We start from the raw sequence: 115343 nt of genomic DNA, 5'->3' as shown, positions 1-115343 counted from the left end.
CTGTATTTAACTTTTGTGTATTTGAAACTTGAGCACTTTCATTATGAGTTGGTTGTGTTTCAGTAGTTACATGATTTGAATTTATTTTATTATTAGACTCTGCTGATGTAACTAATTTAGTTGAATCAGTTGAAGTAGTAGAGGTAGTAGCTACTTCATTATTATTATGTTTTGTATTATCAGATTGATAATTTGAAATTGTATCATTGTTTTTAAGTGTATCATTAGTATTAGAACGCGTTGAGTTATTTTGAGATGACGCTGATTGATTTAAGTGATCTAATTTTGCATCATATGTGTATGTATTATTAGTAGTATTTGATTTTACTAATGTAGGGTCTTGGTAAGTTTGCACCCCAGAGATATTTTGAGCTGCATTACTGACTTGATGTTTAGCTACATTGGCATTTTCAATATTTTGTTGATCATCGATTACATTATTAGCAGCCTCTTGTTTGTTTTCAGAGGCTTCAGCATGATGTGTAGTAAATGCTGCACCAAATAAAGTAAGGGCGATCATTGATGGGAATTTAAAGCTAAATTTTTTCGACATAATAGTTGCTCCTTTTTTAATTTACTTTTTTATTATAACGTCAAGAAAAGTAAGAGTAATTATTTTTAACTAATTTGTAAACTAAATTTAATTTTGTTTTTAAAAAATATCTAGCTGGTGTAAATGGAATTCAAGTATCGAAAAATATAATTTAAATTATTTTATACATTTTAATATGAACAATATTTTCTTCTTGAAAAGGAAGACCAATACTAACATAACCTAGTTTTTCATAGAACGGTTTAGCTTGTAGTTGTGCGTTTAAAATAAGTTTATGATGATGTTTTCGTTTTGCAATACTTTCAATCGTGTTCATTAATGTTTTACCGAATCCTTTATTGCGATAAGGTTTTAAAATTGCTACACGTTCTACTTTTATACCATCTTCATATGGACGAAATCGTGCACAAGCAAATGGATGATTATCGTGATATCCAATAATATGAGTAGAAGTATTTTCAAATGCATCTAATTCGTTTTCTAATGGAACCCCTTGCTCTTCTACAAAAACTGACTTTCTAATTTCAAAACAGTCAGAAAGCATAGATTGATTAATTACTTCTCTAAACATGTGACATTTACCTACTCTCTTAAATTAAATAAACTCAATCATTGTATAGAATCATTTTATATTATTTAAATATAGAAAAAAAACTCCTTTTACTAAAAAGTAAAAAGGAGTAATAAATTATAATGCTTCTTGGCGAACAATTGCGCAATATTGCCAAAAGATCCTTAATTGTGCGATGTTCCAGTTATTCATACCCATAGTGAAACCTGAAGGTCTAAAAAGATTAACGTCTGTCACCTCTAAAGCAGCTGCAATTAAATATTGCAAAGGAATACTAATGCTTTGCATTGTTTCTGTAATTCCATTTTCATCATATACCCAAGAAAAGGGTAAATCAGATTCAAATACATCTACTTTATTAAAAATTTCAGGTAAAGCAACAATGTAACAAGCTCCATTTACAATTGGATTCACTGAATTTTCACCATAGTATACTAATAATGCCTCATAGTTTTCACGATGTTCATGATTAACATAAAAGAATTCACTTCTAAATAAAGCCATGTCTTGACTATGAATAATTTGTTGTTCTAATACGTTAAACATACCGTTAATATTAGCAATTTTTTCATATGTTTTGCGTGACATTCTACGTGCTCCTCTCAAATTAATATAATTGATTTATTTCATTTTGATTGTTGAAGTCGTTTGAGTTGTCTAGATTGTTGCTATTGACTTGATTACTCGTTTGATCTTGCTGAACCATAGTACTATCAGATGGATTTTGTTCTGATTGTGATTGCGTAGAAGGGTTAGTATCATTATTTTGAATAGAGTTTTCATCTGTTGTGGTATCTTTTTGATTATTTTCTAACAGAAACGAATCAATAGGTGTTAACGGTACTAGATTGCCATAATGTTTAATGACTCTTTCATCCAATAAATCATTCTTATCTGTTATTTTAGATAGTCCTAAATCAGAACGCAATAAATTTGAATATTTTAATATGCTCTTAATGCTAGGGTGATAATAGTAGATACCATTTAAATAATCATTGTCACCTTTAAGTTGAGACTTTTTAAAGTCTATATTATCAGATAAATAAATTGAAGCTATCGATTTAATTTCTTCTGTTGTTAGGTTATGTTTAGCATTTTTACCTACTATTTGAACGAGTTCATCTAGTCTGTCATATGAATCTAAATTTTTTGCTTTCTGAAATAAAATTTTGATTAAATCCATTTGTCTCTCGCCACGTTTTAAATCTGAATCGTGATGACGCGTGCGTGCTACAGCCAAAGCTTCATCACCATTTAATTTGTGATACCCTTTTTTAACTTTGATTCTTCCAGTATCATCTGTGTTAGGTTCATCTAAATCATAAGGTACATCGTAATAAATACCACCTAATTTATCTACCGCTTGAACAAAGGCATCCATATTAATTCGAACATAATAGTCGACAGGGACATTAAGTGTGGCTTCAACAGTATCCATAGTAGCAATAGGACCTCCATAGGCATGTGCGTGTGTAATTTTATCGTAATAACCTACTTTAGGAATATAACTGATTGTATCACGAGGAATACTTAATAAACGGATTTGTTGTTTATTTGGACTAAGTGTTGCTAAAATCATTGAATCAGTTCTTGAATGTTCAGTCGTTTGACCATTTTTACGTCTACCTTCATTATCGTCTATCCCAAGAAATAATATTGATATAGCGTTTTTAGAAGGATTTATTTTGCTATTTCTTAAAGTAGAATGACGTTTTGCATCAGATTTATTATATGAAGATTGCAAAGCATTCTCAGAATGATGATATAAATTGACAATAAAAATGACAGGAACAACAATAAGTAATAATGTTAATAGCATCATAAAATATTTTAAAAAACGATTCATAATTATGTGCTCCTATACGTATTTATTAAAAAAATAAGTTAATAATTTAATCATACCATTTTAATATAAAAGAATAATAATTATTACTCCCATAGCCATAAATTGTATTACTAATTGGCTAAAATTACAACTTAATTTTAATATAAAAAGATAATGTTTAAAAACTTTTATTTACAATGAAGCAGGCTTGAAAATTTACTTTATCGGTCTAAAGAATGATGTAATAAAAAATAGTCGGAGTAAGATATATTAAAGATGATATTTTAGGGGGGATAATATATAATATAATTTATTGAAAGAATAAAAAATTAATAAAATAGTGTAGAGTTAATAGTTTTTATTAAATTGTAATGAGGCAGCAAATGAAAAAAAGAATAGAAATAATAACATTAATCATAGTTTTAATCATCTTAGTAACATTATTCGTTATATTCTTAATGAAAGTATATAAAACAAATCATAAAGATACAGAATATAACAAAATTAATGATAATAAAACGTATTTACAAAAAAGAGATTATCATGTATCGAAATTGCCACATTTAAAGATAATTGAAGTCGAAGAACCACATATCAAAAATATTGATGAATATTTAAAAGCAATTCATTTTAATGGGGCAGTTACAGTTCTTGAAAATGGTAAATTAAAGTTGAATAAAGGATACGGTTATCAAAATTTTCATCATAAAACTAAAAACTCACCAAATACAATGTATTTAATTGGTTCCGCACAGAAATTTACAACTGGATTAATTCTAAAAAAATTAGAAAATGAAAATAAAGTGAATATAAATGATTCTGTCACTAAATATTTACCTTGGTTTGAAACGACAAAAAAGATAACTTTAAAAGATCTAATGTTACATAGAAGTGGGCTATATAAATTTGAAGCTTCTCCTAAAACTAAAAGTCTTGATGGTGCAGTACATGCAATACAAGCAAGGGGAATTGATGAAAAATTTTATCATAAACATTTATATAATGATGCTAATTACTTAGTGCTTGCTCAAGTAATAGAAGTAGTCACACATAAACCCTATGCTGCGAATTATTATGATGATTTAGCACAACCATTTAGTTTACAACATAGTGCTTTCTTTAATGAAAAACCATATAAAAAATATATGGCTACAGGATATAAAATGATTGACGGTAAATTAACTGCTATGAAACCAAATATATTAGCTCAATATTATGGAGCGGGTAATTTATATATGACAACATATGATATGGCTCATTTAGTAAATAATTTAAAAAATAATAATATTTTTAGTGAATCAGTGTCAATACCACTGACTCAGCAATTAGGAACAACAGCATATCCTGAATCTTATCGTTACGGATTTTATGTTACACCGCAATATAACAGAATTAATGGTGTATTCTATGGACAAATATTTACCGTCTATTTCAATCAACATTATGTCATCGTACTTGCTTCAAATATAGGTGATAATTCTAAAGTAACAAATGAAAATCGAATCTCATATATTTATCATAAAATACTAAATCAACAATCTTATTATCAATAAGAGTAAAATTAAATATTAAAAGGTCGGAACATTAATTGTTTCGACCTTTAATTTTTTAAAGTATTTAAAAATATTGTTTTATAATGTTCATTTATACTTGATACGACTACAGAACAATTAGGATAGGAAGATTCAAAATCAACTACAGTAGCACCACGAGTCAGTGACCCTTGTAATTCAATTTGCACATCTGCTTCTTTAATTTCATAACTCTTAGGATCAAGTAAATAAAGAATCGTAAATGCATCATATAGTTTTATTCCTTCTTTAAAATCTTCACCGCGATAGTGTTGGAAAATATGATACAACATTTGTGTTGTGTTGTTTTTATCTTTAAGAGTGTCTAAATAAGAATGAGTAAATAATGATTGACGCGCTAAATCTAAGCCAATCATCGTTAAAGGTAAACCAGCATTAAAAACGATATGAGCTGCTTCAGGATCACAATAAATATTAAATTCAGCTAGGGGAGTAACATTACCTCTTCCAGTACTACCACCCATCATAATAATTTCTTTAACATGGTTTTTGCATTCAGGATACGTATTAAAAAGTAGAGCTATATTTGTTAAAGGGCCTAAAGTTACAAGAGTAATAGGTTCATTAGAATGACTTAATATCTCATTCATAGCTTCTACAGCATGAGAAGACGCTAAATCTGAAGTAGAAATTGTAGGGAATTGATAGCCATCCATACCACTTTCTCCATGAATATGACTAGCATCTTGTATTTCACTTATTAATGGTTGAGAAGCTCCTCTATGAATAGGGACCTCACTGTTGAAAAAGGCTTTTAATTTTAAAGCATTCGCTGTGGTTTTCTCAACACCTACATTTCCATTTACAGTAGAAATCATTTTGACATCAAATTTTGTATGAGATAATGCAAGAGCGATTGCTGCTGCATCATCTATACCTGGATCAGTATCAATAATAATAGGTAATGACATGAATACACCTCCAAAGATTTTTACTTTTTCTTATATCTATCATACACAAAGAAGTAATTAATATAAACAAAACAAAAAGCCTGTACAAGTTAAAAAACTCGTACAGGCTTTTTAAGAAAGGTAGAAATTGAATTATAAGTGACTAGAATGTCCACCTTGCATAACCCAATAAGTACCAATAACTGTGATTAAAGTAATAATAATCGCAAAGATAACTTTGGCAGATTGTAAACGTCCATCTTTACCTTCAGTTAAGTGCATGAACATTAATAATTGTAATGCAGCTTGGATGAAAGCAAAACCAAAGATAATTGTTGTTTTAGCATGGAATGTCATGTTTGTGTATAGAGTTACAAAAACTGCTAATAACGTTAAAACGATTGAAGCAATAAAGCCAACTGTATGTTTTACGATTGTGTTCATCCGCTATACACCATCCCTATCATATATACGGCAGTAAAGATGAAGATCCATACAACATCTAAGAAGTGCCAGTATAAACTTACTATAAATAATTTTGGAGCATTAAATTTATTTAATCCACGTGTTGCTACTTGGATTAATAAACAAATAATCCAACCGATACCTAATGAAACATGGGCACCATGTGTACCTAATAGGATGAAGAAACTTGACCAGTAAGAGCCTACTTTAGGTGTTACACCTTCAGAAGCATAATGTGCAAATTCATAAATTTCGAATCCGACAAATACTAAGCCAAGGATTACTGTTAAAATCATCCAAAACATCATTTTACCTTTTTCTTCTTTACGTAAGTAGTAAATTGAAATACCACAAGTATAAGAACTGATTAATAAGGCAAATGTCATGATTAGGACAAGTGGTAATTCAAACAATTCAGTTGTCAATTTACCACCGTAACCGCCCCCATGTTGCAACGTTAATAACGCTGCAAATAGGGTACCGAATAATGCAAATTCGGCTGTAAGGAAAATCCAGAAGCCAAGTTTATTCAATTGACCTTCATGCGTACGTGAATCAATAGTGTTTGTATCATGACTCATGACCTACAGCCTCCCTTTCTTTAATACGTGCTTCTCTTAAACGTGCTTCGTTTTCAGCAACTTCAGAAGCTGGAATATGATAACCGTGATCTTGTACGAAACTTTGATAAATCATAGTTCCGAAGATACCAGCTACACAAATTAGGAATGGAATGATAGATTCGAAGATTAAGAAGAAACCACCAACTAACATGAATATACCCATAAATACACCAGTATGTGTGTTGTTAGGCATATGAATGTCTTTGTAGTTATGATTGTCTAAGAAATGACGACCATGTTCTTTCATATCAACAAATGTATCATAGTCATTCCAATCTGGAGTGATTGCGAAGTTGTATTTAGGTGGAATAGCAGAAGCTGTTGACCACTCTAAAGTACGACCTAAACCATCCCAGTTATCTCCAGTTGCTTCACGTGGAGATTTAATGTGGCTGTAGATAATGCTTGCTACTAAGAATAGGAAGCCGACTGCCATCATTAATGCACCGATAGTTGAGATGAAGTTTAATAACCACCAACCATCAGATGGCATATATGTGTATAAACGACGTGGCATACCGTCTAAACCAAGAATGAATTGTGGTAAGAAACATACGTTAAATCCAATCATGAATAACCAGAATGCCCATTTATTTAATTTTTCATTTAATTTGTAACCCATCATTTTAGGATACCAGAAGATTAAACCAGCTAGACAGGCAAATACTACACCAGTAACCAATGTATAGTGGAAGTGAGCTACTAAGAAATAAGTGTTGTGATATTGATAGTCAGCTGATGCCATTGCTAACATTACACCAGTAACCCCACCTAATAAGAAGTTAGGGATAAAGGCTAATGAGAATAACATTGGTGACTCAAAAGTAATACGTCCTTTATATAATGTTAATAACCAGTTAAATAATTTAACTCCGGTAGGTACACCGATTAACATTGTTGAGATTGAGAAGAATGAGTTAATTAAAGCACCATTACCCATTGTGAAGAAATGGTGAACCCAAACTAAGAAACTTAAGAACGCGATACCAGCAGTTGCCCACACCATACTTTGGTGACCGAATAAACGTTTACGAGCAAATGTTGGAATAATTTCTGAATAAATACCAAATGCAGGCAAGATAACGATATAAACTTCAGGGTGCCCCCATACCCAGAAGAAGTTTGCCCATAACATTGGCATACCGCCATCTGCTACTGTAAAGAAATGAGTTCCGAATACTCTATCAGCTGTCATTAAAGCAAGAACAACTGTGAATACTGGGAATGCTAAAATTACGATTAATGTCGTAATAAAAGTAGTTACAGTAAACATAGGCATTTGCATAAACTTCATAGTAGGTGTTTTACATCTAAGTATTGTTACAAAGAAGTTAATACCTGTCATTAAAGTACCGATACCTGAAATTTGAATTGCTACTAAGTAGTAGTTAACTCCTGGACCAGGACTAAATTCTCCTGCTAGTGGAGCATAGTTTGTCCAACCAGCTGCTGGTGATCCACCTACGATAAATGATAGGTTAAATAAAATCATACCAACAAAGAATAACCAGAAGCTGATGTTGTTCATTACAGGGAATGCCACATCACGAGCCCCAATTTGTAAAGGAACAACAACGTTCCATAAACCGAAAACGAATGGCATAGCCATAAAGATAATCATGATAACGCCGTGCGTACTAAAAATTTCGTTATAGTGATTTGATTCCAAGAAAGTATTATCCGGAATAGTTAATTGAGTACGAAGTAATAACGCATCAATACCACCACGAACGAACATTAATACTGCACAAATTAAGTACATTAAACCGATTTTTTTATGGTCTACGGATGTGAACCATTCTTTGTATAGATATTTCCATAATTTGAAATAAGTAATTACTGCGATTAAACCGATAACTAAGAATGGGGCACCAATTTGTGCCATAGTAATCATCCAGTTACCTTTAACGAGTAATTCATCCCATGGAAAATTCATTAATGTTCACCTCCATGATCATTATCTGCTTTAGACGCATTCTCGTCTTTAGCTCCTTTATTGATTTTTTCCATTTCCTTAGCGTTGTGAGTTTCTTCATCTTTGAACTCACTATCGTAAGGGTCATCGTTGCCTAAAATCATTGGCTTCATACCATGACGAGGATAGTTGACATTTGTAACTGTTACCTTACGAGCTGGTTTTTGAGGTTTATCTGTTACATCTTTGTAAAGATCTTTTTCAGCAACGAAGTTAGGATCTTTTTGAGTATAGTTGTAACGTTTATATGCATAGAAGATATACTCTGGATCAGCTGCAGGATCGACAAATGCCATGTGAGTACCACTAAATGTTAATTCTTTATTTGGAGTACTTGGTAAGATTTGTTTATCAAACTCATCTTGGCTAATAGTTTTCTTACTTTTAGCATCTTTAACCCAAGCATCGAAATCTTTTTGGTTTACAGAGTGAACTTTAAATGTTTGGCGATAGAAACCTTCACCATTGAAGTTAGAGTTACGTCCTCTGAATGTACCAGTTTGATCGGCTGTTAAAGTCCAATTCATTGTCATGCCAGTCATGGCATATTTTTGACCACCTAATTGAGGAATCCAGAAACTAGTCATTGTATCCATAGATTGTAATTTAAATACAACTGGACGGTTTTTAGGAATAGTTAATGTATTCACTGTTTCAACCTTTTGTTCTGGATAAGCAAAGAACCATTTATATCCGGCACTAACTGCATAGACAACTAATGGGTCTTCTTTACTTTCAGGTGGTTTCTCGTAATCGTATAATGTTTTAACTGTTGGAATAGCTAAAGCAATTACGATTAAGATTGGTACCACAAACCAAATTGTTTCAATTAAAGAATTGTGGTGCATCTTACCAGATTCGTCATTTTTATTGTAACTATACTTGAAAATAAAAACAGCGAACATAGTAAGTACAACAGCAACAATAACAAGCATGAAGATGATTGAGTAAATAATCAAGAACTTCTGACTACTTGCTACTGGCCCTTTTGCATTAAACACTTCTATGTTTGAACAACCACTAAGTAAAATTAGTGTGCCAAACATAAGAAGCAACGACTTAAATTTTGACACTTTTTTGACCTCCTAATACTACAAATGTAGGGCTTACCATTAATTTTAGTTTATTACGCGATATTTACAAGACCTTATTAGAAAAAAATTACAATAATAAATAGGAAAAAACTAGTAACAATAGGAATGACGGGGAATGTAAGGTTTGTTAAAATTATGTGTCTATTCTGTGAAAAATGTCAAAAATAGAGAATTGTTCGTTACATTTGAGAAACATTATCAATTCTAGCGTTTACAATAAAAATTAAATAAAAAAGACGAGATATTCATCTCGTCTTTTTCAGAAAATTGACACATTTATTTAACTTTTATGTAACGTGTTGATGATTCTTCGGCTCCCTCTGAGTCGATGACATTATATCTTACTTTATAAGTACCTACTTTTGACGTATCTACGTGACCATCAACTGTAATTTTATGTGTTAAATCACCATCTTCTTTATCATAGGCACTAATTCCATTTAATACATTATAATCTTGACCTTTTTCAATAACAATATCGTTTACTCCTTTAAGCTGTGGAGTATGATTTGAAGTAGCTTCTGCACTTAAATTTGGAGTCACAAGAGTAGCGGAGACACCGAGAGCTGAAAGAGATTGTATGAGTTTATTCATTACGTTAACCTCCGAATGTAATAAGTCATTTGAATAATTTAACTATACTTTAATTTCTGATTTTTAACATCATACTATAGTCTTAATATAGCTTATTCAAGATTAAATTTAAATGAACTTAAGATAAATAAATATTAAATTTATGTAAAATGAAAGTTCTGTGAATTTAAAAAAATCTATATTACATTATAATAAGTATTGTACTAAAATATATTTGTAGTAAATAAATATATTTTACACATATAATTTTAAGTAGGAGTGGATTTGAATGTTAACAGAACAAGAAAAAGGAATTGTAAAAGAAACTGTTCCAGTATTACAAGAAAGAGGAACAGAGATCACTTCTTATTTTTACAATAGAATGTTTCAACAACATCCAGAGTTAAAAAATATGTTTAACCAAACTAACCAACAAAAAGGATTCCAATCTACTGCTTTAGCTCAAAGTGTATTAGCAGCTGCAGTTAATATTGAGCATTTAGAAAATATTTTGCCAGTTGTTAAAGAAATTGCATATAAACATTGTGCGTTGCAAGTACCACCAGCTGGATATGATATCGTAGGAGAAAACTTAATTGAAGCAATTAAAGCTGTTTTAGGATTAGAAGATAGTCATCCTATTATTCAAACTTGGAAAAAAGCATATCAAGAAATTGCTGATGTATTTATTCAAGTTGAAAAAGATATTTATAGTAAAATGTTATGGGAAGGTTTCCAACCATTTAAAATAGAAAAAATTGACCAACTTTCATCTGATATTAAATCCTTTACTGTAGTATCAGATAAATATGATTTAAGTCAATTTACACCAGGAGAATATATTACAGTTGATGTAAGTAGTGAAAAAATGCCTTATCGTGCAAAACGTCACTATTCAATTGTTAGTGGCGATAACAATCATTTAACTTTTGCTGTCAAACGTGATGTATCTACAGACCATGAAGGTGAAGTTTCAACTATTTTACATGATGAATTAAAAGAAGGAAATGATATTAACTTATCAGCTCCAGTAGGTCCATTTGGTGTGGTTAACCAAAATCAACCACAAGTATTTATTGGTGCGGGTATTGGTGTCACACCACTTGTTTCAATGTTTGATAAAGTAGCTGAAAATGGAAGTCATGCACAGTTTATTCAAGTAACTGGAGACGTTAACGATACACCATTCACTTCTCATTTAAAAGATATTTCAAAACGCTACGACAACGCGAAATATGAATTATATGATAGACAAGCTAAAGGTTATTTAACTAAAGAAACTCTTGAAAATTATGTGAATAATGATAGTGAAGTATATGTTTGTGGAAGTGCTAAATTTATTCAATCAGTGATTGAAGTATTAAAAGAAATAGGCGTAAGCCAAGAACATATTCATTATGAAACATTTGTTCCAAAATTAAGTGTTTCAGTATAAATGTAATATATTATTAAAAAAAGAGAGAGGCATAATTAATTTGAAATTATGTCTCTCTCTTTTTTAATAATAAACGTTTGAATTTAAATTATTCAATGCCTCTACGCATTTTTTCAGCTAATAATGTATTATTTAAAACCATCGTAATAGTTAAAGGACCTACACCGCCTGGTACTGGAGTAATAGCACCTGCAATTTCTTTTACTTCTTCAAATTCAACGTCACCTTTTAGTTTGCCATTTTCATCAGGAGTATTACCTACATCCACAATCACTGCGCCTTCTTTTACATCGTCTTTAGTAACTAATCCAGGTTTACCTACTGCACTGACGATAACATCTGCATGTTTTAAATGGCTATGCATATCTTTAGTACGTGAATGTAAGATTGTTACTGTCGCATTTGCTTGTAATAATAACTTAGACACGGGTTGACCTACAATGTGACTTCGGCCAATTACGACAGCATTTTTACCTTCTAAATCGATATCTGCATGTTTTAAAATTTCCATAATTCCTAATGGTGTACAAGGAACAAACGTTTGTTCATCAATGTATAATTTACCAATGTTTGATGGGTGAAAACCATCAACGTCTTTTTCTGGATTAATTGCTTCTAAAATTTTTTGTTCGCTAACCTGTTTAGGAAGAGGTACTTGGACTAAAATACCACTTACCGAATCATCATTATTTAAACGATCTAGTTCTTTTAATACGTCTTCTTCAGAAGTATCTTCAGCTAAATGAACAATTTCAGATATCATCCCTATTTTTTCAGCAGCTTTCTTTTTAGAATTAACATAGCTTTGACTTGCACCATCATTCCCAACTAAAATAACGGATAATTTTGGTGTATATCCCTTTTCTTTTAAAGTTTCAACTTGGTCTTGCAACCCTTGTCTATAATCTTTTGCAATATGTTTCCCATCTAAAATTTTTGCAACCACAAAAAACTCCTCCTTGTTTATTAAACATCTGTCTATAGATTAACTTTAAAGGTATAAAAACGTCAAATTTTAGCTAAAAAGCGTAAATTAAGTTAAGAAACATAGATAAAGTTCGATTTTTGATTGAAATTAAATCTTATACTTGGTATGCTATACGTGTAATATACAACTAATAAGATTTATATTTTAAACTTTGAAAGGGTGTACAAAGTGAAAGTAGCAGTCATTATGGGTAGTTCCTCAGACTGGAAGATTATGCAAGAAAGTTGTGCAATGTTAGAACAATTTGAAATACCATATGAAAAGAAAGTAGTGTCAGCACATCGTACGCCAAAGTTAATGTTTGATTTTGCAAGTGAAGCACGTAGAAACGGTTATGACGTTATTATTGCTGGCGCTGGTGGTGCAGCACATTTACCTGGGATGGTTGCTTCAATGACAACGTTACCTGTTATCGGTGTACCTATTGAATCTAAAAGTTTAAAAGGACTAGATTCACTATTGTCTATTGTTCAAATGCCTGGTGGAATTCCTGTTGCTACAACGGCAATCGGTAAATCTGGGGCTAAAAATGCTGGTATTTTAGCAGCGAGAATTTTAAGTATTGGAAATGATTCAGTTTGTAAACATCTTGAACAATATGAACAATCTTTAGTAGATAAGGTAGGCGAAATGCAAGATGAACTTCAATAGATTAAAGTTCGGAGCAACAATTGGTATTATTGGTGGAGGACAATTAGGTAAGATGATGGCACAATCTGCCCAAAAAATGGGCTTTAATGTAGCGTGTTTAGATCCTAATCCAGATAGTCCATGTAAATCAATAGCAGATGTTTTTATCACGGCAGAGTATGATGATGAAGAAGCCTTAAACAAATTGGGTCAACAATCAGATGTGATTACTTATGAATTTGAAAATATATCTGCTCAACAACTTAAGCAACTAACTCAACAATTTAACATTCCTCAAAGTTATCAAGCAATTGAATTATTACAAGATCGTTTAACTGAAAAACAAACATTAGAATCTGCAGGTACGAAAATTGTTCCTTATGTATCTTTAAAAGATGAAAAAGATTTGAATCAAGCAATTGAAACATTAAGTTATCCATTTATCGTAAAAACACGTTTTGGTGGATATGATGGTAAAGGACAAATTTTAGTGAAAAATGATTCCAATGTTGAAGAAGCTAAAGTACTTGTTTCAAAACATGAATGTGTGGCAGAAAAATTTTTAGATCTCGATCGAGAAGTATCTTTAACTGTAACGATTGGTAATCAAAAACAAATTGCTTATTTCCCACTACAAGAAAACGAGCATCGTAATCAAATACTATTTAAAACTATTATTCCAGCTAGATGCGATAAAGAGCAAGAAGCGAGAAAAGAAGTAGATAAAATAATCGAAAAAGTTCACTTTGTTGGTACTTTTACCGTGGAATTCTTTATTGATAAATCAAATCACTTATATGTAAATGAAATTGCACCGAGACCACATAACTCTGGACATTATACGATTGAAGCATGTGATTATTCTCAATTTGATACACATATCTTAGCAGTAACTGGTCAAGATTTACCTCAAGAGATTGAAATTTTAAAACCAGCTGTGATGTTGAATTTACTAGGACGCGATTTAGACTTATTAGAAGATAAATTTGGAGATCATCCTGAATGGCATGTCCACATCTATGGAAAAACAGAACGAAAACCGGATAGAAAAATGGGGCATATGACCATTCTTACAAATAATGTTAATGAAACTGAAAATGAAATGTTGAAACAATTTAAAGGGAGAGAATAATCAATGTCATTACTTTATGAAGGTAAAGCAAAAAGAGTATTTTCAACTGAAACAGTACATCAGTTGAGAGTTGAATACAAAGATGAAGTCACAGCAGGTAACGGCGCCAAAAAGGATAAGATGCAAGGGAAAGGACGTTTAAATAATCGAATTACTTCAATTATTTTCGAATATTTAAATAAACATGGCCTTGAAAGCCATTTTATTAAACAGCTTTCTGAAACTGAGCAATTAGTTAAAGAAGTAAAGATTATACCACTAGAAGTAGTTGTAAGAAATATTGCGACAGGTTCTATTACGAAACGTTTAGGTTTTGAAAAAGGCCATGTATTTGATGAACCACTTGTAGAGTTCTTTTATAAAAATGATGATTTAAATGATCCATTGATTACTGATGATCATGTCAAATTACTTCATATTGCTAATGATGAGGAAATTAAGACATTAAAAGATATGGCTAAAAATATTAATAAAGTATTAATTCAATTAATGAATGAAATGGATTTAAGATTAGTAGATTTTAAAGTTGAATTTGGAAAAACAGAAAATGGTGATATTTTATTAGCGGATGAAATTTCACCAGATACTTGTCGTATTTGGGATAAATATTCAGATACGAATTTCGATAAAGATGTATATAGAAATGATACTGGTTCTTTAATAGATACGTATCAAACATTTTTGGATAAATTGGAGGAACTAAAATAATGAAAACAATTGAACTTCACATTACATTACAACCACAGGTATTGGATACACAAGGTCAAGCATTAAATCGTGCTGTGCATGACTTAGGTTATAAACAAGTTAATGACATTAGAGTAGGTAAAGTATTATATATGACTGTTGATGAAGCTACAGATGAAGCAGTAAATAATATTATTACGACATTAAGCGAAAAGTTATTTGCTAATACGGTTATTGAAGAATATAGTTATAAAATTGTTGATGAAAAGGAGAATGCATAATATGAAATTTGCAGTTCTCGTTTTTCCAGGATCTAACTGTGATAGAGATATGTATAATGCAGCTATTAAAACAGGTGCAGAAGCTGAATATGTAGATTATCGTGAAACATCTTTAAAAGGTTTTGACGGGGTATTAATTCCAGGTGGTTTTTCATTTGGTGACTATTTACGTTCAGGGGCTATGGCAAGTGTCGCTCCAATTATTAGCGAAGTGAAACGTTTTGCCAGTGAAGGTAAGCCCGTTTTAGGTGTATGTAATGGATTCCAGATCTTAACTGAGATAGGACTATTACCCGGCGCCTTATTACATAATGATTCACATCTATTTATTAGCAGAAATGAAAAACTGAAAATTGTTAATAATCAAACTCCTTTTACTAATTTATATGGAGAAAATGAAATTGTTGTTTATCCTGTAGCACATGGAGAAGGACATTATTATTGTACAGATGATATGTACAATGAATTAGTTGAAAATAATCAAATTATTTTAACATATGAAGATAACCCGAATGGGTCTCATGAACATATTGCAGGTATTGTAAATAAAGCAGGCAATGTATGTGGAATGATGCCTCATCCTGAAAGAGCACTTGAAACACTTCTTGGTACAGACAGTGGTGTTAAATTATTCGAAGCAATGGTAAATAGTTGGAGGGAACAAAATGTCTAAGTTTATCGAACCTAGTATTGAAGAAATTAAACTTGAAAAACTATATCAAGACATGGGTTTAAGTGATGAAGAATATAATAAGGTACGTGAGATTTTAGGAAGAGAGCCTAACTTTACAGAAGTAGGTATTTTCTCAGTCATGTGGAGTGAACATTGCTCTTATAAACATTCTAAACCTTTCTTAAAGCAATTCCCGACAACTGGCGAGCATGTCCTTATGGGACCAGGTGAAGGTGCTGGAGTTGTAGATATTGGTGATAATCAAGCGGTAGTTTTCAAAGTAGAATCTCACAATCATCCTTCAGCAATCGAACCTTATCAAGGTGCAGCTACTGGTGTAGGAGGTATCATCAGAGATATCGTATCGATTGGAGCAAGACCCATTAACCTACTAAATAGTTTGCGATTCGGTGAATTATCAGTAAAACAAAATCAACGTTTATTAAAAGGCGTTGTCCGTGGTATTGGTGGTTACGGTAATTGTATTGGTATACCAACTACAGCAGGAGAAATCGAATTCGATGAACGTTACGATGGAAATCCGCTTGTCAATGCAATGTGTGTAGGTGTTATCGATCACGATATGGTACAAAAAGGTACTGCTAAAGGTGAAGGAAATTCAGTCATTTATGTAGGCCTTAAAACTGGACGTGATGGTATTCATGGTGCCACATTTGCATCTGAAGAATTAACTGAAGAAAGTGAAAGTAAACGACCTTCAGTACAAATTGGTGACCCATTTGTAGGTAAAAAATTAATGGAAGCCACACTTGAAGCAATCACATTTGATGAACTTGTAGGTATCCAAGATATGGGAGCAGCAGGTCTTACCTCTTCTTCATCAGAAATGGCTGCTAAAGGCGGTAGTGGATTAGTACTGTATCTAGATCAAGTCCCAACACGTGAACCAGGAATCTCACCATATGAAATGATGTTATCTGAAACACAAGAAAGAATGTTACTTGTTGTTGAAAAAGGAACAGAACAAAAGTTCTTGGACTTATTTGATAAACATGAACTTGATAGTGCAGTAATTGGTGAAGTAACGGATACTGACCGCTTCGTTCTTAAATACGAAGATGAAGTGTATGCAGATATTCCTGTTGATGCACTAGCTGATGAAGCACCTGTCTATATTTTAGAAGGTGAAGAAAAAGAATATAATACCTCAAAAAATGATTATAGTGAGATCAATGTACAAGATGTATTTAAGAAATTATTAAAGCATCCAACAATTGCTTCGAAACATTATTTATATGAACAATACGATCAACAAGTAGGTGCTAATACCATTATTAAACCTGGACTACAATCATCTGTAGTAAGAGTTGAAGGAACAAATAAAGCCATTGCTTCAACTATTGATGGTGAAGCTCGATATGTATTTAATCAACCTTACGAAGGTGGGAAAATGGTTGTGGCAGAAGCTTATAGAAATTTAATTGCTGTAGGCGCAACACCATTAGCTATGACAGACTGTTTAAATTATGGTTCTCCAGAAAAGAAAGAAATTTACCAACAATTGATTGATTCTACAAAAGGAATGGCAGAAGCTTGTGAAGTATTAAAAACACCGGTAGTATCAGGAAACGTTTCTTTATATAACGAAACTAGAGGAACTTCTATTTTCCCTACACCAGTAGTAGGAATGGTAGGACTCATTGAAGATATTCAATATTTAAATGATTTCCATCCAGAAACAGGGCATACATTATATCTTGTAGGAGAAACAAGAAATGATTTTGGTGGAAGTCAAATTGAAAAACTTTTATATAGTAAAGTCAATCATGAGTATGAAGAAATTGATTTAGGTGATGAAGTGGCAAAAGGCGAAGCAATAAAAACATCTATTAGAAATGGAATTGCTTCTCATGTACAAACTGTAGGTAAAGGCGGTTTACTTATTACGCTTGCTAAAATAAGTGCTTATTATAATTTAGGATTAGAAGCAAAAGTAGAACTCTCTGATGCACAATTATTTAGTGAAACACAAGGACGTTATGTCGTTGCAGTCAAAGAAGGACAAACACTAGATGTCGATGGAGCTATTAAAATTGGTGAATTAACAGATGTTGATGAATTTAAAGTATCTAATACTACATCTACAATTACAGAAAAAGTCTCAGATATTAAAGCAATTTGGGAAGGAGCTATTTCAGAATGTTTAACTACAGTGGATTAAACGAAGAATGCGGTGTCTTTGGCATTTGGAATCATTCAGAAGCAGCTCAGTTAACTTATATGGGATTGCATAGTTTACAACATAGAGGGCAAGAAGGTGCAGGGATTGTAGTTTCTGATGAAGATACTCTAAAGGGTGAACGTGGTTTAGGTTTACTTACTGAAGCCATTAAAGAACCACAACTTAATAAACTAAAAGATGGCAATCATGCTATTGGACATGTTCGTTATGCGACATCAGGAAATAAAGGTATCGAAAATATCCAACCATTTTTATATCATTTCTACGATATGAGTGTCGCAATTTGTCATAATGGTAATTTAATTAATGCACAAACTTTAAGACAATACCTTGAAAAACATGGTGCCATTTTCCACTCATCTTCTGATACTGAAGTGATTATGCATTTAATTCGTCGTAGTAAAGCTCCTACATTTGAAGAGGCGCTAAAAGAAAGTTTACGACAAATTAAAGGTGGATTTACTTTCGCGATATTGACTAAAGACGCTTTGTATGGTGCTGTTGATCCAAATGCGATTCGTCCTCTAGTAGTTGGTAAGATGCAAGATGGAACATACATTTTAGCTAGTGAAACATGTGCCATAGATGTGCTAGGAGCAGAATATGTCCAAGATATTCATGCTGGAGAGTATGTTGTCATTAATCACAATGGCATTGAAGTAAAATCATATACAAGTCACACTAACACAGCTATTTCAGCAATGGAATATATTTACTTTGCGCGTCCAGATTCAACAATTGCTGGAAAAAATGTGCATGCAGTTCGTAAAGTTTCTGGTAAAAAATTAGCTCAAGAAAGTCCGGCTCAAGCAGATATGGTTATCGGTGTTCCAAACTCATCATTATCTGCAGCTAGTGGCTATGCTGAAGAGATTCAATTACCTTATGAAATGGGGCTTGTGAAAAACCAATATGTCGCACGAACTTTTATTCAACCTACACAAGAATTACGTGAACAAGGAGTACGCGTTAAGCTATCGGCAGTGAAAGATATTGTAGAAGGTAAAGACATTATTTTAGTTGATGACTCTATTGTAAGAGGAACAACAAGTAAACGTATTGTCAAAATGCTTAAAGATGCTGGAGCAAATAAAATACATGTACGTATAGCTTCTCCAGAATTTATGTTCCCTAGTTTTTATGGAATTGATGTGTCTACTACTGCTGAATTGATTTCTGCTAGTAAATCTCCAGAAGAAATTTGTGAGTATATTGGTGCAGATTCTCTTGCATATTTAAGTGTTGAAGGTCTTATAGAATCAATTGGATTAGATTTTGATGCACCATATAGTGGATTATGTGTAGAAAGTTTTACAGGAGATTATCCAGCAGGTCTATTTGACTATGAAGAAAACTATTTAAATAATTTAAGTACACGTCAAAAAGAATATATTGATAATCATAAACATTATTTTGATAGAGAGGGAAATATACATGTCTAAAGCTTATGAACAATCAGGTGTTGATATTCATGCAGGTTATGAAGCGGTAGAAAGAATGTCTAGTCATGTTCAACGTACAATGCGTAAAGAAGTACTTGGTGGATTAGGTGGATTTGGTGCGACTTTTGATTTATCCCAGCTTAATATGAAAGCGCCAGTATTAGTCTCTGGTACAGATGGTGTAGGAACAAAATTAAAGCTTGCCATTGATAATAATAAGCATGACACGATTGGTATTGATGCAGTTGCCATGTGTGTAAATGATATTCTTACAACGGGCGCAGAACCGCTATATTTTTTAGATTATATAGCAACAAATAAAGTTGTTCCGGAAGTGATAGAGCAAATTGTAAAAGGTGTGAGTGATGGTTGTGAAGCTACTCATACTGCTCTTATTGGTGGAGAAACAGCCGAGATGGGTGAAATGTATCACGAAGGAGAATATGACTTAGCAGGTTTTGCTGTAGGGGCAGTCGAAAAAGATGAATATATTGATGGATCTGAAGTAGAAGAGGGACAAATTATCATTGGTTTAGCTTCTAATGGAATTCATTCTAATGGGTATAGTTTAGTAAGAAAGTTAATTCAAGAATCCGGAATTAATTTGAATGATTCATTTGATGGAAGTACTTATCTTGATACATTTTTAGCTCCGACTCAATTGTATGTGAAACCTATTTTAACTTTAAAAGAAAAAGTTAAAATCAAAGGCATGAATCATATTACTGGTGGCGGATTTTATGAAAATATACCTAGAGGCTTACCTAACGGGTTAGCAGCTAAAATTGATACACAATCCTTCCCAACACCAAAAGTATTTGAATGGTTACAACAACAAGCTGACATTGAAACGAGTGAAATGTATAACGTTTTTAATATGGGCATAGGCTATACTGTCATTGTAAATAAAGAAGATGTATCTAAAGCACTTGATATCTTAAAAGAACAAGATATTGCTGCATATCAAATAGGGGAAATTGTTAAAAGTAATGATGCACCGATTTATCTTGAGGGGGTATAGATATGACTAAGGTGGCTATATTTGCCTCTGGATCAGGAAGTAACTTCGAAAATATTGTATCTAAAGTTGATAAGGGGCACCTTAATAATATAGAAATTACTTCTTTGTATACAGATCATCACGATGCTTATTGCATTGAGCGTGCAAAACAGTTGAAAGTGATGGTTCATATTAATGAACCTAAAGACTTTGAAAACAAAGCAGAATATGAACAAAAATTAATTCAACTTCTTCATAGTGAAGAGGTGGAGTGGATTATCTTAGCAGGTTATATGAGATTAGTGGGACCAGACTTATTAAATGCTTATGAAGGTAAAATATTGAATATTCATCCTTCATTATTACCAAAGTACAAGGGGAAAGATGCAATTGGTCAAGCATTTAATAGTGGGGATAAGGAAACAGGTTCAACAGTTCACTATGTAGATAGTGGAATGGATACGGGAGAAATAATTGAACAACGAAAATGTGATATAAAACCGGACGATACAAAAGAAGCGTTAGAAGAACGTGTGAAACAATTAGAATATGAACTTTATCCAAGTGTAATAGCTAAAGTTATTAAATAAGGAGCATAGTTAATCATGAAAAAAGCAATTATTAGTGTTTCAAATAAAAGTGGAGTCGTGGAATTTGCTAAATCATTAACGCAATTAGATTATGAATTATATTCAACGGGTGGTACAAAACGTGCTTTAGAAGAAGCTAATGTAACTGTTAAATCTGTATCAGAGTTGACGCAATTCCCTGAAATTATGGATGGTCGTGTAAAAACGTTACATCCAGCAGTACACGGTGGTATTTTAGCAGATCGTAATAAACCTGAACATTTAGAACAATTATCAGAACAACACATTGATTTAATTGATATGGTTGTGGTCAACTTATATCCTTTCCAACAAACTGTAGCTAATCCAGATGTAACTGAAGATGATGCAATTGAAAATATCGATATTGGTGGTCCAACTATGTTACGTGCTGCAGCCAAAAATTTTAAACATGTAACAACCATTGTCCATCCATCTGATTATAATGAAGTCATTCAACGAATTAAAGAACATCGACTTGATGAATCATACCGTAAGTCATTAATGATTAAAGTATTTGAACATACAAATGAATATGATCATGCAATTGTAAGTTTCTTCAAAGGAGATAGTGAAGAATTACGATATGGTGAGAATCCTCAACAATCAGCACGTTTTGTTCGTACTTCTAATAGTAAACATACTATTGCTGGTGCGAAACAATTACATGGTAAGGCATTGAGTTTTAATAATATTAAAGATGCAGATTCAGCATTAGCATTAGTGAAAAAATTTAAAGAACCAGCTGCCGTTGCAGTTAAACACATGAATCCATGTGGTGTAGGTATTGGCACTGATATTGAAACTGCATTTAAACATGCGTATGATGCAGATAATCAGTCTATCTTTGGTGGGATCATTGCACTCAATAGAACAGTTACCAAAGATTTAGCGGAAACGTTACATTCTATTTTCTTAGAAGTTGTCATTGCACCAAAATTTGATAAAGAAGCTTTAGATATTTTAACTCAAAAGAAAAATATTCGCTTATTAGAAATTGATATGACAATTGATAATCGTGAAGAAGAATTTGTTTCAGTCTCAGGTGGATATTTGGTTCAAGATAAAGATAATTACGAAGTGTCTAAAGAAGAAATGAAGGTTGTTACAGACGTTGAACCTACCGATGCTCAGTGGGAGGCAATGCTTCTAGGATGGAAAGTTATTCCATCAGTGAAAAGTAATGCAATCATTTTAAGTAATAATAAACAGACAGTTGGAATTGGTGCAGGACAAATGAATAGAGTAGGTGCAGCTAAGATTGCATTAGAGCGCGCAATTGAAATAAATGACAATGTAGTAATGATTTCTGATGGCTTCTTCCCAATGGATGATACTGTTGAACTTGCTGCAAAACATGGTATTAAAGCTATTATTCAACCAGGCGGTTCAATTAAAGACCAAGATTCGATTGATATGGCTAACAAACATGGTATTGCTATGGTTACTACTGGTATGCGTCATTTTAAACACTAATTTAAAATAATTGAGAGAATAGAGGGAGAAAAGAAATGAATGTTTTAGTTATAGGTGCAGGCGGTCGTGAACATGCATTAGTATCAAAATTACATCAGTCGCCACTTATTGAAAAACTTTATGCTATTCCTGGAAATGATGCAATGACTCATTTAGCTGAAATACACACTGAAATTGCTGAAACCGACCATGAGGCTATTTTACAATTTGTCCACCAACATCATATAGAATGGGTGATTATTGGTCCAGAACAACCATTGATAGATGGTTTATCTAATAAATTGAGAGACAATCATGTTAAAGTCTTTGGTCCTAACAAAGAAGCAGCCCAAATTGAGGGTTCTAAATCTTTTGCTAAAAGGTTAATGGAAAAATATGATATTCCAACTGCTGATTATAAAGAAATAGACAATAAAACTGAAGCACTTAATTATGTAAATGAATGCGAATTACCTATTGTAGTCAAAAAGGATGGGTTAGCTGCTGGTAAAGGCGTAATTATTGCTAATACACGAGATGAAGCAATTGAAGCGGTAGAAGTGCTATATCCACAAGAAGATGGAAAAGTTGTCTTTGAACAATTTCTTGAAGGAGAAGAATTCTCATTAATGACATTCATTAATGGTGATTATGCAGTTCCTTTTGACTGTATTGCTCAAGATCATAAACGTGCCTATGATAATGACGAAGGTCCTAATACTGGTGGGATGGGCGCTTATTGTCCTGTTCCTCATATTTCAAATGACGTTTTAGAACGTACAAACAAAGATATTGCTCAACCAATTGCTAGAGCGTTAAAAGAAGAGGGTTATGACTATTTTGGTTTACTTTATATAGGTGCAATTTTAACTAAGGAAGGTCCTAAAGTTATTGAATTTAATGCACGATTTGGTGATCCAGAAGCGCAAGTATTGTTAAGTCGTCTAGAAAGTGACTTGATGGCACAAATCGTTGCTCTAGACCGTAAAGAACCTATTCGTTTTCAATGGATTAACGATTATGTGGTAGGAGTAATGCTTGCTTCGAAAGGCTATCCTGGGTCATATGATAAAGGTGCAGAGGTTTCAGGCTTTGAATTAAATAACCATTATTTCGTTAGTGGTTTGAAAAAAGAAAATGATACATTTCTTACATCTGGCGGACGAGTTGTATTAGCCATTGGAAAAGGAAAAACTATTCAACAAGCACAAAAAGATGCTTATGGAAATGTAGAAAAAATTAAGAGTGATCAACTATTTTATCGTAAAGATATTGGAAATAAAGCGCTCAAATAAACTAAAAATAATAGCCCATAGATGACATTCATCTATGGGTATTTTATAATGCTAGGGCTTAATATACTAGCAAGATTAATTTACTGTGTTTTTGAAACTGTTTTTATCTTTGAACTCAATCTTTACTTTAGTTTGTTTTATGTTATATATATTATTCTAACATTTCTGAAACACGAGCATCTTTAATACCAGTGATTGGAAAATATTGAGATAAATAAAAAGCAATAATAAGTAAAGCAATTGTCATACCAACAAAAAGAATATCTTTGTATGAGAAAGGTGCTTTATAATAATAAGTCCGAGGCCCATCTTTAAATCCTTTTGATTCCATAGCTACTGATAATTGATGTGCACGACGTATGTTTTGGCTTAAGACTGGAATAAGTAAGTGTTTTATACGTTTAAATCCACGATAATTGGAAGCATCAATCATTTGGTAACGCATTTTTAAAGAACGTCTTAATTGGATAAATGATGTGAAAATAAGTGGTACCATACGAATAGCAGCCATAAATGCATAGGCGATTTTAGGTTTTACTTTTAAATGTTGCATTAAACTATAGAAAATCATTACAATTTGTGATGTTAATGCAATTAACACACCGAACATTGAAACTGTAATTGTTCTTAAAGATAAGTGAAGACCTCTTACAATGCTCTCAGTACTAATATGAATAATTCCCCATTCAAATAACATATGTGTACCATCACCATATAAAATCATGAATAATGATGATAGCAAGGCAAAGAGAATGGTTGCTGATAAAAATGCAGCAATGACTTTAAAAGCTGTACCATTAAAAGATAATAAAAATATAAACATCAATAAAGTAATATAAATCATATAATCAAAATTATGTACAAAAATGATAAAAATAAATAATAAAACTCCAAGAATTAATTTCGTAATAATGTTTACATCATCTACAAATGTATGACGCTTTTTCCAACGTTCAAACATTTGATTCACCTGCCATTTCTAAAAGCTTATGATTTTCTACGACAAGTCGACGTGTTGGATAACGATGAATAATTTCAGAGTCATGCGTCACCATTACGATAGTTTGTCCTTGTTTTACACGTTCTTCAAACAGCTTAATCAATTGAAATGTATTATGACTATCAAGTCCAAATGTTGGCTCATCTAATAAAACAATTTCAGCTTTTGAACTTAAAGCAGTTGCTACGCTTAATCGGCGTTTCTGACCTGTAGATATTTCAAAAGGATGATGATGTTTAACTTTTTCTAAATGTAAAAGTTTCAAAAGATGTTCAGTTTCTTCTTTCGATTTTGCTTTATCAAGATGATTATAATGAATATTAATTTCGTCATAAACTGAATTAGTAATAAACTGAAGTTCAGGATTTTGGTATACAAGATACATATTTTGAGCAGCATCTTTAATTTTCTTCAGTAATCGGTTCTCATAAAACATTGTACCGTTGTATTTCACTAATTGCATCATAGATTCAAGTAAAGTAGTTTTGCCAGCTCCATTTTTTCCAGTAATTGTAATCCATTCTCCAGGATGAATATTTAGTTCTGAAACTTCAAATAGTGTATTTTTACTGCGAATTATTTGTCCGTTTTGAAATTTAAAAAGTGTTTTAGAAGTCTGTGGTGTTAAATCTGTTCGTATAGGCGCATAATCCCATGCATGAGGGTGCCATACGCCAAATTCAGTAAGTAACGATTCACAATGTTTGAGTATGTATTCAGGTGTATTATCAGCTATAATTTCTCCATCATAGTTCATTAATATGACTCGATCTACATGATGCCAAATATGTTCCACTTTATGTTCTACAATTAATACCGTTTGATCAGTCCATAATTGAATGAGTCGTTGCCATAAGTCAGCAGTTGCTTGTACATCTAACATAGCTGTAGGTTCATCTAAAAAGAGTGTATCAGCTTTCTGTAAAATCGTTTCAACGATAGCAAGCTTTTGTTTCATACCACCACTTAAATTATTTACGAAAGTTGAATTATCCACATCTAAATCTACAGACGCAAGTGCTTTTTTAATTTGTTCATCCATGTCTTCTCTTGGCACTTTTTGATTTTCTAAGACGAAAGCTAATTCTTCGTAAACTTTTGGCATACAAAATTGTGTATCTGGGTCTTGAAAAATAACCCCCGAATTAGGATCAATGTCTAGTTCATCATATTTCATCGGTAATTCTATAAGATTAGGAACAATGCCACTAAGGACATTAAGCAATGTGCTTTTACCAGATCCTGAAGGACCTAGTAAAAGCACTTTTTCTTTATCTTTAATTTCTATATTTAGATTATCGAAAATTTTTCGATCACCATTTGGATATTTTAGACGTAAATTTTTGACTTTTAACACAATCATTTCCCCTTATAAGTTGTCGTAATCTTTTTGAGAGGCAGGACGGAATAATTTAGTTACTCCAGTTTGATCTAAGGCTTTTACAATTAAATAAGAGAGTATACCAGACAGTACAATACCACTAATAGCACGGAAAATGATGAAAAGTAGTAAGTTCCAACCCGCAACTTCGTTTAGATAGCCATAAAAATAATCTACAGGGAAAGATACTAATGCTGTTACTAAACCAGCTAACATTGCTACCATTAAAGAACGTGATTTGTATTTAAAGATAGCAAACACAACTTCACATGCTAGACCTTGTAAAATTGCATATACTATAGTAGGAATATCAAATTTCCCCATAACAATAGTTTCACCTGCACCAGCAGCAAATTCAGCAATTAATGCAATACCTGGTTTAGGAATAATTAAGTAAGCTACAATAGCAGCCATAAACCAAATACCGTATGTAAGTTGTTCTAGATGTATACCAGCTACTTGAGCTAAATTATATGGCAACCACCATAAGTTATAAATGATTGCAAAAATAACAGCAATCAGCACAGTAACTAGAATTTCTGAAAGCTTTAAACCTTTAGACATAAAATAGTTCCTCCTAAAAAAACGCACAACCCTTCGTAGAAAAGTTGTGCGTAAATTTAAATAAAAATGCTATTGATTATTAAAAACATGATTTATTTAAGTTAACACTTTCCTACGCTAGTTTTTAACTAGATCAGGTTCAAAGGGTTTGAGGTTAAGCCTCATCTCAGTGCTATACACCCCTAGTGCATTTATATTTTATTTATTTTAAATGTATGACTTTTAATAGTAGATGTCAAGATGCTTTTAATCTATATTTAATTAAAAATAAATTATAATTAAACAGTTTACATATTTAACAATTAAAATGTAATTAGTTCTAAAAATAATGAAAGAAAGTAGGATAGATTTATTTCCAACTCAGCCATCGATAGCCAATATATTAAAAATACCTGAGACAGCTTGTATGTCTCAGGCTTATTCATTAAATATTCTTAATGATGACATAAATAAGAAAATTAGTCTAATGTATTTTGAACATCTTGTTTAGTTTGTTCAATATCATCAGTTTTTTCTTCTTTTTGTTCTTTTAATTTTTCTTCATATTCTTTTGCTTTTTTTGCATCTTCATGTGTCATAGGACAACTCTCCTTTTTCATAGATTACTTTACAAAATTAATATACCCAATTAATAAAAGAATAAACTTCATCTCAGTCTAGAGAAGTATTTTATTTTTTATTAAAGACAAGAATAGAAAGTTCATATATAATTAATTTTGAGGTGAACTGTATGTCTTTTCTTAAGAAACACGCCGAGATTATCTATAGTTACTTGATCGGTATCGTTTCACTCTTCACAGGTCTCATTATCTTAATCAATTTGCCTTTAATCCATAAACTAAAAGATAAAGATAAAATTGATTTAAAAATACATAATATATGGGACTTTCTTAATGCATTTTTTAGTGAAATAATTAGAGTGATGAGTAGATTCATAGGCAACTTTCCAGTTGTAAGTGCAGTCATAATTATTCTATTTGGTATTCTAGTCATATTGATTGGATATACGTTATTTAGAACAACCAAATACGATTACGACATCTCAATTTTCTTTTTAGTTATTGGTATTTTATACTTCCTCATTACAATTACATTGATGACTCAAGTATATGGTTTTTGGGCAATTATATTCATTATTCCATTTGTGATTCATACAGGATATATTGTTTATAAAGATGAATTGTATCAAGAAAATAGAAAAGTTCATTATTTATGGATTATTATTTCATATGGAATAAGTTACTTGATTACTCAACTGTCATTGTATGGCAAAATCGATGCAAATGAGATTGAGCCTATTGATATTTTAAGTGTAAATACATTCTTCATCATTATGTGGTTATTAGCTCAAGCGGCAATTTGGAATTTCTTATTCTTACGCCGTGCGTTACCTTTAACAAAAGAAGAATTAGGGGAAGAAGAGCCTGAATTATCAAGAACTCAAAAAGGAAACGTTTCGACTCAATCAAAAGTTCATTTTAAACAACTTCAAGATAAAACATCAGAATATGCACGTAAGACAAGAAGAAGTGTAGATTTAGATAAAATTAGATCTAAACGCGATAAATTTAAAAGTAAATTTAAAAATATCGTAGATATAGAAGAAGATGATATTCCTAAGTGGATGAGACGTCCTAAATGGATTAAACCAGCATATGTGGAAATTTTCTGTGGTTTTATCTTATTCTTATTTACATTTATAGAATTTAATAATAGAAATGCTCTATTTGTATCTGGAGAATGGGAATTATCACAAACTCAATACGTGATTGAATGGATTACACTGTTAATATTACTCTTTATTATTATCATTTACATTGCGACGACATTTACTCATTTTTTAAGAGGCAAATTTTACTATTTACAGTTGTTTATGATTAGTATTCTATTCTTCAAATTGCTTACTGAATTTATTAATATAATGATTCATGGTCTATTACTTTCAATATTTATTACACCTACATTAATTATTATGTTAATACCTGTAATTATAGCATTTTCGTTGCAATTAAAAGAAAAACCATAATCTGAGTAAGGGAGTGGAACAGAATTCATTTTTGAATTCAGTGTTCCACTTCTTTTTTTAATTTAATATTTAGGTGAAGAATTTTAAATTTGTTAAAATAGTAGAGTAGATTACAATAGATTCGTTACAAAATTAAAATAGGAGAAATTAAAATGAAAATAGCAACTTTAAATAAAGGCAAAGAAACTAAATATTTAAATCAATATCCTTTAGTTGAAGAAGAAGATATTTTTCAACACGATCATTTAAAAGAAGGTGACTTGTTTAATATAGTTACTGAAAATAACCAATATATTGCAACAGCTTATGTAGGACGTCAACATAAAGGATTAGGATGGGTAATCACATATAGCCAAGAAGAAGATATCAATATTACTTTCTTTGAAAATTTATTTAAAAAAGCGCTAGAAGAAAGAGAGTATTACTATAATATAGAAGGAACTAATGCTTTTAGACTATTTAACGCTGAGGGAGATGGCGTTGGAGGTTTAACTATTGATAATTACAATGGACATCTACTTATTCAATGGTATTCAAAAGGAATTTACAAGTTTCGTTATATAATTATTGAAGCAATAAAAAAAGTATTTAAATTTGAATCAGTTTTTGAAAAAATGCGCTTTAAAGATACGGAGTATACAGGAGGACATGTACTTGGAAAAACTCCGGAATTTCCAATAGTTATTGAAGAAAATTTTACATTTTACAATGTTGATTTAAACGATGGATTAATGACAGGAATATTTTTAGATCAAAAAGAAGTTCGTAAAAAATTACGTGATTATTTTGCCGAAAATAGAAGTATTTTAAATTTATTTAGTTATACGGGCGCGTTTTCAGTGGTAGCATCTAAAAATGCTAAAGTTACAACAAGTGTAGATTTAGCTAATCGTTCTCGTACATTAACTGAAGAAAATTTTGGGTTAAATGGTGTAGACCCTAAAAGTCAATATATCTATGTCATGGATACATTTGATTTTTATAATTATGCAGCACGTCATGGAAAACAATATGACACAATAGTCATTGATCCACCTAGTTTTGCGCGTAATAAAAAGAAAACTTTTTCAGTGCAAAAAAATTATGATGATTTAATTAATGGTGCTTTAGATGTTTTAGCACCAGATGGTACATTGCTTCTATGTACAAATTCAAGTGCTTTTTCTTTAAAAGCATTTAAAAATGTAATTAAGAAAACATTGGAACAAGCTAACGTAGAATATGAAATAGAAGAAGTCATGGGATTACCAAAAGACTTTAAAACACATCCACATTATAAACTTTCTAAATATTTAAAAGCTGTATTCATAAATATTAAGCATTAAAGTACTGAAATAGGGTATTAAATGTATATTGAAAATATTATGAAAAACGAAAGGTGAGTCAGTAAGTGGGTATTATTCATAAAATTACAAATGGAGTTACTGATAAAGTTGGTAAAAAGGTCTTAGATATAGAAGAAATTAACGAAAAAGATATCTTACCTAAAAATGAAGAAGAAATTGCACAACGTAGAGAAAAAGCTAAAGCTGTTGTTAAGAAAAAATCTTTATTATCTTCAGGGATGAGTGTTGTGCCAATTCCAGGATTAGACTTTGGTGTAGATATCAAATTGATGAAAGATATTATTGAAGATATTAATAAAATTTATGGTCTTGATCAAAAACAAGTCAATTCTCTTGGTGAAGATGTTAAAGAACGTATTTTATCAGCAGCAGCAATTCAAGGTAGTTCAATGATTGGTGAAAAAGTAACTAGTGGTGCTTTGAAATTAATTATTAGAGATGTTGCTAAGCGTACAGCAGCAAAACAAACAAAATGGTTCCCAATAGTGGGACAAGCTGTTTCAGCTTCAATTAGTTACTACTTTATGAATAAATTAGGTCAAGATCATATAGAAAAATGTGAAAAAGTTTTACGTGATATTATTTAATTTTTTAAAAATGTAGTATAATAAAAGGGAAGAAATTTATATATAACATTAGAAAATTGACTAACATAACGCTATACCTATTATAAGTAATCAAACTTTGTTTGATTACTTATATAATGATTGCTACTTTATTAATATAAGTGTATTTTTCTATAATAATTCAATTATATAAGAATTGAATTCAGTTATATATTTTGGTAGTGTTAGGGTATAAATTTTTATGTTAGATAATAAGAAAATTAATTTTCTAACTTACGGAGGAGAAATAGATTATGGAACAAAAATCATATGTAATTGTTGACGAAACTGGAATTCATGCACGCCCAGCTACAATGTTAGTGCAAACTGCATCTAAATTTGATTCAGATATTCAATTAGAATATAACGGTAAAAAAGTAAATTTAAAATCAATTATGGGCGTTATGAGTTTAGGTGTAGGTAAAGATGCTGAAATCACTATCTATGCTGATGGAAGCGATGAACAAGATGCAATTCAAGCTATCAGTGAAGTTTTATCAAAAGAAGGTTTAACAGAGTAATTATGTCTAAATTAATTAAAGGTATTGCAGCTTCTGATGGAGTTGCAATTGCCAAAGCATATTTACTAGTAGAACCTGATTTATCATTTACAAATGAGAAAATTACTGATACTGATGCTGAAATTAAAAAGTTCAGAAATGCTTTAGAAGCTTCCAAAATTGAATTAACAAAAATTAGAAATAATGCTGAAAAATCAATAGGTGCAGATAAAGCTGCTATTTTTGATGCACATTTACTTGTACTTGATGACCCAGAATTAATTCAGCCAATTGAAGATAAAATTGCGAATGAGAAAGTCAATGCTCCAGAAGCATTAAATGAAGTTACGACTCAATTCATTACTATTTTTGAATCTATGGATAATGAATATATGAGAGAACGTGCAGCAGATATTCGTGACGTTTCTAAGCGTGTACTTGCTCATCTTTTAGGCGTGGAGTTACCAAATCCTAGTATGATTGATGAAAGTGTAGTTATTATAGGAAACGATTTAACACCATCTGATACTGCACAATTAAACAAAGAGTTTGTTCAAGGTTTTGTTACAAATATTGGTGGACGTACAAGTCATTCTGCAATTATGAGCCGTTCATTAGAAATTGCAGCCGTGGTTGGTACTAAATCGATTACTCATGAAGTAAAACAAGGAGATATGGTTATTGTTGACGGTATTACTGGTGACGTTATCATAGATCCAACTGAAGACGAACTCATTGCTTATCAAAATAAACGTGAGCGTTTCTTTGAAGATAAAAAAGAATTACAAAAACTTCGTGATGCCGAAACTGTAACTGTTGACGGTGAACATGCAGAATTAGCTGCTAATATTGGTACACCTGATGATTTATATGGTGTTATGGAAAATGGCGCTGAAGGAATTGGTCTTTATAGAACAGAATTTTTATATATGGGTAGAGATCAAATGCCAACTGAAGACGAACAATTTGAAGCGTATAAAAAAGTTTTAGAAACTATGAAAGATAAACGCGTTGTTGTACGTACTTTAGATATTGGTGGAGATAAAGAATTACCATATTTAAATTTACCTAAAGAAATGAATCCATTCTTAGGTTATCGTGCAATTCGTTTGTGCTTAGATCAACAAGACATCTTCAGAACACAATTACGTGCGTTATTACGCGCATCTGCTTATGGTAAATTAAATATTATGTTCCCAATGGTAGCCACTATTAAAGAGTTTAGAGATGCTAAAGCTATTCTTTTAGAAGAAAAAGATAAATTAACTAGCGAAGGACAAGAAGTTGCTGATGATATCGAAGTAGGTATCATGGTAGAGATTCCTTCTACTGCTGCGTTAGCTGATATCTTTGCTAAAGAAGTAGATTTCTTTAGTATAGGAACTAATGACTTAATTCAATATACTATGGCAGCTGACCGTATGTCTGAACGTGTTTCATATTTATATCAACCATATAACCCAGCAATTTTACGTTTAGTTAAACAGGTCATTGAAGCTTCTCATAAAGAAGGTAAATGGACTGGTATGTGTGGTGAAATGGCTGGCGATGAAACAGCAATTCCATTATTATTAGGTTTAGGATTAGATGAGTTCTCTATGAGTGCAACCTCTATTCTTAAAGCTAGAAGACAAATTAATGGTTTAAGTAAAAACGAAATGGCGGAATTAGCAAATCGTGCCATTAATTGTGCAACACAAGATGAAGTTAAAGAACTTGTTCATCACATTTCTAAATAATATTAAAAATACCTGAGACAACTTATGATGTCTCAGGTTCTTTTTTATGTATTACAGTTGGATATCAAATATTCTGTTGATTTTTTCTAAATCTACATGATACATAGGCTCTTCATTTAATAAGATAAATGGTGTAGAGAATGCATCATATTCTAACATTTCATTACGATAAGAAGGATACTTAATATTTTTTTCAATAAAATTAATATGATGTTCCGTTAAATAATTTTTTATAAAATTACAAGGTGGACAATCATCTTGTGTATAGATAATTATTTTAGACATAAATCATATTCTCCTTTTAATTATACTTTTCTTACTATATATAAGGTAATTAAAAAATGCAAATTTTGAATTTTATGTGAATTCCATTTAAATTATCTATTAAAAAGTAAACAAAAAAATTTTAGTTACTAATGTTTAGGTATATAATTTAAATCTATAGGCTTAAATTTTAAATTATAGAAAAGGTGGTTAAGTATGAATTCTGTCGAAATTAGTCGTTTTTTGACAGGGATGACATTAGGCGTTCATATTATTTTTGCTACTATTGGAGTAGGAATGCCATTAATGTTTGCAATCGCAGAGTTTTTAGGTATCAAAAAGAAAGATCCTAAATATATAGCATTAGCAAAACGTTGGTCAAAAGGGTATACGATTACAGTTGCAGTTGGGGTTGTAACTGGAACAATTATTGGATTACAACTTTCACTTGTTTGGCCTACGTTTATGAAAATGGGTGGCCATGTTATCGCGCTTCCTCTTTTCATGGAAACATTTGCTTTCTTCTTTGAAGCAATCTTTTTAAGTATTTATCTGTATACATGGAATCGTTTTAAAAATCAATGGATACATTTTTTAATTAGTTTACCTGTTATTATTGGTGGTTCATTCTCAGCGTTCTTTATTACTTCAGTGAACTCATTTATGAATACTCCAGCAGGTTTTGAAATGAAAAAAGGTAAAATGGTGAATGTTCAACCATTTGAAGCAATGTTCAATTCTTCATTTTTAGTTAGAGCATTTCATGTTGTTGCAACAGCTGGTATGACGATGGCGTTTATTTTGGCAGCAATTGCTGCATTTAAATTATTGAAAAATAAATATAGTGAAGATGCGCCATATCATAAAAAAGCGTTAAAAATGACTATGATTCTTGGATTTATTCAAACATTATTATCAATGTTAGCGGGAGATTTGTCTGCTAAGTTTCTTCATAAAGTACAACCAGAAAAATTAGCTGCATATGAGTGGCATTTTGATACACATTCCAAAGCAGATTTAGTATTTTTTGGTGTCTTAAATGAAAACACTCAAGAAGTTTCAGGAGCTATAAAAATTCCTGGATTACTGAGCTTTTTAGCTGATAATAATATTAATACTAAAGTAAAAGGTTTAAATGAATTTCCTAAAAATGATTTACCTCCATTAATCGTTCATTATTTCTTTGATTTAATGGTAGCTATGGGAATCTTTTGTTTTATCGTATCAGGCATTTTTATATTAGCATTATTGATAAAAAAACTACGTCCTATTATAACTAAAAAAGTAATGCTTTATGCAGTACTTTTAACAGGACCTGCTTCAATGCTTGCTATAGAGTTTGGTTGGTTCTTAACTGAAATGGGACGTCAACCATGGATTGTTAGAGGTTACATGCGTGTTAGCCAAGCTGCTACACAGGCAGGAGGAATTACATTAGTAACAATTTTATTCGGTTTACTTTATTTTGTACTTCTCTTTACATCTGCTTATGTATTATTGAGAATGTTTAGAAATAAACCAGCTCGCGAGGATATTGATAAAGTGATTGGAGGTCAAGAATAATGGATTATACTGGCATAGGTATTACAGTATTATGGACTTTCCTATTTTGTTATATTATCGTAGCGTCTATTGATTTTGGTGCTGGATTTTTAACTTTGCATACAAAATTAACGGGAGAAGAAAAAAAGATTAATCATCTTATAGAAAGATATTTAAATCCTGTATGGGAAGTAACAAATGTATTTTTTGTATTTTTCTTTGTAGGTTTTGTCGGATTTTTCCCAGATTCAGCTCTTTATTTAGGGACAGTGTTATTAGTTCCTGGTTCAATCGCTTTAATTCTTATTTCTATTAGAAGTAGTTTTTATGCTTTTGAACATTATGGACAAGATAATAAACTGCCTTGGATATTTTTATATGGTATTACTGGGCTTTTAATACCCGCAGCACTCGCAACTGTATTGACTATCTCAGAAGGCGGATACATTAATGAACAAGGCAATCATTTTGATTTGGATTGGGTACAATTACTATTAAGTCCTTTTGCATGGTCAGTTGTATTTTTAGCAATTGTAAGTGTGTTATATATATCATCAGGGTTTTTAACATATTACGCTTCTAAAGCAAAAGATAAAGTGGCTTATAAATTTATGCGTCAATGGTTTATGTTCTGGGGTCCACCGATGATTATTATTTCATTATTTGTATTCTTATCATTAAGAATACAAAACTCTAATCACTTTTATAATGCAATTACGCATTATTGGTGGATGTTTGCAATTAGTTTTATTTTCTTCTTAATTGCAGGAATTTTAAATATGATTAAAAAGTATCATGGTTTAGCATTTATTATGGTGATTTTACAAATGGCTTTCGCTTTTTACGGCTACGGTATGAGTAAGTTACCTTATATTCTTTATCCATATATTAAAATTTCAGATTCAGGTGTAAACTCATCAATGGGCTTAGCATTAACGATCGTCTTTATTTTAGGTTTACTTTTATTACTTCCATCGTTAATATTGTTATTGAGATTATTCGTTTTTGATAAACAATATGTGGAAGGTAAAAAGTAATTTAAATTAAGAGAGGAGCTGAAATGAGAGTGATTTATATTTATAGAACTTTGAATAAGTTTCTAGTATATAAATGAACTTATCATTTTAGCTCTTATTTTTTAGATGGGAGTTCCAGAATTCATGGAGAAAGAGTATGTAGTAATAGGATTAGGTCGTTTTGGAGGAAGTATTGTAAGAGAGTTAAATGCTTTAGATATGGATGTTATGGCTATTGATAGAGATGAAGCTCGAGTAAATGAATATAGTGAAATTGCGACACATGCTGTTGTAGCTGACACTACAGATGAAGCGGTAATGAAAAGTTTAGGTATACGAAATTTTGACCATGTCATTGTGGCAATAGGTGAGAATATTCAATCTAGTACATTAACAACTTTAATATTGAAAGAATTAGGTGTTAAAAAAGTTACGGCCAAAGCACAAAACGATTATCATGCAAAGATTTTGAATAAAATTGGTGCTGATACTGTAGTACATCCGGAAAGAGATATGGGTCGTCGTATTGCACATAATGTAGCAAGTGCAAGTGTACTAGACTACCTTGAACTTGCAGATGAGCATTCATTAGTAGAGTTAAAAGTAAGTGAAAAATTGACTGGTCAAACAATCAGAGATTTAGATATTCGAGCACAATTCGGTATTAATATTATTGCAATAAAAAGAGGACGAGAAATCATTGTATCACCAGATCCAAACATGAATATTGAAATTGGAGATATTATGATAATGATCGGCCACGATAATGATTTAAATCGTTTTGAGAAAAAAATAGTAAGATAGTAAAACACACGGTATTTCTTAAGAAATACCGTGTGTTTTTATTCTTCATTTACTTTCATAATTACTGGTAAAATCATTGGACGACGAGCTGTTTTTTCATATAAATACGGCTGTAACGTTTCAATGATTGAAGATTTAATTTGATGCCATTGAATATCATCATTTGAATTTAGTTTTGAAATAACATCCGTTTTAATTTTTCGTTGTGCATCATAAATTAATTGGCCAGATTCACGCATGTAAACAAAACCACGTGAAATAATATCTGGACCTGAAAGAAGTTTATTTGTATTAAAATCAATACTTACTACAACAATAACCAATCCTTCTTCAGATAATAATTTACGATCCCGAATGACAACATTACCAATATCACCGATGCCACTTCCATCAACTAATACATTACCAGATGGAATTCGACCAGCTTTACGCGCAGAATCGTGTGTTAAAGCTAAGACATCACCAATATCAAAAATAAAGACATTTTCTTCTTTAACACCACAATCAATACCTGTTTGACCATGAGCTTTTAGCATGCGATACTCACCATGAATAGGTAAGAAGTATTTAGGTTGAATTAAACGAAGCATTAACTGTTGGTCGCCTTGGGAACCATGTCCTGATGTATGAATGTTAGAAATCTTACTGTGAATAACATCAGCACCAGCTTTATATAATGCGTTAATTGTACGATTGATACTTTTAGTATTCCCTGGAATAGGAGAAGAACTGAATACTACAGTATCATCAGGTATAATTTTAATTTGTTTGTGTGTACCATTAGCGATACGTGAAAGTGCAGCCATTGGTTCACCTTGAGAGCCAGTGCATAAAATAAGTAACTCGTGTTTAGGAATATTATTAATTTTGTTAGGCTCAACAAATGTTTCTGGGGGTGCTTTGATATAACCAAGCTCCATACCAATCTTAATATTATTTTCCATTGAACGGCCAAAAGTTACAATTTTACGATTATATTTAATTGCTGCTTCCACCGCTTGTTGGACACGATAGATGTTTGATGCAAAGGTTGCGAAAATAATACGACCTTTACAGTTACGGAAAATTTTATCTACATTTTGTCCAACTTCACGTTCACTTAATGTGAAATCAGGAACTAGCGCATTCGTAGAGTCAGATAACAAGCATAATACGCCTTCTTTACCAAGCTCTGCCATTTTGGCGATATTAGCAGGCGCACCAACAGGTGTAAAATCAAATTTGAAGTCACCAGTATGGACAATTTTACCTTCAGGTGTGTCAACAACAACACCATATGCTTCTGGGATACTATGCGTAGTTAAGTAAAAAGAAATTTCAAAATGTTTAGATTTTATAACACTATCTTCTGTAATTTCATTTAAACTAGCATTACGCAGTAAATTGTGTTCTTCTAATTTATTGCGTATTAAACCTAAAGCTAAAGGGCCACCATAAATAGGCACATTAATTTGCTTTAATAGGTAGGGCACACCACCTATATGGTCTTCATGTCCATGAGTAATAAATAAACCAACAATTTTATCTTGATTTTGTTCTAAGTAGGTATAATCAGGAATAACGTAGTCTATACCTAATAAATTATCATCAGGGAACTTAATTCCAGCATCGATGATAACAATTTCATCTTTATACTCCACAGCATAAGTGTTTTTACCAACCTCACCTAAGCCGCCTAGAGCATATACACCTACTTCATTAGAATGTAATTGTTTCATTATTGAGCGTTCTCCACATTAAAGTGATCAGAATGTTCTTTTTCATATTCTAAATGTGCGCCCTCTAATTTAGTAATAAATTCGATATTATAATTGCGATCTTTTAAATAACGTCTTACTTGTTCTTCAGTTTCACCTTCAACATAAATTGTGTTTGTGTTCTCACGAACAATTACTTCGTCTTTATTATGTTGAAAAAATACTTTAAATACTGCCATGATATATATTTCCTCCTAAATAAATGTTTATTTATTGTCTTATGAGCACAAGTAGAAAATAAATAAAATATACATGTTTATTTATTTTCACATCTAACGTGAATGCTACATAACAGGTATTTTAAATTTTTAATATAAAATAATATTTATTTTACTGTGCTTAAAGGCAAATCATACATGTCGTTCATTTTTGAAAGATAGTAATTTACTATGATTTCAGTTAACTTTTATTTTACCTTATGTATCAGAATAAATAAAGCAGTTTATATGTAGTAAAAGTAGTAGGAAATTGAATAAAAAAAGAAAAGCCTAACACATTTATTACAATAATGTAAAAATGCATTAGGCTTGAATATTAAACTTCAACTGAGTCTGGTAATGGAGTAAGAGGATGATCTTTATCGATATAATCGTAGAACATAATGCCGTTTAAATGATCAATTTCATGTTGAAATACAATTGCTGGATAACCTTTTAAACGTAATTTAACTTCATTACCATCAATATCATAAGCTTTAATTGTTGTTCTATAATGACGATGAACTAAACCAGGTATATTTTCATCTACGCTTAAACACCCCTCACCAGTAGGTAAATAAGCGTGTTGGACACTATGACTAATTACTTTAGGATTGACTAACATATAGTCGTAAGATTTACCTTCCCCGTCGTCGGGTAAATACACAGCTATCATTTTTTTTGAGATATTAATTTGTGGTGCAGCTAAACCTACTCCAGAGCGTAGACCGTATTTTTTAGCAATTTCATCATCTTGACTATTAATTAAAAATTCACGCATATCACGCAAAGTATTTTTATCTTCTTCAGAAAGAGGTAAATTCACGTCTTTTGCTTTTTCGCGTAACGTAGGATGTCCATCTCTAATAATATCTTTCATTGTTAACATGTTATACACCTTCCTTATATAATATAAAATATAACAGATAATATACATTTACGTACATTATATAGTTTCATTTGATTTATAAACTATCTTTATATAATATTACAATCGAAACACTATGAGGAGGAATGACATTAATGAAATTACGTAAAACCATAGTTGTTGCAGCTGCCTCTACACTTTTATTAGCTGGTTGTACAACTGATAAAAAAGAGGTAAAAGCTTATGACGAGAATGTTCAAAAAGCATTTGATAAAGAACAATCTATAAATGAGGTTAGTAAAAAACTAAATTCACTTGAAGAAAAGAAACAAGGTTTGTATAAAAAAGCAAATAGCAATGACAGTAATACACGTAGTAAAGCAGCTGACGATGTACTTGATAATATTGATAAACGAGAAAAAACCTTTGATAAGGAAGTTTCAATTTTAAAAAATTCCGAAAAGCAATTTAAAAAAGGCGATTCTCATATTAACGATATTAAAAATGATAATAAAAGAAAAGAAGTTAAACAACTTGACGATGCTATAAAAAACAAATATAAAACACATGACGACTATGCTAAGGCTTATAGAAATGTATTAAGTAAAGAAAAAGATTTATTTGAATTAGTCAAACAAGATGGAGTAACGCAATCTCAAGTAGACGAAAAAAACAATGCGCTTAATAAAGCTCAAGAAAACTTTAAGAAAAAATTCCAGGCTTATGCTAAGGCAATGAATACAGTTAATAAAGAAAAACAAGACGTCGATCATTTAATCTCTTAACATCACTAATACAGTGTTAATTGTTACATTGATACAGTTTCTCAGACTGTATCTTTTTTTAGTAATACAGAACTTTATGAAAATGTTTAACAGTCTAAAATAATTGTGGTACACTATGAGTGGATAAAATGAATTTCTATTATATGGGAAAGGTATGGTGAATTGAATGGCTCCTAAGTTACAAGCCCAATTCGATGCAGTAAAAGTATTAAATGATACTCAGTCGAAATTTGAAATGGTTCAAATTTTGGACGTAGATGGTAATGTCGTAAATGAAGACTTAGTACCTGATTTAACTGATGAACAATTAGTAGAATTAATGGAAAGAATGGTGTGGACACGTATTCTTGACCAACGTTCTATTTCTTTAAATAGACAAGGTCGTTTAGGTTTCTATGCTCCAACAGCAGGACAAGAAGCATCTCAATTAGCTTCTCAATATGCTTTAGAAAAAGAAGACTTCATTTTACCTGGTTACCGTGATGTACCACAACTTATTTGGCACGGTTTACCGTTAACTGATGCTTTCTTATTCTCAAGAGGTCACTTTAAAGGTAACCAATTCCCTGAAGGCGTAAACGCATTCAGTCCACAAATCATTATCGGTGCACAATATATCCAAACAGCTGGTGTGGCATTCGGTATTAAAAAACGTGGTAAAAAAGCAGTTGCTATCACTTACACTGGTGATGGTGGTTCTTCACAAGGTGATTTCTACGAAGGTATTAACTTTGCTTCTGCTTATAAAGCACCAGCAATCTTTGTTATCCAAAACAATAACTATGCTATTTCTACTCCACGTAGTAAACAAACAGCTGCTACTACATTAGCTCAAAAAGCAATTGCAGTAGGTATCCCTGGTATCCAAGTTGATGGTATGGATGCATTAGCTGTATATCAAGCTACTAAAGAAGCTCGTGATCGCGCAATTAATGGTGAAGGTCCAACATTAATCGAAACTATGACTTATCGTTATGGTCCACATACAATGGCTGGAGATGATCCAACTCGTTACAGAACTTCAGATGAAGATGCAGAGTGGGAGAAAAAAGACCCGTTAGTTCGTTTCAGAAAATTCTTAGAAAATAAAGGATTATGGAGCGAAGAGAAAGAAAACGAAGTTATTGAACGTGCTAAAGACGACATCAAGAAAGCAATTAAAGAGGCTGACAATACTCCAAAACAAACTGTTCTTGATTTAATGGATATCATGTATGAAGATATGCCTCAAAATTTAGCTGAACAATATGAAATTTACAAAGAGAAGGAGTCGAAATAAGCCATGGCACAAATGACAATGGTTCAAGCGATTAACAATGCGCTTAAAACTGAATTGCAAAATGACGAAAACGTTTTAATTTTCGGTGAAGACGTTGGTGTTAACGGCGGTGTATTCCGTGTTACTGAAGGTTTACAAAAAGAATTCGGTGAAGACCGTGTATTCGACACACCATTAGCTGAATCTGGTATTGGTGGTTTAGCTCTTGGTTTAACTGTAGAAGGTTTCCGTCCTGTAATGGAAATTCAATTCTTAGGATTCGTATTTGAAGTGTTTGACGAAGTTGCTGGTCAAATCGCTCGTACGCGTTTCCGTTCAGGTGGTTCTAAAACTGCTCCTGTAACAATTCGTACACCATTTGGTGGTGGGGTACACACTCCAGAATTACACGCAGATAACTTAGAAGGTATTTTAGCTCAATCACCAGGTATTAAAGTAGTTATTCCATCTGGTCCTTATGATGCTAAAGGTTTATTACTTTCATCAATTAGATCAAACGATCCAGTTGTATATTTAGAGCACATGAAATTATATCGTTCATTCCGTGAAGAAGTTCCTGAAGAAGAATATACAATTGAAATTGGTAAAGCAAATGTCAAAAAAGAAGGTAATGACATTACATTAATTGCATACGGTGCAATGGTACAAGAATCTGAAAAAGCTGCAGAAGAACTTGAAAAAGAAGGTTACTCTGTAGAAGTTATCGATTTACGTACAGTTCAACCAATCGATATTGATACTTTAGTTGCATCAGTTGAAAAAACTGGTCGTGCAGTAGTTGTTCAAGAAGCGCAACGTCAAGCTGGTGTTGGTGCTACTGTAGCAGCTGAATTAGCTGAACGTGCTATTCTTTCATTAGAAGCTCCAATTGCACGTGTTGCTGCTGCTGATACTGTATATCCATTTACTCAAGCTGAAAACGTTTGGTTACCAAATAAAAATGATATTATTGAACAAGCTAAAGCTACTTTAGAATTCTAATAGTATATACAAAACAGTAAGCTATATATGAATCTATATATTTAAAATAAGTATTTTCTATTTATTTTATGTATATATAATTAGTATATATAATTAATTGTAAACTAGAGACGTAGGACAAAATGATAAAGTGTTAACAGACACGACATATTATTCTGTCCTTCCTCTATGTTATAAATTTATTTAAATAATAAATATTTAAATCTTAGGAGGATAAGAACGTGGCATTTGAATTTAGACTACCCGACATTGGTGAAGGTATCCACGAAGGTGAAATCGTTAAGTGGTTTGTTTCAGCCGGAGATACAATTGAAGAGGATGACGTATTAGCAGAGGTTCAAAATGATAAATCTGTAGTAGAAATCCCATCTCCTGTAAGCGGTACAATTGAAGAAGTAGTAGTTGAAGAAGGCACTGTAGCAGTTGTAGGTGATGTCATTGTTAAAATTGACGCACCAGATGCAGAAGAAATGCAATTTAAAGGTCATGATGATGACGATGCTTCATCTAAAGAAGAAGAACCTGCAAAAGAAGAAGCTAAAACTGAAGAAACTCCAGCAGCTTCAACATCACAAGATGAAAAAGTAGACGAAAATAGACGAATTAAAGCAATGCCATCTGTACGTAAATATGCACGTGAAAAAGGCGTGAACATTAAAGCAGTTTCTGGTTCAGGTAAAAATGGACGTATTACTAAAGAAGACATCGATAACCACTTAAATGGTGGCGGTGCTCAAGCAGCAACAGCTTCAAATGAAAGTGCAGCTGCTTCAACATCAGAAGATACTTCTGCAGTTCAAACTCAATCAGTACCTGAAGGAGACTTCCCTGAAACTACAGAAAAAATCCCTGCTATGCGTAAAGCAATTGCTAAAGCAATGGTTAACTCAAAACACACTGCTCCACACGTAACATTAATGGATGAAATTGATGTTCAAGAATTATGGGATCACCGTAAAAAATTCAAAGAAGTTGCAGCTGAACAAGGTATTAAATTAACATTCTTACCATATGTTGTTAAAGCGCTTGTTTCTGCACTTAAAAAATACCCAGCACTTAATACATCATTTAATGAAGAAGCTGGTGAAATTGTACACAAACATTACTGGAATATCGGTATCGCTGCAGATACTGAAAGAGGTTTATTAGTACCTGTAGTTAAAAATGCAGATCGTAAATCTATTTTCCAAATCTCAGATGAAATCAATGAATTAGCTGTTAAAGCTCGTGATGGTAAATTAACATCTCAAGAAATGAGCGGTGCTACATGTACAATTAGTAACATCGGTTCAGCTGGTGGACAATGGTTCACTCCAGTTATCAATCACCCAGAAGTAGCTATTTTAGGTATTGGACGTATTGCTCAAAAACCTATTGTTAAAGATGGTGAAATTGTAGCAGCTCCAGTATTAGCATTATCATTAAGCTTTGACCACAGACAAATTGATGGTGCAACTGGTCAAAATGCTATGAATCATATCAAACGCTTATTAAATAATCCAGAATTATTATTAATGGAGGGGTAAAACATGGTAGTTGGAGATTTCCCAATTGAAACAGATACTATTGTAATCGGAGCAGGTCCTGGTGGATATGTTGCTGCAATTCGTGCAGCTCAATTAGGACAAAAAGTTACTATTGTTGAAAAAGGTGACTTAGGTGGTGTGTGCTTAAACGTTGGATGTATTCCATCAAAAGCGTTATTACATGCTTCTCATCGTTTCGTAGAAGCTCAACACTCTGAAAATTTAGGGATTATTGCTGAAAGCGTATCACTTAAATTTGATAAAGTTCAAGAATTTAAGCAATCAGTTGTTAATAAATTAACTGGCGGTGTTGAAGGTTTATTAAAAGGTAATAAAGTTGACATCGTTCGTGGGGAAGCTTATTTCGTAGATGAAAATAGTTTACGTGTTATGGATGAGAAAAGTGCTCAAACGTATAACTTCAAAAATGCTATTATTGCAACTGGTTCAAGACCAATTGAAATTCCTAATTTTGAATTTGGTAAACGCGTTATCGATTCAACAGGCGCTTTAAACTTACAAGAAGTTCCTGGTAAATTAGTAGTTGTCGGTGGCGGTTATATTGGTTCAGAACTTGGTACTGCCTTTGCTAACTTCGGTTCTGAAGTTACAATTTTAGAAGGTGCTAAAGAAATTCTTGGCGGTTTCGAAAAACAAATGGTTCAACCTGTTAAAAAAGGTATGAAAGAAAAAGGCGTTGAAATTATCACTGAAGCTATGGCTAAAAACGCTGAAGAAACTGAAAACGGTGTTAAAGTTACTTACGAAGCTAAAGGTGAAGAAAAAACAATTGAAGCTGATTATGTATTAGTAACTGTAGGTCGTCGTCCAAATACAGACGAATTAGGCTTAGAAGAATTAGGTCTTAAATTTGCTGATCGTGGATTATTAGAAGTAGACAAACAAAGTCGTACTTCTATTAAAAACATCTACGCAATTGGTGATATCGTACCTGGTTTACCACTTGCACACAAAGCAAGTTATGAAGGTAAAGTAGCTGCAGAAGTAATCTCAGGTCAAGCATCAGAAGTTGATTACATTGGTATGCCTGCTGTATGCTTCACTGAACCAGAATTAGCTCAAGTTGGCTATACTGAAGCTCAAGCTAAAGAAGAAGGTTTAGATTTCAAAGCATCTAAATTCCCTTATGCTGCTAACGGACGTGCTTTATCATTAGATGATACAACTGGTTTCGTTAAATTAATTACATTAAAAGAAGATGACACAGTTATTGGTGCTCAAGTAGCAGGTAATGGTGCTTCTGATATTATTTCTGAATTAGGTTTAGCTATCGAAGCAGGCATGAATGCTGAAGATATCGCATTAACTGTTCATGCTCACCCAACATTAGGTGAAATGACTATGGAAGTTGCTGAAAAAGCTATTGGATTACCAATCCATACTATGTAATTTCCTTTTGAAATAATTGTGAATTAAATCGACGTATTTAATTGAAATAATTGAAATAACCATTTACGGTGGGACTATGATTTTTATAAGGAATCTAGTTCCACCTTTTTTTATAGAAATAAGTTTATATTTTGGAGGGTAACTATGGAATATCAATATCCACTCGATTTAGATTGGTCTAATGATGAAATGGTTGAAGTTATTAAATTTTTTAATCAAATCGAAAACTATTATGAAAAGTCTATAATAGGTACTGAGTTAATGGAACAATATAAAAAATTTAAACAAATTGTGCCAAGTAAAGCTGAAGAAAAACAAATTTTTAAAGAATTTGAAGAAAAAAGTGGCTATAATAGCTATAAAGTAATCCAAGAAGTTAAAAAGCATCCTGATCGAGAAAATTTTAGTAAACATTAAGATTGCTAATTCAATCTCAATTTTTTAATATACCTATTGAATTTAAAGCTGTATTTTGTTATTTTTATTAAGCATTAAACAAAATGTTTGATAATAGTAAACAATATACAGCTTTTTTAGGTGGTTAGTTATGCAGATTGGATATAAATTAAAAAATTTAAGACGTCAAAAAAATCTTACTCAAGAAGAGTTAGCGGAACGAACTGATTTATCAAAAGGATATATTTCACAAATTGAAAGTGAATATGCGTCTCCAAGTATGGAAACATTTTTAAATATATTAGAAGTATTAGGTACTACACCAAGTGATTTTTTTAAAGAAAAAGCGAAAGAGAAAGTATTATATAAAAAAAGTGAACGAACTATTTATGATGAATATGACAGAGGATATATTTTAAATTGGGTTGTACCTAGTTCAAATGAATATGAAATGGAACCTCTTATATTAACAATTAAGCCTGGATCATCGTACAAATCTTTTGAACCTTCTGAATCTGATACCTTTATTTATTGTTTAGAGGGATGTGTAATACTTACGTTAGGTAAGGAGCGCTATCAAGCTTATGAGGGAGATGTACTTTATTTTAGAGCAAATGAATTACATCAATTACATAATCATTCAGAAAATGAAGTTAAAATTCTAATTGTAGCAACAGCATCATATTTGTAAAGGAGGAAATGGATTGGAATCACTATTATCTTTTAAAAAAGTTACTAAGAAATTTAATGATACAACAATATTAAATAATATGAACTTAGATATTGAATCGGGATATTTTTATACGTTACTTGGTCCCTCAGGTTGTGGTAAAACTACGATTTTAAAGCTTATTGCAGGATTTGAACAACCTAATGAAGGTCAAATTATTTATAAAAATCAGTCTATCGAAAAATTACCTGCAAATAAACGTAAAGTAAATACAGTATTTCAAGATTATGCTTTATTTCCTCATTTAAATGTATATGAGAATATTGCTTTTGGTTTAAGACTAAAAAAGTTTTCTAAACAAGAGATTGATAAGGAAGTTAAAGAAGCATTAAAACTTGTTAAGCTCACAGGTTATGAACAACGTCATATTGATGAAATGAGTGGGGGACAAAAACAAAGAGTCGCTATTGCCAGAGCTATTGTAAATAAACCTGAAATTTTATTATTAGATGAATCTCTTTCGGCACTAGATTTAAAATTACGTACTGAAATGCAATATGAACTGCGTGAGTTACAAAAAAGATTAGGCATCACTTTTATTTTTGTTACTCATGATCAAGAAGAAGCATTGGCACTTAGTGATTATATTTTTGTGATGAAAGATGGTGAAATACAACAATTTGGTACACCAACAGATATTTATGATGAACCAGTGAATCGATTCGTGGCTGATTTTATTGGAGAATCTAATATTGTTGATGGCACAATGGTTAAAGATTTTGTAGTGAATATATATGGTCAGGATTTTGAATGTGTTGATGCTCGGATTCCATCTGGGAAAAAAATTGAAGTAGTGATTCGTCCAGAGGATATTTCTTTAGTTGAATCGACACAAGGTTTATTCACTGCAACTGTCGATTCAATGCTTTTTAGAGGTGTACATTACGAAATTTGTTGTATTGATGAAAAAGGGTATGAATGGGTTATTCAATCTACTAAAAAGACCACAATAGGAAGTCAGGTAGGTTTGTTTTTTGAACCGGAAGCTATTCATATTATGGTTCCTGGAGAAACTGAAGAAGAATTTGATAAACGTATTGAAAGTTATGAGGATATTGAACATGCGTAATTTAAATAAATTTCTCATCATTCCATATTTATTATGGATGATTATTTTTATTATTATTCCTGTGCTATTACTTGTATATTTTTCATTTATCGATATAAATGGTCATTTTAGTTTTACCAATTATCGACAAGTCTTTTCAATGAAATATTTAAAAATGATGTGGGATTCTATTTTTTATGCGGCACTTATAACAATCATTACACTAATTATAAGTTATCCTGCAGCCTATTTTATTAGATCTTCAAAATTCCAAAATATTTGGTTACTTATATTAATTATACCAACATGGATTAATTTATTGTTAAAAACTTATGCTTTTATTGGGATTTTAAGTCACGAAGGTATGATTAATAAAATGTTAGGTATAATGCATATTGATCCCCTAAATTTGTTGTTTACATCAGGTGCGTTTTTACTTGTTGCAAGTTATATTTATATACCATTTATGATTTTGCCTATTTTTAATAGCATGAAATCAATTCCTAATAATTTATTACAAGCTTCAAGTGATTTAGGTGCAAATACATTTACTACTTTTCGTAAAATCATACTTCCTTTGACTAAAGAAGGTATAATGACAGGTGTTCAAGTCACATTTATACCAGCACTATCATTATTTATGATTACTAGACTGATAGCTGGAAATAAAGTGATTAATATTGGTACATCTATTGAGGAACAATTTTTAGTTATTCAAAACTACGGAATGGGTTCGACAATAGCTATCTTTTTAATTGTATTTATGGCCTTTATCTTAATTATTACTAAATCTAAAGAAACAAATGGAAGAGGGTGAATTAAATGAAATGGTACGGAAAACTTTATATAGGAATATTACTTGTTGTATTATATCTTCCTATTTTTTTCTTAATGTTTTATTCGTTTAATTCAGCTGGAAATATGGTACATTTTGAACATTTTACATTAGAACATTATCAAGCTTTATTTCAAGATGATCATTTAATGTCTGTAATATTTAATACAATAGCAGTTGCATTGCTATCCGCAGCAGTATCTACTATTATAGGAACATTTGGAGCAATATCAATTTATTATTTGCGAAATAAGAAGTTTAAATTGACATTACTTACATTAAATAATGTACTAATGGTTTCATCTGATGTTGTCATAGGTGCCTCATTTTTAATTATGTTCACAGCTTTAGGACATATATTTGGATTAGGGCTAGGATTTGGAACAGTATTAGCATCGCATATTGCATTCTGTATACCTATAGTAGTCATTCTTGTGCTACCACAGCTATATGAAATGAATCATAATATGTTAAATGCAGCTCGTGATTTAGGCGCTACAGAATCTCAAGTACTCGGACGTATACTTTTACCAAACTTAATGCCTGCTATTATTGGTGGTTTTTTTATGGCACTTACCTATTCTCTAGATGATTTTACTGTAAGTTTTTTTGTGACAGGTAATGGATTTAGTGTCTTATCAGTAGAGGTGTATGCCATGGCTCGAAAAGGTATCAGTATGGAAATAAATGCTATTTCAACAATCTTATTTTTAGCTATTGTGCTAGGTATTATTGGATACTATGCACTTCAAAATACATTAAAACGTAGAAGTGCTAAAAGAGGTGCAATAGAATGAAACAATTTTTTCAGTTAATTATCGGTGCCATTGTAGTAGGATTGATATGTTTAGGAATAAGTCATTGGTTTAATTCTCAAGATAATACAAAAAATGGTAAAAAAGTCTATGTATATAACTGGGGAGAATACATTGATCCTGATTTAATAAAGAAATTTGAAAAAGAGACAGGTATACAAGTTGTTTATGAAACGTTTGATTCGAATGAAGCTATGGAAGCAAAAATTAAAAATGGTGGTACACATTATGATGTTGCATTTCCAAGTGAATATACGGTTCAAAAATTAAAAAGAGAACATTTATTAGAACCTTTAGATCATCAGAAAATACCCAATATTAAAAATTTGGATTCTGATTATATGAATATGGCTTATGATCCACATAATACCTATTCACTACCCTATTTTTTTGGAACGGTAGGTATTCTGTACAATAAAAAAGCGTATCCTAATGAACAATTTGATAGTTGGAGCGATTTATATCAGTCTAAATACAAAAATGACATATTACTTGTTGACGGGGCTAGAGAAATTATAGGGTTAGCTTTAAATAAATTGGGTTATAGTTTAAATGATTCCAATCCTGTTCATATTAAGCAAGCAGAACAAGACTTACAATCTCTTACACCTCAAGTTAGAGGGGTAGTAGGCGATGAAATTACTATGATGCTTCAACAAAATGAAGGCCATATTGCTGTAGTATGGAGTGGTGTAGCAGCACCACTTGTTCAAGACGGAAATACTTATGATTATGTGGTTCCTAAAGAAGGTTCGAATTTATGGTTTGATAATATGGTCATTCCTAAAACTGCTCAAAATAAAGAAGGGGCATACCAATTTATTAACTTTTTATTAGATGCCAAAAATAATAAACATAATACAGAATGGGTTGGGTATGCTACTCCGAATAAGGCAGCTAGAAATTTATTACCAAATAACATAAAAAACGATCCCCGTTTTTATCCAACTCAAAAAGAACAAAAACATTTAGAAGTTTATAAAGATTTAGGAGAGAAAACATTAGGAGAATATAACGAAAGTTTCTTGAATTTTAAAATGTCGTTAAAATAAGTGATAATTAGTAGTTATTTTCCTATAAATTAGATATAATAATCTGACAAGTCAATTAAGGAGTTGTAATAAATGTCAGGAGAACGATACACACAAATCAAACGACCTGTGAGCCGTTTAACTGAGAAACTTTTAGGTTGGATTAGTTGGATTTTCTTATTAATATTAACGGTTATTACAATGTTTATTGCACTCGTATCATTCAGTAATGATACATCTATTCAAAATCTTGAAAATTCCATGAATAATAATCAATTAATACAACAAATACTAGTTAACAATAGTCTAAATACGACTCAATTTGTTATATGGTTACAAAATGGAATTTGGGCAATTATCGTGTACTTTATCATTTGTTTATTAATTTCATTTTTAGCTTTAATTTCTATGAATATTAGAATTTTATCTGGAATATTATTTTTAATTGCTTCCATTATTACTTTGCCTTTAGTGTTATTATTTATTACATTAATTATTCCAATCTTCTTCTTCATTACAGCGATTATGATGTTTGCAAGAAGAAGTAAATTAGAAACTGTTCCAGCATATGGTTCTACTTACGATTATCCCCCTTATTATAATCAAAGAGATGATTATGATGACAGATATTATTATGAAGAAGAACCTACTCAATATAATGATGAAGAAGAGTACATAGAACCACCTCGTAAGACTAAAAAATCAGAACGTCGTACTCGTCGTAAACCTTCAAGTTATTATAATGAAAGAGAACATGATTATGAGGATTATAATCATATTAATCAAAATAATAATGAGCAAGATTTTAATGATGATATTGAGGAAGATAAATATAATCAATATCCTAAACGTGCTGTAACAAGTGAATATCAACAATCTTCAAATGATGATGATACTTCTGGCGTGCTTTCAAGACAAAGAAAGTATAAATATAAATCAAAAAATAGTATGCCGAATGAAGTTAATGATGATGAAAATAATGTAGAAACAGACTCATATATTGATAAGAAAGAACAAAAAGCACAACGTAAAAGAGAAAAAGCGGAATTACGTGCTAAGAAAAAAGAAAAACGTAAAGCTTATAATCAACGTATGAAAGAAAAAAGAAAGAATCAGCCAAGTGCTGTTAATCAACGTCGAATGAATTATGAAGAACGTAAGCAAATTTTAAATAAAGAAGAAAACAAAGAGAAACACTCAGTTGATCAGGAATAATTGAAGGTTATTAGTTTTACGTGTAACTCCCAAGCAATTTGAATTAAATGGCTTGGGAGTTTATTTATCGTCAATAAAAATAAAATTGGATAAGTATGTAATAATAGAAAGATATAAATTAAAATAAAATGCATACATAATTGAAATGATATAATCGCAATAATCAGTTCTATTGGAGTATTTGTAAAACCTACATTAATATTAAAAATTAAATCTATACTATTCATATTATGACATTGATATGAAAGTTTAATATAGTGTGGTTTGCAATGATATTATGGAAGTTATAATGAATTAAAAGAATACAGAGAAAAACTATTGTTAAGATATCATGTTCAATACCTTAACAATAGTTTTATTTTATGCAAAAAATTCTTTAAATGTTTCGATAATTAAATAAACATTAAGTAGGCTTAGAATAATAATTAAACTCCAAGAACAAAAGTTAATCCAGTTTTTATTATAAAAAGGGCCCATTAATTTTTTGTTGCTTGTTGCAAGTTGTAAAGGAATGAGTGAAAACGGTAAAGCGATACTTAAAAATACTTGAGAAAGTACTAAAAGTTGTTCCATTTTATTTTCATTACCTTTAAATACAATTAAACAAATTATAACAGGAATGACAGCTAAACCTCTAGTTATTAATCGTCTTAACCAATTTGGAATTGATAATCTTAAAAATCCTTCCATAACAATTTGACCTGAGAGTGTTCCAGTGATTGTAGAATTTTGTCCAGATGCAAGTAGTGCAATAGCGAATAATGTACTCATGATACTGCCAAGTACTGACCCTAGAAGCGGCTGAGTTTTAAGGGCATGATATAAATCATAAAATCCTCCTAATTTATCAGCATTAACACCATAAAATAGTGCAGCACCTAATATAAGTAACAAGCAATTTACTATAAAAGCGATGCTTAATTGTATATTAGAATCAATTGTTGCATATTTAATTGCTTGTGCCTTATCGTTCTCATTAGTTCTATCATATTTACGTGATTGTACAATCGAAGAATGTAAATAGAGATTGTGAGGCATAATTGTAGCACCAATAATCCCTAAAGCAATATACAGTACACTATGATTTGTAACGATATCCTTATGAGGAATAAACCCGTTAAGAATATTAATCACTTTAGGTGATGAAATAAATACTTCGAATAAGAAAATAATTAGAACAGTAAAAATTAATGTTCCGACAATCGCTTCGATTTTTCTGAAGCCAAATTTCATAATAAAGAGTAAAAGAAAAACATCTAAAACAGTTATAAGTGCACCTATAATTAAAGGAATATTAAACAATAAGTCTAGAGCTATTGCACTTCCGATAATTTCAGCAATATCTGTAGCGATAATAGCTAGTTCTGCTATTATCCAAAATATAATTGCTAACGGGCGATTTAAATAATGACGTGTCATTTGTGCTAAATCCATCTCTGTAGCAATACCTAATCTAACTGTCATGCTTTGCAAAAGCATTGCAGCTAAACTAGAAACTAAAATAATAAAAAGAAGAATATAGCCAAATTGTGCTCCGCCTTGCATAGATGTAATCCAGTTACCTGGATCCATATATCCCACCGCTACTAATAATCCTGGACCTAAAAAAGCTAAAAATTTTTGGCTTGCACTTTTATTACTATTAAAGTCTACTGTATTATTAATTTCGTCTAAGCTACGTTGTTTTTTATTACTCATATAATTCATTCATACACTCCTAAAATCTTTTTAATTATATTAACCTAAATATATTTTTAGGTCAACCTAAAAATGTTGTAAAAAAGAATATTACTGAATTTAGATGGATCTTCAAGACAGTGAGTGATTACCAATAAAATAAAAAACACCTGAGACTTCTAGTAAAGTCCCAGGCCGAAGAATAGTATTTATTCATATAATTTTAAGAATTCATCAAATGTTTCTTTAATAAAAGCTAAAAATGTTTCATCTGATTTTAATCGTTCATCACTAGGGGCTAAAGTACGTGCTATAAAAAATTCTCCTTTTTTCACATTTTTAACACGATCAATAGCTTGATGTAAATCAGTATCACTTAAATCTTTGATATATTGTTTATCTTTTTTCATGTGATTTAAACTAATTTGATAATCATTTGGAAGTTGTTTTAATGCATTAAAATGTTTGTCAAAAACTTTAACACGTTCTTCTTTATTTTTTCCTTCATGCATTATTCCATACATGATAAATAATTGATCCCTAAAAAGGCCAATTTGGAAGTGGGGTAACATTTTATAACCACGTTTATTAGGTGCAAAAGCGACCCAGGTATCTATAGGAGGATTAACACTTCTACGCGCATGTTTAGCAACATGTGCATAAAATGTTTCTCCAGTTTGAGAAGTGAAATACTCACTAAAATAATCGCCTAACTGATGTAATTGAGGTCTAATATATTTATTTAAAGCTTCCATTCGTTCATCTAAACCCTCAACGTCAAATGCTTTAAAATCTTTAGGTGTAAATGTGTATTGTGTCATTGATCTTCCTCCTATTTTAATAGTATGTTGAGTTTATTGTAGCATATATTTCAAAGTGATAATGATAGAATAGTAATATACAATATAGATAGTTAATTTAAACTAATAAGGTAGAGTCAGTACCTAGATGTTAGTCATTTAATTTTTAGGATTTTACCCCTCGTGGTTAGGAGAGTGTCATGAGATTAATAAAAGTAAAAGAAAAAAGACTATAATACAATACTAAAAATTTGGGAGAAATCTGTAGTAAAAACACATGATTTTTTTAAAGAAGAAGATAGAATGCAATTAAAAAATGACCTTCTAACTTATTTAAAATATGTAGATGCATATCTATGATTTTATGATAAAGAAGTTATTGGTTTTTCGGGAATTAATGATGAAAATTTGGAAATGTTGTTTATAGATCCTAAACATTTTAATAAAGGTTACGGTACAATCATACTTCAGTCACTGATTCAAGAAGATAAAATCCAATATGTAGATGTTAATAAAGATAACCAACATGCATTGAAATTTTATATTAAAAATGGTTTTAAAGCATATAGTGAATCTCAAAAAGACAATCAAGGTAGAGATTACCCGATTTTACATTTAAAATTAGCTTAATGATCTTTTATTTATTTATCTTCCATAATTATAAGATGAATGTACATATTTATTCATATATTTTAAATGTTTTCAGTCTTTTATATCATGGATTTGATAGGTTGCTTTTATTGGCGACCTATTTTTATGCTTATAAACTATTCATAAGAGTTTAATATATAGTGATGAAGGTATAAAATGATGTATAACAATTATAAAATTGATTTGATGTATAATAGTAAGCAACAGGAGATGATAGTATGTCGCTATATGATTTTGCTAAAGGCTTAGTTTTAGAAGCAGGAAATAAAGTTAGAATAATGATGAAGGAAGAATTAAATATTGAAACAAAATCAAATCCGAATGACTTAGTTACAAATGTTGATAAAGCTACTGAAAATTATATATATGATGCGATTACCCATAGTTATCCAGAACATCGTGTTATTGGGGAAGAAGGACATGGTCATGATTTAACTCATGTTGAAGGGGTCGTATGGGTAGTGGATCCAATTGATGGCACATTAAACTTTGTACATCAAAAAGAAAATTTTGCTATCTCAATTGGTATCTATCGAAATGGTAAACCATACGCTGGCTTTGTATATGATGTAATGAAAGATGTTTTATATCATGCCAAGGTAGGTGAGGGTGCATTTGAAAATAAACATCCATTATCTACGATTGAATCTACCACCCTAAAGAAAAGCTTAATTGGTATCAACCCAAATTGGGTAACCAAACCTAAAATGGGTCCTATATTTCAAGATATAGTAAATGATGCAAGAAGCTGTAGAGCATATGGTAGTGCAGCTTTAGAAATTATAAGTGTAGCTAAAGGACAATTGGCTGCTTATATCACACCTAGATTACAGCCTTGGGACTTTGCTGGTGGTCTTATTGTATTAAATGAAGTTGGAGGCGTAGCTAGTAACTTATTAGGTGAACCATTAAATATTTCAAGTGCGAATTCAGTATTAGTAGGAAATTCAAATATTCATAAAGAAATATTAGAAATTTATCTAGCACCTAATACGGCTACTTTAATAGATTTACATCAACGCTTTAAAAAATAAAAAATCTTATTTCAATAAAAAAAGCTTGAGGCAAAAATATCTCAAGCTTTATATATCTTAATGGTTGATTATAGCCAATTGTTTTCACGATACTTTTTCTTAAGCGTAAATCCGGCGCCAAACGTTGCAATGAAAAGAATAAATGTTAAAATCATCATTGGAATACTTCCGGCACCCACGCTGAAACTAAAGAGCACTAAAAATATAACTGCTACAATAGAAAGTATCCAGAATATACCTTTAGATTTTGGTTTTTCCATCCCCATCCCCACCTTTTAGTTATCTTTTGTTAATATTATGATATAATAAAAAAGTTGCAATTAAAAGTGGGAATTTACTCAAGAAAGGATATTATAAAATGACTAATAGAAGAGAAGATGTTCGTAATATTGCAATTATTGCTCACGTCGACCATGGTAAAACAACACTAGTTGACGAATTGCTTAAACAATCTGGAATCTTCAGAGAAAATGAGCATGTTGATGAAAGAGCAATGGACTCTAATGACTTAGAAAGAGAACGTGGTATTACAATTCTTGCTAAAAATACTGCGATAAATTATAAAGGTACAAGAATTAACATCTTAGATACACCAGGGCATGCTGACTTTGGTGGTGAAGTTGAACGTATCATGAAAATGGTAGATGGTGTTGTACTTGTTGTAGATGCCTACGAAGGTACGATGCCACAAACACGTTTCGTACTAAAAAAAGCATTAGAACAAAATTTAAAACCTGTTGTAGTAGTTAATAAAATTGATAAACCTTCTGCTAGACCAGAAGCGGTAGTAGATGAAGTATTAGATTTATTTATTGAACTTGAAGCAAATGATGAACAACTTGATTTCCCAGTTGTTTATGCATCAGCTGTAAATGGAACAGCGAGTCTTGATCCTGAAAAACAAGATGAAAACATGCAGTCTTTATATGAAACAATTCTTGATTACGTGCCTGCTCCAATTGATAACAGTGATGAACCACTACAATTCCAAGTAGCATTATTAGACTATAATGATTACGTTGGTCGTATTGGTATTGGTCGTGTATTTAGAGGTAAAATTCGTGTCGGCGATAATGTATCGCTTATTAAATTAGATGGTACAGTGAAAAACTTCCGTGTAACAAAAATCTTTGGTTTCTTTGGTTTAAAACGTGAAGAAATTGAAGAAGCACAAGCGGGAGATTTAATTGCTGTATCAGGAATGGAAGATATCAACGTAGGTGAAACAGTTACACCACATGATCATCAAGAAGCGTTACCAGTATTGCGTATTGATGAACCTACACTTGAAATGACATTCAAAGTAAATAATTCACCATTTGCTGGTCGTGAAGGTGATTTTGTAACTGCTCGTCAAATCCAAGAACGGTTAGATCAACAACTTGAAACAGATGTATCTTTAAAAGTTACACCAACAGATTCTCCAGATACGTGGATTGTAGCTGGCCGTGGAGAGTTGCACTTATCTATTTTAATTGAGAATATGAGACGTGAAGGGTTTGAACTTCAAGTTTCTAAACCTCAAGTTATTTTACGTGAAATTGATGGTGTATTAAGTGAACCATTTGAACGTGTTCAATGTGAAGTTCCATCTGAAAATGCTGGAGCAGTGATTGAATCACTTGGTGCGCGTAAAGGTGAAATGTTAGACATGTTAACAACTGATAATGGATTAACACGTTTAATCTTTATGGTACCTGCACGTGGTATGATTGGATATACAACTGAATTTATGTCTATGACACGTGGTTATGGCATTATTAATCATACATTTGAAGAATTTAGACCTCGTGTTAAAGCACAAATTGGTGGCCGTCGTAATGGTGCATTAATTTCAATGGATCAAGGACAAGCAACAGCCTATGCCATCATTGGTCTAGAGGACCGAGGTGTAAACTTCATGGAACCAGGTACTGAAGTTTATGAAGGTATGATTGTAGGAGAACATAACCGTGAAAACGACTTAACAGTTAATATTACTAAAGCTAAACATCAAACTAACGTACGTTCAGCAACAAAAGATCAAACTCAAACAATGAATCGTCCAAGAATTTTAACGTTAGAAGAAGCATTAGAATATATTAATGATGATGAATTGGTTGAAGTAACGCCTCAAAGTATCCGTTTAAGAAAGAAAATTTTAAATAAAGCTGCACGTGAAAAAGAAGCGAAACGTGTAAAACAAATGATGCAAGATCAATAAAACTAATAAAAAGACGCAACATCAAATTTGATGTTGCGTCTTTTTATTATTGAAAAGTATACTATAAGTTTTCATTTGGAAAATGGATATTAAATTTACGATTCTCATTTGGTCGTTGTCTAGGTGTGTCTAATCGACTTTTACAGTCACTACACATGAATGTTTTAATTGGATTATTACGTAGACGTTTAGCTTCAACTGTACGTTCATCAATTAAAACCTTAGTATCACAAATAATACATTGTACTTCTCGCAACTTAAATCACCTCAATACGAGTTACATATTTAAATTGATATGAATAAGCGTTCTCCTCGGGATTATAAACAAAGCTATCTACTGAATTATCATCGTACAATCGCTTACCATCTTTAGCAAATTGGAAAAATAGATAAGGTAATAATTCTAATGGAATTTCAATTGAAGATGTATCATTTGAAAGTTTAATTGTAGTTGCACTTTCTAAAGGCTCTGCATTTTTAAAAAATGGTGTCATATTTATTGCAAATGAATCTTCTAATACAGCACGTTTACGATACTTAATTTCAGAGTTTAATGTAGGAGGATTGGTTTGTCCTTCTAAAATAGCCCTATTCCATTCGCGGTTATCTTCAAATTTAATAGGTTTAGTTCCTTCAAAAATACCGTTTTCAATATCTTCTATTTTTACTTTTCTATCATCAAAAATCCATGTTGTACTATCTAAAGTAATAGGAAATTTGACGTCTCCTTTAATTTGAATCATCTTGCCCACTCCCTAGTTTCAATCTAACCATTATTTTATCATATTTAAAATGAAGGGTTTATTGAATAAACTTGCTTTTTAAAAGGTAGTAGGATAAACTTCTGATATGAAGATATTTAATGATAGGGGGAGAATGTGATGCCGAAGCAAATGAACATAAATAGTGCAGCTTATGAGCAATTAAATCAAGATGCTGACCGAATCTTGCATTTAATTAAGGTTCAAATGGATAATTTAACTATGCCATCTTGCCCACTATATGAAGAGGTTCTCGACACACAAATGTTTGGTTTACAAAAAGAAGTAGACTTTGCTGTGAAACTTGGTTTAGTTGATAAAGAAGACGGTAAAAATTTAATGCTTCGTTTAGAAAAAGAATTATCTAAATTGCATGAAGCATTCACAAACGTATAACTCTAAGTCTAATGCTTTGAATATGAAAGTGTTATAATGAGCAAGAATTAATAGATGTAATAATTTATGATAGTGACTGAAATGTTATGTAAATAATATTTTCAGTCCTTTTATTTTATTTTTTACGTTTATGTTTGTTAATTAATAATTACAAAGTATATAATAGTTTAGACAGAATTTAATTTGATAAATCGTTTTAATGAGCATATATAGTTTAAATTTTTAGAATTGGATGATCTTTTTTATGAATAATTTAAAAAATATATTTCGATACATAGGTAGAACCTCTAAGTTTATCGATTATCCATTATTAATTTCATATGTTATTTTGTGTTTTATAGGTTTAGTGATGGTTTATAGTGCCAGTATGGTGGCAGCTACTAAAGGAACGTTAACAGGTGGCGTTGAGGTTTCAGGTACATATTTTTATAACAGACAATTAATTTATGTTATCATGAGTTTCATTATTGTTTTTTTTATTTCATTTATGATGAATATAAAAGTCTTTAAACAATCAAAAGTTCAACAGTGGATTATGATTATCATCTTTGTCCTTTTATTTTTAACATTATTGGTAGGTAAAAATATTAATGGTTCAAAAAGTTGGCTTGACTTAGGATTTATGAATTTACAAGCTTCAGAGTTGCTAAAAATTGCTTTAATTCTTTATATTTCTTATGTATTAAGTAAAAAATTACCGCAGTTAAGAGGTAATTTAAGAATTATCAAAGGGCCAATTATTTTAATTATCCTTTGTTTAGGTTTAGTACTTTTACAAGGAGATATTGGACAAACATTATTAACATTAATTATTATATTAGCAATGTTTTTATTCGTAGGTATAGGTGCTAAGAAAATAGTAAAAGGACCTATTTTATATATTATTCTTGGATTTATTCTTATTGCTGGGTTCTTTATTTTCACTGGAATGATGCCAGAATATTTAAAGGCACGTTTTAGTACAATTTACGATCCTTTTAGTTCTTCTTCTGGAACTGGGTATCATTTATCCAATTCATTAATGGCAATCGGAAATGGAGGATTATTTGGTCGAGGATTAGGTAATGGAATCATGAAACTTGGCTATCTTCCAGAAGCGCATACAGATTTTATTTTCGCAGTAATTTGTGAAGAATTAGGACTGATTGGTGCCTTATTAGTAATAGGATTATTATTTTTTATTGTATTCCGTGCATTTATATTAGCCACTAAAACATCTTCATATTTTTATAAATTAATATGTGTTGGTGTAGCGAGTTATATTGGTAGTCAAACGTTCGTAAATTTAGGAGGTATATCAGCTACGATTCCTCTTACAGGGGTTCCTCTTCCATTTATAAGTTTTGGTGGTTCATCAATGATCAGCTTAAGTATTGCTATGGGATTATTATTGTTAGTAGCAAGACAAATTAAAATTGAAGAAAAAAGAGCAATAAAAAATAAAAAAACAAAAGTGGATATTCCTAGACAATATTAAAATCATTTAATGATAGATGTAAATATGTAACTAACATTATTAAGAGTGGAAGCAAGAATTAAAAAATTTGCTTCCACTCTTTTTACATTTATGTGACAAGTTAAAGGATTACTAGTCTACAGTAGCGTCTTCAAACTATAAATGATAATATAAAGTTATTAAGTATAATAATTATTAATGATTACATTTTAAAATAGTGATTAAGCTAACCTAGTTACTATATTTTCATTTTATAAATTGTATGTAAAAAAGTATTAGCTTTCTCATGTATTTTAAGATAAAATTTTATTATCTAATTAGTTAGAATATTCAAAATATAAAGGGGTGTTTCTTGTTTGAATCATATAAAAAAATTATTAGTAGCCAATCGTGGTGAAATTGCAATTAGAATTTTTAGAGCAGCAACGGAATTAAATATTCAAACAGTAGCAATTTATTCAAACGAAGACAAAAATTCATTACATAGATATAAAGCCGATGAATCATATTTAGTGGGAAAAGATTTAGGACCAGCCGAAAGTTATTTAAATATTGAACGTATTATTGAAGTAGCAAAACGTGCGAATGTAGATGCAATACATCCTGGTTATGGCTTTTTAAGTGAAAATGAAGAATTTGCAAGACGTTGTAATGAAGAGGGCATAACATTTATTGGTCCTCACCTAGACCATTTAGATATGTTTGGTGATAAAGTAAAAGCAAGAACAACTGCAATTAAAGCAAATTTACCAGTTATACCAGGAACAGATGGACCAATTGAAAATTTTGATGCAGCAAAGGCATTTGCTAAAGAAGCAGGATTCCCACTGATGATTAAAGCCACAAGTGGTGGTGGTGGAAAAGGTATGCGTATTGTTCGCGAAGAAAGTGAATTAGAAGATGCGTTTCATCGTGCGAAATCTGAAGCACAAAAATCATTTGGTAATAGTGAAGTATATATCGAAAGATACATCGATAATCCCAAACATATTGAAGTTCAAGTTATTGGCGATGAATATGGTAATATTGTTCATCTATATGAGCGTGATTGTTCTGTACAACGTCGTCATCAAAAGGTAGTTGAGGTAGCACCATCTGTAGGCTTACCTGATGAATTAAGAGAACGTATTTGTCAGTCTGCATTACAATTAATGAAAAATATCAAATATGTTAACGCTGGAACAGTGGAATTTTTAGTATCTGGCGATGAATTCTTTTTCATTGAAGTCAATCCACGTGTTCAGGTAGAGCATACGATTACAGAAATGATTACAGGAATTGATATCGTTAAAACTCAAATTTTAGTAGCAGATGGAGCAAGTCTATTTGACAAACGTATCGCTTTACCTCCTCAAGAAGAAATCCAAACACTTGGTTATGCTATTCAATGTCGTATCACTACCGAAGATCCTACAAATGATTTTATGCCAGATTCTGGTACGATTATTGCTTATCGTTCAAGTGGTGGTTTTGGTGTACGTTTAGATGCAGGAGATGGTTTCCAAGGCGCTGAAATTTCGCCTTACTATGACTCACTATTAGTGAAATTATCTACTCATGCCATTACTTTTAAACAAGCTGAAGAAAAAATGGAACGCTCTTTACGAGAAATGCGTATTCGTGGTGTAAAAACAAATATTCCGTTTTTAGTTAACGTTATGCGTAATGAAAAATTCCGAAGTGGAGATTATACAACAAAATTTATTGAAGAAACACCGGAATTATTCGATATTGCACCTACATTAGACCGTGGTACTAAAACATTAGAATACATTGGGAATGTAACCATTAATGGTTTTCCGAATGTCGAAAAACGTACGAAGCCAGACTATGAGTCAACTTCGATTCCGCAAGTTTCAAAAAAGAAAATTCAACATCTATATGGTACAAAACAATTACTAGATGAAAAAGGCCCTAGTGGAGTTGCAGATTGGGTTAAAGCACAAGATGATGTTTTAATTACTGATACGACATTCCGTGATGCGCATCAATCTTTACTTGCTACGCGTGTACGTACAAAAGATATGTTAAATATAGCTTCTAAAACTGCTGAAGTATTTAAAGATAGTTTTTCTTTAGAAATGTGGGGAGGCGCTACTTTTGATGTGGCATACAACTTCTTAAAAGAAAATCCTTGGGAGCGTTTAGAAAAACTTAGAAAAGCGATTCCAAATGTATTATTCCAAATGTTATTAAGAGCTTCAAATGCTGTGGGTTATAAGAATTATCCTGATAATGTAATTCAAAAATTTGTAGATGAAAGTGCTAAAGCAGGTGTAGATGTTTTCCGTATTTTCGACTCATTAAACTGGGTAGATCAAATGAAAGTGGCAAATGAAGCGGTACAAAAAGCAGGTAAAATTTCAGAGGGTACTATTTGTTACACAGGGGATATTTTAAACTCAGAACGTTCAAATGTGTTCACTTTAGATTACTATGTTAAATTAGCTAAGGAATTAGAACGTGAAGGTTTCCATATTTTAGCAATTAAAGATATGGCTGGCTTATTAAAACCTAGAGCAGCATATGAACTGGTTGGAGAATTAAAAGCTGCAGTTAATTTACCAATCCATTTACATACACATGATACAAGTGGAAATGGTTTATTAACCTACAAACAAGCCATCGATGCTGGTGTAGATATTATCGATACAGCTATTGCATCGATGAGTGGCTTAACAAGTCAACCAAGTGTGAACTCCTTATATTATGCATTAGATGGGTTTAAACGAAATATGCGTACAGATATTCAAGGTTTAGAAGAATTAAGTCACTATTGGAGTACTGTTCGCCCATACTACGTTGACTTTGAAAGTGATATTAAGTCACCTAATACAGAAATTTATCAACATGAAATGCCAGGTGGTCAATACTCTAATTTAAGTCAACAAGCTAAAAGTTTAGGTCTTGGTGAACGTTTTAATGAAGTCAAAGATATGTATCGTCGTGTTAATTTCTTGTTTGGAGATATTGTTAAAGTGACACCATCTTCAAAAGTGGTAGGAGATATGGCGTTATATATGGTACAAAATGATTTAGATGAACAATCTATTATTGAACAAGGTTATAAATTAGATTTTCCTGAATCAGTAGTGTCATACTTTAAAGGTGAGATTGGTCAACCAGTAAATGGCTTTAATAAACAATTGCAGGATATTATTTTAAAAGGTCAACAACCGCTAACTGAACGTCCAGGAGAATATTTAAAACCAGTAGATTTTGATGAAATACGAGAACAATTACAAGATAAAAATTATGGTGAAGTGACTGAGCAAGATATTATAAGTTATGTACTTTATCCAAAAGTATTTGATCAATTTATTCAAACTAGACAACAATATGGTAACTTATCATTACTTGATACACCGACATTCTTCTTTGGTATGCGTAACGGTGAGACTGTAGAAATTGAAATTGAAAACGGAAAACGTTTAATTATTAAACTTGAAACAATTAGTGAAGCAGATGAAAAGGGTAATCGAACAATTTATTACGTGATGAATGGTCAAGCTCGTCGTATTACGATTAAAGATGAAAACATAAAAACAAATGCGAATGTAAAACCTAAAGCAGATAAAACAAATCCAAATCATATAGGAGCTCAAATGCCAGGAAGTGTGACTGAAGTTAAAGTTTCAGTAGGTGATGAGGTTAAAGTAAATCAACCACTATTAATCACTGAAGCCATGAAAATGGAAACAACAATTCAAGCTCCATTTAATGGAGTGATTAAAAAAGTTACTGTTGGAAATGGTGATGCTATTGCAACGGGAGATTTATTAATCGAAATTGAAAAATCTGAGTAGGTATTAAAAAGTTTAAAAGCATAAGATAGAAAGTTAAATGACATTCTATCTTATGCTTTTTTGCATAAAAAACACGTTAGAGATTCCATGTTTTACAATAACTCTAACATGTCTTTTAAAACTTTATTTGATTTTTGATTTTTCACTTCTAATTGAACGAAGCATGAGTAAAATAAAGTAAGCGATTAAGCCAAAAAGTATAGTAATACAAAGTGCGTGTAGCAATGCAATAATTAAATTAACATGTGTGATTACAGACAATGCACCCGTAATCACTTGTAAAATAATTAAAATAAATGCAGCAGTATAGCCATATCTAATTGTACGGTTTTCAGAATAATTTTTGATGGCATGAATAAATGTAATCATAATCCAACAAAAAGTGATAAATGCCATACCGCGATGTGCAAATTGTACCCAATCTTGCTCAGTATGGGGTACTAAATTATTAAACGGCAATGGCCAGCTTCCATATGCTAAACTTGCTTTAGCGTGGCGAACCAAAGCACCAGTGTAAATAGTGACATAAACAACGCCCGTCATAATCCAAGTAAGATTGCGCAATGGTTTTTTTATAAATAATTCATCAGCCTCATATTTTTTATCCACTTCAAAAATAATAAGCATTAATACGAACACAGAAGAAAAACTAATTAATGAAATTCCAAAATGTAAGGCTAAAACGTAAGAATTTTGTTGCCAAATAACAGCTGCTGCGCCAATTAAGGCTTGAATTAATAGGAAAGCGACACTAATAATTGCTAAAGGTTTAACCTCTTTTATGTATCCTATATTTTTCCAAGCTGTGATGGCCAACCATAACACAACAATTAATGATAAACCTGATACAGCTCGGTGACTCAATTCAATGATTGTAGCAATTGGCAAATTCTGAGGTAATAAAGCGCCGTGACATAAAGGCCATGAAGCACCACAGCCATCTTCAGAGCCCGTCTTAGTTACTAAGGCGCCCCCAAGTTGTACCAATGCCATAATAATTGTTGCTACGATTGATAACCATTTAAGGTTTCGTTTGTTAAACAAGTTTAAACACCCCATCATTAATTTAAAATATTTTGTAATATGATATCCATTTATGCTCTGATTTTAATATAAAAGATATAATTATAAATATTACAACTATTATACTACAATAATTAAAGACAAAAAATTAGTGAGACAGGAAGTCGTTAAAGTGTCACAATTTAAATAGATATAACCTAGCCTTTTATAAGTAATTATTATATCATAGTACTATATGAAAATTTTAAGGAGGGGAACCATGAGTAAAGAACACACTTTATCACAGCCGTCAAGTAGAGTGTCTTTTAAAGAACTACAACAAATTATTAAAATGGGCTTGGTACAGGGTAACCTAATTCCTGCTTTTGCAGGCGCTTGGTTAGCTATTGTAATGACAAATCATTCCTTCCTATCGTCAATACCTCAAATCCTATTAATGTTGATAGGTTCGACATTAATTATGGGTGGTGCTTGTGCATTAAATAATTATTATGATCAAGATATCGATAAAATTATGCCAAGTAAACAAAGTAGACCAACAGTAAACGATAGAATTTCAGATAAACATTTATTAATGTTAAGTTTTGGTATGATGTTAGTAGGAGAAGCATGTTTATTCTTATTAAATGTGCCATCAGGTGTTTTAGGACTTTTTGGTATAGTAGGATATGTATCATATTATTCAATCTGGTCTAAAAGACATACGACTTGGAACACAGTAGTAGGAAGTTTTCCAGGTGCTGTGCCACCTTTAATTGGATGGACAGCTATTGATGGACAAATAAGTCTTGTAGCTTTTGCTTTATTTTTAGTTGTCTTTTGTTGGCAGCCTATTCATTTCTATGCTTTAGCTATTAAACGTAGTGATGAATATTCATTAGCAAATATTCCTATGTTACCTTCAGTAAAAGGCTTTAAACGTACAAGAGTAAGTATGTTTATTTGGTTAGTATTTTTATTACCATTACCGTTCTTATTATCTAGTTTAGGCACTACGTTTGTTGTATTAGCAACTTTATTAAATCTTGGATGGATTTTTATAGGTTTAACAACATTTAAGAAAAATACTGATCAAACTAAGTGGGCAACAAAAATGTTTATCTATTCACTAAATTATTTAGTAGTATTCTTTGCATTAGTTGTTGTCATCTCTTTAATAAAAATGATTTAAAATATCTAAGTTAAATAAGGATGGAACATATGAGTTTACCAATTCTACCAACTATTAGTACAAGCTGTATCGTAATTAGTGCTATTTTAGTAGCAATAGGATGGTGGCAAATTGCTCATCGTCATGTTAATACTCACAAAAAAGTTATGTTATGGGCAGCATTTTTCGCATTAACGTTTTTTATAATTTACGCAACTCGAACGATATTTATAGGTAATACAGATTTTGGTGGTCCAGATTCTGTTAGAACATATTATAAGATATTCTTAATCTTCCACATTAATCTTGCTACGATTGGTGGCGTATTAGGATTAGTTCAAATTATTACTGCATTTAAAGATAAATTTAAATGGCATAGAAGAATCGGACCTGTCGCTTCAATTATATGGTTCTTTACTGGTATTACAGGTGTGGCAGTATACTTATTACTATATGTAATTTATCCAGGTGGAGAAACTACATCGGTGATTAAAGCCACACTAGGTTTATAACAATATTGAATATTTTAAAGAATAGCCTGGGACATAATGAGTGTCTCAGGTATTTTTAATATTTTGGCAGTCGATGATCAAATTGTTTAGTATAAATTATGTTTTAATATTAATTGTTTATTTTATTTGTAAATAGGTATAATGTAGTTTAATTAATAAATTTGGAGTTTAGAAAAAAAGAATGGCTTGATTGTTAAAATAGTTATTTTGTACAATATATATAATTCTAAAGAGGTGGGGGAGCAATGACTAAGTTAGTAATCAAAGTTTTAGGAGTCGTATTTTTAATTACATTTTTAATTTATTTATTTTACTCACCAAGATTAAAATTTGATGTTCTTGAAAATCCTAATAACAACAATAAAATAAGTCATTCAAATCAAGTATCACATTCCGTGGAAAAACAGACTGAAAATCCTGCTCCCAAAAATGGGATAGGTACTTGGATAGATAAAGATATTAATTATCTTACAAATAAATATGGACAAGCAAATCGTACATATCCTGTTAAAGGCGGATATACTGATTATATATTTAAGAGAAAACAACAATATTATATTGTTACTACAAAACATGATGAAATTAAATCTGTTTATGCTACTGGAGAAAAAGCTCAAACCGGATCATTAAAAATCAATGAAAATGCTTCACATATATTTGAAAAAACTAGTATTAATCCTGACCCCTCTTTTAAAGTGAATGGAAAACAATATAATTTTGAGTTATCAGATGAAGATATTAAAACTCAAACTCTAATTAAATATGGTAATATTTATGCTCAAGTTTATGTGGATCAACAATCAAATCGAATTATGGGTATTCGATATCTAGATAAAGAACTATTAGCATTTATAAAACCTTATCAATTAACAGATGAAGAAGATATTTCAGATGATAAATTTAATAATGACAGAAATAATAAAGATTCATTACCATATGAACAAAGCCCAAATCAATTGATAACCCTCTATGAAATTACTAATCAAATGAGAGATTTAAAACATATTCCACCATTGAAAGTAAATTCAGACATTTCACATATTGCTTCAGCAAATTTATATGAAGCAACTGGTACAGAAGATGTTGAATTTACAGAAGAAGCCCTTAAGAGCCAACTTGGTAACGAAAACATTGACTTTATAGCTACAAGTCAAAATGTGGGCTATGATTTTGATGACGTGCCTACATTAATTCATAGTTGGATGAATTCGGATATACACCGTTCAAGAATGTTAAATAAAAAGTATAATGAAATGGGTGGAGAAGTAATGAGAAATTATTATTCACTTATTTTTGTACAAAAATAGGTTGTGAGGTGACCGATAATGTATACAGAGGAAACATTATCAATTTTAGATGAAATTGAAGATTTATCAGACATGATTGTACAATCAAAAGTGTATTTTAATTATAGAGAAGCTCAAAAAACACTTAAACAAGATGATGAAGCACATTTACTGTATCAAGCTTTTTTAAAATCAAAAGAACGTTATGATGAAGTGATGCGCTTTGGTAGATATCACCCAGATTATCAAAATGTAATGTTAGATACACGTCGACGTAAGCGAGCTTATGAAATGTTGCCTAATGTAATGGATTACAAATCTAAGGAAGTACAATTACAAAATTTAATAGATGAAGTGTTGACTAAAATCGCATTATCTGTGTCAGAAAATGTAAAGATTGAAGTGGGTAATCCATTTTTTAAAACGGATTCTAAAGGCTGCGCCTCAGGAGGTACATGTAATTGTCGTTTATAATTAAAAATAAAATCTAGTAAATCAGAGGTTGAGTTGCAAAATGAGATGTCAGCATATTTTTACTTTAATTATTGAAGATTAATATATTAAAAGAATCTGAGACAACTATGATGTATGTCCCAGATTCTTTTATGTATATATTTTAATTTTATATAGAATGAGTGTATTTAATTTGAGGTATGTTGTTTTAGTAGTGATTTAAATTGTTTACCTAAATCAGGACGGTCAGTAACAATGGTGTGGACACCTTTTTGATACAAATCATACATTAAGTCAACACTATTGATGCCATAATAACCTGGCACAATATTTAATAAGTTAAGCCATTGAATAAAATGAGTTGATGATAATGGGATACCTTTGAATTTTATAGGCATTTGAAATGTGTCAGCTTGAGGATGATAATGATAACCTAGTCCTAAAATAAACTTAATCACACCTTCAGTCACTTCATGTTGACTTGCACCAGTAGCTATTTCTCCATTGCTTATTGCTCTAAAACGTTCATTTTGTTCTTTATGAAAACTTGTTACAAGTACACGTTTCTCAGCATGATGATGCTTTATAATATCATACATTTTTTTAGGCGCAATAGCTCCTTCATAACTACTTGGAGTATCTTTTAAATCTACATTGATATATTTGCTAGGATACATTTCTAAAAGTTCATCGAAAGTTAAAATTTTAGCTTGTTGATGACCTCTATAAATATGGCGACCATTGATATCAGTAAAATGAAATCCTGCATCTAATTTTTTTAATTCTTTTAATGTGTAATCACATACTTTTCCTGAACCATTAGTAGTACGGTCGACTGTAGCATCGTGAAAAACAATCAATTCTTCATCTTTAGTTAGTCTCACATCTGTTTCAAAGCCATCTAAACCATAATCAACAGCATTATCGAAAGCTAATTGTGTTTGTTCTGGTCGAACTGACATTCCACCTCTATGTGCAAAAATATAAGGTGCTGGTCCATTAAAAAAGTAAGGTATGTCTTTAAGCATTTTAGGCTTTTGATTTCTTTTTAAAAGTAATAAACTGCTTAGTATACCCATACTAGTGATACCCAAGTTAAAAAAATTCTTCTTAATGTGTTTCAAGGTATAACCTCCTAAAGTTCATTTAAAATTAATAATTAAAGAAATATTTTTCGAAAGTTAAGTGTTGAGATATTGAATGTATTTTATAAAATTATTAGTCATGGTATAGTAATTATGCATAATAAATGGAGTGAGTGAAATAATATGGAATTGATTCCAAGAGTTAGCTTAATTATTTACTTAAAGCATATTAAACATGAAAGACAGATACGTAAATATGGACATATCGTTTATACTAATAAACCTCGAAAGTATGTAGTAATGTATGTTAATGAATATGAAGTAGACGATATTCTCCAGAAATTAATGAAATTAAAATATGTTTTATATATTGATGGATCCCCTTATAAAAACTTGAAAAAAACATATGATAAAGAAAAGCATGAAAAGCTTTAAGATGTATTTAAACATTGTTATTGCATCGGTGGGATCCAATTTTGTAAACGAAGTACGCTAATTAAATATTTAAAATATAAATCATTCGTATGAAATGCATTTGGCGGTTGAACATCAATGCCGACAATAGGAATATCATACGATTGAGCTTGTTCATTAATCATCTCAAATTTTTTATTACTATTTGGGTAGGGATATTTTAAAGCGTTTAACATCATATATATGGCTTGAAATTGTTTACCGGTCGTAGGATTCATAATAATTGCGACTGATGATAATTGTTTGTCTGACTGTGGTGTATGGAAATAGACAACCTTGTCTATTCTTGCATGATTATATTCAATAAGAGTAAGAAATTCGAATAAATCTGTAAGTCCTTCTCCTAAAATAATAAATGATTGTTTCATAAATATTTAATTCTCCTTTTTCAAAATAAATTATAGTAAATAAATGAATGAAATGGAAGTGTAAGTCAAAATGAGAGTCATTGCTGGAAAACATAAAAGTAAACCACTAGAGAGTTTAGAAGGACGTAATACACGTCCAACAATGGATAAAGTTAAAGAAGGTATTTTTAACAGTTTACATGAAGTATACGGCTTAGGTTTAGACTTATTTGCTGGTAGTGGTGCTTTAGGAATTGAAGCACTTTCTAGAGGTATGGATAAAGTTATATTTGTAGACCAAAACTTTAAAGCAGTTAAAGTGATCCAAGCTAACTTGAAACAATTAAATTTAGAGGAACAATCTGAAGTATATAAAAATAATGCAGATAGAGCGTTAAAGGCTATCAATAAAAGAGACATTCAATTTGATTTCATTTTTTTAGACCCTCCTTATAATAAAGGGCTAATAGATAAGGCTCTAGATCAAATTTCTAAGTTTAATTTATTAAAAGAACATGGTATTATCATTTGTGAGTTTAGTAATCAAGAAAAAATCAATACATATGATTTTGAAGTAATTAAGCAATATCATTACGGTTTAACAGATACTTTGTTATTAAAAAAAGGAGAACACAATGACTAAGACAAAAGCAGTCATTCCAGGTAGTTTTGATCCTATTACTTATGGGCATTTAGATATTATAGAAAGAAGTTCTGATCGATTTGATGAACTTCATGTATGTATATTAAAAAATAGTAGTAAAGCAGGTACATTTTCTATTGAAGAACGTATGGAATTAATACGTGAATCTGTAAAACATTTGCCAAATGTGAAAGTACATAATTTTAATGGATTACTTGTCGATTTTTGTGATAAAATAGGCGCTAAAACAATTATTCGTGGCTTAAGAGCAGTGAGTGATTTTGAATATGAATTACGTTTAACTTCAATGAATAAAAAATTAAATAGTAATGTAGAAACAATGTATATGATGACAAGTACAAACTATTCATTTATCAGTTCAAGTGTTGTGAAAGAAGTGGCTCAATATAAGGCAGATATTTCAGATTTCGTACCTAGGCATGTTGAAAGAGCATTAAAAGAAAAATTTGAAGATTAAAAAATTAGCGTATAGAACAGAAATGAAATGTTCCATACGCTTTAATTCAATTATTTAATCTAATTACAGGGGTATTAAAATCATTTTTCTGTTGACCTGATAATAAGTTATAAATATCGGTAGATTTAATTTCATTTTTAAAAAAATGAGCAGATGTTTTATTAATATTAGTGATGAATTGACGCTCTGGAAATTTGGTTTTTAATTGTTTGAGATAACTTTGTCCGCGACGATTCATTCCTAAAATTCTTACAGCTGAAATGGATTGAATAGAATCTTCTTTTTTTACATTTAAAAGAATTTGCATAAGTATGCGTTGTAAATGAGTATAGGTAAAGCGTTTTGTCTTCAGTAAAGACATAAAGGATTCAAAAGAAGTGGCTTGATTGATATATTTTTTTAATCGATGTTCTAGTCCTTCAGATATAGTGTATATATGAGCCATTTCATGAATTGAATGACTTAAGATATGATATTTAATCAAGCTAAATGTATCCTCTTTAGTTAAATGAGGTGTTGTATACAGTGATTGAATTGAAGAGGGAACAACTGTAGTCCACTGAGTTTCTTGAGTGATTAACGACTGCCTAATTGCAGAACCACTTGCAAAGGATGATGTTTCAATTGTCGCATCATGATGATGAGCATGCACACGTTGGATAGCAAGTCCTTTCATGTGAGGTGCAAATTGTTGTATAGCTTTTAAGTAAGTGATTGCTAAAATATTATTAGGCATTTTCAGCAAAGTATTATCGCTAATTAAATCATTTATAATTTTTGCATAATTACTACCTTCTTTTACTTTTTGATTAAAAGTTGAACTATGTTCTAAATTGATTATTTCATTTGCAACGTTTTTAAGGCGAGTTATATCAGGTGTTTCACTTCCAAAAGCAATAGTATTAACATCTAGATAACGAGCAACTTGAACAGCTATTTGTGCAAAATAATCACTTGAAGAAAGACTAGCGATAAGGGGTAACTCAACAACTAAATCGACATTGGAAAGTGCCATTTGTGTACGTAGGAATTTGTTATAAATAGCAGGTTCACCTCTCATAACGAAATTACCACTCATGATTGCAATAGAGATCTCTGCATCGGACTGTACTTTAGCTTGTTGCGCATGATAAGCATGACCGTTATGAAATGGATTATACTCTGTAATCAATCCAACACTTTTCATTTGCAATTCGTCCTTTCAGTATTCATTATTAGTATTGTAACAGATAATAAGATGTTAAGAAAAAATCTTGACAACTTATAATAGTAAAGTTAAAATAAATTTTGTGTTTGTTAGAGGTGAAGCCATATGAAATGGTCAATAACGCAATTGAGAAAATATCAAGGTAAACCTTTTGAATTCAATGAAAAGGCGAACTTTGACGATTTAATAGAACCTTTAGGTCTGATTGATTTATCAGAGATGAATATCGAAGGTGAATTAACCATAAAATCAAATGAAGTGATAGCAGATATGCATGTTACTGGTACGTATACTATGCCTTGTGCTCGTACATTAGTGCCTGTAGATGTGCCACTTGATGTCAGAACTTCCGAAATATTTGATTTAGAAGGTTATAATAGTTATACCGATGAAGAAGTAGATGAAGATGAACATTATCATCTTGCTACAGATGGTATGATTAATATCCGAGATATTGCTAAAGAATTGGTTATTATTGAGAAGCCAATGCGTGCATTTTCTGAGAATAGTGATCAAATGCTTACAGAAGGTAACGGTTGGGAAGTTATTGATGAAGAACAAGCGCTTGAGCTTGAGCACTCTAAAGATAACGACGATTCCCAAACACGCCAAGTTGATCCTAGGCTTCAAAAATTACAACAGTTATATGATAAAGAGTAATAGCAGGTTAATTTAATTTATAGTATAATAATTAAATGACCGAATACTTGAGATTATGTGTTTTAATATTAAGGAGGATATATCATGGCAGTACCAAAAAGAAGAACGTCTAAAACTAGAAAAAATAAACGTCGTACTCATTTCAAAATTTCAGTACCTGGTATGACTGAATGCCCAAACTGTGGCGAGTACAAATTATCTCACCGCGTATGTAAAAACTGTGGTTCTTACAATGGTGAAGAAGTCGTTTCTAAATAATTTATATCTATTTAAAAAAGGTGGAATACGAATTCATTATGAATTCTATCCCACTCTTTTTTTATATTATCTCAATTTATACCATTGCTATCAAAAATAATTTGGAGAGACTATTATGGAACAAATTACTTCAACACAAAATAATAAAATTAAATTAGCAAATAAACTTAAAAAGAAAAAAGAACGCGATAAAACAGGATTAGCTCTCATCGAAGGCATACATTTAATTGATGAAGCATTTAAAAGTAATATGATGATTAAACAATTATTTGTAATTGAGCCAGAAAGAACAGATTCTAGACTTTTAGAGTATGCAAAAGAAGCTTACGAAATTAATATGAAAGTGGCTGAATCATTATCAGGGACTATTACACCGCAAGGTTTTTTTGCAGTCATTGAAAAACCTAAACATGATATCTCAAAAGCGAAACAAGTGTTATTACTTGATCGTATACAAGATCCTGGTAACTTAGGCACGTTAATTCGTACAGCAGATGCTGCGGGTATAGATATGATTGTAATGGAAAAAGGTACAGCAGACGCATACCAAGATAAAGTAATGAGAGCCAGTCAAGGAAGTGTATTTCATATTCCTATTGTCACGACAGAATTAAATAAATTTATTGAACAATTTGATGGCCCAGTATATGGTACAGCCTTAGAAAATGCTGTGTCCTATAAAAACATCGAATCGCAAGACACATTTGCCTTATTACTTGGTAATGAAGGAGAAGGTGTTAATAAAGAATTATTAGCACATACCTCGCAGAATCTTATTATACCTATATACGGCAAAGCGGAAAGTTTAAACGTGGCGATTGCTGGAAGTATTTTGCTTTATCATTTGAAAGGTTGACCTTTTGATTTAAAATCGACTATACTTAATTGTATACAAAATTAAAATAATATGTTTATTAAAGATAAATATAAACCGATAAAAAGACGTAAACTAAATGATTAATTGCACAGGGAAAGTAAGCGTGACTGAAACTTACTTCAATTTACATTAGTTTTTTTCACCTTTTTGGTTACTTAAAGAAATTTAAGTCGGAGTGCATCTTCGTTAACAATGCTAACAAGTGTATGCTTAGGCATAAATTTGGGTGGTACCACGGAAGGCTTTCGTCCCAGTTATTTAGGGATGAAAGTCTTTTTTTAATTTAATAAAGTAAATTTTATGATAAATAGAAAGTATGAGGTGTAAGTCATGACTCAAAATGATTCAATGACAGAATTAAGACAACAAGCTTTAGTAGACATTAACGAAGCGCAAGATGAACGTGCTTTACAAGATGTCAAAGTAAAGTATCTAGGAAAAAAAGGCTCTGTAAGTGGTTTAATGAAAAATATGAAAGATTTACCAAATGAAGAAAAGCCAGCTTATGGACAAAAAGTAAATGAGTTAAGACAAGCAATTCAAAATGAACTTGAAGAAAAACAAGAATTATTAAAAAATGAAAAGTTAAACGAACAACTTGCTGAGGAAACAATTGATGTTACATTACCTAGTCGCCAAATTAATATTGGCTCAAAACATCCATTAACTAGAACGGTTGAAGAAATTGAAGATTTATTCCTAGGATTAGGATATGAAATTGTTGATGGATACGAAGTAGAACAAGATTATTATAATTTTGAAGCTTTAAACCTTCCTAAATCACATCCAGCCCGAGATATGCAAGATAGTTTTTATATTACAGATGAGATTTTAATGCGTACGCACACGTCTCCAGTGCAAGCACGTACAATGGAAAAACGTCACGGTCAAGGACCAGTAAAAATTATTTGTCCTGGGAAAGTGTATCGACGAGATTCAGATGATGCTACACATAGTCATCAATTTACACAAATTGAAGGTTTAGTAGTAGATAAACATATCAAAATGAGTGATTTGAAAGGAACGTTAGAGTTAGTAGCTAAAAAATTATTTGGTGCTGATCGTGAAATTCGATTACGACCAAGTTATTTCCCATTCACAGAGCCATCAGTGGAAGTAGACGTCTCTTGTTTCAAATGTAAAGGTAAAGGATGTAATGTATGTAAACATACTGGATGGATTGAAATCTTAGGTGCAGGTATGGTACATCCTAATGTTCTAGAAATGGCCGGTTTTGATTCAAATGAATATTCTGGCTTTGCATTCGGTATGGGGCCAGATCGTATAGCAATGTTAAAATACGGAATCGAAGACATTCGTCATTTCTATACAAATGATGTGAGATTCCTTAATCAATTTAAAGCTGTAGAAGATAGAGGTGAAGCATAATGTTGATTTCAAATGAATGGTTAAAAGATTACGTAGATGCTGGTGTACCTGCTAAAGACTTAGCTGAGCGTATTACACGTACGGGTATTGAAGTAGCAGATATTATAGATTACTCAAAAGATATTAAAAATGTAGTAGTAGGATATGTAACATCTAAAGAAAAACATCCAGATGCAGATAAATTGAATATCTGTCAAGTTGATATAGGTGAAGAAGAACTTGTTCAAATTGTTTGTGGGGCACCTAATGTTGATGAAAATCAATATGTGATTGTGGCTAAAGTAGGTGGACGTTTACCTGGAGGTATTAAAATAAAACGTGCCAAATTACGCGGAGAACGTTCGGAAGGTATGATTTGTTCCTTACAAGAAATTGGTGTCTCAAGTAATGTTGTACCAAAAGACTATGAAAATGGAATTTTCGTATTTCCTAGTGAAGTGACACCGGGAACTGATGCATTAGACGCATTATATCTTAATGATCAAATTATGGAATTTGATTTAACACCTAACCGTGCAGACGCTTTAAGTATGGTGGGAACTGCATATGAAGTTGCAGCATTATATCAAACTGAAATGACTAAACCAAACACAACGCTTAACGAAACTGAAACTTCAGCAACAGATGAGTTATCAGTGACAGTTGATAATCCTGAAAAAGTTCCTTATTACAGTGCAAGAGTTGTTAAAAATGTGAGAATTGCACCATCACCTATCTGGATGCAAGCACGTTTAATTAAAGCTGGTATCCGTCCAATTAATAATGTAGTTGATATTTCTAACTATGTATTACTTGAATATGGTCAACCACTTCATATGTTTGATCAAGACCATATGGGTTCTAAAGATATCGTTGTACGTCAAGCGAATGAAAATGAAACAATGACAACATTAGACGATACTGAAAGAACGCTTATTGATACAGATATCGTTATCACAAATGGTAAAGAACCTATTGCATTAGCTGGTGTTATGGGTGGAGATTTTTCAGAAGTGACTGATCAAACAATGAATGTCGTAGTAGAAGGTGCGATTTTTGACTCTGTATCTATCCGTCACACATCACGTCGTTTGAATTTACGTAGTGAGTCTTCAAGTCGTTTTGAAAAAGGTATTGCAACAGAATTTGTTAATGAAGCAGTCGATAGAGCTTGTTATTTACTTGAACATTATGCTTCTGGTGAAGTATTAAAAGATAGAGTGGCACAAGGGGATTTAGGTTCACTTGTTACGCCAATTGATATTACTGCGGAAAAAGTAAATCAAACAATTGGTTTTAATTTATCAAATGATGAGATTAAAGCTATTTTCGAACAATTAGGATTTAAAACGATTCAAAATGCCGATACTTTAACAGTATATGTACCTTCACGTCGTAAAGATATTTCAATTAAGGAAGATTTAATTGAAGAAATAGCAAGAATATACGGATATGATAATATTCCTTCAACTTTACCAGTGTTTGATGATGTAACTAGTGGAAAATTGACAGATCGTCAATATAAAACGCGTACGGTAAAAGAAACACTCGAAGGTGCAGGATTAAATCAAGCCATCACATATTCACTTGTGTCTAAAGACCATGCCAAAGATTTTGCATTACAAGAACGTCCTACAATTAGTCTACTTATGCCAATGAGTGAAGCGCATTCTACATTACGTCAAAGCTTATTACCACATTTAATCGAAGCAACAACTTATAACGTAGCACGTAAAAACAAAAATGTAAGATTATATGAAATTGGACGTGTGTTCTTTGGTAACGGCAAAGATGAATTACCGGATGAAATCGAATATTTAAGTGGTATTCTAACTGGAGAATATGTAGTTAATACTTGGCAAGGTAAAAAAGAAGAGATTGATTTCTTTATTGCTAAAGGTGTAGTCGATCGAATTGCTGAAAAATTAAATTTAGATTTCACTTATAAAGCTGGCGAAATAAAAGGCCTTCATCCAGGTAGAACTGCGATTGTTTCATTAGAAGGTAAAGAGATAGGATTTGTAGGAGAATTACATCCTCAATTAGCAGCTGAAAATGATCTTAAACGCACATATGTATTTGAATTAGACTATGATGCAATGATGCAAGTAGCTGTAGGTTACATTAATTATGAACCAATTCCAAAATTCCCTGGTGTGTCAAGAGATATCGCTATGGAAGTAAAACGTGACATGCCTTCATCAGAATTATTAGACATTATTCATGAGAATGGTGAAGACATTCTAAAAAATACACTTGTATTTGATGTGTATGAAGGTGAACACTTGGAAGAAGGTAAAAAATCAGTAGCCATTCGTTTAAATTATTTAGATACTGAAAATACACTTACAGATGAACGTGTTTCTAAAGTGCATGATAAAATTTTAGAAGCATTAAAAGCTAAAGGCGCTACAATTCGATAATAAATTAAAGAAGAGATTGGGATATACATCCTAAAAAATAGCCAGTAAATGAGTTTATTATAAAGTCATTTACTGGTTTCATTATTTACAATACTTTGTATAGTTGGTTCGCTTTATTAGGGAATAAATTTAGTCTGTAGTCTTTAGCGTATCCTATTTTATCAAGAGTCGCGCTAAAATACTTTTTTTATGTAATTTTACATTTAAATACTTTTAAAAAATAAGGTCCTTTCGTATAATTTAATAAACTTCATTAAATTAACGAGGTACCTTATGTATAAAGATTCTAACATGACTCAACTTACTTGACCGATAGAAACTTCAGCACTTGTTCCCGCAAACGATGTGTCACGATATGTAAATAAAAGTGTTGAAACAATTCTCGATACTGAATTTGATGAATTTAGACATCATCGTATAGCATTCTAAAATGTTCTTTATTGATACTTTTTATTAACCAACGTCCATGCTTTATCACGATTTTTAAAATGTTTTTTTGAAATAGAATCTAACTTACTAATATTATATTTTTCAATAATTTGAGCAGCGATTAAATCTACTTTATGACTCGCGCCTTTTGGAATATCAAAATGCATCATTTTTGATATTGAATCCATGTGCTTAATAAAAGCATAGCGAGAAATGATACTTGCTGCTGCAATAGCAAGGGATTTAGATTCTCCCTTTGTTTCAAATTTTGTTTGATTTGGAAAAGGTAAGTCGCTTAGAGCATAACGCTTGTAGACGTTACGTTCTGCAAATTGGTCAATGACAATGTAGTCTAATGCTTTAGTATCTATCTTGTTAGTTACATTTTTTATCGCTTCATTATGAAGGACTGCTTTCATTTTTACTTGAGACCAACCTAGTGCTTGTCTTTCATTATATTTAGTATTGTTTAATGTAAGTAATGAATGAGGAATAAAGGTAATCAGTTGTTCTGCAAGTTCTATAATTTTAGTGTCTGTTAATTTTTTCGAATCATCTACGCCTAGCGTTCTTAAAATATCTATATGCTCTTTAGATACAAAAGCAGCACAAACCGTTAATGGACCAAAATAATCGCCACTTCCCGCTTCATCACTACCAATACAGTTATAATCATTATATGTTATATTATGTAAATCATCTGCCTTTGAAGATTTTGAATTAGTTACAGAATCAGTAGTACAAAATTGACGCGCTATATGTTCAGCATGTTTTCCTTGAAACATAACTTTACCAGAATTGTAAATACTAATGACAGTGTCATGATATTTGGTTCTTGCTTTCATCCCATTAGGTAAATTGGATGTACTAAAGTTAATTTGGTTCAACAGTTGCTCAATATCTTGATTAGTTAATTTATGTACTACATTTCCCATAAAATGTTTAAACCTCTCTTTTAAAATTCTAATAGATATACTTTAACATAATGAAGATAAAAACGTAGGTTTAGTGGTATAAATAAATAGTATTTTAAATCTATAATTACAAATAAGAGACGCTCATGTATAATAATAATAATCTACTTATTCACTCAACAAAACATTAGTCAAAGAAATTTAAAATATTATCAAAAGTCAGGAGTTAATACAATGGGAGAATTTAAAAATCGTATTAATGTATCGATCAATGATCAAAATTTTACGATTATCGGTGACGATGATCCTGAACACATACGTTATGTAGCACATTTAGTAGATGAACAGCTAAGATTATTAGGACGTAAATCAGCAGGATTAGATACAACAAGAAAAGCAATTTTAACTGCAGTGAATATCATGGACGAAAAAGTGAAATTGGAAGAAGAAAACGAAATATTAAAACAAATGATTTATGAATTAAAACAACAGGATAGCTAAATGACTATAGATTTAGTAATGATACTTATTATTTTGATGTATATGATAATTGGTTTTAGAAGAGGCCTTTGGCTGAATAGTCTTCATTTGTCGTCTACGCTTGTCTCACTATTCATTGCGCATCGTTTTTACCAATATATATCAAAACAAATGATTGTTTTTGTTCCATTTCCTAAAACAGTTGCTTTTGATACGCACTTCGCATTTCAATATCATGATGTACAACAACGTTTTGATACTATTGTGGCATTTTTATGTATTGCTTTTATAAGTAAGTTGCTTTTATATCTTATTATTGTAACTTTTGATAATATAGTGTCATATCATAATATTCATGTTACAAGTCGAATATTGGGAAGCGTATTAGGTAGTATTGCCAGTGTGATTGTACTGCAACTTGTTTTATATTTAGTATCTTTATATCCTAATGAATGGATTCAAGAAAGTTTAAAACACGGTTATTTAAGCCATATTATTCTATTTAAGATGCCGTTTTTATCATCTTATATACTAAATTTATAAATAAAAAAAGATAAAAGGTCAGGACTAGGTGATGGATATAAACCTCCTGGTCTCTTTTTATGGAGTGAATGTAATGACAAAGAAAGATGTAATTCAACTACTAGAAAAAATTGCTATATATATGGAATTGAATGGAGAAAATACGTTTAAAGTATCTGCTTATCGTAAAGCAGCACAAAGTCTTGAAATAGATGAACGTTCTTTAGATGAAATAAAAGATGTTACTGAATTAAAAGGAATTGGAAAAGGGGTAGGAGAGGTCATTAGCGAATATCGAGAAACAGGTACCTCATCAACTTTAAAAGAATTGCAACGTTTAGTTCCTGAAGGATTAATTCCTTTAATGAAAATTCAAGGTTTAGGTAGTAAAAAAATTGCAAAGTTGTATAAAGAGTTAAATATTACAGATAAAGAACATCTTCAAGAAGCTTGTGAAGCGGGAAAAGTTAGTGAACTAAGTGGATTTGCTAAAAAAACGGAACAAAACATACTTGAAGCAGTAAAAGCACTAGGAGCTAAAAAAGATTATTATCCTATTGATTTGATGCGACATTTAAATAAAGATATTATGACTTATCTAGAACAATTAGAAGAAGTTGAACATTATTCTGAAGCAGGTAGTTTCCGTCGTTATAAAGAAGTAAGTAAAGATTTAGACTATATTATTAGTACACGACACCCTCTTCATGTACAACAACACCTTTTAAATATTCCAAATAAAGTGAAAGAAGTCGCAGTTGGAGAAACGAAAGTGTCACTTGAATTGGAATATGATGATGAAACGATTGGTGTAGATTTTAGACTTGTTGAACCAGAAGCCTTTTATCATACCTTACAGCACTTTACAGGTTCCAAAGATCATAACATTCGCATTAGACAACTTGCTAAAGCACAAAATGAAAAAGTGAGTGAGTATGGTATCGAACAACAAGATGGAACGTTACTCCAATTCCAAAGTGAAGATGAAATTTACCAACACTTCGGTAGACATTGGATTGCTCCAGCAATGCGTGAAGATGGCAGTGAGTTTGATCGTGATTTAAATTCAATCATTACATTAGATGATATTAAAGGTGATCTTCATATGCATACAACGTATAGTGACGGCGCTTTTTCTATACGAGAGATGATTGAAGCAAACATTAAAAAAGGCTATGAATACATGGTCATTACGGATCATTCAAAGAGTTTAAAAGTTGCGCATGGATTACAAGTTGAACGATTATTACGTCAAAATGAAGAAATAAAAAATTTGAATGAAGAATACACAGAAATAGATATTTACTCAGGTACAGAGATGGATATTTTACCTGATGGATCATTAGATTATGAGGATGATATACTATCGCAACTTGACTATGTTATTGCAGCTATTCATCAAAGTTTCAATCAATCTGAAGAAGAGATTATGCAACGCCTAGAACATGCATGTCGTAATCCTTATGTTAGAAATATTGCACATCCAACTGGTCGTATTATTGAGCGACGTGAAGGGTATCAACCTAATATAGAACAGTTGATGCAACTTGCAGAAGAAACACAAACGGTAATGGAAATTAATGCTAATCCAAAACGATTAGATTTAAATGTTGCCACTGTAAAAAAATATCCAAATATTAAATTAACAATTAATACAGATGCTCATCATGTGGATCATCTTGATTTTATGAAATATGGCGTAGCTACTGCGCAAAAAGGATTTGTAAATAAAGATAGAGTGATTAATACAATGACGCGTGACGCTTTTAAAAACTTTATTAATAATAATATTAAATTACAGAAATAGAGGGATTGTATGAGACAAAAAACATTAGACGTCTTAGAGTTTGATAAAATCAAATCATTTGTAGCTTCTGAAACGATAAGTGATTTAGGACGTGAAAAAGTGTCTAAAATGTCTCCAGCAACTGATTTTGAAACTGTAGAATTTCAAATGAATGAGACAGATGAAATATCACAAATTTATAATAAACATCGTTTACCTAGTTTAAGTGGTTTATCAAAAGTATCACCATTAATTCACCGTGCTAAAATTGGTGGAGTGCTTAATGTTACCGAATTAAATGTAATTAAGCGGTTGATACAAGTACAAAATCAATTTAAAACATTTTATAATCAACTGCTTGAAGAAGATGAAGGCGTCGTAAAGTATCCAATTTTAAATGAAAGAATGAATCAACTACCTGTACTTACTGATTTATATCAAGAAATAAATGAAAAATGTGATGCTTACGATTTATATGATAATGCAAGTTATGAATTGCAAGGTATTCGAAGCAAAATATCAAGTACGACTCAACGCATTAGACAAAATTTAGATCGTATTGTTAAAAGTCAAGCTAATCAAAAGAAACTTTCAGATGCCATTATTACAGTGCGAAATGATCGCAATGTGATACCGGTAAAAGCAGAATATCGACAAGATTTTAAAGGGATTGTGCATGATCAATCAGCTTCTGGACAAACCCTTTATATTGAACCATCTTCTATTGTTGAAATGAATAATCAAATTAGTCGATTAAGAAATGATGAAGCAGTAGAACGTGAACGTATATTAACAGAATTAACAGGTTTCGTAGCTGCTGATGATGATAATTGTTTAGTGGCAGAGTCGGTTATGGGTCAAATTGATTTCTTAACGGCTAAAGCGCGCTATGCACGATCAATTAAAGGGACAAAACCTACTTTTTATAAGGAAAGAACGGTTTATTTACCTAATGCTTATCATCCTTTATTGAATAAAGATACAGTCGTAGCAAATACAATTGAATTTATTGATGATATTGAAACGGTTATTATTACGGGACCTAACACAGGTGGTAAAACTGTCACTTTAAAAACGTTAGGACTTATCATTGTGATGGCTCAATCCGGGTTACTCATTCCTACATTAGATGGTAGTCAATTGAGTGTATTTGAAAACGTATATTGTGATATAGGTGATGAACAATCGATTGAACAATCGCTATCTACGTTTTCATCACATATGAAAAATATTGTAGAAATTTTGAAAGAAACGGATAAAAATAGTCTTGTTTTATTTGATGAATTAGGTGCTGGAACCGATCCGAGTGAAGGTGCAGCTTTAGCTATGAGTATTCTCGATCATGTGAGGGAGATTGGTTCATTAGTTATGGCAACGACACATTATCCAGAGCTTAAAGCTTATAGTTATAATCGTGAAGGCGTTATGAATGCAAGTGTTGAGTTTGATGTGAATACATTAAGTCCGACTTACAAATTATTAATGGGTGTTCCTGGACGTTCCAATGCCTTTGATATTTCTAAAAAATTAGGTTTAGGATTAAACATCATTAATAAGGCTAAAACAATGATTGGTACAGACGAACAAGAAATTAATTCAATGATAGAATCATTAGAGAAAAACTCTAAACGTGTGGATGAACAACGTATTGAGCTTGAAAAATTATTGAGAGAAGCACGAACGACGCATGATGATTTGGAACGTCAGTATCAACAATATAAAAATTATGAACAAAAATTAATGGATGAAGCTAAAGATAAAGCAAATCAGCGCATTAAATCAGCTACAAAAGAAGCAGATGACATTCTAAAAGATTTAAGAGAAATGCGAGATAAAAAAGGGGCCGACGTTAAAGAACATGAATTAATAGATAAGAAAAAACATTTAGAAGATCAATATGAAGCTAAATCCTTAAAACAAAATGTAAAAAAACAAAAATGGGATGATATTCATGCTGGCGATGAAGTTAAAGTATTATCTTATGGCCAAAAAGGCGAAGTATTAGAATTAAGCGGAGAAAATGAAGCTGTAGTTCAAATGGGTATTATCAAAATGAAATTACCTATTGAAGATTTAGAAAAAACGAAAAAGAAAAAAGAAAAACCAACGAAAATGGTGACACGCCAAAATCGTCAAACTATTAAAACAGAATTAGACTTAAGAGGCTATCGTTATGAAGAAGCGGTTGGAGCTTTAGATCAATATATTGACCAAGCTGTATTAAGTAACTATGAACAGGTTTATATTATTCATGGTAAAGGTACTGGTGCACTTCAAAAAGCAGTTCAAAATCATTTAAAAAAACATAAAAGTGTTCAATCTTTTCGTGGTGGAATGCCAAGTGAAGGCGGATTTGGTGTTACAGTAGCAGAACTTAAATAATATAAAACTAGAATGTTGATTTTTTTAAAATTTGACGTACAATAAAGCAAGCGTTTAATCTTAACACAAGTTTATGACAAGATTAATAAATAGTGATAAAAATGAGCAAGAGCAATGCAGATATATGGAAAGTCTGTTATAATTTGCTCATCATTTAATATTTAAGGAGGATTGGCAATTATGGCAATCGTAAAAGTTACAGATTCAAATTTTGATGAAAACATTCAATCAGGTGTTAAATTAGTAGATTTTTGGGCAACTTGGTGTGGACCTTGTAAAATGATCGCCCCTGTGTTAGAAGAATTAGCTGGAGACTATGATGGTAAAGCAGACATCTTAAAATTAGATGTAGATGAAAATCCATCTACTGCTGCTAAATATGAAGTAATGAGCATCCCAACTTTAATCGTATTTAAAGATGGAGAAGCAGTAGATAAAGTAGTAGGTTTCCAACCTAAAGAAAACTTAGCAGAAGTTTTAGATAAACATCTATAATATTTAGTACAATTATAAAAGAATGGGGCATTACATGTTATGTAATCGCTCCGTCTTTTTTATGTGAACGTCAAGTTAATAGAAAGGAGGAGACGGATGACCGACTACGAAGAAAAAATTAGAGATAAATTAAGTGTCGTCCCATTTGAACCAGGCTGTTATTTAATGAAAGATCGAAATGACCAAATTATTTATGTAGGTAAAGCAAAACGATTACGAAATCGACTACGTTCTTATTTTACTGGTGCACATGATGCAAAAACTACACGTCTTGTTAGTGAAATTCGCAACTTCGAATTTATTGTAACTTCAAGTGAGACAGAATCATTATTACTTGAGTTGAATTTGATTAAACAATATCAACCTCGCTACAATATTTTATTAAAAGATGATAAAAGTTATCCTTTTATAAAGATTACTAAAGAAAAACATCCACGTTTACTTGTGACTCGTACAGTAAAAAAAGGTACAGGAAAATATTTTGGACCTTATCCTAATGCATATTCAGCACAAGAAACTAAAAAATTATTAGATCGTATTTATCCTTTTAGAAAATGTGATAATATGCCTGATAAATTGTGTCTATATTATCATATCGGTCAGTGTATGGGACCATGTGTGTATGATGTAGATCAACAAAAATATGCACAAATGACGCGTGAAATTACTGACTTTTTAAATGGAGAAGATAAAACAATTCTTCATAATCTTGAAACACGCATGCTAGATGCTAGTGAGAAGTTAGATTTTGAACGTGCTAAAGAATATAGAGATTTAATTCAACATATTCATAATTTAACTAAAAAACAAAAAATTATGTCTTCAGATAATACAATTAGAGATGTTTTTGGATATAGTGTTTCTAAAGGTTGGATGTGTATTCAAGTATTCTTTATTAGACAAGGAAATATGATTCAACGTGATGCAACAATGATTCCTCTACAACAAACAGAAGAAGAAGAATTTTATACATTCATTGGACAATTCTACAGCTTAAATCAACATATTTTACCTAAAGAAGTACATGTACCGAAAAATTTAGATAAAGATATCATTCACTCTGTGGTTGATACAAAAATTGTTCTACCTGCGCGTGGAACAAAGAAAGAAATGGTTGATTTAGCTAATCATAATGCTGAAGTTGCACTAGAAAATAAATTTCAATTAATCGCTAAAGACGAATCTAGAACGATAAAAGCTATCGAAGAACTTGGTGAAAGAATGGGCATTCAAACACCGATAAGAATTGAAGCATTTGATAACTCAAATATCCAAGGTGTTGATCCTGTTTCGGCAATGGTAACATTTGTGGATGGTAAACCGGATAAAAAAGGATATCGTAAATACAAAATTAAGACTGTGAAAGGTCCTGATGATTATAAGTCGATGAGAGAAGTTGTACGTCGTCGTTATACGCGTGTACTTAATGAAGGTCTTCCATTACCAGATCTTATTATCGTTGATGGTGGTAAAGGACATATGTCTGGCGTCATAGATGTACTAGAAAATGAACTGGGTTTAGATATTCCTGTTGCTGGATTAAGAAAAAATGATAAACACCAAACATCTGAATTATTATACGGTACAAATGCTGAGGTTGTACCTCTAAAGAAAAATAGTCAAGCCTTTTATTTGCTTCATAGAATCCAAGATGAAGTACATCGTTTTGCGATAACATTCCATCGTCAAACTAGACAAAAAACTGGATTACAATCTGTTCTTGATACAGTAGAGGGTATAGGAAGTAAACGAAAAACAAAATTATTAAGAACATTTGGTTCTATTAAAAAAATGAAAGAAGCTAGTATAGAAGATTTAAAAGCTGCAGGATTACCTAAAAAGGTAGCTGAAAATCTACAATATGCTTTAAAAGAAGATTAATTTCAAAAAAAGGGGTATGACTTTGAATTTCATACCCCATACATTTAGAAAGAATGTTACAATATAGTTAACAAAAGGCTTATTTTTTTAAGAAAGTATGGAAGCGTTTTCTAAATAAGAAATATTATCATTTTATAGTAGTTACACAATTATCATGTAATACTTGTATATCTCATTTATTCGTCTTGTTTTTAATTATATTTACTTTTTTAAGACATACTTGTAGTTATGAAAAATAATAATACTCAAACTAATAAAAAGTAGATGTTTGATTTGTTTAATTTTCAGAAAATTTACAATCATTATAACTATTATATTTTTATGCATACGAGTACTAAATAAAATAGTAAATGCGTTTATAGTACTATCTTAAAAAGAAGCTATTTAAATTTATTATGTTTTATAACAGGGGGGACTCCTTTTGGCTAAGTCTAAAAATGAATTTTATCTTAGACGTCTTCATTCACTACTAGGGATTATTCCGATTGGTGCGTTTTTAATTGTTCATTTAATGATTAATCACCAAGCGACTCAAGGAGCTGAGGCTTTTAATAAGGTTGCAGGCTTTATGGAATCTTTACCATTTTTATTAGTAGCTGAACTTATTTTGATTTACATTCCAATTTTATATCATGGATTATATGGTATTCATATTGCTTTTACTGCTAAAGAAAATATCGGCCATTATTCATTATTTAGAAACTGGATGTTTGCGTTACAAAGGTTAACAGGTATTATTGCTTTCGTATTCATCTTTGTACACCTATGGCAAACACGTTTACAAAAACTTTTCTTTGGTAAAGAAATCAGTTATGACATGATGCATCAAACGTTACAAAATCCAATTTGGGTTATCGTGTACATTATTTGTGTTATTGCTGTCATTTTCCATTTTTCTAATGGCATTTGGTCATTCTTAGTAACATGGGGATTTTTACAATCTAAAAAATCACAACGTATTTTCACATGGGTTTCATTAATTATTTTCTTAATTCTGTCATACATAGGTGTGACTGCAATTTTAGCTTTTGCATAAAAAATGAAAGTAAAAAAAGTATAGTTATAAAAGGAATCAATAGGTTAGTTTCAGATATATTTTAGGGGAGTGACAATTCTATGGCAGAGAAAAAAATTATTGTTGTCGGAGGTGGCCTCGCGGGGCTGATGTCAACAATTAAAGCTGCAGAACAAGGTGCACATGTGGACTTATTCTCAATTGTACCTGTTAAACGTTCGCACTCTGTATGTGCCCAAGGTGGTATTAATGGTGCGGTAAATACTAAAGGTGAAGGAGATTCACCATGGATTCATTTTGACGATACAGTATACGGTGGAGATTTTTTAGCGAACCAACCACCAGTCAAAGCAATGACTGAAGCTGCACCAAAAATTATCCATTTATTAGATCGTATGGGCGTTATGTTTAATAGAACAAATGAAGGATTGTTAGACTTTAGACGTTTCGGAGGTACACTTCATCATAGAACAGCATATGCTGGTGCAACTACAGGACAACAATTACTTTACGCTTTAGATGAACAAGTTCGTTCTTTTGAAGTTGATGGTTTAGTTACTAAGTATGAAGGATGGGAATTTTTAGGATTAGTTAAAGATGATGAAAATGCAGCAAGGGGTATTGTTGCTCAAAATTTAACTACTTCTGAAATTAAATCTTTCGGTTCTGATGCTGTTATTATGGCTTCAGGTGGTCCGGGTATTATTTTTGGTAAAACAACGAATTCAATGATTAATACTGGATCAGCTGCATCTATCGTATACCAACAAGGCGCTAAATATGCAAATGGAGAATTTATTCAAATACATCCTACGGCAATTCCAGGTGATGATAAATTACGTTTAATGAGTGAATCAGCACGTGGTGAAGGTGGTCGAATTTGGACTTATAAAGATGGAAAACCATGGTACTTCTTAGAAGAAAAGTATCCTGATTATGGTAACTTAGTACCACGTGATATTGCAACACGTGAAATCTTTGATGTATGTATCAATCAAAAATTAGGTATTAATGGTGAAAATATGGTGTATCTTGATTTATCTCATAAAGATCCACATGAATTAGATGTTAAATTAGGTGGTATTATTGAGATTTATGAAAAATTCACTGGTGATGATCCACGTAAAGTACCTATGAAAATATTCCCAGCAGTACATTATTCAATGGGTGGATTATATGTAGATTATGATCAAATGACAACTATTAAAGGGTTATTTGCTGCAGGAGAATGTGATTTCTCTCAACATGGCGGTAACCGTTTAGGTGCTAACTCGTTATTATCAGCGATTTACGGCGGTACAGTAGCAGGTCCAAATGCAATTAAATACGTTGAAAATATCGAAACATCATATACTGAGTTAGATGACAGTATTTATCAAAAACGTGTAGATGAAGAACAAAAACGTTTCGACGAATTACTTAATATGCGTGGTACTGAAAATGCTTATAAACTTCACCGTGAATTAGGCGAAATTATGACAGCGAACGTTACAGTAGTACGTGAAAATGACAAATTATTAGAAACGGATAAAAAAATTGTTGAGTTAATGGAACGTTATCAAAATATTGATATGGAAGATACACAAACTTGGAGTAACCAAGCTGTATTCTTTACACGTCAATTATGGAACATGTTGCAACTAGCACGTGTCATAACAATTGGTGCGTATAACCGTAATGAATCTCGTGGCGCACATTATAAACCAGAATTCCCAGATCGTAATGACGATGAATGGTTAAAAACAACTTTAGCTGAATATCAAGGTGAATATGAAGCACCTAAATTCACATATGAACCTGTCGATATCAGTTTAATTCCACCGCGTAAACGTGACTATACAAGTAAATCTAAAGGAGGCAAAAAATGATGGCTAACAATCAATCAGTAAAAGAAACTCCAGAAGAATTACGTCATACAGATGAACAACATAATCAAGAAATAACACATAAAGAAGAAAAACACACGCAAAAAACAGTTAAATTAATTGTTAAACGTCAAGATAACCAAGAAGCAAAATCGTATGAAGAAACATTTGAAATTCCTTATAAAGAGAATTTAAACGTGATTGCTTGTTTAATGGAAATAAGACGCAACCCTGTGAATAGTAAAGGAGAAAAAACAACGCCAGTAGTATGGGATATGAACTGCTTAGAAGAAGTATGTGGTGCTTGTTCAATGGTTATTAATGGTCGTGCACGTCAAGCCTGTTCAGCAATTGTTGACCAATTAGAACAGCCGATTCGTTTGGAACCTATGAGTACATTCCCAGTCATTCGTGATTTACAAGTCGATCGTACAAGAATGTTTGATAACTTAAAACGTATGAAGGCTTGGATTCCAATTGATGGTACGTATGATTTAGGACCAGGTCCACGTATTCCAGAAAAGAAACGTCAAACAGCATATGAATTATCAAAATGTATGACATGTGGTGTATGTTTAGAAGTGTGTCCTAATGTAACACGTAATAATAAATTTATTGGTGCACAAGCTATTTCACAAGTACGTTTATTTGATTTACATCCTACTGGTTCAATGACTAAAGATGAACGGCTGAATGCTTTAATGGGTGAAGGTGGTTTACAAGAATGTGGTAATTCTCAAAACTGTGTTAATGCATGTCCAAAAGGTATTCCATTAACAACGTCAATTGCAGCAATGAACCGTGAAACATCATTCCATATGTTTAAATCATTCTTTGGTTCTGATCATCAAGTAAATTAAATATGACATATTTGCCAGCAAAGTAAAAACTTTGCTGGTTTTTATTAATGGAGAATTCAATACGGATATAAATGTTTATTGAGTAAAATAAAAATGAGCAAAAATATCAATTAATGAATGATTAGGTTTGTCTATGGTAAAATAAACGTATTATGTATTATAAGGATGAATGTAAATGAATAAACCCATTGGTGTCATAGACTCAGGAGTTGGAGGACTAACTGTAGCTAAAGAAATTATGCGACAACTTCCTAATGAGACAATATATTATTTAGGCGATATCGCAAGGTGTCCATACGGTCCAAGACCTGGAGAAGAAGTAAAAACTTTTACGACGCAACTTGCTAATAAACTGATGGAATTTGATATAAAAATGTTAGTCATTGCTTGTAATACTGCAACTGCAGTGGCGTTAGGACATTTACAGCAGTTATTACCAATTCCAGTTATTGGAGTCATTGAACCTGGTGCTAGAACCGCTATTATGACTACAAAAAATCAAAAAGTTTTAATTTTAGGTACTGAGGGCACGATTAAATCAGAAGCTTACCGCCATCATATTAAAAGAATAAACCCAAATGTCGAAGTATATGGGGTAGCATGTCCAGGTTTCGTACCACTCGTTGAACAAATGCGTTATGATGACCCTACAATAACTAGTATTGTAATACATCAGACTTTAAAACATTGGCGTAACACAGATGCCGATACTGTTATTTTAGGCTGTACGCATTATCCATTATTATATAAACCTATTAATGATTATTTTGGTGGGAATAAAAAAGTTATTTCTTCTGGGCTTGAAACTGCACGTGAAGTAAGTGCATTACTTACGTTTAGTAATGAACATGCAAGCTATACGCAACATCCAAAACATCGATTTTTTGCAACAGGTGATACGGTTCATATTAAACATATCATTTCTCAATGGCTGAAATTAGATGTAGAAGTTGAACGTATAAAAGTAGATTAAATTTAAAACAGAAGTGAAAGGAAGATTTAAGTGGCAGACATTGTTATAGCTTCTAACAACAAAGGTAAAATAAATGATTTTAAAGCTATTTTTCCAAATGATAATGTTATTGGCATTTCAGAAATTATAAAGGACTTTGATGTTGAAGAAACAGGCACTACCTTTGAAGAAAATGCACGATTAAAATCTGAAGCGGCAGCTAAAGCACTCAATAAAAGAGTGATTGCCGATGATAGTGGTCTAGAAGTATATGCTCTAAATGGTGAGCCTGGTGTATATTCTGCACGTTATGCTGGTCTTGAGAAAAATGATGAGTCAAATATTGATAAAGTACTTAAAAAGTTAGAAGGTGAGACAAATAGAAAGGCACAATTTGTATGTGTCATTAGCATGAGTACGCCAAATGAACCAACACATATGTTCAAAGGAACTGTATCAGGAGAAATTACAACAGAACGTAAAGGTGATCATGGATTCGGATATGATCCTATTTTTTATCTTCCAGAGAAGAACAAAACAATGGCTGAATTAACTACAGAAGAAAAAAGCGATGTGAGTCATCGTGGAAATGCAATTAAAGCTTTAAATGAATTTTTGGAGCGTGAAAAATAATGTCTAAATGGTTAATTGTAAGTGATAATCACACTGAATCTGGAATTCTGTATCAATTATACGACTATCATAAAGACGCAGATATATGCTTACATTTAGGAGATTCTGAATTTAAATATAATGATACTGAATTAAGCTTGTATCAACGTGTAAAAGGTAATTGTGACTTTTATCCTGAATTTCCAAATGAAGACATCATTGAAAAGAACAGTGTTAAAGCATTATACACCCACGGTCATCTTTATGGTGTAAATCAAACACGTATGCGTTTGGCTGAAAAAGCACAATCTCTTGGTTGTCAATTTGCGTTTTATGGGCATACACATATAGCTAAATATGAAAAATTAGGCGACGTCCATATTATAAATCCTGGTAGTATTTCACAGTCGCGTAGTAATATAGAAGAAACATACGCAGAACTACTTATAGAGGATGAAAGTAAAAAAGCTACGCTGAATTTTAGAAATAGAGATCATCAAGTCATACAATCAATAGAATTTGAAATTAATTAACTATTAAAAGGGCTAGGACTACAATGCAAGATAGTCTAGTCCTAGCTAATTTCAAATTTGATACCAAACATTTAGCTATTTAGTTTAACTAAATAGCAACGAAGAAAGTATGTGATTAGTTGCAATTATACGTAATTAGTGGAAAATATAAACTTTTTTTATATTAAAGCTATTGCTAAATAAGATTTCTTTAGATATAATAATACTTGTGTTAAAAAATAATGTCCTGGTAGCTCAGCTGGATAGAGCAATGGCCTTCTAAGCCATCGGTCGGGGGTTCGAATCCCTCCCAGGACGCTAATAAGCCCCGTTAACCGTTGTGGTTACGGGGTTTTTGCTATGTTTGGGGAAAATTTGGTGAAAACAATTTAAAGTTTATTCAAAAACTCAATCATATTTTTATCTTCACGTTCATAAGTTTCTTCTAATAAGTGTAGGTAAACAGATTGTGTGACCAATGTAGAAGCATGACCTAATCTTTTTGATATATAATGTAGACTATAACCATTATGAATTAACACAGACGCATGTGTATGCCTCAAGGCGTTTATCGTAATAGATTTAATGCCTAAGTGTACACATGCTTTTTTTAATACCTTATTTACAGCAGTATTTGATATAACATGGCCATTTACTGTAAATACATAGCCATTAATATTGGCTGGTTTCTTTTCAATAAACTTTTTCACTTTATTTAGCGTATTTGTATCAATAGAGATAATACGATCTGATGTTTCTGTTTTTGTACCAGGCAAATGTATTTTGTTATCACCTAAGTAAAAATCATCACGCTGCATGTTTGCTATTTCAGAAAAGCGACCACCAGTCACTAATGCCATTAATAATACTAATGATGATGTAGTATCTTTTTGTTCTAAATAATGCTTAAGTTTCACATATTCAGTATGGCTAATAAACTTCAAATCTTCACTTTTGCTAGGATTAGCACCTGTGACAGTCGCTTTATATGTAGGATTACGCATAATTAAGCCTTCATGTATTGCTTGGTCACATACATTCCTTACATAACTGTTTAATTTTCTTGCAGTTTCTCTATTGTGATTTTTACCATATTCATATCTATTTGACATGTGATGAGGTAAAAGATGTAATTGCTGTATCTTATCTGTAGAATGGATTATTGAGAGTAAAGAAAATATACTAAAGTACAAAGATAGATCTAAAATTAATATGAATGTTCTCAAAGAAATTATTAGTAAATACTCAAAATCAGATCAAGTAGTTATCATGACTTATATGAATTCTAACAGTCGATTTAGACCAACAAAATTAATAGATAGATTATGTGAAGATATTTTTGAAAGAACAAATCAAAAACGAGGCCAACGTTTTAAAGAGCAAGAAAGAAAAAGAATATTGAGTATTATGAGTATGAGAAAGCCTATTAATACAATGAATAAAACAAAAGGTGCGTGACTATTATTGCTGCATGACATAGCAACAGTTAAAAAGAATATTGAAGAATACCGAAAAAATAAAAGGCGAAGTAATATAGAAGTTGTAGATACATCAATAGAAGACTTTTTCTCTCTTGATACTAATGTGAGTGATGAAGTCCAAAATTTAAATGTAGAAAATCATGTATATATCAATAACTTAATAGATGAAGTTAATTTGATAGCAACAGATAGAGAATTTAGTGTTTTTTGGTTAATCATTAGTGGTAGGGAATTAAATGATATAGCAAAAATATTTAATCTAACTGTTCAAAGAATAAGACAAATATTCGATGAAACAATAGAGAAGTTATTTTATTGAACAGTTTTACAATAAAAAGAACGACACGAACGACGGGTATAAAAAAGGCTATTCAAATAACAACATAATATGAGTGATCTAACCAGTAACAATTGAGAATATTTTTTTACAAAACATTTATTTTAAGACTGTATTCATTGGGTGGGGTCTTTTTTATTTACAACATGTCAAAACCTTATATTTTAGAAAGTTTTAGCAATAGCTTGAATTTGTAAAAAGCGTACATTTAATTGAGTATTAGTAACTTCATGATTATTTATAGCTTATAATTAAGACTAGGCAATACTTTGTGATATGAGATAACCTGTGGCCAGATGTTAATTCGTCTGGTCTTTTTTGTGTAATATTACGGGTAGTCCGTCTATCCTTTTGAGTAGCAGCTTATTTGATTAGACTTTTTTGTGTGACCAAAATTATTGCTCATAGAAGAGCATGAGCCTATTTTTATTAATAAATAATTAAGGTATCGGTATTTTGCAGTACCCTTTATTCTGTATTTAGTGTTAAATAAGAGTTTAATTTGTTAGTATCTAAAGTAAAGATTTGTTTTTCTAATTTTTAAATTTAGCTCATATTTGCGTTTTAAGAGCCATTTGAATAAAAATATATATGAAATTCTCTAAATACTCTAAAAAGCACCTTAAAATTACAAATAAGGGTATTTAAAAGGAGAGATTTAAATCATGAAAATAAGTCAGTGGATAATAAGTTTAGTAGTTGGAATTTTGATATTTTTAGTTGTTTTTTTTATAGGAGATAACTCATTCTCTGTGGCTTTATTATGTGGAGTTGTTGGTTTTATTGGTAATGCGTTAATTGGTTGGAATGCTAGACGAAAAATGTAAGTCATGCATATATGTCGAGAAAATTTATTGATGTTGAGTGGAACTATTTTGGAATAAAGCAATTTTATTTTTTGAGAAGAAAACAAAAGGAGTTTTTACATGCAATTCGGAAATTACAAAATTGATTCGTTTTACTTAATTATGATTATAGGTTTTTTAGTTACTTCTTTATTTTTTCCATTTATGCTTTTATCTGTTCTTGTCTTATTGATTATTGGTTTAGAAAAAGTTGATAAAGAGGGTTAATTTTTGGTTTTGCTTTTTGAAACGAGTTTCTTCTTGTCTTGATACTATGTAGAAATCATTTTTTTAAAATATGAATAGATACTGATATATCAATGTTTCTCTTTGCTTTTTTATATTTTAAGAGACGTTAAATAGTTCATAAACTATATAGAATACCCTAAATGCTCTAAAAAGTATCTTAAAATTGCAAATAAGGGTATTTTAAAATTCAATAACTCTTGTAATAAAATATTAAAAAAAGGAGTTTTTTATGAATGCTGGTTTGTTTTTGATAATTACTATTTGTTGTGGTTTGTTACCAATTATAATTTCTGTAAACGAAAAAAATAAGAAGAATAAAAAGAGGTAGAACACGCATTTATACCGAGAAACTTATTGTACGTTGAGAAGAACTGTTAATTAAATTACAAATATATATAGTGAATGTACTATCCGACAATTCGTTGATTTTGGTTTAATAAAGCATTTAGAATAAAGCAATGTTGATTTATGAATTTTTGAGTAGAAGGGAGTTTTTTATGAATAGTAATTATATTTCTATCGCTTTTTTAAATGAAATACCATTGTTTGATCGTAACTTTTCTTTGATAAAACATGAATTTGAACAATGGAATCAAGAGTATGAGGCTTTTAATTTTGAGTTCAATGGAGTTGAATTTAAAAGTCGATTAGCTAAAAAAACTCCTAAAAAATCAGGTTATTTTGTTGCGTTTTGGTGCAAGAATGAAATTAATAAAAACAGACCTTTTAATTTTGACGAATCAAAAGATAAGTTAATTATTAATATTTTAGATGAATCTAAAAAAGGTCAATTTATATTTCCTAAAGAGCTATTAGTTAAAAAAGGAATTATTAGTTCGGAAAAACATAAAGGAAAAATGGCTATTCGTGTTTATCCTAGTTGGGAACAAAGTTTAAATAAAACAGCAGTTAGTACTCAAAAATGGCAAATCCCGTATTTTTTAGATTTTAGTAAGGGTTTTGATAAGAAAAAAATTAAGGAATTATATTTAGGTTGAGTTTGGTTTTAGAAACGAGTTTTTTCGTGTTTTGATGTTAATACTAAGATGAAAATAAATGTAAGTGTGACGTTTATTTATAAAAAGTAAGCGTTTTCTATTTACATTTAGAGCCTTTTATAAGATAATAACCGTAGCTACTAAAATTTACTACTCAAAATCGAGTATCCTTTAAAATGACTGTATCCGTTGGGTGCAGTCTTTTTGTTTATAACTTGTCAAAACTTTACATTTCATAAAGTTACAAAAAGACTTAAAAGTCCACCTGTAAGCAGTACCTTAAAATAGGGAAGTGGTTTGATAAGACAGTAAAGGACGCCTCAAATTAAGGCTACCTTAGAAAGCTGATACGTTAAGTTACCGTATTAGAAAAAACAAAAGCGAGCTTATTAATCAATAAAAAGCTAACGCACTAAGTTAGTGCATTAGAAAACCGAAATGTCGGTTATCTAATGCTGAAAAGCCGTTTGTGGCTTCTCTGCGTAATCAAAATGGCAACGCAGCTATTTCTTAACTAAATGGCGATTTATATAGATTATCTACGTACCTAAATTGAGTACGCAGCTTATATAATGATCTAGTAGTGAGTTTTATTCCCAAAATATTGGGAATGAGAATGTAAACAATTTATAGATACTGTAAAAATTGTAGACAATGAATAAATTTAATGCCTATAATGACATTAGAAGTTGTTCCCTTATGAAGCACTTCTATATTATATTTTTCTATATGTGAGTCATTTTTTCTTGGCTATGTCCATTGGGCATAGCTTTTTATTTTATTGTAGACAAATATATAAATAATGAGATAATAGCAAAAGAGGTTTAATACCTCTAACTTCTTTACGTACATATAGAGTTTTTACTCTATCTCAACTACAGTGAGGCTAACCTTAATTGGTTAGCTTCTTTTTTGCGTAAAAAAGCACTCTCAACTTAGCTTATGACGGACTAAGTGAGAGTGTAGATGAAAAGTAAGGAGTGAAACGTTTTTATTACTTTATTACATACAAATTAATGATTTTTATTATAATAATATGGCTAAATAAAAATTAGTATGTAATAATAATAATTGAGATTGTCTAAATGGCGACTTTTCCTTTCCATTAAGTATTTCTTCTCCAATGAAAATACTGTATGTTTAGGCAATCTCGACACTTTAAAAGCTTTCATAAATCGCATAACTCTTCAGGGGCGTAAAGCCCCTTTTTGTATGCGAAAAAGTCTCACTAGTACATGACTAGTAAGACTAAGTTTCAATGAAAGCAATGCTAACTACGAATTATTTTAACATACATCTACTTCACTTAATAGACATACATTTTATTATAGCTGCATGAACAATTCGTTCAGTCATGTATAAAAGGGAGTAGGAAAACACGACGCCCTTTGTTAGTTGATCTAAGTAAGGGATGAACGAAACGTTATCCCCCTTATTCATGGGGTCGCGAAACGCTACCCCATGTGTCGCAACTTGCGACGTTAGGTAAATAAATATAGCAACCACTTCGATACGTAAGAACATTTCGAATTTAGGAATATATTAATACACGAGTGCAGTCCTAATTTAGGACTACAACCATTAACCAGCTTGTCAATTTAGCAATGCGGTATAAAAGGGTATGCGTTTTGCTAATACATTAAATAAATAGGTAAAATACCATATTAGGAATGTATTTTTAAAGATAAACAATTTTATGAAATCCATATATTTAAATTTTGAACTTTTAATAGAAACTTTAACAAAATTACTTATAAAACAACAAATTTTTATTTTGTTTTGATAGACTATTATATAATACTGTACAATTGAAATTTATTTTATAAAGGGGATAGTTATGGAAGAATATAAGTACTACATAGATATATTTAATGAGTTGATAAATTCTATGCTTTCGTTAGCAAAAATTAATGAAAAATATGCTAATAAACAAAATTACTTTGAGTTTTTGAAAAGTAATGATAATGATAATTTGAGTGATAAAGATATTGTGGAAATGATAATACATTTAAAAATTCGATTATCTAGGGAAGCACAAAGCAATAATGACAATGAGAAAATTGATGAGGTTACTGAAAATATAAAAAATAAAATTTTGGAATCAAAAAAAGGAAAATTTTTTTATGAGAACATACATAGCAACAATGGTAAAATTTCAAGCAATCATCACTATATAAGACTTTTAATTCATTATTGTAATAAAGAAAATTCAATGATTAGTAAAGAAATAGAAGCAAATAGAAAAAATCAAGTGAAAAATATAATAAGTATTTTTGAAACACTTATGTCGAATTTATTAGCACAAATATATAGAAATGAATATAACCATGAAAAATTAAACGATGAAAAAATTTCATATAAAGATATTGCTCATTTAACTAGTGTAAATGATATTCATGAGTTTGTAATTGAACAAAAAGTTATAAGTTTACTTTATGAAAATATCAGTAAATGGTTAGCAGAATTTGTTAATAATTTCACTAAAACTACTAACAAAAAATTTAAAAGAGAATATTCAGAATTTATCGATATAGTAAATGAAATTTACGAAAGAAGAAATATTATAACGCATAACAATGGCGTTATAAATCATTTGTATATGAAAAGAGTTAATGAAAATATGATTGAAGATAGTTTTTGTATTGGTAAAGAGATTGAAATTACGGAAAATTATATACAAGAGTCAATTAATAATACTTTAAATTTAGGCATTATTTTATTCTTACATGCTTGTGAAAAATTAGGTTACCATAAGAAACTACCATTCATAAACAATATTACATCAATAGGTTTAGAATTATTAAATAGTGGTTATTATAATTGTGGATTAACATTATTTAATGAGATAGATAGAATATTAAAAGATAATTCAGAGCTTTTAGATATCAACAAATATAACATTTTTATTTCTAAATTACTTCTTAATAATCAAAGCGTTAAAAATGAAATCAAAGCTTTTTTCGATAATAAACAGGATCTAAGTAAACAGGATATAATGGCAAAAGCAATATTCTTGAACGAAAATGATTATTTATGTAAAATTGATAATTTTATAAAAGGTTTTACTTATTATAAAATAGTAAATATTTTTGAGTGGCCAATTTTTAAATTATTAGAAAATGATGTTGAATATATTGAATATAAGAAAAATTATTTGTATACTGAAGATGTCTAAAAAAGGAGTAGATAATTATGCAAACAATTAAAGAGATTAAAGAAGTAGAAGTAAATGATACAATAGTAGTTGAAAAATAGAGCAACTCTTATGCAATGAAATTATAAGTTAGTTTTTGACATATCACACCACGCTATTAGTGGTGTTTTTTTATTTAATGATTATTAATAGTAATAATATGTTCTGTGAATTATAATAAGTAATGTAGTTCATTTAGTTGAGAAGCCTTAGTCAAGTTGGTAAACTGCCAGCTTGAAATTAAGCTCGTTATCTTAACATTAATTGTCATATGCAAATTAATTAAATATAGAAAGCGAGTGAAGTCTATGATAAAAGATAATATACAAAGTATAATCTCAGATGTAACAACAAACGGTTTGTGTGATTTTTTAAAAGAAAGGACTTCAATTTCGAGCTAAATAAATTATATCGTTATTAATAAGCATGCGAGTAAGCTAGATATATTTTCAAACGTCACTCATTGAGTGGCGTTTTTATTTTGGAAATAATTATGTATAATTATATTAAATATTTATAATGAGGTTAATTATTTATGAAAGTTAATAAAAAAACTGAATGTCTACTTTATGTTGTGTTAGGCGTTTTTAGCGGAATTATAGGATCTTCTATAATGATATTTATCATATATAATTATGAGTATAAAAAAGAATTTATTAAAATTACAATATCAATTGTAGGATTATTCGCCACATTTGGTGGTGCATATTTAGGTGCTAAAATTTCTGGTAATAATGCAATAAAATTAGCCAAAAAAGAAAGATTAATTGATGATATGATGATAAATAACCAGAGTAATAAAAACTTTTTAAGAAAAATAAGATCTACTTACTTAATAAATCGTTTAGACAACTCTCTAATTAATAAAATTATCAAAAATAGTTATGATTTAAATAACTATAGAAGAGCAGTAGTGACATTAAATCAAGAATGCAAATATATAATCAGTATCACTGATTTAGATAGTCTCTCAAATATCGTAGCTTTTGAGTACGATAATATATTTAAATCTATTGATCAATTAAGTACTTTTATTGGAATGCACTATGCTAATTTAGTTGAAAATGTTACAAATCAAATTAAAGATTTAGGGTATGATAATTTTGAAATACTATCATATGAAAGCCAAATGGAATTTAGAATTTTTAAAAAATTTAATAAATATATATATATTAGAATCAGAGATTTAGATGATTATAGTAAACAAGAATGGATACGATTAAAATTAAAGGAGTTTAATGGTTTGCTTAATAAAAAAACTATAGATGAAATAAATGAATTTATAAATGATGTAAAAAAAGAATGGTTAAATGTAAGTTTTAAAGAATCAAATCAATTAAGAGAATACATAGTAGAATATTTTAAAAATAAATAATGGTTAACAAATCTATATTTGAAAATATAAAATAAAAGTATTAAAGAGTTAGCACACGGACAAGTTAATATCAATTATGCAAACGTCACTTTCGAGTGGCGTGTTTTTGTGTACAAAACATTGACTTATATCTCATATTTTGGGAACATAAATTAATCTAAAAGAGAAATAGAATGTTAAAAATAATTAATGCTACGATTTATGTATGATATTTAATAGCTTTAAGTAATAAATAAAGAACTAAACAAATTGGATTAGGCTATTTTGTAGTTTCTATTTATAATGTTAAAATTTTACTTAAAAAGGTGAGGTATAAATGAATGGTATTGGAATAATATTAACTATAATAGGGACTTTTTTAACTGTGTTTAATACAATTTCTGCAATTAGGTGGAGAAGAAGGAATTATAATTATCGCAAACAAATAGATCATTATAAAAATGAACTAGAAGAATCAAATCAGAAATATATCAAAAATTTAAACAATAAAAAAGAGCTGACAGAATTTATTAATAATTTTGTTAAATTAAGTTATTCTACAATAATGTCATGTGTCGGTTTTTTATATACACTAGATTTTATTACTAAAAATCTTACCAAAAACAATGAATATATAAGTCATGAAAAACTAGAAGAATTATTACAAAAACATTTTAATATAAAGAAAGATATCAATATTTTGAAAACTGACACAACACAATTATATTTACATTCATCTGACGAAAATGAAATTGCATTAATAGGTGGTACTTTTAATGAAATTTATTTTTTAAATGAGTTTATTGAAGTTCAATTAATGAAACATTATAAAAAAGAAAAAATAAATAATAGAAAAGTTAGTAAAGATATACAAAGAGCACTATTATCTAGTGAAGATGTTTTGAAAATAATGAATAAATTAGATTCTATGTTAGTTAATAAATTAAACATATTATACTCAGATAATGAAGGTGATGGAACAATGACATTTGTTACTGGCACAGAATTTTTTAAATGGTATTTTCCTGAATATCCAAATGAAATAAAAACTTTGAAAATAGAAGATGTAAAAAAATATACATTTACAGATAAATAAATATAAATTGTACGCTGAGAGAAGCTCTGTGTTGCAGTGAGAAATAAAAAAGACGGATATTGATACTAAAGAAGTAGAAGAAGTTAAATATTCTTATCCACATTTTGAAAAAGTAACAAGTATTAAAATAGATAATATAGATGAATTAGAAATCTATGATGAAGCAAATTATGTATTTATTGGTAAATCAACTGTGGTAATTAAAGGTGATGAAACTCAGTATGTAAAATTTTTTGAATCGTAATTTAAATGTTTAATCTGATTTGGGGAAAATTTGGGGAAAATAATTTGAAATTGTATTAAAAGGTATGAAAAGGAATTAAGTAAAAATACTGATATTATAGGTTTTTAAAAGATTATCAAACGTTATAAAAAGTTAATAAATCCCTCCCAGGACGCTAATAAACCCCGTTAACCATTGTGGTTACGGGGTTTTTGCTTATCTGTTTTAAACTCACTATGATGACTTGCTTCAAGAATTTAATTATTATATTTATCCCATTTTCCAGCTGCTATGTCAGCTTCTTGTTCTTTAATGTTTTGATAGACTTCTTCAGCGTCATCACCTTCGTAGTAACCTTGCTCAATTGCATGTTTTGTTTGAAGTTCTCCAGATGAAAGACCGCCATTATATTTTTTTCTGAGTGCATCATAATACTCATCTTCAGTTTCTGCTGCATTGATTTCAGCATTAGGATCCGGAGTTGCATTTTCATCATCTACTGAAACATCTGACTCATTTGGTCGGTCATAAATTGATTTTTCTTGACCATTTTCAACTCTAAGTGAACTTTGATACGCTACACTAGCAGGACCTTCCATTACATTTCCTTGTGGAATAATTCCATTTGCAACTGCACTATTGTAAGCTTGTATCTTTTGTTCTTCACTATAATTTCCATAAATAATTGATTCTAATGTACTTCTATCTTTAATATTAGAGAAATCAATTTGATTATTATTTTGAGATGAAACATCTTCTATGGTATCTTTTGAATCTCTTTCTTCGTTTGACTTCTGTTCATTACTTGTATTTTCAGTATTTTGATTTTGGATAGTTTTGTCATTATGTTCTATAGAATTCTTATCTGATTTTGAAATATGCTTATCTTCTTTCTCTTTTTTATTGTTGGTATCATTCTGTTCTTTTTTATTATCACCAGTTAAAGAAAAATCATTATCACATGCACTTAATATTAAAAAACTACTAAATAATAAAATGAAATATTTTTTCATATGTATTCTCCGTTCGTTCACTCAATTAGTAATTATTAATAACACAGTCCTTTTATTCACATTTTACGTAGGAATTACTTTTAACATCACCACCTTATAACCATTTAATTAAGTTTACTAGAATAAATATAATGAAAATATACACTTTTGGATTATATCATATAATTATGTATTAAATATTTTTAATTATTTTATTTTTATAATCTAAAAAACTTTGACGAGATAGACATATTTGAATTCCTAACTGTAAATATAAATTTTTAAATTGCACAGTTTTGATGATTTAAGTATAAGTTACGGAAAATGACACAACTATCTAAATAAACCCTTTATAGTAAAGATAACAAAACGATAGTTAAACAAAACAAAGCAAGCAATACAGTAACCTATCGTTTTAGAATTTTACCAATTAATTTCTAAGGAGTGTATGAAATGGAAGGTTTATTTAACGCAATTAAAGATACAGTAACTGCAGGTATTAATGGTGATTGGACAAAATTAGGTACAAGTATTGTTGGTATCGTAGAAAACGGTGTAGGTTTAGTTAGTAAATATTTAGGTTTCTAATTTAAAGATAATTATAAATAGTACAAAGGAGATAACAAACATGGATAAATTATTCGACGCAATCAAAAATACAGTAGACGCAGGAATTAACCACGACTGGACAAAATTAGGTACAAGTATTGTTGACATCGTATCAAATGGTGTAAGCATTCTAGGTAAATACTTAGGATTCTAACGTAATAATATTTAAAAATAAAAAAAGAATGGAGAAATTCAAATGACTAAATTAGTAGAAGCAATTAAAAATACAGTAGACGCAGCACAAAGCCAAGATTGGACAAAATTAGGTACAAGTATTGTTGACATCGTATCAAGTGGTGTAGGTATCTTAAGTAAAGTATTCGGATTTTAATTAATTATTAATTACGTATAAAGGGGTTATTAACATGGATAAATTATTCGATGCAATCAAAAATACAGTAGACGCAGGAATTAACCAAGACTGGACAAAATTAGGTACAAGCATTGTTGATATCGTATCAAATGGTGTAAGCATTCTAGGTAAATACTTAGGATTCTAATGTAATAACATTTAAAAATAAAAAAAGAATGGAGAAATTCAAATGACTAAATTAGCAGAAGCAATTGCAAATACTGTAACAGCAGCACAAAATCAAGATTGGACAAAATTAGGTACAAGTATTGTTGACATTGTATCAAGTGGTGCAAGTGTATTAGGTAAAGTATTTGGTTTCTAATACTTAATAGCAAGTATTCAACACTTAAGGATTAATCCTTAAGTGTTTTTATTTTTTGGCATTATTTAATGAATCATGACAAATCTGCTAAAATAATATACATACTATAATTTAGGAGTATAAAAATGAAATACGATACTATTTTACTTGATTTTGATGATACAATTGTGGACTTTTTTGATGCAGAAGATCGAGCATTTCATCAAATGGCACATCATTTCGGTCATTATCCAACTGAAGAAGATTTTCAATATTTTAAGAAAGTAAATCAAAATCATTGGGAAGCATTTCAAAAAAATGAACTATCTAAAGAAGAAGTATTAACACATCGTTTTATTAATTATTTTAAAGAGTATGGCATAGACGTAGATGGTAAAAAAGCCGATGTTTTATTTAGAGACGAACTAGCTAAAGCACCATTAAAATTCTTCAACTCTACTTTAGAAACAATTGATCGATTAAGCCAAGAATGTGAATTGTTTATTGTGACTAATGGTGTTACAGATACTCAAAAACGTCGTATTGCTCAATTAGAGTTTAAAGATATCTTATCTGGAGTATATATATCAGAAGAAACAGGATATCAAAAACCTATGAGTGAATTTTTTGATTATATCTTTGAGAGAATTGGTGAAGAAAAAAGAAAGACTTCAATAATAGTAGGAGATTCTCTTACATCAGATATACTAGGTGGAAAAAATGCTGGTATTACAACATGTTGGTTTAATTATCGTAATAAAGAAAATAACAGTGATATTGTACCGGATTATGAAATACAATCTTTGTATGAATTGGTTAATTTAGTGGAAGAATGATTAATAACAGACCTGAGCTAAATGGCTCAGGCTTATTTATGCAAATAGCGTTTATAGCTTAATGATTTGGAAACCATACTAGTATATTGAACCCTTATGCAAATCTTTATTATTAATTTCTTTTTCTTTAAATTCCTCAAATAATTCAACAGTTTTTTTAATTTATTTAAAGATGTTGAACTTTACTCATGTTTTCATTATCATTTAAATTCTTTATATATATTGTATCGTCATTAATATACGATTTTCATTTAATAACATATTAATTACTTATAATCTGATAAAATGGATTTGAATTTCAATATTTAAGCCGTAAAATTGTCATCTAAGGATATAATCTTTATACTGAATAAGTAATGTTATATTGAAGGAGTAAGGGAATGAACTGTAAAGTAACTAATTTTCAAGAAAAAGATTCATTTATTACTAAGTTAGAAAACAGTGATGAAACATTATTGAAATTTTATCAATATAATCCAGTCAAACCATCTAGTTTTAATCAAAGAATGAATCGTCCTAATAATGGTAGAGAGCAACAACTTGCTCAAGTGATTAAATCATATATGTCAGATTTGAATATAACAGAAATTCAACAGACTCATCTTACTGCACTCAGTGAAGGAGCTAAAGTGGTAATTGGGGGCCAGCAAGCTGGTCTTTTTGGTGGACCTTTATATACGTTTCATAAAATTCTTTCAATTGTTAATTTAAGTCGTGAGTTAACTGAAACATACCAACAAACAGTTGTACCTGTTTTTTGGATTGCTGGTGAAGATCATGACTTTGAAGAAGTAAATCATACGTATGCTTATAATGCAAAAGACGCTCAATTACATAAAGTAAAATATCATACAATGACATCGCCTGAAACAAGCGTCTCTCGCTATATTCCAGAAAAGGAACAGATGATTGAAGCACTTAATCAATTTTTTAAAGAATTAAAAGAAACGAAACATACTAACGCACTTTATCAAGTATGTTTAGAGATTATAGAAAAGTACAATAATTGGACTGATATTTTTAAAGGGTTACTTCAAGAAGTATTTAAAGATTACGGTGTACTATTTATTGATGCTCAATATGAAAAAATTCGTGAATTGGAGAAGCCATTATTAAAAAATATTATTCAAAAACATAATGAAATTAACCAGGCGTTTAGAAAAACACAAAAATTAACTACGCAATCAGGTTTAAACAAAATGATTGAAACAGATACCAATGTCCATTTGTTCCTTCATGAAGATAGTATGCGTCAACTAATTATTAAAAAAGATGATGTATTCAAATTGAGTAAATCAGATATTACATATAATAAAGATGAATTGTTAAAATTAGTTGAAAAAGAACCAACTCGTTTTTCTAATAATGTTGTAACTAGACCAGTAATGGAAGAATGGCTATTTAATACGGTAGCTTTTATTGGAGGACCAAGTGAAATTAAATACTGGGCTGAATTGAATGAAGTATTTAAAATTTTAGATGTTGAAATGCCTATTGTTTTACCAAGAATGAAAATCACTTATTTACCAATTAGAATAGAAAAGCTAATTAATCAGTATAAGTTAAATGCTGAAAATGTTATTATGAACGGTATAGAAACGGATAGAGAAAACTTCGTTCGTAGCAAAGCCTCAGATACATTTATTAAAAAAGTAGAGTCTTTAAAAGAGAATCATGCCAAAATATACGAATTACTTCTTAAAGAAGTGAATGATAATCATGACAATATCAATTTAGTAAAGAAAAATTATGACATTCATAATAAACAATTTGAATATTTATTAAACCGATATTTACTTAACATTGAAAGAGATAACGATATAAGTATGAAACATTTTAGAGAGATTGAACATGTATTGCATCCAATGGGTGGTCTACAAGAAAGAATTTGGAATCCACTTCAAATGATGAATGAATTTGGGATAGATGCGTTCAGTCCTTCCACTTATCCTCCACTTAAATATACATTTAACCAAATAGTTATAAAACCTTAATTTGTAAGGGAGAGACCCATATTATTTAAATAGATAATATGGGTCTTTTTATGTCAAATTAAAGAATTTTAAGATATTTTACATAATTAGTGGAGGATAGTGGTGAGATGTGGTAAATTATTAATAAGGTGAGGTGGTAATAATGTTCATGGGAGAATACGAGCATCAATTAGATGCTAAAGGACGTATGATAATTCCATCTAAGTTTAGATATGACTTAAATGAACGTTTTATTATCACACGAGGCCTTGATAAATGTTTGTTTGGCTACACGCTTGAAGAATGGCAACAGATTGAAGAGAAAATGAAAACCTTACCTATGACAAAAAAAGACGCACGTAAGTTTATGCGTATGTTCTTCTCTGGAGCTATCGAAGTAGAGCTAGATAAGCAAGGGCGTATTAACATTCCTCAAAATTTGAGGAAATACGCAAATTTAACAAAAGAATGTACGGTAATAGGTGTCTCAAATCGTATAGAGATTTGGGATAGAGGAACTTGGAATGAATTTTATGAAGAATCAGAAGAAAGTTTTGAAGATATTGCCGAAGATTTGATAGATTTTGATTTTTAATGGAGGAATTTATAGTGTTTCATCATGTAAGCGTTATGCTAAAAGAAACAATAGATGAATTAGACATCAAAGAGGATGGCATATATGTAGATTGTACGCTTGGTGGAGCCGGTCATGCACTCTATTTATTAAATCAATTAAACGATGACGGTAGGTTGATTGCAATCGATCAAGATACTACTGCCTTAGAAAATGCTAAAGAAGTACTAAAAGATCACTTACACAAGGTCACGTTTGTACATAATAACTTTAGAGAATTAACTGATATTTTGAAAAATTTAGGAATTGAAAAAGTAGATGGTATTTACTATGACTTAGGTGTTTCAAGTCCACAACTTGATATACCTGAAAGAGGATTTAGTTATCATCATGATGCAAAGTTAGATATGCGTATGGATCAAACGCAAGAATTAACTGCATATGATGTTGTTAATGATTGGTCTTATGAAGCATTGGTTAAAATCTTTTATCGTTATGGAGAAGAAAAGTTTTCTAAACAAATAGCGAGAAGAATAGAAGCACACCGTGAACAACAACCTATTGAAACAACATTAGAGCTTGTAGATATTATTAAAGAAGGTATTCCAGCTAAAGCTCGAAGAAAAGGTGGTCATCCTGCTAAACGCATTTTTCAAGCGATAAGAATAGCAGTGAACGATGAACTATCTGCGTTCGAAGATTCAATTGAACAAGCCATTGAGCATGTTAAAGTAAAAGGTAGGATTTCAGTCATTACTTTCCATTCTCTGGAAGATAGACTATGCAAGCAAATTTTCCAAGAATACGAAAAAGGACCTGACGTGCCTAGAGGGTTACCAATTATTCCTGAAGCTTATACACCTAAGTTAAAACGAGTAAATCGTAAACCAATTACTGCTACAGATGAGGATTTAGACGAAAATAATAGAGCACGTAGTGCAAAATTACGTGTTGCTGAAATATTAAAATAAGGAGTAATTGAGGATGGCTGTAGAAAAAATTTACGAACCATATGAACACATTCAGCACACTAGCATACCGAAAGAACAACCAAAAACACAATCTGAGACGAAAACAGTAACTAAAAAGGTTGTTGTTCAACTTACGCGATTTGAGAAATTTTTATACATAACGCTTGTCACAGCAATTGCTGTTCTAGCAATCTATATGCTATCTTTAAAAATGGATGCATACGATACAAATGATAAAATTGCCGAGTTAGATCAAAAGATTGAACAACAATCTAATGAAAACAATGCAATTCAATCTGAAATTAAGAAAAATTCTTCTTATGAGCGCATTTACGATCAGGCTAAAAAACAAGGTATGAGCCTAAAGAACGATAATGTAAAGGTAGTGCGTACTAATGGCGAAGCGAAAAATTAAAATTAGAAAAAATAAATTAGGAGCAGTCCTCCTTGTTGGATTATTCGGACTGCTCTTTTTTGTATTGGTTTTAAGATATTCATATATCATGATAACTGGACATTCAGATGGACAAAATTTAGTGATGCGCGCTAATGAAAAATATCTCGTAAAAACGCAAGAACAGCCTGAAAGAGGGAAAATTTACGATAGAAACGGTAAAATTTTAGCCGAAGATGTTCAACGATATAAATTAGTAGCTATTATTGATAAAAATGCTGGAGAAGTTGGTGATACACCAAGGTATGTTAAAGATAAAAAGAAAACAGCAAAACAATTATCAAAAATTATTGATATGAAGCCTGATGAAATTGAAAAGCGTCTTAATCAAAAGAAAGCCTTTCAAGTTGAATTTGGACAGAAAGGGACAAATTTAACATATCAAGATAAAGTTAAACTCGATAAAATGGACTTACCAGGCATCACCTTATATCCAGAAACTGAACGATTCTATCCTAACGGTAATTTTGCTTCTCATTTAATTGGTATGGCTCAAAAAAATCCTGATACCGGGGAATTAAATGGTGCATTAGGTGTAGAAAAGATTTTTAATAGTTATCTAAATGGACAGAAAGGCTCGCTATCTTATATACATGACATTTGGGGTTATATTGCACCAAACAGTAAAAATGAAAAAGCGCCAAAACGTGGTGATGACGTTCATTTAACCATTGATTCAAATATACAAGTATTTGTCGAAGAGGCCCTTGATGATATGGTGAAACGATATGAACCAAAAGATTTATTTGCAGTGGTTATGGATGCGAAAACAGGAGAAATTCTTGCATATAGTCAACGTCCAACGTTCAACCCCGAAACGGGTAAAGACTTTGGAAAAAAATGGGCGAATGATTTATATCAAAATGCCTATGAGCCTGGGTCAACATTTAAATCATATGGATTAGCAGCTGCCATTCAAGAAGGTAAATTTAATCCTAAAGAAAAATTTGAATCTGGTCATCGTGATATTATGGGTTCAAGAATTTCTGACTGGAATAAAACCGGTTGGGGAGAAATTCCAATGTCATTAGGTTTCACTTACTCATCTAATACATTGATGATGCATCTTCAAGATTTAGTTGGTGCTGACAAAATGAAATCTTGGTACGAGCGCTTTGGTTTTGGTAAATCAACAAATGGCATGTTTGACGGAGAATTAAAAGGAAATATTGCTTGGTCAAATGAATTACAACAAAAAACATCAGCATTCGGTCAATCGACTACAGTGACACCTGTACAAATGATACAAGCACAATCAGCTTTCTTTAATAAAGGAAATATGTTAAAACCTTGGTTTGTTCAAAGTATAGACAATCCAATTTCAAAGAAAACATTCTATAAAGGTGAAAAGAAAATAGCTGGAAAACCTATTACTTCAGAAACTGCGGATAAAGTTGAAACAGAATTAGATAAAGTAGTAAATAGTGATAAAAGTCATGCTTCCAATTATCGTATTGATGGTTATGATATTGAAGGGAAAACAGGTACTGCTCAGGTCGTTAATGAAAATGGTAGTGGATACGTTAAAGGAGCAAATCCCTACTTTGTAAGCTTTATGGGAGATGCGCCAAAAAAACATCCAAGAGTTATTGTTTATGCCGGTATGAGTCTTGCTCAGAAAAATGACCAAGAAGCATATGAATTAGGGGTAAGTAAAGCTTTTAAACCTATCATGGAAAATACACTTAAGTATTTAAATGTAGGCTCTAAAAAAGATGAGACTCAATCAGCACAGTATAGTAAAGTGCCAAATGTTGTAGGGCAACCAAGTCAAAAGGCACAAGATAGTCTTAAAGGAAAAGATTTACAACCTGTCATTATTGGTAATGGTAATACAATAAAAGCTCAATCTACTAGAGCTAATACAAAATTATTACCGAATAGTAAAGTGTTAGCAGTGACAGACGGCGATATTACTATGCCCAATATGAAAGGTTGGACAACAGACGATGTCCTAGCCTTCCAAGAATTAACTGGAATCAATGTTACGACTAAAGGCAGTGGATACGTAACAAAACAATCTGTAGCGAGTGGGTCAACACTCAAAAGTAATAATAAAATTGAAATAGAATTATCTACTGATGATCCTAATGATAGTACATCCTTAACTGATTCGAGTGGATCTGATTCAAATAACACTTCAGATAATTCAACTGATACAACGTCTAATGATAAAAACGATTCATAAGAACAAATGATGTCGTTTTAAATGATTATAAATAAGGTGTCATATATTATGTATACCTTATTTATAATCTCATTTTCTTACATAATATATATAAAATTAGTTTGAAAATTGATAAGATTATAAAGGAAATAAAGTGAAAAACGAATAAATTTAAAATACATAAAGGAGATTACCATGCTTTTTATATTTGCGATTATCGCATTACTTATCACATTTATTTTAGTTCCTGTACTTATACCGACACTTAAAAGAATGAAATTTGGGCAAAGTATCCGCGAAGAAGGCCCTCAAAGTCATATGAAAAAAACGGGTACACCAACCATGGGTGGTTTAACATTTTTAATTAGTATTATTATTACATCTATTATTGCTATATTTTTCACAGATCATTCTAATCCTATTATTCTATTACTCTTTGTCACAATAGGATTTGGACTCATTGGTTTTATTGATGATTACATTATTGTAGTTAAAAAAAATAACCAAGGACTTACAAGTAAGCAGAAATTTTTAGCTCAAATTGCAATAGCAATTATATTTTTCATTCTAAGCGATGTTTTTCATTTAATAGAATTTTCAACAAGTATAAATATTCCATTTACTAATTTTGAAATTCCATTGTCGTTTGCGTACGTTATTTTTATTATTTTTTGGCAAGTTGGTTTTTCAAACGCAGTTAATTTAACTGATGGATTGGATGGATTAGCAACTGGCTTATCAATTATTGGATTCACTATGTATGCAATTATGAGTTTCATGTTAAATGCTCCTGCAATTGGTACTTTTTGTATTATTATGATTTTTGCATTACTCGGTTTCTTACCGTATAACTTAAACCCAGCTAAAGTGTTTATGGGAGATACAGGAAGCTTAGCATTAGGAGGTATTTTTGCTACAGTTTCAATTATGTTAAACCAAGAATTTTCATTACTTTTTGTAGGTTTAGTATTTGTTATCGAAACATTATCAGTAATGTTGCAAGTATCATCTTATAAATTAACTAAAAAAAGAATCTTTAAAATGACACCAATTCATCATCATTTTGAACTTAGCGGATGGAGTGAATGGAAAGTTGTTTCAGTATTTTGGCTTGTGGGCTTAATTTCAGGATTAATTGGATTATGGATAGGAGTGCATTAGAATGCTAAATTATACAGGATTAGAGAATAAAGATGTTCTTGTAGTTGGATTAGCAAAAAGTGGTTATGAAGCTGCTAAGTTATTAGTTAAATTAGGTGCAAATGTAACTGTAAATGATGGGAAAGATTTATCTAAAGATCCCCATGCAAAAGACTTAGAAACATTAGGTGTGAAAATTGTTGATGGTGGTCATCCATTATCATTACTTGATAGCAACCCGATTATTGTTAAAAACCCAGGTATACCTTATACAGTTTCAATTATTGATGAAGCATATCAACGAGGCCTTAAAATTTTAACTGAAGTAGAATTAAGTTATTTAATTTCTGAAGCTCCAATTATCGCTGTGACTGGTACAAATGGTAAAACAACAACAACTTCTCTCATTGGAGATATGTTTAAAAAAAGTAGATTAACTGGAAGACTTTCAGGAAATATTGGGTATGTTGCTTCTAAAGTAGCTCAAGAAACGTCACCTGATGAATATCTAATCACTGAATTATCTTCATTCCAATTACTTGGCATTGAACATTACAAACCTCACATTGCCATCATTACAAATATCTATTCTGCTCATTTAGATTATCATGAGTCATTAGAAAATTATCAAAATGCGAAGCGACGTATTTACAAAAATCAAACAGAAGATGATTATTTGATTTGTAATTATCATCAACGTCATTTAATTGAAACTGAAAATTTAAAAGCTAAAACATTATATTTTTCTACTCAACAAGAAGTAGATGGCATCTATATTAAAGATAATTATATCGTTTATAATGATGTTAACCTTATTAATATTGATGATTTAGTTTTACCAGGAGAACATAACTTAGAAAATATTTTAGCTGCTGTTTTAGCTGCGATACTTGCAGGCGTGCCAATTAAGGCTATCGTAGATAGTTTAACAACATTCTCAGGTATTGAACATCGATTACAATATATTGGAACGAATCGAACAAATAAATACTATAATGACTCTAAAGCAACCAATACATTAGCAACACAGTTTGCTTTAAATTCATTTAAACAACCTATTATCTGGTTATGTGGTGGTTTAGATCGAGGTAATGGATTTGATGAATTAATTCCTTACATGAAACATGTTAGAGTAATGGTAGTTTTCGGTGAAACTCAAGATAAATTCGCTAAATTAGGTAATAGTCAAGGTAAAGAAGTAATCAAAGCAGTTGATATAGAAGATGCAGTAAAAAAAGTTCAAGATGTCATTGAACCTAATGATGTTGTTTTACTTTCACCAGCATGTGCAAGTTGGGATCAATATAAAACATTTGAAGAACGTGGCGAAAGATTTATTGAAAGTTTCCGTGCATACCTACCATCTTAATTAAAGGATGTGAAGTAATTGGATGATACAAGGGGCAATAGAAATAAAAAGATTCGTTCTATCAAGCGTTCATTTGATAAAGACAAAACTGAATTAGAAAATGATAAAAATAAAAAAATTAAAGATGATGTTAAATCAAAAGATAGACTCCAAAAAGAAAAGAATCTTTCAAATGATAGAAGGTCAAATAAATCTTTAAATTCTTCGAAAAATAAAGGTGAAAATTTAAAGAAAGAAGTAAAAACAAGGTTAAGAGAAAAGCGCAATAAATTTCAAAATGATAAATATAGTCACTTAACGGTAACTGAAAAACGAGAACAACAAAAGATAGATAAAAGAAAGCGACAAAAACGTATTCAATATATTATTGTTACTACTTTAATACTTTTAATTATATTATTTCTACTATATATGTTTACACCATTAAGTAGAATTTCTCATGT

The 115343-nt window shown here is 30.9% G+C and carries 115 protein-coding genes, 1 tRNA gene, 1 pseudogene and 1 riboswitch (2 of these 118 cut by a window edge); of the genes and pseudogenes, 86 read left to right on the top strand and 31 right to left on the bottom strand.

Translation table 11 applies throughout. From position 1 onward, the window contains the following. The 4 genes from MHI13_RS08205 to MHI13_RS08190 all read right to left on the bottom strand — a co-directional run. On the bottom strand, nucleotides 1-553 hold the 5' portion of the coding sequence (locus MHI13_RS08205) for a glucosaminidase domain-containing protein (protein ID WP_070654020.1). It extends 3488 nt beyond the left edge of the window; 553 of the gene's 4041 nt are visible here — the first part of the coding sequence; it begins with the start codon at nucleotides 551-553; its stop codon lies off the left edge, out of view. A gap of 151 nt (nucleotides 554-704) precedes the next feature. Further along, nucleotides 705-1124: a GNAT family N-acetyltransferase gene (locus tag MHI13_RS08200; protein ID WP_017175782.1), complete on the bottom strand. Its 420-nt coding sequence runs from the start codon at nucleotides 1122-1124 to the stop codon at nucleotides 705-707. A gap of 117 nt (nucleotides 1125-1241) precedes the next feature. Continuing rightward, nucleotides 1242-1712 carry a DUF2538 family protein gene (locus MHI13_RS08195; RefSeq protein WP_002448219.1) on the bottom strand — a complete coding sequence of 157 codons (471 nt, stop codon included), beginning with the start codon at nucleotides 1710-1712 and terminating at the stop codon, nucleotides 1242-1244. Between the two features lie 19 nt (nucleotides 1713-1731). After that, complete coding sequence (locus MHI13_RS08190; RefSeq protein WP_054105424.1) at nucleotides 1732-2970, bottom strand: LCP family protein; 1239 nt, start codon at nucleotides 2968-2970, stop codon at nucleotides 1732-1734. Nucleotides 2971-3332: 362 nt separating this feature from the next. On the opposite strand from MHI13_RS08190, the gene MHI13_RS08185 reads away from it, so the two are divergent. After that, nucleotides 3333-4502 carry a serine hydrolase domain-containing protein gene (locus MHI13_RS08185; RefSeq protein WP_017175780.1) on the top strand — a complete coding sequence of 390 codons (1170 nt, stop codon included), beginning with the start codon at nucleotides 3333-3335 and terminating at the stop codon, nucleotides 4500-4502. Between the two features lie 47 nt (nucleotides 4503-4549). On the opposite strand, the gene rihC is transcribed toward MHI13_RS08185, so the two are convergent. The 6 genes from rihC to MHI13_RS08155 form a co-directional block, all read right to left on the bottom strand. After that, nucleotides 4550-5452 carry a ribonucleoside hydrolase RihC gene (rihC, locus tag MHI13_RS08180; RefSeq protein WP_017175779.1) on the bottom strand — a complete coding sequence of 301 codons (903 nt, stop codon included), beginning with the start codon at nucleotides 5450-5452 and terminating at the stop codon, nucleotides 4550-4552. Nucleotides 5453-5584: 132 nt separating this feature from the next. Next, complete coding sequence (qoxD, locus tag MHI13_RS08175; protein WP_002448242.1) at nucleotides 5585-5875, bottom strand: cytochrome aa3 quinol oxidase subunit IV; 291 nt, start codon at nucleotides 5873-5875, stop codon at nucleotides 5585-5587. Then, complete coding sequence (gene qoxC / locus MHI13_RS08170; RefSeq protein WP_017175778.1) at nucleotides 5872-6477, bottom strand: cytochrome aa3 quinol oxidase subunit III; 606 nt, start codon at nucleotides 6475-6477, stop codon at nucleotides 5872-5874. The genes qoxD and qoxC overlap by 4 nt, the downstream gene beginning before the upstream one ends. After that, entirely contained in the window at nucleotides 6467-8455 is a 1989-nt protein-coding gene (gene qoxB / locus MHI13_RS08165; RefSeq protein WP_017175777.1) for a cytochrome aa3 quinol oxidase subunit I, read from the bottom strand. Before qoxB ends, qoxC begins: the two co-directional genes overlap by 11 nt. Beyond that, nucleotides 8455-9567, bottom strand: a complete 1113-nt coding sequence (qoxA, locus tag MHI13_RS08160; protein ID WP_054105425.1) for a cytochrome aa3 quinol oxidase subunit II — start codon at nucleotides 9565-9567, stop codon at nucleotides 8455-8457. Before qoxA ends, qoxB begins: the two co-directional genes overlap by 1 nt. A gap of 297 nt (nucleotides 9568-9864) precedes the next feature. Then, nucleotides 9865-10182, bottom strand: a complete 318-nt coding sequence (locus MHI13_RS08155) for a DUF5011 domain-containing protein (RefSeq protein ID WP_017175775.1) — start codon at nucleotides 10180-10182, stop codon at nucleotides 9865-9867. Between the two features lie 268 nt (nucleotides 10183-10450). Between MHI13_RS08155 and MHI13_RS08150 the strand changes: the two genes are divergently transcribed. After that, complete coding sequence (locus MHI13_RS08150; RefSeq protein ID WP_017175774.1) at nucleotides 10451-11596, top strand: globin domain-containing protein; 1146 nt, start codon at nucleotides 10451-10453, stop codon at nucleotides 11594-11596. A gap of 88 nt (nucleotides 11597-11684) precedes the next feature. Here the strand turns inward: MHI13_RS08150 and folD are convergent, their stop codons facing one another. Continuing rightward, nucleotides 11685-12542 carry a bifunctional methylenetetrahydrofolate dehydrogenase/methenyltetrahydrofolate cyclohydrolase FolD gene (gene folD, locus MHI13_RS08145; protein WP_049379555.1) on the bottom strand — a complete coding sequence of 286 codons (858 nt, stop codon included), beginning with the start codon at nucleotides 12540-12542 and terminating at the stop codon, nucleotides 11685-11687. A gap of 210 nt (nucleotides 12543-12752) precedes the next feature. Between folD and purE the strand changes: the two genes are divergently transcribed. The 11 genes from purE to purD are packed head-to-tail and all read left to right on the top strand — an operon-like array spanning nucleotide 12753 to nucleotide 23990. Then, nucleotides 12753-13235, top strand: coding sequence for a 5-(carboxyamino)imidazole ribonucleotide mutase (gene purE / locus MHI13_RS08140; RefSeq protein ID WP_054105426.1), 483 nt, complete (start codon nucleotides 12753-12755; stop codon nucleotides 13233-13235). Further along, nucleotides 13222-14346: a 5-(carboxyamino)imidazole ribonucleotide synthase gene (gene purK / locus MHI13_RS08135; protein WP_054105427.1), complete on the top strand. Its 1125-nt coding sequence runs from the start codon at nucleotides 13222-13224 to the stop codon at nucleotides 14344-14346. The genes purE and purK overlap by 14 nt, the downstream gene beginning before the upstream one ends. A gap of 3 nt (nucleotides 14347-14349) precedes the next feature. Next, nucleotides 14350-15054: a phosphoribosylaminoimidazolesuccinocarboxamide synthase gene (gene purC / locus MHI13_RS08130; RefSeq protein ID WP_019835351.1), complete on the top strand. Its 705-nt coding sequence runs from the start codon at nucleotides 14350-14352 to the stop codon at nucleotides 15052-15054. Beyond that, a complete protein-coding gene (purS, locus tag MHI13_RS08125) occupies nucleotides 15054-15314 on the top strand; it encodes a phosphoribosylformylglycinamidine synthase subunit PurS (protein WP_002448160.1) in 261 nt (86 codons plus the stop codon). The genes purC and purS overlap by 1 nt, the downstream gene beginning before the upstream one ends. Before the next feature lies 1 nt (nucleotide 15315). Next, complete coding sequence (gene purQ / locus MHI13_RS08120; RefSeq protein WP_017175770.1) at nucleotides 15316-15987, top strand: phosphoribosylformylglycinamidine synthase subunit PurQ; 672 nt, start codon at nucleotides 15316-15318, stop codon at nucleotides 15985-15987. Continuing rightward, on the top strand, nucleotides 15980-18169 hold the full coding sequence (gene purL / locus MHI13_RS08115) for a phosphoribosylformylglycinamidine synthase subunit PurL (RefSeq protein ID WP_017175769.1): 2190 nt from the start codon (nucleotides 15980-15982) through the stop codon (nucleotides 18167-18169). The genes purQ and purL overlap by 8 nt, the downstream gene beginning before the upstream one ends. After that, the gene (gene purF / locus MHI13_RS08110; RefSeq protein ID WP_017175768.1) at nucleotides 18148-19632 is read left to right on the top strand and encodes an amidophosphoribosyltransferase; all 1485 of its coding nucleotides are present in this window, start codon (nucleotides 18148-18150) and stop codon (nucleotides 19630-19632) included. The genes purL and purF overlap by 22 nt, the downstream gene beginning before the upstream one ends. Next, entirely contained in the window at nucleotides 19625-20653 is a 1029-nt protein-coding gene (gene purM / locus MHI13_RS08105; RefSeq protein ID WP_017175767.1) for a phosphoribosylformylglycinamidine cyclo-ligase, read from the top strand. The genes purF and purM overlap by 8 nt, the downstream gene beginning before the upstream one ends. A 2-nt stretch (nucleotides 20654-20655) precedes the next feature. After that, nucleotides 20656-21222, top strand: coding sequence for a phosphoribosylglycinamide formyltransferase (gene purN / locus MHI13_RS08100; RefSeq protein ID WP_017175766.1), 567 nt, complete (start codon nucleotides 20656-20658; stop codon nucleotides 21220-21222). A gap of 15 nt (nucleotides 21223-21237) precedes the next feature. After that, the gene (gene purH, locus MHI13_RS08095) at nucleotides 21238-22716 is read left to right on the top strand and encodes a bifunctional phosphoribosylaminoimidazolecarboxamide formyltransferase/IMP cyclohydrolase (RefSeq protein ID WP_017175765.1); all 1479 of its coding nucleotides are present in this window, start codon (nucleotides 21238-21240) and stop codon (nucleotides 22714-22716) included. A gap of 35 nt (nucleotides 22717-22751) precedes the next feature. After that, the gene (purD, locus tag MHI13_RS08090) at nucleotides 22752-23990 is read left to right on the top strand and encodes a phosphoribosylamine--glycine ligase (protein ID WP_019835355.1); all 1239 of its coding nucleotides are present in this window, start codon (nucleotides 22752-22754) and stop codon (nucleotides 23988-23990) included. A gap of 151 nt (nucleotides 23991-24141) precedes the next feature. Here purD and MHI13_RS08085 read toward each other — a convergent pair whose 3' ends face one another. The 4 genes from MHI13_RS08085 to graF all read right to left on the bottom strand — a co-directional run bounded on the left by MHI13_RS08085 (nucleotide 24142) and on the right by graF (nucleotide 27513). Continuing rightward, the gene (locus MHI13_RS08085) at nucleotides 24142-24951 is read right to left on the bottom strand and encodes an energy-coupling factor transporter transmembrane component T family protein (RefSeq protein WP_049382541.1); all 810 of its coding nucleotides are present in this window, start codon (nucleotides 24949-24951) and stop codon (nucleotides 24142-24144) included. Then, complete coding sequence (locus MHI13_RS08080) at nucleotides 24944-26347, bottom strand: ABC transporter ATP-binding protein (protein WP_054105430.1); 1404 nt, start codon at nucleotides 26345-26347, stop codon at nucleotides 24944-24946. Before MHI13_RS08080 ends, MHI13_RS08085 begins: the two co-directional genes overlap by 8 nt. 12 nt (nucleotides 26348-26359) lie before the next feature. Next, on the bottom strand, nucleotides 26360-26935 hold the full coding sequence (locus tag MHI13_RS08075) for an ECF transporter S component (RefSeq protein ID WP_002448226.1): 576 nt from the start codon (nucleotides 26933-26935) through the stop codon (nucleotides 26360-26362). 92 nt (nucleotides 26936-27027) lie between these two features. Beyond that, a riboswitch (TPP riboswitch) is annotated at nucleotides 27028-27129 on the bottom strand. A 264-nt stretch (nucleotides 27130-27393) separates the two neighbouring features. Beyond that, nucleotides 27394-27513 carry a glycopeptide resistance-associated protein GraF gene (gene graF / locus MHI13_RS08070; RefSeq protein ID WP_002448238.1) on the bottom strand — a complete coding sequence of 40 codons (120 nt, stop codon included), beginning with the start codon at nucleotides 27511-27513 and terminating at the stop codon, nucleotides 27394-27396. A 152-nt stretch (nucleotides 27514-27665) separates the two neighbouring features. Between graF and auxA the strand changes: the two genes are divergently transcribed. The 5 genes from auxA (at nucleotide 27666) to ptsP (ending at nucleotide 33151) form a co-directional block, all read left to right on the top strand. Further along, on the top strand, nucleotides 27666-28961 hold the full coding sequence (auxA, locus tag MHI13_RS08065; protein WP_019835357.1) for a lipoteichoic acid stability factor AuxA: 1296 nt from the start codon (nucleotides 27666-27668) through the stop codon (nucleotides 28959-28961). Between the two features lie 152 nt (nucleotides 28962-29113). Further along, on the top strand, nucleotides 29114-30286 hold the full coding sequence (locus tag MHI13_RS08060; protein ID WP_054105431.1) for a class I SAM-dependent rRNA methyltransferase: 1173 nt from the start codon (nucleotides 29114-29116) through the stop codon (nucleotides 30284-30286). A 65-nt stretch (nucleotides 30287-30351) separates the two neighbouring features. After that, a complete protein-coding gene (locus MHI13_RS08055; RefSeq protein WP_049335406.1) occupies nucleotides 30352-30894 on the top strand; it encodes a DUF697 domain-containing protein in 543 nt (180 codons plus the stop codon). A 272-nt stretch (nucleotides 30895-31166) separates the two neighbouring features. After that, the gene (locus tag MHI13_RS08050; protein ID WP_002448249.1) at nucleotides 31167-31433 is read left to right on the top strand and encodes a phosphocarrier protein HPr; all 267 of its coding nucleotides are present in this window, start codon (nucleotides 31167-31169) and stop codon (nucleotides 31431-31433) included. A 2-nt stretch (nucleotides 31434-31435) separates the two neighbouring features. Further along, nucleotides 31436-33151, top strand: a complete 1716-nt coding sequence (gene ptsP, locus MHI13_RS08045) for a phosphoenolpyruvate--protein phosphotransferase (protein ID WP_145423024.1) — start codon at nucleotides 31436-31438, stop codon at nucleotides 33149-33151. 51 nt (nucleotides 33152-33202) lie between these two features. Here the strand turns inward: ptsP and MHI13_RS08040 are convergent, their stop codons facing one another. Next, entirely contained in the window at nucleotides 33203-33436 is a 234-nt protein-coding gene (locus tag MHI13_RS08040; protein ID WP_017175754.1) for a glutaredoxin family protein, read from the bottom strand. 195 nt (nucleotides 33437-33631) lie between these two features. On the opposite strand from MHI13_RS08040, the gene MHI13_RS08035 reads away from it, so the two are divergent. The 3 genes from MHI13_RS08035 to MHI13_RS08025 all read left to right on the top strand — a co-directional run bounded on the left by MHI13_RS08035 (nucleotide 33632) and on the right by MHI13_RS08025 (nucleotide 36777). Then, nucleotides 33632-34978 (top strand): cytochrome ubiquinol oxidase subunit I, encoded by a 1347-nt coding sequence (locus tag MHI13_RS08035; RefSeq protein WP_017175753.1) that lies wholly within the window; start codon nucleotides 33632-33634, stop codon nucleotides 34976-34978. Beyond that, the gene (locus tag MHI13_RS08030; protein WP_017175752.1) at nucleotides 34978-35994 is read left to right on the top strand and encodes a cytochrome d ubiquinol oxidase subunit II; all 1017 of its coding nucleotides are present in this window, start codon (nucleotides 34978-34980) and stop codon (nucleotides 35992-35994) included. The genes MHI13_RS08035 and MHI13_RS08030 overlap by 1 nt, the downstream gene beginning before the upstream one ends. Before the next feature lie 123 nt (nucleotides 35995-36117). Further along, a complete protein-coding gene (locus tag MHI13_RS08025) occupies nucleotides 36118-36777 on the top strand; it encodes a potassium channel family protein (RefSeq protein WP_002448135.1) in 660 nt (219 codons plus the stop codon). Between the two features lie 38 nt (nucleotides 36778-36815). Here MHI13_RS08025 and rnjA read toward each other — a convergent pair whose 3' ends face one another. The 3 genes from rnjA to def all read right to left on the bottom strand — a co-directional run bounded on the left by rnjA (nucleotide 36816) and on the right by def (nucleotide 39620). After that, nucleotides 36816-38495 (bottom strand): ribonuclease J1, encoded by a 1680-nt coding sequence (gene rnjA / locus MHI13_RS08020; protein ID WP_002448244.1) that lies wholly within the window; start codon nucleotides 38493-38495, stop codon nucleotides 36816-36818. Beyond that, entirely contained in the window at nucleotides 38495-38713 is a 219-nt protein-coding gene (locus tag MHI13_RS08015) for a DNA-dependent RNA polymerase subunit epsilon (RefSeq protein ID WP_002448185.1), read from the bottom strand. Before MHI13_RS08015 ends, rnjA begins: the two co-directional genes overlap by 1 nt. 355 nt (nucleotides 38714-39068) lie before the next feature. Next, nucleotides 39069-39620 carry a peptide deformylase gene (gene def, locus MHI13_RS08010; protein ID WP_002448106.1) on the bottom strand — a complete coding sequence of 184 codons (552 nt, stop codon included), beginning with the start codon at nucleotides 39618-39620 and terminating at the stop codon, nucleotides 39069-39071. 134 nt (nucleotides 39621-39754) lie between these two features. On the opposite strand from def, the gene MHI13_RS08005 reads away from it, so the two are divergent. From MHI13_RS08005 to auxB, 12 genes are all read left to right on the top strand, one after another. Beyond that, the gene (locus MHI13_RS08005; protein WP_017175751.1) at nucleotides 39755-40384 is read left to right on the top strand and encodes a YkyA family protein; all 630 of its coding nucleotides are present in this window, start codon (nucleotides 39755-39757) and stop codon (nucleotides 40382-40384) included. A 166-nt stretch (nucleotides 40385-40550) separates the two neighbouring features. Beyond that, nucleotides 40551-41663 carry a pyruvate dehydrogenase (acetyl-transferring) E1 component subunit alpha gene (gene pdhA, locus MHI13_RS08000; RefSeq protein WP_002448048.1) on the top strand — a complete coding sequence of 371 codons (1113 nt, stop codon included), beginning with the start codon at nucleotides 40551-40553 and terminating at the stop codon, nucleotides 41661-41663. 3 nt (nucleotides 41664-41666) lie between these two features. Beyond that, the gene (locus MHI13_RS07995) at nucleotides 41667-42644 is read left to right on the top strand and encodes an alpha-ketoacid dehydrogenase subunit beta (RefSeq protein WP_002448131.1); all 978 of its coding nucleotides are present in this window, start codon (nucleotides 41667-41669) and stop codon (nucleotides 42642-42644) included. Nucleotides 42645-42865: 221 nt separating this feature from the next. Further along, nucleotides 42866-44170 carry a dihydrolipoamide acetyltransferase family protein gene (locus MHI13_RS07990; RefSeq protein WP_048762323.1) on the top strand — a complete coding sequence of 435 codons (1305 nt, stop codon included), beginning with the start codon at nucleotides 42866-42868 and terminating at the stop codon, nucleotides 44168-44170. A gap of 3 nt (nucleotides 44171-44173) precedes the next feature. Further along, nucleotides 44174-45580: a dihydrolipoyl dehydrogenase gene (lpdA, locus tag MHI13_RS07985; RefSeq protein ID WP_002455496.1), complete on the top strand. Its 1407-nt coding sequence runs from the start codon at nucleotides 44174-44176 to the stop codon at nucleotides 45578-45580. Between the two features lie 144 nt (nucleotides 45581-45724). Continuing rightward, a complete protein-coding gene (locus MHI13_RS07980; RefSeq protein ID WP_048762325.1) occupies nucleotides 45725-45997 on the top strand; it encodes a UPF0223 family protein in 273 nt (90 codons plus the stop codon). Nucleotides 45998-46127: 130 nt separating this feature from the next. Beyond that, nucleotides 46128-46667: a helix-turn-helix domain-containing protein gene (locus MHI13_RS07975; protein WP_017175747.1), complete on the top strand. Its 540-nt coding sequence runs from the start codon at nucleotides 46128-46130 to the stop codon at nucleotides 46665-46667. 13 nt (nucleotides 46668-46680) lie between these two features. Further along, nucleotides 46681-47775 carry an ABC transporter ATP-binding protein gene (locus MHI13_RS07970; RefSeq protein WP_017175746.1) on the top strand — a complete coding sequence of 365 codons (1095 nt, stop codon included), beginning with the start codon at nucleotides 46681-46683 and terminating at the stop codon, nucleotides 47773-47775. Further along, nucleotides 47768-48571: an ABC transporter permease gene (locus MHI13_RS07965; RefSeq protein ID WP_049382527.1), complete on the top strand. Its 804-nt coding sequence runs from the start codon at nucleotides 47768-47770 to the stop codon at nucleotides 48569-48571. The genes MHI13_RS07970 and MHI13_RS07965 overlap by 8 nt, the downstream gene beginning before the upstream one ends. A gap of 5 nt (nucleotides 48572-48576) precedes the next feature. After that, on the top strand, nucleotides 48577-49386 hold the full coding sequence (locus MHI13_RS07960) for an ABC transporter permease (protein ID WP_017175744.1): 810 nt from the start codon (nucleotides 48577-48579) through the stop codon (nucleotides 49384-49386). After that, nucleotides 49383-50456, top strand: coding sequence for an ABC transporter substrate-binding protein (locus MHI13_RS07955; RefSeq protein WP_054105432.1), 1074 nt, complete (start codon nucleotides 49383-49385; stop codon nucleotides 50454-50456). The genes MHI13_RS07960 and MHI13_RS07955 overlap by 4 nt, the downstream gene beginning before the upstream one ends. Before the next feature lie 72 nt (nucleotides 50457-50528). Beyond that, nucleotides 50529-51650, top strand: a complete 1122-nt coding sequence (auxB, locus tag MHI13_RS07950; RefSeq protein ID WP_017175742.1) for a lipoteichoic acid stability factor AuxB — start codon at nucleotides 50529-50531, stop codon at nucleotides 51648-51650. A 360-nt stretch (nucleotides 51651-52010) separates the two neighbouring features. On the opposite strand, the gene MHI13_RS07945 is transcribed toward auxB, so the two are convergent. Both MHI13_RS07945 and MHI13_RS07940 read right to left on the bottom strand, forming a co-directional pair. Next, the gene (locus MHI13_RS07945) at nucleotides 52011-53357 is read right to left on the bottom strand and encodes an Nramp family divalent metal transporter (RefSeq protein WP_054105434.1); all 1347 of its coding nucleotides are present in this window, start codon (nucleotides 53355-53357) and stop codon (nucleotides 52011-52013) included. Between the two features lie 179 nt (nucleotides 53358-53536). Then, entirely contained in the window at nucleotides 53537-54148 is a 612-nt protein-coding gene (locus MHI13_RS07940; RefSeq protein ID WP_002448079.1) for a YktB family protein, read from the bottom strand. A gap of 354 nt (nucleotides 54149-54502) precedes the next feature. Here MHI13_RS07940 and MHI13_RS07935 point away from each other — a divergent pair. Together MHI13_RS07935 and MHI13_RS07930 are read left to right on the top strand one after the other, a co-directional pair. Further along, nucleotides 54503-54757: pseudogene (locus MHI13_RS07935) on the top strand (GNAT family N-acetyltransferase); the annotation flags it as partial. A 239-nt stretch (nucleotides 54758-54996) separates the two neighbouring features. Then, complete coding sequence (locus MHI13_RS07930; protein WP_002448077.1) at nucleotides 54997-55812, top strand: inositol monophosphatase family protein; 816 nt, start codon at nucleotides 54997-54999, stop codon at nucleotides 55810-55812. Between the two features lie 68 nt (nucleotides 55813-55880). Here the strand turns inward: MHI13_RS07930 and MHI13_RS07925 are convergent, their stop codons facing one another. Then, nucleotides 55881-56072 carry a DUF5325 family protein gene (locus MHI13_RS07925; RefSeq protein ID WP_002448174.1) on the bottom strand — a complete coding sequence of 64 codons (192 nt, stop codon included), beginning with the start codon at nucleotides 56070-56072 and terminating at the stop codon, nucleotides 55881-55883. Nucleotides 56073-56170: 98 nt separating this feature from the next. Here MHI13_RS07925 and typA point away from each other — a divergent pair, with 98 nt between their 5' ends. Beyond that, nucleotides 56171-58015, top strand: a complete 1845-nt coding sequence (gene typA, locus MHI13_RS07920) for a translational GTPase TypA (RefSeq protein WP_070548282.1) — start codon at nucleotides 56171-56173, stop codon at nucleotides 58013-58015. 61 nt (nucleotides 58016-58076) lie between these two features. Here typA and MHI13_RS07915 read toward each other — a convergent pair whose 3' ends face one another. Continuing rightward, on the bottom strand, nucleotides 58077-58271 hold the full coding sequence (locus tag MHI13_RS07915; RefSeq protein ID WP_070548280.1) for a DUF2197 domain-containing protein: 195 nt from the start codon (nucleotides 58269-58271) through the stop codon (nucleotides 58077-58079). Between the two features lies 1 nt (nucleotide 58272). Beyond that, the gene (locus MHI13_RS07910) at nucleotides 58273-58758 is read right to left on the bottom strand and encodes a hypothetical protein (RefSeq protein WP_048681495.1); all 486 of its coding nucleotides are present in this window, start codon (nucleotides 58756-58758) and stop codon (nucleotides 58273-58275) included. A gap of 138 nt (nucleotides 58759-58896) precedes the next feature. Between MHI13_RS07910 and MHI13_RS07905 the strand changes: the two genes are divergently transcribed. The 3 genes from MHI13_RS07905 (at nucleotide 58897) to MHI13_RS07895 (ending at nucleotide 64434) form a co-directional block, all read left to right on the top strand. Continuing rightward, the gene (locus MHI13_RS07905) at nucleotides 58897-59172 is read left to right on the top strand and encodes a YlaN family protein (RefSeq protein WP_017175737.1); all 276 of its coding nucleotides are present in this window, start codon (nucleotides 58897-58899) and stop codon (nucleotides 59170-59172) included. A gap of 244 nt (nucleotides 59173-59416) precedes the next feature. Further along, nucleotides 59417-60649, top strand: coding sequence for a cell division peptidoglycan polymerase FtsW (gene ftsW, locus MHI13_RS07900; RefSeq protein ID WP_070548278.1), 1233 nt, complete (start codon nucleotides 59417-59419; stop codon nucleotides 60647-60649). A gap of 335 nt (nucleotides 60650-60984) precedes the next feature. Beyond that, nucleotides 60985-64434 (top strand): pyruvate carboxylase, encoded by a 3450-nt coding sequence (locus tag MHI13_RS07895; protein ID WP_017175735.1) that lies wholly within the window; start codon nucleotides 60985-60987, stop codon nucleotides 64432-64434. Between the two features lie 123 nt (nucleotides 64435-64557). Here the strand turns inward: MHI13_RS07895 and MHI13_RS07890 are convergent, their stop codons facing one another. Then, a complete protein-coding gene (locus MHI13_RS07890) occupies nucleotides 64558-65478 on the bottom strand; it encodes a COX15/CtaA family protein (protein ID WP_017175734.1) in 921 nt (306 codons plus the stop codon). A 238-nt stretch (nucleotides 65479-65716) separates the two neighbouring features. Between MHI13_RS07890 and cyoE the strand changes: the two genes are divergently transcribed. The 4 genes from cyoE (at nucleotide 65717) to MHI13_RS07870 (ending at nucleotide 68879) form a co-directional block, all read left to right on the top strand. Beyond that, nucleotides 65717-66628 (top strand): heme o synthase, encoded by a 912-nt coding sequence (gene cyoE, locus MHI13_RS07885; protein ID WP_017175733.1) that lies wholly within the window; start codon nucleotides 65717-65719, stop codon nucleotides 66626-66628. A gap of 29 nt (nucleotides 66629-66657) precedes the next feature. After that, nucleotides 66658-67119, top strand: coding sequence for a DUF420 domain-containing protein (locus MHI13_RS07880; RefSeq protein ID WP_017175732.1), 462 nt, complete (start codon nucleotides 66658-66660; stop codon nucleotides 67117-67119). Between the two features lie 245 nt (nucleotides 67120-67364). Beyond that, nucleotides 67365-68426, top strand: a complete 1062-nt coding sequence (locus tag MHI13_RS07875) for a CAP-associated domain-containing protein (RefSeq protein WP_054105436.1) — start codon at nucleotides 67365-67367, stop codon at nucleotides 68424-68426. 18 nt (nucleotides 68427-68444) lie between these two features. Continuing rightward, a complete protein-coding gene (locus MHI13_RS07870) occupies nucleotides 68445-68879 on the top strand; it encodes a YlbF family regulator (RefSeq protein ID WP_017175730.1) in 435 nt (144 codons plus the stop codon). Nucleotides 68880-69046: 167 nt separating this feature from the next. Here MHI13_RS07870 and MHI13_RS07865 read toward each other — a convergent pair whose 3' ends face one another. Next, a complete protein-coding gene (locus tag MHI13_RS07865) occupies nucleotides 69047-69982 on the bottom strand; it encodes a glycerophosphodiester phosphodiesterase (RefSeq protein ID WP_019835749.1) in 936 nt (311 codons plus the stop codon). 144 nt (nucleotides 69983-70126) lie between these two features. On the opposite strand from MHI13_RS07865, the gene MHI13_RS07860 reads away from it, so the two are divergent. Beyond that, on the top strand, nucleotides 70127-70378 hold the full coding sequence (locus tag MHI13_RS07860) for a DUF2129 domain-containing protein (protein WP_340761038.1): 252 nt from the start codon (nucleotides 70127-70129) through the stop codon (nucleotides 70376-70378). Between the two features lie 17 nt (nucleotides 70379-70395). Here the strand turns inward: MHI13_RS07860 and MHI13_RS07855 are convergent, their stop codons facing one another. Continuing rightward, nucleotides 70396-70785: a DUF7147 family protein gene (locus tag MHI13_RS07855; protein WP_019835748.1), complete on the bottom strand. Its 390-nt coding sequence runs from the start codon at nucleotides 70783-70785 to the stop codon at nucleotides 70396-70398. Between the two features lie 70 nt (nucleotides 70786-70855). Between MHI13_RS07855 and rsmD the strand changes: the two genes are divergently transcribed. Next, nucleotides 70856-71407, top strand: coding sequence for a 16S rRNA (guanine(966)-N(2))-methyltransferase RsmD (gene rsmD / locus MHI13_RS07850; RefSeq protein ID WP_002450015.1), 552 nt, complete (start codon nucleotides 70856-70858; stop codon nucleotides 71405-71407). Further along, nucleotides 71400-71885, top strand: coding sequence for a pantetheine-phosphate adenylyltransferase (gene coaD, locus MHI13_RS07845; protein ID WP_017175726.1), 486 nt, complete (start codon nucleotides 71400-71402; stop codon nucleotides 71883-71885). Before rsmD ends, coaD begins: the two co-directional genes overlap by 8 nt. Nucleotides 71886-71931: 46 nt before the next feature. Here coaD and MHI13_RS07840 read toward each other — a convergent pair whose 3' ends face one another. Beyond that, complete coding sequence (locus MHI13_RS07840) at nucleotides 71932-73071, bottom strand: nucleotidyltransferase (RefSeq protein ID WP_019835747.1); 1140 nt, start codon at nucleotides 73069-73071, stop codon at nucleotides 71932-71934. Between the two features lie 126 nt (nucleotides 73072-73197). On the opposite strand from MHI13_RS07840, the gene MHI13_RS07835 reads away from it, so the two are divergent. The 5 genes from MHI13_RS07835 (at nucleotide 73198) to pheT (ending at nucleotide 78678) form a co-directional block, all read left to right on the top strand. Further along, nucleotides 73198-73752: a YceD family protein gene (locus MHI13_RS07835; protein ID WP_017175724.1), complete on the top strand. Its 555-nt coding sequence runs from the start codon at nucleotides 73198-73200 to the stop codon at nucleotides 73750-73752. An 84-nt stretch (nucleotides 73753-73836) separates the two neighbouring features. Then, nucleotides 73837-74010 carry a 50S ribosomal protein L32 gene (gene rpmF / locus MHI13_RS07830; RefSeq protein WP_001830121.1) on the top strand — a complete coding sequence of 58 codons (174 nt, stop codon included), beginning with the start codon at nucleotides 73837-73839 and terminating at the stop codon, nucleotides 74008-74010. Between the two features lie 115 nt (nucleotides 74011-74125). Then, nucleotides 74126-74866 (top strand): TrmH family RNA methyltransferase, encoded by a 741-nt coding sequence (locus MHI13_RS07825; RefSeq protein WP_017175723.1) that lies wholly within the window; start codon nucleotides 74126-74128, stop codon nucleotides 74864-74866. Nucleotides 74867-75217: 351 nt separating this feature from the next. Beyond that, on the top strand, nucleotides 75218-76276 hold the full coding sequence (gene pheS / locus MHI13_RS07820) for a phenylalanine--tRNA ligase subunit alpha (protein WP_054105440.1): 1059 nt from the start codon (nucleotides 75218-75220) through the stop codon (nucleotides 76274-76276). After that, nucleotides 76276-78678, top strand: a complete 2403-nt coding sequence (pheT, locus tag MHI13_RS07815; RefSeq protein WP_054105441.1) for a phenylalanine--tRNA ligase subunit beta — start codon at nucleotides 76276-76278, stop codon at nucleotides 78676-78678. Before pheS ends, pheT begins: the two co-directional genes overlap by 1 nt. A gap of 437 nt (nucleotides 78679-79115) precedes the next feature. Here pheT and rnhC read toward each other — a convergent pair whose 3' ends face one another. Further along, entirely contained in the window at nucleotides 79116-80042 is a 927-nt protein-coding gene (gene rnhC, locus MHI13_RS07810; RefSeq protein WP_017175720.1) for a ribonuclease HIII, read from the bottom strand. Between the two features lie 213 nt (nucleotides 80043-80255). On the opposite strand from rnhC, the gene zapA reads away from it, so the two are divergent. From zapA to MHI13_RS07745, 13 genes are all read left to right on the top strand, one after another. Next, on the top strand, nucleotides 80256-80522 hold the full coding sequence (gene zapA, locus MHI13_RS07805; RefSeq protein WP_017175719.1) for a cell division protein ZapA: 267 nt from the start codon (nucleotides 80256-80258) through the stop codon (nucleotides 80520-80522). Continuing rightward, nucleotides 80523-81044, top strand: coding sequence for a CvpA family protein (locus MHI13_RS07800; RefSeq protein ID WP_049335456.1), 522 nt, complete (start codon nucleotides 80523-80525; stop codon nucleotides 81042-81044). It begins immediately after the preceding gene. A 73-nt stretch (nucleotides 81045-81117) separates the two neighbouring features. Next, on the top strand, nucleotides 81118-82830 hold the full coding sequence (gene polX / locus MHI13_RS07795) for a DNA polymerase/3'-5' exonuclease PolX (protein ID WP_340761037.1): 1713 nt from the start codon (nucleotides 81118-81120) through the stop codon (nucleotides 82828-82830). A gap of 9 nt (nucleotides 82831-82839) precedes the next feature. Further along, a complete protein-coding gene (locus MHI13_RS07790; RefSeq protein ID WP_054105443.1) occupies nucleotides 82840-85191 on the top strand; it encodes an endonuclease MutS2 in 2352 nt (783 codons plus the stop codon). Nucleotides 85192-85371: 180 nt separating this feature from the next. After that, nucleotides 85372-85686 (top strand): thioredoxin, encoded by a 315-nt coding sequence (gene trxA / locus MHI13_RS07785; RefSeq protein WP_002449989.1) that lies wholly within the window; start codon nucleotides 85372-85374, stop codon nucleotides 85684-85686. Nucleotides 85687-85782: 96 nt separating this feature from the next. Then, the gene (gene uvrC, locus MHI13_RS07780) at nucleotides 85783-87567 is read left to right on the top strand and encodes an excinuclease ABC subunit UvrC (RefSeq protein WP_054105444.1); all 1785 of its coding nucleotides are present in this window, start codon (nucleotides 85783-85785) and stop codon (nucleotides 87565-87567) included. Nucleotides 87568-87988: 421 nt separating this feature from the next. Further along, complete coding sequence (locus tag MHI13_RS07775; RefSeq protein ID WP_070548276.1) at nucleotides 87989-88603, top strand: succinate dehydrogenase cytochrome b558 subunit; 615 nt, start codon at nucleotides 87989-87991, stop codon at nucleotides 88601-88603. Between the two features lie 80 nt (nucleotides 88604-88683). Beyond that, nucleotides 88684-90450, top strand: coding sequence for a succinate dehydrogenase flavoprotein subunit (gene sdhA / locus MHI13_RS07770; protein ID WP_049416189.1), 1767 nt, complete (start codon nucleotides 88684-88686; stop codon nucleotides 90448-90450). After that, on the top strand, nucleotides 90450-91307 hold the full coding sequence (sdhB, locus tag MHI13_RS07765; RefSeq protein WP_070519125.1) for a succinate dehydrogenase iron-sulfur subunit: 858 nt from the start codon (nucleotides 90450-90452) through the stop codon (nucleotides 91305-91307). Before sdhA ends, sdhB begins: the two co-directional genes overlap by 1 nt. 175 nt (nucleotides 91308-91482) lie before the next feature. Then, complete coding sequence (gene racE, locus MHI13_RS07760) at nucleotides 91483-92280, top strand: glutamate racemase (protein ID WP_054105445.1); 798 nt, start codon at nucleotides 91483-91485, stop codon at nucleotides 92278-92280. 30 nt (nucleotides 92281-92310) lie between these two features. Continuing rightward, complete coding sequence (locus MHI13_RS07755; RefSeq protein WP_017175711.1) at nucleotides 92311-92892, top strand: XTP/dITP diphosphatase; 582 nt, start codon at nucleotides 92311-92313, stop codon at nucleotides 92890-92892. Further along, on the top strand, nucleotides 92892-93404 hold the full coding sequence (locus MHI13_RS07750) for a YfcE family phosphodiesterase (RefSeq protein WP_017175710.1): 513 nt from the start codon (nucleotides 92892-92894) through the stop codon (nucleotides 93402-93404). The genes MHI13_RS07755 and MHI13_RS07750 overlap by 1 nt, the downstream gene beginning before the upstream one ends. Before the next feature lie 223 nt (nucleotides 93405-93627). Next, a tRNA-Arg gene (locus MHI13_RS07745) sits at nucleotides 93628-93701 on the top strand. Nucleotides 93702-93772: 71 nt separating this feature from the next. On the opposite strand, the gene MHI13_RS07740 is transcribed toward MHI13_RS07745, so the two are convergent. Then, nucleotides 93773-94495, bottom strand: coding sequence for a tyrosine-type recombinase/integrase (locus tag MHI13_RS07740; protein WP_228452093.1), 723 nt, complete (start codon nucleotides 94493-94495; stop codon nucleotides 93773-93775). 100 nt (nucleotides 94496-94595) lie between these two features. Here MHI13_RS07740 and MHI13_RS07735 point away from each other — a divergent pair, with 100 nt between their 5' ends. The 8 genes from MHI13_RS07735 to MHI13_RS07700 all read left to right on the top strand — a co-directional run bounded on the left by MHI13_RS07735 (nucleotide 94596) and on the right by MHI13_RS07700 (nucleotide 102936). Continuing rightward, on the top strand, nucleotides 94596-94841 hold the full coding sequence (locus MHI13_RS07735) for a hypothetical protein (RefSeq protein ID WP_019835738.1): 246 nt from the start codon (nucleotides 94596-94598) through the stop codon (nucleotides 94839-94841). A 6-nt stretch (nucleotides 94842-94847) separates the two neighbouring features. Next, nucleotides 94848-95183: a hypothetical protein gene (locus MHI13_RS07730; RefSeq protein ID WP_070548274.1), complete on the top strand. Its 336-nt coding sequence runs from the start codon at nucleotides 94848-94850 to the stop codon at nucleotides 95181-95183. Between the two features lie 683 nt (nucleotides 95184-95866). Further along, nucleotides 95867-96028, top strand: a complete 162-nt coding sequence (locus tag MHI13_RS07725) for a hypothetical protein (RefSeq protein WP_168210225.1) — start codon at nucleotides 95867-95869, stop codon at nucleotides 96026-96028. 99 nt (nucleotides 96029-96127) lie between these two features. Continuing rightward, entirely contained in the window at nucleotides 96128-96274 is a 147-nt protein-coding gene (locus MHI13_RS07720; RefSeq protein WP_176743962.1) for a hypothetical protein, read from the top strand. A 518-nt stretch (nucleotides 96275-96792) separates the two neighbouring features. After that, nucleotides 96793-97293, top strand: coding sequence for a MepB family protein (locus MHI13_RS07715; RefSeq protein ID WP_070548272.1), 501 nt, complete (start codon nucleotides 96793-96795; stop codon nucleotides 97291-97293). A 1837-nt stretch (nucleotides 97294-99130) separates the two neighbouring features. After that, nucleotides 99131-100468: a hypothetical protein gene (locus MHI13_RS07710; RefSeq protein WP_070548270.1), complete on the top strand. Its 1338-nt coding sequence runs from the start codon at nucleotides 99131-99133 to the stop codon at nucleotides 100466-100468. 553 nt (nucleotides 100469-101021) lie between these two features. Beyond that, entirely contained in the window at nucleotides 101022-101861 is an 840-nt protein-coding gene (locus MHI13_RS07705; protein WP_070548268.1) for a hypothetical protein, read from the top strand. 316 nt (nucleotides 101862-102177) lie between these two features. Then, a complete protein-coding gene (locus MHI13_RS07700) occupies nucleotides 102178-102936 on the top strand; it encodes a hypothetical protein (protein ID WP_070548266.1) in 759 nt (252 codons plus the stop codon). 480 nt (nucleotides 102937-103416) lie between these two features. Here MHI13_RS07700 and MHI13_RS07695 read toward each other — a convergent pair whose 3' ends face one another. Then, nucleotides 103417-104172 (bottom strand): hypothetical protein, encoded by a 756-nt coding sequence (locus MHI13_RS07695; RefSeq protein WP_017174530.1) that lies wholly within the window; start codon nucleotides 104170-104172, stop codon nucleotides 103417-103419. 432 nt (nucleotides 104173-104604) lie between these two features. Here MHI13_RS07695 and MHI13_RS07690 point away from each other — a divergent pair, with 432 nt between their 5' ends. From MHI13_RS07690 to MHI13_RS07625, 14 genes are all read left to right on the top strand, one after another. Further along, nucleotides 104605-104739, top strand: a complete 135-nt coding sequence (locus MHI13_RS07690) for a beta-class phenol-soluble modulin (protein ID WP_017174531.1) — start codon at nucleotides 104605-104607, stop codon at nucleotides 104737-104739. 40 nt (nucleotides 104740-104779) lie between these two features. Next, nucleotides 104780-104914 carry a beta-class phenol-soluble modulin gene (locus MHI13_RS07685; protein ID WP_048762353.1) on the top strand — a complete coding sequence of 45 codons (135 nt, stop codon included), beginning with the start codon at nucleotides 104780-104782 and terminating at the stop codon, nucleotides 104912-104914. A gap of 42 nt (nucleotides 104915-104956) precedes the next feature. Continuing rightward, nucleotides 104957-105091, top strand: a complete 135-nt coding sequence (locus MHI13_RS07680) for a beta-class phenol-soluble modulin (RefSeq protein WP_017174533.1) — start codon at nucleotides 104957-104959, stop codon at nucleotides 105089-105091. A 34-nt stretch (nucleotides 105092-105125) separates the two neighbouring features. Then, nucleotides 105126-105260, top strand: coding sequence for a beta-class phenol-soluble modulin (locus MHI13_RS07675; RefSeq protein ID WP_054105446.1), 135 nt, complete (start codon nucleotides 105126-105128; stop codon nucleotides 105258-105260). Nucleotides 105261-105302: 42 nt separating this feature from the next. Then, the gene (locus MHI13_RS07670; protein ID WP_002488710.1) at nucleotides 105303-105437 is read left to right on the top strand and encodes a beta-class phenol-soluble modulin; all 135 of its coding nucleotides are present in this window, start codon (nucleotides 105303-105305) and stop codon (nucleotides 105435-105437) included. A gap of 125 nt (nucleotides 105438-105562) precedes the next feature. Further along, entirely contained in the window at nucleotides 105563-106252 is a 690-nt protein-coding gene (locus tag MHI13_RS07665) for a YjjG family noncanonical pyrimidine nucleotidase (RefSeq protein WP_002448764.1), read from the top strand. Between the two features lie 380 nt (nucleotides 106253-106632). Further along, nucleotides 106633-108246, top strand: coding sequence for a bacillithiol biosynthesis cysteine-adding enzyme BshC (gene bshC / locus MHI13_RS07660; RefSeq protein WP_049379535.1), 1614 nt, complete (start codon nucleotides 106633-106635; stop codon nucleotides 108244-108246). A gap of 142 nt (nucleotides 108247-108388) precedes the next feature. Beyond that, nucleotides 108389-108820 carry a division/cell wall cluster transcriptional repressor MraZ gene (gene mraZ, locus MHI13_RS07655; RefSeq protein WP_017174536.1) on the top strand — a complete coding sequence of 144 codons (432 nt, stop codon included), beginning with the start codon at nucleotides 108389-108391 and terminating at the stop codon, nucleotides 108818-108820. A gap of 14 nt (nucleotides 108821-108834) precedes the next feature. Beyond that, nucleotides 108835-109770 carry a 16S rRNA (cytosine(1402)-N(4))-methyltransferase RsmH gene (rsmH, locus tag MHI13_RS07650; protein WP_017174537.1) on the top strand — a complete coding sequence of 312 codons (936 nt, stop codon included), beginning with the start codon at nucleotides 108835-108837 and terminating at the stop codon, nucleotides 109768-109770. 13 nt (nucleotides 109771-109783) lie between these two features. Next, nucleotides 109784-110185 carry a cell division protein FtsL gene (ftsL, locus tag MHI13_RS07645; protein WP_017174538.1) on the top strand — a complete coding sequence of 134 codons (402 nt, stop codon included), beginning with the start codon at nucleotides 109784-109786 and terminating at the stop codon, nucleotides 110183-110185. Then, nucleotides 110166-112412, top strand: a complete 2247-nt coding sequence (locus tag MHI13_RS07640) for a penicillin-binding protein (protein WP_037540980.1) — start codon at nucleotides 110166-110168, stop codon at nucleotides 112410-112412. Before ftsL ends, MHI13_RS07640 begins: the two co-directional genes overlap by 20 nt. A gap of 174 nt (nucleotides 112413-112586) precedes the next feature. After that, complete coding sequence (gene mraY, locus MHI13_RS07635; protein WP_054105447.1) at nucleotides 112587-113552, top strand: phospho-N-acetylmuramoyl-pentapeptide-transferase; 966 nt, start codon at nucleotides 112587-112589, stop codon at nucleotides 113550-113552. Nucleotide 113553: 1 nt separating this feature from the next. Continuing rightward, on the top strand, nucleotides 113554-114900 hold the full coding sequence (gene murD / locus MHI13_RS07630; protein ID WP_017174541.1) for a UDP-N-acetylmuramoyl-L-alanine--D-glutamate ligase: 1347 nt from the start codon (nucleotides 113554-113556) through the stop codon (nucleotides 114898-114900). Between the two features lie 18 nt (nucleotides 114901-114918). Continuing rightward, a protein-coding gene (locus MHI13_RS07625) for a cell division protein FtsQ/DivIB (protein ID WP_054105449.1) crosses the window boundary here: on the top strand, nucleotides 114919-115343 show its beginning. It continues 721 nt past the right edge of the window; only the first 425 of its 1146 coding nucleotides appear in the window; it begins with the start codon at nucleotides 114919-114921; its stop codon lies off the right edge, out of view.

The organism is Staphylococcus sp. FSL K6-0223 (assembly GCF_038008285.1).
Note: the sequence above shows the minus strand (reverse complement) of the source record. Positions and strands in the feature narration are given on the sequence as shown.

What these genes read in the sequence shown, in the direction of transcription:
- MHI13_RS08200 (WP_017175782.1), bottom strand. Translation starts at nt 1,124, where the DNA reads ATGTTTAGAGAAGTAATTAATCAATCTATGCTTTCTGACTGTTTTGAA.
- MHI13_RS08195 (WP_002448219.1), bottom strand. Translation starts at nt 1,712, where the DNA reads ATGTCACGCAAAACATATGAAAAAATTGCTAATATTAACGGTATGTTT.
- MHI13_RS08190 (WP_054105424.1), bottom strand. Translation starts at nt 2,970, where the DNA reads ATGAATCGTTTTTTAAAATATTTTATGATGCTATTAACATTATTACTT.
- MHI13_RS08185 (WP_017175780.1), top strand. Translation starts at nt 3,333, where the DNA reads ATGAAAAAAAGAATAGAAATAATAACATTAATCATAGTTTTAATCATC.
- rihC (WP_017175779.1), bottom strand. Translation starts at nt 5,452, where the DNA reads ATGTCATTACCTATTATTATTGATACTGATCCAGGTATAGATGATGCA.
- qoxD (WP_002448242.1), bottom strand. Translation starts at nt 5,875, where the DNA reads ATGAACACAATCGTAAAACATACAGTTGGCTTTATTGCTTCAATCGTT.
- qoxC (WP_017175778.1), bottom strand. Translation starts at nt 6,477, where the DNA reads ATGAGTCATGATACAAACACTATTGATTCACGTACGCATGAAGGTCAA.
- qoxB (WP_017175777.1), bottom strand. Translation starts at nt 8,455, where the DNA reads ATGAATTTTCCATGGGATGAATTACTCGTTAAAGGTAACTGGATGATT.
- MHI13_RS08155 (WP_017175775.1), bottom strand. Translation starts at nt 10,182, where the DNA reads ATGAATAAACTCATACAATCTCTTTCAGCTCTCGGTGTCTCCGCTACT.
- MHI13_RS08150 (WP_017175774.1), top strand. Translation starts at nt 10,451, where the DNA reads ATGTTAACAGAACAAGAAAAAGGAATTGTAAAAGAAACTGTTCCAGTA.
- purK (WP_054105427.1), top strand. Translation starts at nt 13,222, where the DNA reads ATGAACTTCAATAGATTAAAGTTCGGAGCAACAATTGGTATTATTGGT.
- purC (WP_019835351.1), top strand. Translation starts at nt 14,350, where the DNA reads ATGTCATTACTTTATGAAGGTAAAGCAAAAAGAGTATTTTCAACTGAA.
- purS (WP_002448160.1), top strand. Translation starts at nt 15,054, where the DNA reads ATGAAAACAATTGAACTTCACATTACATTACAACCACAGGTATTGGAT.
- purQ (WP_017175770.1), top strand. Translation starts at nt 15,316, where the DNA reads ATGAAATTTGCAGTTCTCGTTTTTCCAGGATCTAACTGTGATAGAGAT.
- purL (WP_017175769.1), top strand. Translation starts at nt 15,980, where the DNA reads ATGTCTAAGTTTATCGAACCTAGTATTGAAGAAATTAAACTTGAAAAA.
- purF (WP_017175768.1), top strand. Translation starts at nt 18,148, where the DNA reads ATGTTTAACTACAGTGGATTAAACGAAGAATGCGGTGTCTTTGGCATT.
- purM (WP_017175767.1), top strand. Translation starts at nt 19,625, where the DNA reads ATGTCTAAAGCTTATGAACAATCAGGTGTTGATATTCATGCAGGTTAT.
- purN (WP_017175766.1), top strand. Translation starts at nt 20,656, where the DNA reads ATGACTAAGGTGGCTATATTTGCCTCTGGATCAGGAAGTAACTTCGAA.
- purH (WP_017175765.1), top strand. Translation starts at nt 21,238, where the DNA reads ATGAAAAAAGCAATTATTAGTGTTTCAAATAAAAGTGGAGTCGTGGAA.
- purD (WP_019835355.1), top strand. Translation starts at nt 22,752, where the DNA reads ATGAATGTTTTAGTTATAGGTGCAGGCGGTCGTGAACATGCATTAGTA.
- MHI13_RS08085 (WP_049382541.1), bottom strand. Translation starts at nt 24,951, where the DNA reads ATGTTTGAACGTTGGAAAAAGCGTCATACATTTGTAGATGATGTAAAC.
- MHI13_RS08075 (WP_002448226.1), bottom strand. Translation starts at nt 26,935, where the DNA reads ATGTCTAAAGGTTTAAAGCTTTCAGAAATTCTAGTTACTGTGCTGATT.
- graF (WP_002448238.1), bottom strand. Translation starts at nt 27,513, where the DNA reads ATGACACATGAAGATGCAAAAAAAGCAAAAGAATATGAAGAAAAATTA.
- auxA (WP_019835357.1), top strand. Translation starts at nt 27,666, where the DNA reads ATGTCTTTTCTTAAGAAACACGCCGAGATTATCTATAGTTACTTGATC.
- MHI13_RS08060 (WP_054105431.1), top strand. Translation starts at nt 29,114, where the DNA reads ATGAAAATAGCAACTTTAAATAAAGGCAAAGAAACTAAATATTTAAAT.
- MHI13_RS08050 (WP_002448249.1), top strand. Translation starts at nt 31,167, where the DNA reads ATGGAACAAAAATCATATGTAATTGTTGACGAAACTGGAATTCATGCA.
- ptsP (WP_145423024.1), top strand. Translation starts at nt 31,436, where the DNA reads ATGTCTAAATTAATTAAAGGTATTGCAGCTTCTGATGGAGTTGCAATT.
- MHI13_RS08040 (WP_017175754.1), bottom strand. Translation starts at nt 33,436, where the DNA reads ATGTCTAAAATAATTATCTATACACAAGATGATTGTCCACCTTGTAAT.
- MHI13_RS08035 (WP_017175753.1), top strand. Translation starts at nt 33,632, where the DNA reads ATGAATTCTGTCGAAATTAGTCGTTTTTTGACAGGGATGACATTAGGC.
- MHI13_RS08030 (WP_017175752.1), top strand. Translation starts at nt 34,978, where the DNA reads ATGGATTATACTGGCATAGGTATTACAGTATTATGGACTTTCCTATTT.
- MHI13_RS08025 (WP_002448135.1), top strand. Translation starts at nt 36,118, where the DNA reads ATGGAGAAAGAGTATGTAGTAATAGGATTAGGTCGTTTTGGAGGAAGT.
- rnjA (WP_002448244.1), bottom strand. Translation starts at nt 38,495, where the DNA reads ATGAAACAATTACATTCTAATGAAGTAGGTGTATATGCTCTAGGCGGC.
- MHI13_RS08015 (WP_002448185.1), bottom strand. Translation starts at nt 38,713, where the DNA reads ATGGCAGTATTTAAAGTATTTTTTCAACATAATAAAGACGAAGTAATT.
- def (WP_002448106.1), bottom strand. Translation starts at nt 39,620, where the DNA reads ATGTTAACAATGAAAGATATTATTAGAGATGGACATCCTACGTTACGC.
- MHI13_RS08005 (WP_017175751.1), top strand. Translation starts at nt 39,755, where the DNA reads ATGAAATTACGTAAAACCATAGTTGTTGCAGCTGCCTCTACACTTTTA.
- pdhA (WP_002448048.1), top strand. Translation starts at nt 40,551, where the DNA reads ATGGCTCCTAAGTTACAAGCCCAATTCGATGCAGTAAAAGTATTAAAT.
- MHI13_RS07995 (WP_002448131.1), top strand. Translation starts at nt 41,667, where the DNA reads ATGGCACAAATGACAATGGTTCAAGCGATTAACAATGCGCTTAAAACT.
- lpdA (WP_002455496.1), top strand. Translation starts at nt 44,174, where the DNA reads ATGGTAGTTGGAGATTTCCCAATTGAAACAGATACTATTGTAATCGGA.
- MHI13_RS07980 (WP_048762325.1), top strand. Translation starts at nt 45,725, where the DNA reads ATGGAATATCAATATCCACTCGATTTAGATTGGTCTAATGATGAAATG.
- MHI13_RS07975 (WP_017175747.1), top strand. Translation starts at nt 46,128, where the DNA reads ATGCAGATTGGATATAAATTAAAAAATTTAAGACGTCAAAAAAATCTT.
- MHI13_RS07965 (WP_049382527.1), top strand. Translation starts at nt 47,768, where the DNA reads ATGCGTAATTTAAATAAATTTCTCATCATTCCATATTTATTATGGATG.
- MHI13_RS07960 (WP_017175744.1), top strand. Translation starts at nt 48,577, where the DNA reads ATGAAATGGTACGGAAAACTTTATATAGGAATATTACTTGTTGTATTA.
- MHI13_RS07955 (WP_054105432.1), top strand. Translation starts at nt 49,383, where the DNA reads ATGAAACAATTTTTTCAGTTAATTATCGGTGCCATTGTAGTAGGATTG.
- auxB (WP_017175742.1), top strand. Translation starts at nt 50,529, where the DNA reads ATGTCAGGAGAACGATACACACAAATCAAACGACCTGTGAGCCGTTTA.
- MHI13_RS07945 (WP_054105434.1), bottom strand. Translation starts at nt 53,357, where the DNA reads ATGAATTATATGAGTAATAAAAAACAACGTAGCTTAGACGAAATTAAT.
- MHI13_RS07940 (WP_002448079.1), bottom strand. Translation starts at nt 54,148, where the DNA reads ATGACACAATACACATTTACACCTAAAGATTTTAAAGCATTTGACGTT.
- MHI13_RS07930 (WP_002448077.1), top strand. Translation starts at nt 54,997, where the DNA reads ATGTCGCTATATGATTTTGCTAAAGGCTTAGTTTTAGAAGCAGGAAAT.
- MHI13_RS07925 (WP_002448174.1), bottom strand. Translation starts at nt 56,072, where the DNA reads ATGGAAAAACCAAAATCTAAAGGTATATTCTGGATACTTTCTATTGTA.
- typA (WP_070548282.1), top strand. Translation starts at nt 56,171, where the DNA reads ATGACTAATAGAAGAGAAGATGTTCGTAATATTGCAATTATTGCTCAC.
- MHI13_RS07910 (WP_048681495.1), bottom strand. Translation starts at nt 58,758, where the DNA reads ATGATTCAAATTAAAGGAGACGTCAAATTTCCTATTACTTTAGATAGT.
- MHI13_RS07905 (WP_017175737.1), top strand. Translation starts at nt 58,897, where the DNA reads ATGCCGAAGCAAATGAACATAAATAGTGCAGCTTATGAGCAATTAAAT.
- ftsW (WP_070548278.1), top strand. Translation starts at nt 59,417, where the DNA reads ATGAATAATTTAAAAAATATATTTCGATACATAGGTAGAACCTCTAAG.
- cyoE (WP_017175733.1), top strand. Translation starts at nt 65,717, where the DNA reads ATGAGTAAAGAACACACTTTATCACAGCCGTCAAGTAGAGTGTCTTTT.
- MHI13_RS07880 (WP_017175732.1), top strand. Translation starts at nt 66,658, where the DNA reads ATGAGTTTACCAATTCTACCAACTATTAGTACAAGCTGTATCGTAATT.
- MHI13_RS07875 (WP_054105436.1), top strand. Translation starts at nt 67,365, where the DNA reads ATGACTAAGTTAGTAATCAAAGTTTTAGGAGTCGTATTTTTAATTACA.
- MHI13_RS07870 (WP_017175730.1), top strand. Translation starts at nt 68,445, where the DNA reads ATGTATACAGAGGAAACATTATCAATTTTAGATGAAATTGAAGATTTA.
- MHI13_RS07860 (WP_340761038.1), top strand. Translation starts at nt 70,127, where the DNA reads ATGGAATTGATTCCAAGAGTTAGCTTAATTATTTACTTAAAGCATATT.
- MHI13_RS07855 (WP_019835748.1), bottom strand. Translation starts at nt 70,785, where the DNA reads ATGAAACAATCATTTATTATTTTAGGAGAAGGACTTACAGATTTATTC.
- rsmD (WP_002450015.1), top strand. Translation starts at nt 70,856, where the DNA reads ATGAGAGTCATTGCTGGAAAACATAAAAGTAAACCACTAGAGAGTTTA.
- coaD (WP_017175726.1), top strand. Translation starts at nt 71,400, where the DNA reads ATGACTAAGACAAAAGCAGTCATTCCAGGTAGTTTTGATCCTATTACT.
- MHI13_RS07840 (WP_019835747.1), bottom strand. Translation starts at nt 73,071, where the DNA reads ATGAAAAGTGTTGGATTGATTACAGAGTATAATCCATTTCATAACGGT.
- MHI13_RS07835 (WP_017175724.1), top strand. Translation starts at nt 73,198, where the DNA reads ATGAAATGGTCAATAACGCAATTGAGAAAATATCAAGGTAAACCTTTT.
- rpmF (WP_001830121.1), top strand. Translation starts at nt 73,837, where the DNA reads ATGGCAGTACCAAAAAGAAGAACGTCTAAAACTAGAAAAAATAAACGT.
- MHI13_RS07825 (WP_017175723.1), top strand. Translation starts at nt 74,126, where the DNA reads ATGGAACAAATTACTTCAACACAAAATAATAAAATTAAATTAGCAAAT.
- pheS (WP_054105440.1), top strand. Translation starts at nt 75,218, where the DNA reads ATGACTCAAAATGATTCAATGACAGAATTAAGACAACAAGCTTTAGTA.
- pheT (WP_054105441.1), top strand. Translation starts at nt 76,276, where the DNA reads ATGTTGATTTCAAATGAATGGTTAAAAGATTACGTAGATGCTGGTGTA.
- rnhC (WP_017175720.1), bottom strand. Translation starts at nt 80,042, where the DNA reads ATGGGAAATGTAGTACATAAATTAACTAATCAAGATATTGAGCAACTG.
- zapA (WP_017175719.1), top strand. Translation starts at nt 80,256, where the DNA reads ATGGGAGAATTTAAAAATCGTATTAATGTATCGATCAATGATCAAAAT.
- MHI13_RS07800 (WP_049335456.1), top strand. Translation starts at nt 80,523, where the DNA reads ATGACTATAGATTTAGTAATGATACTTATTATTTTGATGTATATGATA.
- polX (WP_340761037.1), top strand. Translation starts at nt 81,118, where the DNA reads ATGACAAAGAAAGATGTAATTCAACTACTAGAAAAAATTGCTATATAT.
- MHI13_RS07790 (WP_054105443.1), top strand. Translation starts at nt 82,840, where the DNA reads ATGAGACAAAAAACATTAGACGTCTTAGAGTTTGATAAAATCAAATCA.
- trxA (WP_002449989.1), top strand. Translation starts at nt 85,372, where the DNA reads ATGGCAATCGTAAAAGTTACAGATTCAAATTTTGATGAAAACATTCAA.
- uvrC (WP_054105444.1), top strand. Translation starts at nt 85,783, where the DNA reads ATGACCGACTACGAAGAAAAAATTAGAGATAAATTAAGTGTCGTCCCA.
- sdhA (WP_049416189.1), top strand. Translation starts at nt 88,684, where the DNA reads ATGGCAGAGAAAAAAATTATTGTTGTCGGAGGTGGCCTCGCGGGGCTG.
- sdhB (WP_070519125.1), top strand. Translation starts at nt 90,450, where the DNA reads ATGGCTAACAATCAATCAGTAAAAGAAACTCCAGAAGAATTACGTCAT.
- racE (WP_054105445.1), top strand. Translation starts at nt 91,483, where the DNA reads ATGAATAAACCCATTGGTGTCATAGACTCAGGAGTTGGAGGACTAACT.
- MHI13_RS07750 (WP_017175710.1), top strand. Translation starts at nt 92,892, where the DNA reads ATGTCTAAATGGTTAATTGTAAGTGATAATCACACTGAATCTGGAATT.
- MHI13_RS07740 (WP_228452093.1), bottom strand. Translation starts at nt 94,495, where the DNA reads ATGTCAAATAGATATGAATATGGTAAAAATCACAATAGAGAAACTGCA.
- MHI13_RS07735 (WP_019835738.1), top strand. Translation starts at nt 94,596, where the DNA reads ATGAATGTTCTCAAAGAAATTATTAGTAAATACTCAAAATCAGATCAA.
- MHI13_RS07725 (WP_168210225.1), top strand. Translation starts at nt 95,867, where the DNA reads ATGAAAATAAGTCAGTGGATAATAAGTTTAGTAGTTGGAATTTTGATA.
- MHI13_RS07720 (WP_176743962.1), top strand. Translation starts at nt 96,128, where the DNA reads ATGCAATTCGGAAATTACAAAATTGATTCGTTTTACTTAATTATGATT.
- MHI13_RS07715 (WP_070548272.1), top strand. Translation starts at nt 96,793, where the DNA reads ATGAATAGTAATTATATTTCTATCGCTTTTTTAAATGAAATACCATTG.
- MHI13_RS07710 (WP_070548270.1), top strand. Translation starts at nt 99,131, where the DNA reads ATGGAAGAATATAAGTACTACATAGATATATTTAATGAGTTGATAAAT.
- MHI13_RS07705 (WP_070548268.1), top strand. Translation starts at nt 101,022, where the DNA reads ATGAAAGTTAATAAAAAAACTGAATGTCTACTTTATGTTGTGTTAGGC.
- MHI13_RS07700 (WP_070548266.1), top strand. Translation starts at nt 102,178, where the DNA reads ATGAATGGTATTGGAATAATATTAACTATAATAGGGACTTTTTTAACT.
- MHI13_RS07695 (WP_017174530.1), bottom strand. Translation starts at nt 104,172, where the DNA reads ATGAAAAAATATTTCATTTTATTATTTAGTAGTTTTTTAATATTAAGT.
- MHI13_RS07690 (WP_017174531.1), top strand. Translation starts at nt 104,605, where the DNA reads ATGGAAGGTTTATTTAACGCAATTAAAGATACAGTAACTGCAGGTATT.
- MHI13_RS07685 (WP_048762353.1), top strand. Translation starts at nt 104,780, where the DNA reads ATGGATAAATTATTCGACGCAATCAAAAATACAGTAGACGCAGGAATT.
- MHI13_RS07680 (WP_017174533.1), top strand. Translation starts at nt 104,957, where the DNA reads ATGACTAAATTAGTAGAAGCAATTAAAAATACAGTAGACGCAGCACAA.
- MHI13_RS07675 (WP_054105446.1), top strand. Translation starts at nt 105,126, where the DNA reads ATGGATAAATTATTCGATGCAATCAAAAATACAGTAGACGCAGGAATT.
- MHI13_RS07670 (WP_002488710.1), top strand. Translation starts at nt 105,303, where the DNA reads ATGACTAAATTAGCAGAAGCAATTGCAAATACTGTAACAGCAGCACAA.
- MHI13_RS07665 (WP_002448764.1), top strand. Translation starts at nt 105,563, where the DNA reads ATGAAATACGATACTATTTTACTTGATTTTGATGATACAATTGTGGAC.
- bshC (WP_049379535.1), top strand. Translation starts at nt 106,633, where the DNA reads ATGAACTGTAAAGTAACTAATTTTCAAGAAAAAGATTCATTTATTACT.
- mraZ (WP_017174536.1), top strand. Translation starts at nt 108,389, where the DNA reads ATGTTCATGGGAGAATACGAGCATCAATTAGATGCTAAAGGACGTATG.
- ftsL (WP_017174538.1), top strand. Translation starts at nt 109,784, where the DNA reads ATGGCTGTAGAAAAAATTTACGAACCATATGAACACATTCAGCACACT.
- MHI13_RS07640 (WP_037540980.1), top strand. Translation starts at nt 110,166, where the DNA reads ATGGCGAAGCGAAAAATTAAAATTAGAAAAAATAAATTAGGAGCAGTC.
- mraY (WP_054105447.1), top strand. Translation starts at nt 112,587, where the DNA reads ATGCTTTTTATATTTGCGATTATCGCATTACTTATCACATTTATTTTA.
- murD (WP_017174541.1), top strand. Translation starts at nt 113,554, where the DNA reads ATGCTAAATTATACAGGATTAGAGAATAAAGATGTTCTTGTAGTTGGA.